Origin of the sequence: Hamadaea sp. NPDC051192 (assembly GCF_040682475.1) — a bacterium.
GTDB lineage: Bacteria > Actinomycetota > Actinomycetes > Mycobacteriales > Micromonosporaceae > Hamadaea > Hamadaea flava.
In genome coordinates, this window is sequence record NZ_JBFBAZ010000012.1 from 1 (window position 1) to 113,475 (window position 113,475).

Below are 113,475 nucleotides of genomic sequence, written 5' to 3' on the forward strand. Positions count from 1 at the left end.
GCCCGCATTATTGACTTGTCCACAACTTTCAATGATCTGGCGGTGGCTGTCTTCGCGCATCCGCGCAGCTCAACCGGTGAACCGTGACTGCCGTACTAGGCTTCGATACTTCGGAACATGTCGATGAGATGTCCTTCAATCACGAGGGAGGTAAGGTGCAGCAGAATCCCATCCGGGGCCGACGGCGCGTTGCTGGCGTCGTCGGTGCCTCGATGCTGGCCATCGGGCTGGTCATCGCCGTGCAGGGGCCGGCGTCGGCCACCAGCACCACGCTCAACGGAGTGGTGGATCATGACGGGACGTGGACCTGCCACGCGACGACCCGCTCCGCGACCAAGGCAACGATCTGGTTCACGCCAACTGACCTGATCACCGACCAGGATCTCGACCACACCCTCTCGCTCGCTCTGAGTAGCAACGACTCGTCGTGCACGTCGGTCAGCTCCACGCAGACGTGGCTGAACAGCTATGTGCAGAAGACACTGAAGAGCGACGCAAACGTCGGCTTCCAGTTCCGAATCAAGTCCGGCTTCTACGACCAGGTGGACGACACTTGGAGCGGTACGCTCAGCTACTGAGCTTCGCCTTCGAACTACCAGCGAGGCGGCTCCGGCCGCCTCGCTGCCGTGAGTTGTCCAGGTCAGACACGAATTTGACACGGTGGAAGGTACTTATGAGACGGGGATTGGCAGCTGCCGCGTTCTTGGTTGTGGCCGCTGCGTTGGCGAGCTGTGGGCAGCAGCCGAGCCCGAGCGCTTCAGCCACGAACCAGGTAAATGAGGAGTCGGCGATGGTCGACGAGTTCTGGGCGACGACGAAGACCCTCGACTTGCCCCCAGGCGTGTACTGGCCCGCGAAGGCTCCCATCGCTGAGCCGGAGGTCGGCTCGGACGGCAAGCTTCACGGCCACTCATATGAGAAGGGCTGGGGCACCGCGACCGCGCAGACGATGTGGTACTGCGCCTGGCAGCGCGAGTGGCTGTCGCAGTTCGGCCACGACAATCAGCGGGCCACCACCGCGTACCAGAAGCTGTTGACCTTCAAGAGTATGGACCAGTACGTGTTGTACTCAGACCAAGGAACCCGTGACTTTGTGGACAGCACTTTGTCCAAGGCTGCCCTTGGTGATCCGTCGCTTGTACAAAACAATGTGAACCTCAACTGTCACACGGTGCTGCCGACCGTCTCTTCGGCTGCAGGATGATGCGCAGGGCGAGTGGGGTGCTGATTGTGATCGCGCTGACGCTGGCGGGTTGTTCGGCGCCGACTACACCCGTCCCAGGGAAGGCGTCCCCCCTGTCGCCCCCCGAGCCGGTAAGCGTCCAGCGTGGTGACATCGTGTCGGTAGTTGCCTTAGAGGGCGCCGTGCAGGCGACGCCTGAATATGTGCTGTGGTCGGCGCGAAAAGCCGCCGTTGCCGCTGGCAAGGGAGTGCGGCCGGGTCGTCGGGTGAAGGCCGGCGATGTGATCGCCCGGCAGGGCTCGACGGTTCTGAAGGCGCCGGTGGCGGGCTACTTCGTACGCTGGCTGGTGCCACTAGGTGTCGAGGTCGCCGCGCGGGTACCAGTGGCGGAGCTGCGGTATCAGGGGTTCGGAGTCGCTGCATCCTTCCCGCCGGAGCTGTCTTACCGAGTCTATGGCGGTCCAACCTCGGCGCAGGTCCAGATTGCAAATGGGCCAGGGCCTTTCGGCTGTGCGTTGTTGCCCTCCGTCCAGTCGCCCGCCACCGATGGACCGCGAGTTGCGGTTTTGTGCGCGATTCCCACAGACGTCGCTGCCTTCGCTGGTTTGAAGGCCACGATCGGCGTTCGTACCGGTGAGCGGCACGGCGTCCTGGTCCTTCCTGCGTCAGCGGTCTCATCGACGGCGGACCGCGGAATTGTGTGGAAGACCACCGGCGGGGCATATGCCGAGACTCAGGTCAGAGTGGGTATCACCGATGGCATTAGCATCGAGATAGTCAGCGGCCTTGCCGAGGGTGATCAAGTCCTTCCCTATCCACCGACGCTGTCGGTCACAGTCCGGTGAGCACGTTTGTTCTGCAAGCGCGCGAGCTGCGTAAGACTGTCGCATTGCCAGGAGGACAGCCGCTGGAGGTGCTGCGAGGCATTGACCTGAGTGTGACGACAGGTGAGTCAGTGGCTGTCATGGGCCGCTCCGGATCGGGCAAGTCGACGCTGCTGGCGCTGTTGGGTCTGCTGACATCTGTACAGCGAGGTTCTCTCCGAATTTGCGACCAACCCGTCGACCGGCTTAGCGATCGGCAGCGGGCGATCTTCCGTAATCGCAACATCGGGTTTGTCTTCCAGTCGTACTCGCTCGTGAGGCACATGACAGCGGCCAACAACATCGGGCTAGCCCTCCGCTACGGCAGCAACACAACCAGGCGCGACCGAGCGCGGCGCGTCCAGGATGTATTGCAGGCGGTGGCGCTCGCCGATCGAGCGCGAAGTCGGCCACGGCAACTGTCCGGAGGCGAGCAGCAACGCGTTGCCATCGCGCGCGCGCTCGTACGACGTCCATCATTGGTTCTGGCCGACGAGCCTACCGGTGCACTGGACACTCAGACGGCCGACATCGTGCTCGATGCCCTCTTCACTACCGCCCGCGACCGGTCGACCGCGTTGGTGATAGTGACGCACGACCTACAGGTCGCGCAACGGGCCGATCGCATCGTGACCTTGACCGACGGGCAGTTGGTCAGCGCATGATCGGTGCCAGAACGCTCGGCCACGCGGCGTCCGAGCTGCGTGCTCATCCGGGCCGCGCACTGCTCAGCGCAGTGAGCCTTCTCCTCGGCGTCGCGTCCATTGTTGCGATTTTTACGATCTCGCAGGTCGTGGAGGATAGCTTCGTCGCGGCAGCCGAGCAGGCACACGGCCGCGATATGACCGCTCAGGCCACGCTGGAGCTGCCAGGAGCAACACCGCAGGCAATTCGTGCTGCCGGTCAAGCCGCAGCGCCGCTGACACATTCGGGTGGAGGCTACGCCATCATTGTCGAGCCAACTGGAGGAACCGCTTTGGCTCCGTCGTCGCCGGGCCAACCCCAGGGTCCAATGACGTTCCAGACGCTCACCATGGTGGCAGGCGACCTAGCCGCTGTCCGACGGCTGCAGTTGCTTGACGGTCGCTGGTATCTGACGAATTCCGACACGCCCATCGAGCTCGTCATGAACCTTGCTGGAGCCCGCCGCTGGGGAGGCGTCGGCACCAGCCTGTCGACGCTGACCACCAAACAGCAGCCGCCGATACCCGCACACGTCGTCGGCGTCATTGCGGACGGAGACAGCAACCCCCGCGTATATCTGCCCCTCATCGCAGTCCTTAACGCCAGACCGACCACGCTGCAAGGCCGACAAACCACCGTCCTGCTGCATAGCCCCACGGCGGACCTGCCCACTCTGCAACTTATCGCCGACCAGATGGCAGCTGCGTCCGGCGGGAAGCTGCCAGACCGCATCGCGCGTGCCGACGGCATCGAGGGGTTACGCTCCCGCCTGCGAACTCAGCAACAGGCATTCCTCATCATCGCCGCACTCACGCTGATCATCGCCGCACTCGGCATTCTCAACATCGGCCTCGCGAGCGTCGCGGAACGAACCCGCGAACTTGTCGTGCGCCGCGCACTCGGCGCAACAAGATCCGCGATCCTCGCACAGATGCTCCTAGCGGCTCTAGTGCCAGGCATACTCGCAGCCGCGATCGCAGTTGCCTCAGGAATCGCCGTCATCAACTGGTGGCTACCCACGCAGATCGATCCTGCGACGGCTCTTGCTGCACCCGCGTTCCCTCAGAGCGCGGCCGTCTGGGGTGTAGCTGCCGCGATTATCACGGCGCTGGCCGGTGCGGCTGCGCCGGCCCTCATGGCCGCGCGGCTTGACGTGGCAACCGCGCTGAGAGACTAGACACGGGTGTAGCTCGGTTGCCTGCTTGCCATGTGCCGTGGCGCTCCTGCTGCTCGGCTGGCTGCTGATCATTATGACGCGGCAGCGTCGCCTCGCCTGACCGGCTGTCGCCGCAGGGCAGTCCTCATAGTCGCGGCTGCTCGCCCGACTCCCCCGGAGGCAGACGTGAAGGATGATGATCAGCACACCCAGGCTGACCCTTCATAATGTCCAACTCTTGGCGCGTTCGGTCCGCGCCTCGGCCAGCCCGTGGTCGCCGCGGCTGTTGGCGTCCATCGCCATCGCCGAGAAGACGATGCCGACGATGCCCAGCGGGGTGCAGCAGAACAGGGTGGCCGCGATGGACAGGCCGAGCCACAACCCCGGCGAGCTGTCGCCGCGATAGGAGGGACTGCCGTCGGTTCAACTGTCGGTGATCGCACCGGGGATGAGGACGAAGACCTCCTGCCCTACGGTTGCCGACGGTGTCACCTTGAACGAGCGGGCTTCGCCTGTGCCGGTCTGATGGCTGATTCGGCCGACGGTGATCGCGCCGACAGCGGGGGCTTGCTGAGAGGGGTCGTCGACTTCGATCCGGTTGCCGGCCAGCACGGGTGCGTCGGCGTCCACCTCGCTAAACACGATGCCTGCGTTGGTTCCGTGCAGGCTACCGGTGTAGTTGCTCAGGCTCGTGCGTGCCGTCATCGCGAAGCCGGCGGCGGTGGCGCGCAGCACCGAAGCGATACGGTCGTGAATGGACTCGATGCGGCCGACCAGACCGTCCGGTGTGGCGATCAGCTGACCGGGCTGCGCCGCCGGGATCCCGGTCACGTCGATGCTGATGAGATCGTCGGAAACCTGCAGCACAGCGGCAGGGACAGCGACCGCGTCACCTGGTGCACCGCCCTGGATTCGCTCGTGTGTGACCTTGTCCCGGCCGTGGTAGGCGGTGACGGTTGTGGTCAGCGGGGTCGCCGAGACCGGCAGCAGCGTGATCACATACCGGCGAGCCTCGCCTCCGCCGTCGTCGTAGACGTCGTCCACTGTCGTGGACGTTACCGCTATCCGGGTCACTCCGGGTGCGGCGACCGCGATGGCCCACGCCACTGAGCCCAGCCCGCCGCGGGTGCCCATGCGGGCGCTGACGAAGCTGACGACCCGGCTCGTGGGATCGGGTGCCGGACGGTCCGCGCGAAGGACCAAAGTGTTGGGGTCGTCTGTCGAGGAGGTGACGATCGCCAGGCGTGGCTCATCGTTGATCCGAGCCTCCATGACGAAGACTGCCCCGAGCGCGGTGTCGTCGTCGGCCAGCAGCACGTGCACGTCGGTCGCTGCCACCGGTGCCGTGCGCTGCGGGCTTGTGGCCGAGATCCAGACCCGAACGGCGCGCTCGACCAGGTCGGGTTGCGTGGTGTGGCCCGCTACGGCCCAGCCCAGAAACGGGCCGTCCGGTGCTGTTACCGGCATGGGACCCCCACCGATCAGCAACTGGCGTAGACCGAGTACCGCCACCAGTACCCCCAGCGCAGACAGGACGGCGGCGGCTCGCCGGCGTTGCAGACGGGCCGCCCGCCTGCGTACCTGTCGTACGGGCTCGCCGTCGCTGGGGGACTGTGACTCGGCCAGTTGTGCCAGCCGAAGCCGTACGTCCTCCACGTCGTCGATCTTCACGTAGCTGTCTCCTTCCGTCCCGCCAGTACCACCGGTGCGGTCATCTGTGATCGCAGCCGCTCCAGACCCCGCGAGGTCAAGCTCTTGACGGTCCCGACCGAACATCCCAGCAACTGGGCGACGTGGGCTTCGGAGAGGTCCTCGTAGTGGCGCAGCACCACCGCCGCACGCTGCCGGGCCGGCAGGAGTATCAGCGCGCGGCGCAGCGCGTCGCGATCATCGGCCCCGTCGTAGGGATCGCCACCGGGTAGAAGGTCGAACCCTTCGTGCGGGGTCTCTGACCACCATCTGCGCCGGCGGCTGCTGATCAGCCAGTTGATCAGGATTTTGCGCACGTAGTTGTCGAACTCGCCCGACCGTGAAAGTCGTGGCCAGATCAGGAAGGTCTTGGCCAACGTCGTTTGCACCGCGTCCTCGGCATGCCCACGGTCGCCGCACAGCAGGAACGCGATCCGGAACAACCGGTGGTAACGGGCGCGGACGAAGGCTTCGAACTGTTCCTCGAGCTGACGATCCACCCCTTACCCGCTTTCCTATGGCACCGCGTCAGACCATCCTCACGCTTTAGGCCCCGTGGAAAGTTGCCGGACGCCACCGGCTGACCAGAACCCGTTCACCGGCGTCCCCAGGGCGGGCAAGAATTCGCCATAGGCCGGTGACGGTCCAGACGGAGTTCCTGTGCCCCCGGGGTGCGGTAACGTCTGCGAGCTCCAACCTGCCAAGGTGGTCGTCCACGGCAGCACAAGCGCAGGCTATTCCAGTGGCTCGATGATGAGCGCGCCGTCGGTAGTGCACCGGGCAAGCATGATGTGGTCGCCGTCGTTGTACACCGCGCACGTGCCGTCCGGCAGCGGCTCTGGTACGACACGTCGGGCTTCGACGTCCCAGCGCCCCAGTCCTTCGCCGACGCTGCTCTCGGTGATGACATAGACGAGAACGGTGTGGCCTGCCCGGTCCTGATAGGTGTGCAGCAGGTGCGACATCGGGGTCATTCCGTCGCCGGACCAGATCAACGTGCCGGTGCTGGCATCCCAGTAGTGCACGACACCGTCGAGGTCGAACCCGACGAGGATGTGCTGCCCGGCATTGGTGCGGACGACGGTCAAACCGCTCATATGGTCAAGGCCGCTGGCAAGTGGTTCGCCCAACGGTTGGCCGGTGGCGGCGTCCCAGCGGCGTACCTGTCCGGCTTCGCAGCCGGAGAACAGCGTCGCGACACCGTCCACCACTGCGGCGGCCACCACCTTCACGCTGACGGGATGGCCAGCCGACGGTTCTCCCAGCGATCGGCCGGTCGCAGCATCCCACCGATACACAAGCCAGTCATGCCCAGCACCAGCGACCACGATTCGCCCAGCGGGCAAGGTCACCGCTGCCACATCCCAGATCGTCATCGGCGTCTCATCCGGCGTCGGGTCGCAGACGGTCAACTCCGGTACGGCGACACGGACGATGCCGTCCTCATCGGCTCCCACGACCACTGTGCTGCCGTCGGCAAGCCCGGCGACGGCAACTCCGAACCAGCCCATACGTCTAAGGACGCCTAACAGCTGTCCCGAACGTGCATCGAAGCTGACGATCCGGCTTCGGGTTTCGACTACCAGCGTGATCTGTTCGCGGCCGACGCGTACGACGTCCACCCGATTCGGGTTCCCGGCATGCGGATGCACCGCGGCCGCGGCTTGCTGGCCGGTGACCAGGTCGAACTGCTGCACGCGTGTGTCCTCCGTGGCCACCAGCAGCATCGGCCCACCGCCGCCACGGTAGACGGTAGTGAGCGCGCTGACGCGGTCGCCGACGGCGATCGGGTCACCCGTTGGTTCGCCGGTCAACGGATTCCACCGGTGCACGGTGTCGACGACCGCAGTAGCGAGGATTCCACAGGCATACGCGACATCGCCCGGAAACCACGGCTGTCCCGGCGCCGGCTGCCAGCCGGTGCCGAAGCTCTTCGTTACTCGCAGTCCGGTCGACAGATCGCCGACGTGGACGTTCCCTCTGGCGCTGGCGACGCCGACCAGACCGGGCCCGGCGGAGAACACAGCAACCGGGATACCGCATCTTCCCAGCGGTATACCCACCGGCTGGCCGGTGACCGGGTTCCAGGCTTTCACGAGGCCGTCAGCGGCGCCGCTGACCAAGAGCGGACCGGCGTCGCCGCCGTCGACCAGAGCGAGGGACCAGATCGGCTGGTCGTGTGCCGGCCGGGGTTCGCCGGCCGGCAAACCATCCATGGCGTTCCAACTCCGCAAGTAGCCGTCGTCACAGCCGACCACGATCACCGGGCCCGACGACCCGGCGACCACGGCCATCGGCAGGCGCGGCGGCATGCCACGCAATGCCCAGTCCGTGATCGGCTTTCCGATCGGTTCGCCGGTCGTCTGATTCCACCGCCACAAGCCGTAGCCGGCCGACCCGCCGACCACAATGCGTCCGTCCGGCGATTCGGCGATCGCAACAGTGGTGGGACCTCCGAACGACGTCTGCGGCGCGAACGTCGTCCCCGACGAGGGGCCTTTTGACGGATTCCATAGCCGGACGGTGCCCTCAGCGGCCGACAGGCACTGCGACCGGTGTCCGAGCATCGCCGTCACGACGATCGGTGTCGCGTCGGGGATCCGCATGAGCGAGCAGCTTACGGCCCAGTCGCCGTACAGGTGTTCCCCTGACCGCGGGTAACGGCGTACGGAGGTCAGCGGTCGACCACCCAGACCGTGCCGTCCGGCGGTGACCCTGTCAGGACGATGGCGGCGACGATCCTGAGAGCCTCTGTAAGGGGGACGGTGTCCTCGTCGGGGTACTCGTCGTGCTGCCCGTTGGCCAGCACGTATCCGCCGCTGTAACCCTGGGTGCCAGGTGTGGCGGCGTTGCTCGCCCTCGTCAAGTTCGTACCCTCGCAGGATCACCATCGCGCGCTGGGTGTTGGTCACCAACCTCAGCGACCGCCCCGACGTGCTGGCCAGCGACATCTCAAGTTGGCCGCCTGCGATCCGGGCCCGGATCTTCTCATGCAGCTGCGTCGGCGGCCCGACCGGCTCGCCCTCGATTGTCCAAGACTCGATCACGCCGGCAACCATCTCACGCGCGTCGGCTGACTCTGCTCCCGGACGCCGTCCGTGATCAACCTGCGGCTGGCGTCGTGGAGAACACCGCACTTGGGTCGCCCAGGCGATCGCGATACCGATCGAGGACGGCGTCGAGCGCAGCCTCATCCTCGGTGGTGAGTTGACGGCGGGGCAAGGCGATGGGCGTCTGGCCTGGACCGGCGAACACATACGCGACGGACAGCTTGCGCGCGTACTGCAGGCTGGCCCAGCTTGCCGCCCGCCGCGCCGCCGGGCTTTCCATCTGGACGCCCTCCGCGGAAACGGTGAAGGTGGTCGGCGCGAACGCCCAGTCCGGCAAAGCACGCAACGCGCGTGCGGCGCCCGTCAGGAAGAGCACGAGCGCGCCGAGGCCAACCACGCCCAACGTAATGGCGCCGACGATCTGCTCGGCCAGCAAGCTCGTCAACATCGCGAACACCAGGAAGGAGAAAGCCAACGACTGCCAGCGGCCCCACACGCCGAAACTCAGCATGGTGCCGACCTTGCGGTAGTCGTCGCGGTCGCGCATCACGGTCAGCACCACGCGATCCTCAGTGTGGATCTGCACGCCGAGATTCTGGGTGGACGCAGTCCTCAGGTCAAGGCCGCAATCGAGCCGCGCGGGTGAGTGCGCGAGGTTTCGCGACCAGCATGACCATCGCTCGTCGGCAGGCTAGGGGCAGCACGTACCACGCGAGCTGGCGCTCTGCGAGCGATGATCTCGAGAGCGTCTTCTAGGAGGACGGCGTCTTCGTCGGGGCTATTCGTCGTGCTGCCCGTTGGCCGGCGCATATCCGCCGCTGTAGCCCTCGACGGCCGGCGTGGCGGCGTGCTCGCCTGGGTCATCCTCCGGGCGGAGGATGACCATGGCACGCTGCGTGTTGGTCTCCAACGTCAGCGACCGCCCGGATGTGCTGGTCAGCGAGATCTCGCGTCCGCGATGAAGCGATGCCTGCGAAGTCCTGGAGTGCACCGTGCCCGGGTTGCTCACGCGATCGCGGAACCCCTCACGTACGGCCTCCTCCGCCGCCTCGTCCTCAACAGGAAGTTGCCGGCGGGGCAAAGCAACAGGTGCCGGACAGCAGAGCTGAAGGACAGTGGCAGATACGATCCCGACGAGGTCGCCGCCCGGACGGCCAGACACACGTCCAGCAGATCATCGATCTCGACCGCCTATGGAGGCCGCGTGGCTGTCCCGTCTAATGTTGCGCTGTCCCTCCAAGACAGCAGTTTGAAAGCGATCATGTGCGCGGCTGTCGGTGTTGGGCTTGGTGCAGTCGCCGTCATTCCGGACGTGAGCGGTGAACACCTGGCCGCCTACCTCAATCCGTTCTTCAGTTCGGGTTTCGCCTGGGGCTTCGCCGGTCTGCTGATCGGGTCGGTAGCCAGCCGGGCAGGGGCCTCGGCGAAACTCGCCGGGCTCACCCTCACGATCGCGGTGATCACGTATTACGGGCTCATTGTTGTGATCGGCCGCCGTGGGTGGGTCGATCCGGTATATGCCGAGCTCGATATAGGCCCGTCTGCGGGCTTGTCGTCGGTGGTGCGGTCACTGCTGTTCTGGGCCGCGAGCGCGGTGGTCGGCGGCGGGTTCATCGGATGGCTGGGATGGCTCGCCCGCAATTCATCCGTGCGGCTCGGATCGGCTGCAATCGGGGTGAGCTTCGCGCTGCTCTGCGGCGAAGCCGTCTTCACGCTCGTCCACGTCAGGTCGATCTACCAGGGCCCACTGGACGCGTTCGATCTCGGCAAACTGGTGCCCTCACTCGTCCAGATCGTTCTGGCTTTTGTCGGCATCGGCGTCGTGCTCCGGCTTCGTCGGCAGCCAGTTTCGCGGCGGCTGGTCGCCGGGGTGGGCGCGGGAGCCGTGGCCGTGAGTGTCCTGCTCTGGTCTGCGGTGTCGACCATTCGGACAGGCCTGTGACGCCAACGGCGCTGCCCAGCGGAGAGCCCAGGTGGCTGTTACAACACCTCCGTGAGGATGACAGCGAGGGGGCCACTGCGCCTAGACAGCCTCGTCGCGGTTGATCCACCCGCCCAGGGTCGCCAGGTCGTGTTCGAGCCGGTCCTGCAGCGCACAGCCGCCGTCCGGCCGGTGGGGTTGTTCGCAGGTGCAGTCCCACCAGCTTTTCCGCAGGGCTTCGAGGGTCATGCCGATCACCTTGCGGGCCACGACGACGGTGAGCCCGCCGATCTCGACTGGCTGACCGTTGGCCTCGTGCATCGGAACAGCGACTTGCACCGTCGAGTCGGCGGCGTCTTTGGCCACAATCTGCGGGTCGGTGTGCTCGCGCCGGTCGGCGTTGTGGACCGCGAGCATGCCGCACACCCCGAACGCGGCCAGCACCAGCAGCCCGTCACGCTGCTCGACGGTCACCGGCGCGGTGTCGTGCGCGGTCAGCTCCGCATCGCGCATCTGCGCGGCCAGACTCGTGCCCCATTCGCGAACCAAGGCCGGTGTCATGTAGTTGGTCATCACCGTCCGCGGTGTGAGGCCCATCTGCTGGCTGACCATCGTGGCCCGCTCGGCCACGAGACGCTCCACATAGTCCCCGCCCGGTAGGTCACCACCCTGCTCGCTGACCGCCTCACGCAGCACAGCGGCCAGCTCCCGGACCCGTTTGGTGGTGTGCAGTTCGGCCACACCGGACACGCTAACCGCCTCCGCACACCACCATGTCGGCCGTCACCCGGATCCATCCCATCGGACTACCGGCGAACTGAATCTTCTACGCCTGGGAGGCGCCACCGGAGCTCATGCGCAGCTTCGCATGCCGCAAGATCAGCGCCGCCGTTTTCGCGACTTCGGCGTGCCCGGTCTCGGGATACACGTGCTGGTAGATGTCGGCGGTCGTGATCACCGATGAATGCCCGAGGTCGTGCGACGTCTGCTTCAACGCGACCCCGGCCGCCCCGGCGGCACTGGCCGAGCCGTGCCGGATGTCGTGCAACCGCACCGGCGGCAGCCCGAGATCAGCACGCCGGCGCTGGAACTCGCGGGTGATCCAATCCGGGCGCACCGGCCGACCATCCACATGCGTGAACACCGGGTCCAGGACGTCCACCGCGCCGCCGCGAAGCCGGGCCTGTTCCCGCCGATACTGGCGCAAGATCGCTACCGACGTCTCGTCCAACGCGACCGTGCGACGACCGGCCTGCGATTTCGTCAGCCCGACCCGAACGACGCCGCCGATGACCAGGACCTGCTCGCGCACCGTCAACTCCCGGCCGACCAGGTCCACATCCTGCCACCGCAACCCGGCCAGCTCCCCCCGCCGCAAACCATGCAGGCTGACCAGCCACCACAACGCGAACAGCCGACCATCCTGCACCGCCTCCAGGAAGCGGCCCAGATGCGGCAGATCCCAGCACGCCACCCGCGGCCGCACCCCATGCAGCCGCCACTCACGCTCCCGCGCCGGCGTCCACACCACCGGATACGCCCGGACACCGGTCGGGGTCTTGATCCGCCACGCCGCATTGAACCCGACCAGACCGTTGCGGCGCGCGTGACTCAACGCGCTACGCAACACCGCCCGGATCCCATGCACCGTGCTCGCCGCGATCAACCTCCCCGTGCGGGTGCGCCGCGATCCGATCCGGTCCAATGCCCGCTGCACCTGCTTCGTGCGCAGCTTCGACACCCGAATATGGCCCAGTTCCGGGATCAGGTAGCCGTTGACCACCCGCCGGTAGCCGGCCAGGGTCGACGCCCGCACCGCCTCGTGGCGTTCCAACTCGGCCAGCCAGAACCGCAGCCACCGGCCGACCGTCCACGTCCGGGCGACCGCCTCGGCGCTGGGTAGCGACTGCAGCTGTGCCATGGCCTTTCTGGCGTCGGGTTCGGTGGCGAACCCGCCCTTGCGGATCCGGGTACGCCGGCCGTCGACGCCGTCGACCTGGACCGCGAAGTACCAGCGGCCATGCGATACGTCCTGGTCGAGCTTCGGGCAGCTGAAACCCAGCTGCTTGCCGTCCTCGCCACGGCAGCCGCAGCGCCGGTAGACGACACCCGGCTGATCTTGTTGCTGTACGAACTTCGTTCCCTCGGGGGATCGAGTCACCGTCTTCTCCTCAACTAACAGGAGCGGACACTCAATCCGAAGGTTCGGGGTTCGAGTCCCGTGGGGCGCACCCAAGCCTGATCGGCTGATCTCATGCGTTTGGCCCGGTGCGACCGCTTGACGTGGCGAAACCGGAAAATCGGTGAGTCAGAAGGTCTGACTCACATGTGACTCACACGAGCCAACGCATTTAAGCTGGCCATTCGACTTTCGACGAAAGGCCAGCTAGGCTGTGGTGCGCCGCCAGGGACTCGAACCCCGAACCCGCGGATTAAGAGTCCGCTGCTCTGCCAGTTGAGCTAGCGGCGCTCGTTGGCAACGGGTGAAACCTTAGCATGCGGTTGAGTGGGATCTCCAATCGGTATCGCGGCGGTGCGGGAATGTGAGCCAGGCTATTGTCTAGCCGGACAAAAGCTCCCAAACTTCCAGGTCAGCGCTGCCCGAACTGCCCCTCGTGGACGACGTCGGCGACGGTGCGGCGGCGTACGGCGAGTTGAGGGTTTTGGGGTGGGAGGTCGGGGGCTCGGTAGCCGATCGCCACCGCTCCGATCGGGTCATACTCGGCGGGTACGCCGAACTCCGCGCGGAACGCGTCGAGGTGAGCTGGGACGGCGCCCGGGTCGTTGGAGATCTCGGAGGGCGGCATGATCCAGAACAGGAAGCCGCCCAAGCCCTCGTCGACTGCGCTGAGCAGCATGAGCATGGTCGCCATTCCGGCGTCGATGTACCAGTACGGCGCCGGCCACTTCTGCTCCGCGTTCTCCAGGGTCCAGCCCTTGTCGGGTTGGGCGTACCGCTCGAGGTAGCGCGCCTTGTGGGCGAGGGGGATGACGACGAGCGGTGCGTTCATCGTGGCGGGTGTGTACCGGACCTGGTTCTGGACGAACGGCCAGAACCGAGCGCGATCCTCCGCCGAGGTCAGCACGAGGAACTCCCAGCCCTGGGCGAAGCCGGCGGATGGGGCGCGCAGCGCGTTGGCGAGGATGCGCTCCACGATCTCGGGGGCGAGCGGGCGATCCTCGAACTGGCGGACCATTCGCCGGCGGCGGATGACGTCTGCGAATTCCATGATCGTGGATTCTTGCAGACCCGCCGACCGTTCGCGGCCCCCCTTCGCCCCGCCCCTCCGCCTCCCGCCCCGGACGCGGCCATCACGCCGATGCGCGCGTTGATCATGGGGTTTCCGGTGCCGCCACACCGTCGACACCACAGTTAACTCCATGATCAACGGGGAGAGGACGGGGAGGGGGCGGGGGGAGGGGGAGGGCGAAGAAGCGCTGGCCGTGCAAGTCGTCACCATACGGAGGGATCTCGGCGTACCCGAGGGCTTGGTAGAGCGCGATGGCTTCGGGTAGTGCTTCGTGCGTGTTCAGGCGCAGTTCGCTATAGCCGAGAGTGGCGGCGTGGGATTCCAGGGCGGCCAGCAGTCGCCGTCCTACTCCGAGGCGCCGGGCGGACGGGCTCACCCACATGTGCTTGATTTCCGCGGTGGTCGCGGAGAGCGGGCGAAGTCCTACGCAGCCCACGGGTGAGACTCCGTCCGACGCCACGAGGAAGAGGGCGAACGCGGTTGCGGGTAGGAGGTCGTCCGGGCCGTACCCCTCCGGGAAACGACGGGACAGCTCTTCGGCGTACGCGTGGAGGCAAGAGCGAGCGACGGCGGATCCGGCGGCGACGGGCTGGACCTGGACGGCCGCGAGCCGCAGGAGGCGCTGGACCTCTTCCATCGCGTCAGCGAGGCGTTTGCGCTGGTCAGGCGTGAGCGGGTCGATGAGCGCGGTGACCGATTCGTCGGAGCGGGTGTCTAGATCTGACACGGCCGCGTGGCCGGCGTTGGTCAGGACGGCGATCCGGGCGCGGCCGTCGTCCGGGTGGCGGTCGAGTTTGAGCAGGTCTTGGCGTTCCAGCGCGCGCAGCAGGCGGCTGAGGTAGCCGGAGTCGAGGCCGAGTCGAGTCCGGACGGAACGGACATCGGCGTCGCGCGAGAGTTCGTAGAGCAGGCGGGCCTCGCCGAGTGAGCGTGGGCCCAGGTAATGGTCGGTGAGCACGCCGATTCGTTGCGTGTAGTAGCGATTGAACTCCCGGATGCGACCGGTGACCTGCTCCATGCGGAAAAGTATCTGACTAAAGTCAGCCATTCTCAAGGGCAACGTGGAGAGCGAAAAATGCGTCCATCGATTGTGCTGAAGCGAATCTTCACGGCCCTGGCCGTGCTCGCGGTGACCGCCGCGTGCTCCAACAGTGGCGAGCAGACCGACACGCCGAGTCTGACGCAGCGCGGGACGATCGTGACGACCGCGAAACCCACCCGCCAAGACCTGGCCAACCGGGTGAGCCTCACCGGCAAGGTCACGGTCAACCCGGTGTTCGGGCTGGTCGCGCCGGTGACCGGGCAGGTCCGGTACGTGACGGTGACGACGCCGACGAGCACCCCGAAGAAGGCGACCAAGGTGGCCACGGTCGTGGCGAAGGGCAAGTCGCACGTCGTGAACGTGCCGGCCGGGGCGATCTTCACGGGACGGCTGGCCGACGATCGGTCCACAGTGCAGGCCGGGATGCCGATCGTCTCCGCCAAGCACGTCGGCTACGGGATCGTCGCCGACATCGACGGGGCGCAGGCCTACAAGATCTCCGGGGCGCTGTCGACGGTCCGCGCGCAGATCACCAACGGTCCCGGCCCGTTCGACTGCCAGGTGCTCGGCACGATCGCCGCGCTGCCGGCCGGGGTCATTCCCGACCCGCCGGCTCAGCAGCCTGATCCGACCGCGTCGCCGTCCACGCCGCCGGTGGTCAAGGAACCGCAGCAGAACACCCCGCCGTCGGAACCGACCGGCATGCGCGTCGTCTGCACCGCGCCGGCCTCGGTCAAACTCATCAACGGCGCCGCGGTCACCATCGAGGTGGTCACCGAGCGCGCGACCAACGCGCTGGTCCTGCCGGTCGAGGCGGTCGCGGGCGGTCAGGGCAAAGGCCAGGTCGAAGTGGTACGCGCGGATGGGACCCACGAGACCCGGGAAGTGGTGCTGGGGCTCACCGACGGGAAGGTCATCCAGATCAAGTCCGGGCTGACCGAGGCCGACACCGTGATGGTTCCCGGGCCGGACCTCCCGCCCGCGCAGAACACCGGTGAACAGGGCGGACCCGGTGCCGTGGTGACCAAGTGACCGCGCTGATCGAGCTGACCGGCGTCACCAAGACGCTCAAGGGGCAGCAGGAGCCGCGCACCATCCTGTCGGGAGTGGACCTCAGCGTCCACGCCGGCGAGAGCGTGGCGATCCTGGGTCGCTCGGGCTCCGGCAAGAGCACCCTGCTCAGCCTGATCGGCCTGTTCGACCGGCCGGACGGCGGGCAGTACCTGCTCAACGGCAAGGACATCACCAAGCTGCGGGAGCGCAAGGCGGCCGCGCTGCGCAGCGCCGAGTTCGGCTTCGTGTTCCAGCGGTTCTTCCTGCTCAAACATCTGACCGCGGCGCAGAACGTGGCGATGGCGCTGGTGAACGGGCAGGGCTGGCTGCCCCGGCGGCACCGCAAGGCGAAGGTGATGGCGGCGTTGGAACAGGTCGGCATCGCGCACCTGGCCAAGCATCGGCCGGCCCGGCTGTCCGGCGGCGAACAGCAGCGGGTCGCGGTGGCGCGGGCGTTGGTCCGGCAGCCGAAGGTCCTGCTCGCCGACGAGCCGACGGGCGCGCTCGACACCGAGACCGGCAACCTCGTGATCGACGTCCTGCACGCGACCACGGAGTTGGGCTGCGGGCTGGTCCTCGTGACGCACGACTGGGATCACGCCCGCCGCATGGGACGCGTCGTACGCCTCTCGGAAGGCGTACTGCACACCGAGGATGCGGGGGTTCTGGCGTGAGGCGGTTCTCCGGGCGGCTGCGATCCGCCCTCATCATCGGCGTCCAGGGAATCCGCGCCCGCAAGACGCGGACGCTGCTGTCGATCGTGAGCCTGTTCCTCGGCGTGCTCGCCGTCGTCGTGGTGCAAGCCGGAGCGGAGACGGCCAACCGAGCCGCGCTGGCCAACATCGAACTGATGATGGGCAAGGACGGCACCATCCAGATGTGGCTGCCGGACGAGAAGCACGCCATCTCGCTCACCCTCGACACGCTCAAGGGGCGTACGGACGCCGTCGGCGCCCTCGCCGTCAGCGCGATCATCGGCGAACCGGGCGTCAATCCGATCAATCCCGGTGGCGCTCCGCTCGACCAGCCGTACGACTTCGGGCCGCAGGGGCGTGGCCAGTTCTTCTGCGACGCGCAGGGCTACTGCAAGGAGGTTCCGCCGCAGCAGCAGGCCGAACAGATGCCCACCGGCGCGGCGATCGAACTCAGCCTCACCGGGCTCACCGGCGACGTGCGGCCGTTCCGCCCGTACCAACTGGTCGCCGGGCAATGGCTCGACTTCACCGGCCCGCCGTCGCTGGCCCCGCGTGTCGTCGTCAACAAGGCCGCCGCCATCGGATTCGGCCGGTACCAGATTCCGGCCGAGATGCGCATCCGTGGCGCCAAGGCCAACCCGACCCCGCGGATCATCGGCGTCGTCGACGACGGGCGGGATCAGCCGGCGGCGTACGTGCGGGCGGATGAGCTGACGAACTGGGTTCCGACGACCACCCAGGGCCTGTTCGGCGGGATGGAAGTCCTGCGTACGCCGGACGCGTACGACGTCGAGCAGATCCTGAAGCGGCGCCTGCTGGCCGACGGACTGACCAGCGACCAGATCAGCTCGAACATGATCCAGTCCAAGAAGGAGATCGAAGGCCAGCTGGCCATGTTCCGGCTGATCTTCCTCGGCATCGCCGGACTGGTCCTGCTCATCGGCATCGCCGGCATCCTCAACGTCGGCCTCGCCACCGTCGGCGAACGCGTCGAGGAATTCGCACTCCGCCGAGCGGTCGGCACCCCCAGATCCCTCCTGGCCGGCATCGTCCTCGCCGAAACACTGCTGACCGGGCTGTTCACCGCGGCGGCAGCGATCGGCGTCGCCTCCGTATGCCTCAAGATCGTCGGCCGCATCCTCGGCGGCCGGGAACCGGTCCTCGCCCACATGGACTTCCCGTGGCAGGCCGGAATGGCCGGCATCCTCGCCGGGCTGGTGGCCGGGCTGCTGGGCGGCCTGATCCCCGCCATCCGGGCCGCACGGATTCCCATCGCGACCGTCATGCGCGCCTAGCCTTTGCGACCAGATCAGGGTTGTGCATGCTTCCGAAGCCCTCGGAAGCATGCACAACCCTGATCCGCATGGATGAGGCGTCGGGTACGGGGAAGTCCCGTGCTGCTCGTCGGCACCCTCGTTCTCGCCCTGCTGCTCGGCATCGGCGGCTGGGCCGGGTTGACGCTGATGGCGGCGGCCGGCCCGCAAGCCGCCGAGATCACGCCCGGCGACGTCGTCGCGTTCACCGCGGACGGCGACGTGCGGGTGGACGACAAGGACCTCACCAACGACGTCACCCCGTGGCTCGGCGGCCGGTTCGGTGCGGCGCTTTGGGTGCACGACACGGAGGCGTACACGCTGCTCGTGGCGGCCAGCCGCGACGATCGCAAAGCTCGCGAGGGCCTGGAACGTCTGCGGGGCCGCGAAGGCTCGGGCAAGTTCGGCTTCGTCGTCGGCGACGGCTACGTCGTCACAGCAAGGGGTACGCGTGACGCCCAGGCCGCGGCCGAGGCGGCGAACGCAGCGGCCCAGGCCACCCCGTTGGCCGGGGTCCAGGCGTACGCCGACGCCGTGAAATGGCTGCCGGAAGAGCACTTCGCCCACGCGTACGCCGACCTCGCCGAGGCAGGTGAGGCGATGACCGCCATGATGATGTCGCAGCTGACGGACCTCGGTATGGACGAAGAGGAAATCCCCGAAGACGTCCTCGCCGAGGAGTTCATCTCGTCGGACATGTTCTTCGGCGTACCCGGCCTGACTGGAAAGCAGCAGGGGACCCTCGTTGTCGGCGCCAGCGCGACCGACGACGGCGTGGAGGTTCGCTACCGCACCTTCGGAGCGGCCGCGACGATGGTGGCCCCACCAGCCGCCGACCTGATCGCCGCGGTCGGCGGCCTCTCCGCCGACGCCATCGTCGCGGGGTCGGCCGCGATTGGAAAGGTGCCGGAGGGCCTCGACGGCTTCTTCGGCCCGACCACCCTGGACCCTGAGGATCTGGAAGGGCTGGACCCTAAGCAGATCGCGGAGATCCAGGCCGAGTTCGCGAAGGCCCCGGACTTCTCGAAGGCGATCAAGGCCCTCGACTCCTCGTTCCTGGCGTTCGCTGTGACGGGGGTGCGGGGCGAAGTGCCCATGCTGTCCGCGACCCTGCGAACCAAGGACGCGGCCGCCTCGGCGGACGTGGCGGCGGCGCTGAAGTCGCTGGAGATGCAGCTGACGGTCACCGTGACGGGCAACACCGTCCAGGCCGTCTCCGACGGCTACACCGCGACGGCGAAACTCTCCAGTTCGCCGCTGTTCCAGAAGGCGATCGAAGGGCTGCCGAGCCACCCGGATCTGCTCGTCTACGTCGACCTGCCGAAGTATCTCGCCCCGGCCGACGACGCGCGGATGCGCGATCTCGCCGCCCCGATCAAGGCTCTCGCCTTCGCGTCGGCACCGCTCGGCAGCGACAGCGAAGGCATGGTGCACCTGATCATCGAGTGAGGCTCGTGGCAGGCGGGTCCAGCGACCCGCCTGCCACAGCTTTGTCAGACCGGCCGCCTACCATCTGCTGGATCGCCCAGACGTCAGTGGGCGTGAGGGACGGCGAGACCGTCGCCAGCTGGTTATCCTGCGCACCGTGATCTCCGAAGACGCCGACGCCGACCTTCGCAAGCTCGCCGACGACGCTACGTTCGCTCATGCCGACGCCGCCCGGTTGGCGCTGCGATTCCGGGCCACGGGCGATGTGGCGAGCCTGGTGGCGGTGGCCGATGATCCGCATCCGTGCGCGATGATCGAGGTGCTGGTCTTCCTCGCCGGTTGGAAGCGGCCCTGGCTGAACTGGGTGCCCATGCCGAGCGAGGCCGTGTGCGAGATGGCCGACCACATCGGAAGGCAGCGGGCGGAAGGCGACACCATCACGATGACGCGGACTGCCTTGACCGCACCGGAACCGGCCAGCGCGATGATGGCGTTCCAGCGGGTGGTCGGCGGTACGCCGATCGACTATGTCGGCTTCCCGCAGCCGGACATCAGGGTTCCGCTTCACCGAGGGAAGTACGCGATCTGGCGCTACGACGGCCGGCGGCCTGTCGCGTCGGCTCCGGCTCCCTCCGCCCAAGCCGTTGAGCTGTTGCACGAGACGGCCGAGGAGGCGTGGCCCTCACCGCTAGCGGGGTACGCCGCCGCGCGCCGACTAGGCGAGCTGCCGTTGCCGGACCTCCTCGGCCTGTTGGCGCACCTGCCGTCGCCTCCGGATACCCCACGCTGGCGGCATCTGGCCACGGTCTCGCCGACCTATTGGTACCGGATGATGCAGCCCTGGGTCTGCCTGGCGATCCTGCGGCATCAGGAGGACGAGCCATGGACGGACTCGATCCGGCGGCAGGTGCTGGTCGATCTGGCGCTGGGGGTGGAGGACTGGGCTGCGGACTCGGCATTGTTCGCCCTCGTGACGGCGGCCTTCCGCGATCCCGCCGTACGCGAAGAGGTCCACGGCCTGGTTCGTGCTCGGCTCGATGCCACAGTCGAAGCGTCGAAGAGTCGCGTCGTGACGATCGCGGCATCGGTAGCCCATCTGATGCTCGTCACCCCAGGCTGCCGGGCCGGCGATCGGCGGCTCGCGCAGCGGGTACTCGCGCGTTCAGGTGGCGGTGCGAAGCCGGGGTGGCGTCGGTGGCTGCCATGGCCGTGATCCCGGACCTGCCACGCCGTCTGTCGGACGACGAACTTGACCGGGTCCGCCAGCGCGGCCGCGAGGTCGCTGCTGTCCTGGCCGAAGCGGGCCTGCCCGTCGATTTCCAACCGGATCCCGTCGGTCCGCCCACCCAAGAACCAGGTGTTCACCTTCAGCTGTCCGTGGACACTCCGCTCCTCTCACGATTCCGACCACCGCGGGCTTCGAGAACGGTCCCGGCTACGACATGTCGCCCGCCTCGATCTGGGTGAAGCCGAAGCCGCTGGGCTGATCAACGGGTGAGCGTCCCGAGGTTGCGGAAGATCTGGTCGAGCGTACGGACGTGCGGATTCTCCTCGCGCCACACCAACCCCCATCGCAGGCTCGGCGCGTCGCGTATCGCCAGGTAGGTGATGTCCGGCCGGGCGTAGAAGCGGGCGGCGTGCGCACCGAGCGGGTGGATCATCTGACCGGCGCTGACCAGCCGCAGTATCTCCTCGAATCCGGTCACGTACTGGCGGTTGTCGACCGGGCGGCCGCTCGGGGTGGCGTACGGGGTGTAGGCGTCCTCCCAGTAGTCCGGGATGTGCGGTTGCCCGGTCGCGACGAGGTGGCCGTCGCCGAGGATCTCCTGAGTGACCTCGCTCCGGCCGGCGAGCGTGCCGGCGGCGGAGACGGCGAGGACGCGCGGTTCGCTGAAGACGACGGCGCCGACGGTCAGGTCGGGCTCTTCGACGGGCAGCCAGGCGATCAGCGCATCGATCTGTCCACTGCGGAGGGCCGCGAACGGGTCGACGAAGCTGTTGAACCGGATCTCCAGCCGACAGTCCGGATGGCGGGCACGGAACGCTTCCCAGGCGGGCATCAGGTCGTGGGCGACGTCCGGAATCAGGCCCACGCGCAGCACGCCCGTCAGGCCGCGCGCGGCCATCTTGGCGCGCTGCATCGTCGCGCGCAGCTCGTGGTGGACCAGGGCCAGATCAGCTCGCAGTTGTACGCCGAGCGGCGTGAGCGTGACGGTCCGGCTGGTGCGGACGAACAGCGGCCCGCCGATCAGCCGTTCCTGCTTCTTGATGGCCTGGCTGACCCGGGACACCGTGACGTGCAACCGCGCGGCGGTCCGGCCGAAATGCAGTTCCTCGGCCAGCGTCAGGAAGATCTCGATGTCACGCAGTTCCATGAGCAGCTCCGTTGATCGCTGGGTTAACGCACGTTGCGAAACAACGCGTTGATCCCGCTTCGAGGAGAATCCCAGACTGGGACCGCAATTTCAGGCCGGTCCGTCGCCCAGCGCGACGGCTACCCGAGAGGAACTGCGATGTCCGAGTACGCGCGGCGACCGACGGCGATCGGCATCGCCGTCGTCGCGAACCTACTGATCGCCCTGGCCTTCCTGACCATTCCGCTGCTGGGGCTCGTCTACGGGGACGACGTGCAGACGGCGGCCGAACAGGAAGTCGTCGCCCAGGGCCTGCCCGTCTCCGTACTGGCCGACAACGATCTCAGCTTCCGCGAATCCGGCGTGGCGATCGTCTTTCCCGTCGTCATCGCGCTCGGCATCGCTCTGCTGGGCTGGTGGCTGCGTACGGGACGGCCGGCGGCGCGGATCGTGTCGCTGATCGTGATGCCGGTGGTGATCCTCGGCAACGTGGCGATTCTGATGAGCAACGCGTCGGCGGTCTCGGCGCTCCAGACGATGTTCGACCGGTCCAACGATGCCGACCTGCGTCGGCTCGATGCTCAGGCGCTGTTCGACGCCGCGCTGGGGGCGTACCCGGATTGGCTGCCGGTGTTGACCGCGATCCGTAACACGCTGGTCTTCGGTTGCGCCGTGCTGGTCATCGTGCTGCTGCTCGCGCCGTCGGCCCGCGCCTACTTCCGGTCGGCCAAGCAACCGGCCACCACACCCGCCTGACGCGACCGCCACGCGCCACTGCGGTTGTACGCGCATGACCCGGCCGTCGCGGGGCGGACGGCCGGGTCAGGCGAACGGGTTTCAGTCAGGCGGCTTCGGCGACCGTTCGCCGCTGGCCGACGCTGTGGGCGATGCCGAGCACCGCCGCGACGGCCACCCCGAACGTGATCGTCAGCAGCGCCGAGATCAGCAATGTCTGGCGGCCGCCGACCGCGGTGACCAGCGGCCCGCCCAGCATCACGCCGAGTGCGGTGGACGGGAGGGTCAGCGCACTGCGCGCCGCCAGTACGCGACTCAGCGCGCTCGGCGGGCTCAGCCGCTGGAACAGCGCGGTGCAGATCGCGGTGAACGGGCCGTAGATCAGGCCGCCGATCGCCATGCCGACCAAGCCCGGCGCGACGCGGTCCGTGAGCCCGAGCGGCAGCAGGGCAGCGCCCCAGCCGAGGATGATGCTGATCACGATGAGCCACAACGGTTGGTGGCGCAGGAATCCGGCGGCCAGCCCGCCGACGGTGCAGCCGACGCCGAACACCGTCCAGTACAGGCCGAGCAGACTCGCTGAGGCGTGCGCCTCGGTCGCGACGTGGATCGGCAGCGCCACCTCGACCGGGCCGTAGAGGAAGAAGAACACGCAGGTCACCGCGAGCAGGCCGAGCAGCTTCGGCTGGCTGCGCAGCGTACGCCAGCCACCGGCCGCGTCGGCGGAATCGTCGGGTGCGGCGGTGACCGTGGACGCGTACCCGGGCGCGGTGGCCCAGCAGATCGCGGCCAGCACCGCGAAGCTGACCGCGTCGGCGGCGATCACCCAACCGGGGCTGACCGTGGCCAGCAACAGTCCGCCGAGCGCCGGGCCGACGAGGATCGCGGCCTGGGTGAAGGTCGACACGAGGGCGTTGCCGGTGACCCGGTCCTGTTCGGGCAGCACCTCGGCCACCATCGTGTACGCGCCCGCGTTGCCCCAGGCGTGCAGCAGCGACGACACCGCGAGCAGTGCCACGTAGAGGGTCGGCCCGAGCACTCCGGCGACGGCCAGCGCCGCGATCGTGCCCAGGACCAGCGCTCGCAACGAGGCGTCGACCGCCACCAGGCGTACGCCGCTGAACCGGCGCACGAACCGGGCGAGCAGGGCGGCGCCGAGGGTCGCCGGCAGGGCGTACGCCGCGACGGCGAGCCCGGTCCAGATCCCCGCCTGGCCGGCCGGAGCGATCTGCACCGCGAGCCACGCCACGGCGACCATGCTCATCCCGTCGCCGAGCGCGGAGACGAGCATGCCCGGAAGAATCCGGCGCAACGCCGGCTGCCGGAGCACCCGGCCGTACGACCCGGCCATGTCAGCGATCCTGCAGCAGACCGAGGACGTTGCCGTCGGGGTCGGTGACGGTCGCGACGACCCGGCCGCCGCCGACCTCGCGTACGGGGTCGTTGACGGTGCCGCCGGCGGCCACCACCTCGGCGAGCTTCGCCTCGATGTCGTCCACCTCCCAGTACGTCACCGGCGCGGTCATCGCCTGCGGGCCGCCGCCCAGCACCAGCCCGACCTGCTGGCCGCCGATGTCAAACCCGACATAGTAGGACGAATCAGTCTGCGGCTGGATGCCGAGCAGCGCGGCGTACACCTCCTTGGCCTTGGCGAGGTCGGAGACCGGGTGAAGGACGGTCTTGATGCCCTTGGTGGTCATGATCACTCCTGACGCGGTTGTCGTTGCCCTGGTTGAAGCCTCGGCCACCGAGAGCCCGCGCACATCCGTGGTCACCACGGGGAGCACCACGGATCCGGCGGGGGATGGGGCACAATTGCCGCGTGACGGCGGTCCAGGCGGGTATTTCCACGCGCGAGGCCGAGGTGCTGGCCCTGCTCGGGGAGCATCTCAGCAACGCGGAGATTGCCGCGCGATTGTTCATCTCGGTCCGGACCGTGGAGACCCACGTCTCCTCGATGCTGCGCAAGCTCGACGCCCCGGACCGGCGGGCCCTCGCCCAGCTCGCGGTGGAGTGGGGGCGCGCGGCGCGCGGCGGCGACGTGACGCTCGGGCTGCCCGCCCCGGTCACCTCCTTCGTCGGGCGCGCGCAGGAACGCGCGGCCCTGGCCGCGGCGGTCACGACTCATCGCCAGGTCAGTGCGGTCGGCCCCGGCGGCGTGGGCAAGACCCGCCTCGCGCTGGCGGTCGCGGGGGACGTCGCCCCGGAATTCCCCGACGGCGTGTGGTTCGTCGATCTCGTCCCGATCACGGACGCCGCGATGGTCGGCGCCACGGTCGCCGCGGCGGTCGGCGTGGGCGAGCAACAGGGCCGCGGCATCGACGACACAGTCATCTCCGCGCTCGCCGACCGACGCGCGCTGCTCGTTCTCGACAATTGCGAGCAGGTACGCGACGGAGTGGCGCCCTTCCTCGAACGGCTGCTCGCCGCCGCCCCGAAACTGACCGTGCTGGCGACCAGCCGCGCTCGGCTGATGGTGCCGTTCGAACGGGTGCACCCGATTCCGCCGATGTCCTTGACGGGCGACGACGACTCCGACGCGGTGGCCCTGTTCCTCGACCGGGCTGCGGCGGTCGGCTGGCCGGTCGCTGCCGAGCAGCGGGAACAGGTCGCCGAGATCTGCCGAGGCCTTGACGGGGTGGCCCTGGCCATCGAGTTGGCCGCCGCGCGGCTGCCGATGCTCGGCCTCGACGGGCTGAGCGGCGTACTCGCGGATCAGTTGCGCGTGCTGACTGGTGGCGCACGCGCGGACGACCGGCACCGCTCCGTACGCGCGATGCTCGACTGGAGCGTCGCGCTGCTCGACCCGGCCGACCGTACGCTGCTGCACCGGATCGCCGTGTTCGTCGCACCGTTCACTGTGGACGCGGCTGCCCAGGTCGCCGGAGCGACGATGGACGGACTTGCCCGGCTGACCGAGCAGAGCCTGCTGTCGGCGACCCCGGCCCCGGGCGGCATGCGGTACCGGACGCTGGCGACCATCCGCCAATGCGGCCTGGAACAGCTCGCCGCGAGCGGTGAGCTGGACGGCGTACGCGCTGAGCAGTTGCGCTGGTGTCTGGCCATCGCGACCGGGTTGGCCCAGGATCCCAAACCGGGCGCGGGACCGTGGCGGGCGCGGTTCGACGACGTCGCCGACGACATGCGTGCCGTGCTCGGCTGGGCGGTGACCGCCGCGGATCATCGTGGCGACGCGTACGCCCTCGCCGTCGCGTTGGCGAACCTGGCGTTCACCCGGAACCTGATCGGTGAGGCGCAGCTGCGCTACGAACAGGCCGCCGCCCTGACCGGCGACCCGTACGCCGCCGGTGCGGCCCTGCGGCAAGCGGCCGCCGTCGCGGGCTGCCGCATGCGCGGCGACGACATGTATCGGCTCTACTACGCGGCAGCCGAGACCGCGCGCAGCGCCGGGGACGACGCCGGAACCGCGCGGGATCTGGCCACCGCCGCCGCCACCGTCTACCGGTTCTCCGGCACCTTCGCCGAACTGCCGCCGGCCGGTGAAGCGGCCGCGCTGCTCGCCGAGGCGCAGGAGCTGGCCGGGGACGATCCAGCGGCGTCGGCAGCGGTCGCCCTGGCCGAATGCGGCGTGCTCAGCGACACCGCCGAGGCGGACCTGTCGGAGGCGGTCAAGCGTGCGGAACGAGCCGTCGACCTCGCGCGTACCAGTGGCGATCCGCTGGCGCACAGCGCCGCGCTCGACGCACTCGCTGCCGTCCAGTGCTGGGCGGGCGACACGTTCGCCACCGCCGCCTCCTCGCGCCAGCGCGTCGACCTGCTCGCCAAGGTTCCGGCGGCGCCGGCCGCCGCCCTCGAACGCACGAACGCCCTGTCCGAGGCGGCCGAGTCGTCCGTCGGTGTCGGCGACCTGGCCGCCGCCCGCCGCTGGGGCGAGCAACTCCGGGATCTGCCGCTGCTGGCCGAACGCGGCGACTTCGCGACCTCGCGCCTGCTGCTCGCCGACGCGCTCGCCGGGAACGCCGAGGGCGTACTGGCTGCTTGCGGTCGGTTCCGCGACGCGTGGGGACTGTCGGGCGGGCTGCATACGCCCACCCTCGCCACCGCAGCGGCGGCCGTTGCGATGATCCACGGCCTCCGGGGCGACGAAACCGCCCGCGCCGAATGGCTGGGGATCGTCGACGAACTCGACGTCGCCCCGGAGCTGAAAGCCGGTTACAGCCGCGTGTTCGACGCTCTCGTGCTCCTCCACGAGGGCCGGGCCGGCGAGGCGTTCGCCCTCTTGGCGACCGAACCCGACGAGATGAGCGAATGGGCCATCTGGGTGTGGCGGCACTGGTATCTCGCCGTACGCGCCGAAGCCGCGGCCCTGTCCGGACAGCCGGACGCCCGCGACCAGATCGCCGCCGCCCGCCCGATCGTGGCCGGCAACCCGATCGCGTCCGCCCACCTCGACCGCGCGGAAGCGTTGCTGGACAACGACTCCAGTCGCGTACTCGCCGCAGCGGCGGCGTTCGAGGCCGCGGGCAGCCGCTACCAGCGGGCGCGGACGCTCGTCCTTGCCGGCGGTGACCACGCGAAACAGGGCGGCGCCGCGCTGACCGACCTCGGCCTCACCCCCGGTACGCCATGATCAGCGGAAGTTTCGTGGCGCTATGACACCGCGAAACTTCCGCTGATCGTGAACGGTGCGGGTCAGGCGACCAGCGAGTCGATCTGGTTGATCGACAGCGTGGCACCCTCCACGATGCCCATGTCGAGCACCTGCTGCAGCCCTTCGGCGGTCTCGTACGTGCTCACGTACGTGGCCCGGGTGCCGCCGTCGTGGGCGGCGAACCGGTAGGTGTTGCGCGAGACGGGCATGTCTGACAGCGGCTTGAAGTCCTCGTCGGCGAACCCGTCGTCGAAGCCGAAGCCGGTCGGCTGGTCCACCGTCGTGATCAGCCAGTATCCGGAGTGCTTGTCGCCCTCCGGGCCGGTCATGAAGTACGTGACGCGACCGCCGGGCGTCAGGTCGTGCTCGACCACAGTCGCCGGGTAGGTCGGCGGGCCCCACACCTGCTCCAGCTGGCGCGGGTCGGCGTACACCTGCCAGATCCGCTCCACCGGCGCGGCGAAGTCCGCGATGATGGTCAGGGTCAGGTTGTCGATGTCCTGCTGGACGTCGGTCACCGGCATGAGTCAGTCCTCCTGGTCGAAATCCGACGCGATGAGCGCGTCGATGCGTGAGATGCGGCCATGCCAGATCTGCTCCAGCTCGGTGAGCATGGACCTCACCGACCGCACGGCCTCCACGTCGCCACTGGCCAGCTGTTCGCGGCCGTTGCGCCGCTTGGTGATCAGCCCGGCCTTCTCCAGCACGACGACGTGCTTCTGGACTGCGGCGAAGCTCATCTCGTACTTCTCCGCGAGTGCCGAGACGGAGTGCTCTCCGGCCAGCACCCGGCGCAGGATGTCGCGTCGTGTGCGGTCGGCGAGCGCGTGGAACAGGGCGTCTGCCCGATCTTCGCTCTCGGTCACGCTTCTAATGTACAACCAAATGGTTGTACGTTGTCAAGCGGTCCGGAAAACCTGCTCCAGGTCGGCCGCGACCGCCTTGGCCGGCGCAGTCGAGCGGTCGCCCTCGCAAGCCGCTCAGGGGCACTGACCTCGGTTGATCAGAGTCGGACGCGACCCGCATCGACACAGGCCACTAGCCGTAACCGTCGATGTGTGGTAGGAATCCTTCAATCTTCCGGCCGAGTCTGAGAATTTCCTTCATAGGGAGACGTGTATGAGAAAGGTGATGGCCGCCGCGGCCGTCCTCGCAGCTTTGATCGCACCCTCGGCGGCTGCGCCCGCGACTGCGGCCGTGGCGGTGGCGGCCGTCGCGCCACAGCCGGGAACTTACGTGGGCAAGGGTTTCGACACCTGCACCGCGCCTTCGCAGTCGGCGATGAACGCGTGGAAGGCCAGTTCGCCGTACGGGGCGGTGGGCATCTACATCAGCGGCTCCAGCCGGTCCTGCTCCCAGCCCAACCTCACCGCGACGTGGGTGTCCAACCAGGTCGCCAAGGGCTGGCGGCTCATCCCCATCGAACTCGACTACCAGGCTCCCTGCGGCACGCGTACGCCGAAGATGTCCAGCGACCCGACGACCGCCCGCTCGCAGGGCGCCAGCCGGGCGACCAGCGCGGTCAACGCCGCCAAGGCCCTGGGCATCCCGGCCGGCAGCGCCATCTACAACGACATCGAGCAGTACCCGACCAGCGCCTCCTGTCGGGCGGCGGTGTTGTCGTACCTGTCGGGCTGGACGGTCCAGCTGCACGCCCTGGGTTACCTGTCCGGCATGTACTCCAGCGGCTCGTCCGGAGTCCTCGACGTCTGCAACGCCTACGACGACCCGCAGTACACCCGGCTCGACCACCTCTGGATCGCCTGGTGGAACGGCGTCGCCAACACCGCCGGCGGCCAGTACTGCGCCGACACGGCGTACCCGAACCACCAGCGCCTGCACCAGTACTCCGGCGACGTCACCGAGACCTGGGGCGGCGTCACCATCAAGATCGACCGCAACTATCTCGACGTCTCGACCGTCGTGACCGAGCCGCCGACGGAGTGGAGCACCATCGTCGACAACTCCGACACGAGCCGGTTCACCGCCAGCGCGAGCTGGGGCACGTCGAGCTACTCGACCCAGCGCTACGGCGCGGACTACCGGTTCGCCGACCCGGTCGCGGCCAGCGATCCGGCCTGGTACAAGGTGAGCATCCCGGAGACGGCCACCTATGACGTCTCGGTCTGGTACCCCGCCAACACCGGCTACAACAGTGCGACGCCGTACGTCGTGGTCACCAGCACGGGCAGCCAGTCCGTCGTGGTCAGCCAGCAGGCCAGCGGCGGCCAATGGGTGTCGCTGGGCGTCTTCACCCTCGCGGCCGGCGACTCCGACAAGGTCGGAGTGAGCCGGTGGACCACCGGGACCGGCTACGTCATCGCCGACGCGATCCGAGTGACCCGCGTCTAACCGAAATGATCATTGCGCCAGCCAAGCTTTGCCAACGGGCACATCGCCGCGGGAAACGGCATGGCTGGCGCAATGATCGCCGCTCCGGGGATCGGCAAACGTTCACCTGCGCGTTCGGTGCTGATCATCAAGCCAAGCGCCGGAGTTCGCGAACCGTCGGCAGAGTGCAGCGCGATCACACCCCTGCCACTTCGGAGCGCAACCCTTGCACCATCCTGGGCGAGCGATCGCCGCACTGCTCGCGGCCCTCGCTGTAACCGTTTTCGCGGCACCGGTCCGGGCCGCGGCGCATCCGTTCGGCGATCCGCAGACCGTCGCGATCAGCCTTGACGCCGCCCGGCCGGAAGCCGTCCACATTCGCTGGAAGGTCGGCGGCCTCGACGACCTCACGCTGCTCGGCGTATCGCTCGGGCTGCTGCCACGCGATCGGGTCATGCTCGACGGCGCGGTCTTCTACCAGGCTTCCGACGCGGCGGCGATCGGCTCGTCGCCGCGATTCACCGAGTACCTGCTGCGCCAGGTCACCGTCGCCAGTGACGGCGAGACCTGTGCTGGGACCGTGCAACCGCCCGCCGATCTGGCCAAGTCCGGGGTGACGCTCGACTTCGCCTGTCCGGCTGCGGTCGGCAAGGTCACCATCGCGGTGCGTACCCTGACCGACCTCAACTCCGCGTACCAGACGCTCGCGACCGGCCCGAACGGCGAGCGCGCGGTCTATGCCGCCGGCAAGGACACCCACGACTGGGTCCTCGGCTCGGCGCCCGGTGACGACACCAAACGCTCCGCCGCCGTGCAGCTCGGCCTGGTCGTCGGCGTCTCGCTGCTCGTCGTGGTCCTGCTTGTCCAACTGGTACGCCGAAAGCAGCGCACGAAGCGGGTGACCCGGTGACCGCCGCCGACCAGTTGCAGGAGATCCTGCGGTCGCCGGGAGTGCCGCCGCTGGCCTTCGCGCTCGCGTTCGCCGCCGGGGCCGGGCACGCGGTGACCCCCGGGCACGGCAAGAGCCTGGCGGCGGCGTACCTCGTGGGGGCGCGGGCGCGTTTGCGTGACGCCGCCTGGCTCGGCGGCTCGGTCGCCGTGATGCATACGGTGTCGGTGCTGGTCATCGGCCTGGCGTGGACGTTCCTGTCGCTGTCGGACGTCCTGCCGATGGAACTGCTGACGACCTGGCTGCAACTGGTCGCCGGCATGCTGGTCATCGGGACCGGGATCTGGCTGATCCGGCGGCGGCTGCACGGTCATCAGCACGGGCACAGCCACGACCATCCGCACGACCACAGCCATCCGCACGAGCACCCGCATCCATCGGGAAAGCGTCCGGGGCTGATCCTGCTGGGCGTGTCCGGCGGACTCACCCCGTCGCCGGCCGCCTTCCTGGTGCTGGTGACCGGGCTGTTCCTCGGCCGGGCCGGGTTCGCCCTGCTGCTCGTCATGACCTTCGGCCTCGGCATGGCCGTCGTGCTGTTCGGCGTAGGCGCGCTCGCCGTCGCGGGCAGCTCGGTCGTGGTCCGCGGCGCGCGGTCGCGATCGCTGCTCCGCCTGGCCACCCGGGTGGCCCCAGTTGTGGCCGCCGCCGGCATCACGGTGCTCGGCGTCGGCATCACCGTCCTGGCAACGATCAATCTCACCACCGTCACCTAAGGAGACGCTTCACCATGTCGCACCGACTGCGTACGGCCCGGAGGGGGACTTCCGTCCTCCGGGTCGTGCTGGCGTCCGTGCTCGTCGCCGGATTCGGGGCCACCGTCCCCGTCTCCGCCGGCGCGCAGGACGTCGCGGCCGGCACCCCGCCGACCGTCAACCTGCGTGACGGGCAGACCCTGGAAGGCACCGTCAAACTGAACGCCGGGCCGACGACCGAGAACGACTCGGTCGCCGCGCTGAAGGTCGACGGTGTCACCGTGGACACCGCGAAGACGGCCGGCACCGCGCACCTCGCCTTCGCCATGGGCGGCAACGGAACCGAGGCGCGGTACCACAACTACCTCACCGTCAACGGCCGTACCGCCGAGGCCGACCGGGTCTACTTCCCGGACATCCCCGGCGGGCAGAGCGCCGCCCTCGACTTCCCCGGCGACTGGCTGCGTACCGGGGCCAACACGATCACCGTCCACGCCGGAGCGAACTGGGTCGACTCCACCAACACAGCGGCGGTCGGTTACGAAGTCCTCCCGTACGGCGAAGGCGGCCGCTGCCCGAACTACGACGACTTCCCGTTGACCAGCATCGGGCTGAGCCTGATCGGGGTCGTCGCCGACGGCGAGCAGAACGCCTTCAGCTACACCTTCGGCGACGGCACCTGCGGCAGCTCGCCCCACCTGCTCACGCAGGACCTGACCTTCGTCGTCTCCGGCGAGATCGGCGGCACCGCCGGGCTCGGCGCCGACCTCGACACCACCACCCTGGCCAACGGCGAGCACACCGTCACCGCCGTGACGGCGTCGGGCGCGAGCACCTCGGTCAAGGTCACCGTCAACAACGCCCCGGCCGGCGCGGCCAAGGTGACCCCGGCCGACGGTTCCCGCGTACGCGGGACGCAGCCGGTCATCGCCGCGTTGCCGACCGGGACCGACGGCTCGGTGACATCGCTGAACATCGACGGCGCCGCCGCCGAGAACCCGGTGTCGCTGGCGACCGGGACGGCCGTCCTCGGCCTGACCGTCGAGGCGGGCAACTCGGTCGAGGCGAAGTACCACAACTATCTGCTGGTCAACGGCAACCGGGTGGATCTCGGCGGCGACTACGGCGTAGCCGGCGCGGAGTTTGTCACGGTGAAGTTCCCGCACCGGTTCCTGCACCTGGGCGACAACGTCATCGAGGTGAAGACCGGCGACTACAACGGCACCGTGAACGGCGCGACGTGCGCCAACCACGACGACTTCAAGCTCACCCGCAGCTCGGCGAACCTCGCGCTGACCGGTGCGGGCACGGTCACGCCGGGGACGGCGTACATCGTCACCACCGCGACGAACGGCACGGTGACCAAGGCCGAGGCGACGACGGACTCGCTCGCGCTCGGCGACGGAACCTGCGGTGCGAACAAGGAGGCGGAGTTCCACTTCGCCGTCGCCGACGCCCCGACCACCACCACGGTCGAGACGCTCGGCGCCGGCAACGCCCACCTGCGCATGTTCATCGGCGGCAACGGCGCGGACAGCGGCTTCGACAACCAGGTCCTGATCAACGGCATCCCGCTGGCGATGGGCATCTGGGAGAAGGAGACCGCCGACCTGTCCTTCCCGAACGAGTGGCTGACCCCGGGCGTCAACGTCGTCGAGTTCATCGCGGGCAGCGACCACGGCAGCGCCAACGGGGGCTGTGACAACTTCGACGACTACACCCTGCGCGACTTCGAGCTGGCCCCGGCCGGCGCGAAGGCGTCCCTGCTGACCAAGCAGATCGCGGGCACCACCGTCACGATCGGCTCGTCGACCTATCCGACCGGCAGCCCGGTGACCGTCTGGGTCGGCGACGGCTCCTGCCGCAGCAACAACAACTACGTCCTCGACAAGACGATCCTGTTCGAGGTCACCACCGACGACGGCGGTACGCCCACCGCGCTCGGCCGCCGCGCCGACGTGAACACCGCCTCGCTGGCCGACGGCGCGCACCAGATCAAGGCGGTGGCCGGCGGCAAGACCGCGACGCGGCAGTTCACTGTGGACAACACCGCGCCGGAGATCGAGAACAGCACGCCCGCCGAGGGGCAGAAGCTCACCGCGACGGTGGCCCTGACCGTCAAGGTCAAGGACGCCTCCGGCGTCGTCGGCACACCGGTCGTCAAGCTCGACGGCACGGTGGTCGCCGAGGGTTCCCAGATCGGCCACGGCCTGCCGGCCGGGGCGCACACGATCGCCGTCACCGCGACCGACGCCCTCGGCAACAAGGCGACCCGGGAGATCCACTTCACCAGCGCCAGCATCCCGGACGTGCCCACCGACCTGACCGCGACCGTCACCGGGGGCACCTCGCCGTCGGCGACGCTCACGGCCAAGACGCCCGGCGCCGACGGCACCGCCCTGACGGCGACCTTCACCAAGGCCGACGTGGTCCTGCCGACCTCGGGTTACCAGGGCACGGCCTCAGCCGTCCCGACCACGCTCGACGTAGCGCACGACGCCACCGTCAAGGTCGAGTCGCTCAAGCCGCTCGACGGCCAGAGCGTCGACACGCCGTCCGGCCGCGATGTCGTCTTCCAGCGCTACGACCTCGCTGTCGGCACCGCCGCGACGCCGGTCCTGCGTTGGGAGGGCACCATCGATCCGGCCCGGGTCGTGGCGCTGCGCGTCTGGCAGCCTGCGGCGCAGAAGTGGGTGGTGCTCACCAGCGCCCGGGGCCAGGCCGGCAAGCCGACCGTGCTGGCCGCCCAACTGGGCGCGGAATACCGTGACGGCTCGACCGCGCACGTCCTGGTCACCGGCGAGGACCCGTTCGCCGACGACCTGTCGCCGCGCGACTCGACCGCGCAGAACGACAAGGACAAGTTCGAGGACCCGAGCACGTACGACTTCGCGATCGCGCACTACACCGACACGCAGTACCTCACCGAGGGCGCGGCGGTCGGCACCTACGACGACTTCGACGGCACGGCCGAGCCGACCGATCTGGAGACGGCGGAGGAGCAGGCGATCTGGCAGGCGGCGTACCGCTCGGAGACGCAGTGGATCGCCGACAACGCGGCCGGCCGCAAGATCGCGTACACCGCGCACACCGGTGACGTGATCGAGAACGACTACTACGACCCGCTGGCCCGCAAGGCGGACGGCTCGCTCCTGCGGCCGGGCCTCGACGAGCAGGTCAACCGGGAACTCCAGGTCGCCTCGGGCTTCCAGGGCATCCTCGACAGCAACGGCCTGGTGAACCAGGTCATCGCCGGAAACCACGACAACCAGCTGGGCGCCGAGACCGGACCGGACTCGCGGTTCAGCAAGACGTTCGGTGCGAGCCGCTACTACCAGGTGGCGCAGGGCTGGCCGGCCGGGTCCGAGTACCACGCCTGGGACGAGGTGACCAACCCCGACGGGACGGTCACCCCGGGCAAGGACAACCAGAACAACTACATCCTGTTCTCGGCGGGCGGCCTCGACTTCGTCGCGGTCGGGCTCTCCTACGGCGTGACGCCACAGGAGGCCAAGTGGGCGGACTCGATCTTCAAGCGGTACAAGGACCGCAACGGGATCCTGCTGTCCCACGACTACCTGCGGCCGTCGACCAACCCCGACGGGCGAGGCGCGGACTTCTCCGCGCCGGACGGCTCGCCGCTGTACAAGACGGTCGTCGAGGCCAACCCCAACGTCTTCCTGGTCCTCGCCGGGCACGAGCACGGCGTCGGCACCAACCTGAAGACGAAGGTCGGCGTCACCGTCACCCACGACGTGGTGGAGCTGCTGGCGGACTACCAGTTCTACACCGTTTCGGCCGGTGAGCTGTGGCCCGGCAAGATCGACGCCAACGGCGACATCGACGTCAACGGCGACGGCACGATCGACCACAAGGCGACCGACCGGCTGCAGTTCGGCGCGAGCTTCCTGCGCCTGCTCCAGTTCGACGTCGCGCGGGCCGAGATGCACATCGACACATACTCGCCGTTCCTGAACAACTTCGGGGCGACGGAGTACGACATCCGGCAGGACGGCAGCCAGACCAAGCCGCGCTACAACGGCTCGGAGGACAACCTGACGCTGCCGGTCGACCTGACGACCCGCAAGACGTCGTTCTCGACCGACTCGCTGGCGGCGTACGTGCCGTCCGGGACGATCGGGACGGACCAGGTCACGGCGAACGGCACCGCCACGGCGACGTGGACCGGGCTAGCCCCGGCGACCTCGTACGGCTGGATCGTCACGGCGGAGAGCAACGACGGCGGTGTCGCGGTCGCTCAGCCGTCCGTGTTCCGCACGACGAAGGGCCGCCCGGAGGTGACCGCCACCTCCACCCCGGTGGAGTGGGGGACCGCGGCGACCGTGACCGCCAAGCTCACCGCCGCTGGTGTGCCGGTGACCGGCACGGTCGAGCTGCGGGAAGGCGACAAGGTACGCGGTTCGGCGACGCTGACCGGCGACACGCTGACGTTCCCGCTGCCGGTCGGCCTGGCCGCCGGTACGCACGAGCTGACCGTGTCCTACTCGGGCAACGACCAGCTCGAGTCGGTGCAGACCCCGGTCACGGTGACGGTGAACCTGCCGCCGGCCTGGAACGCGGGTACGCAGTACAAGGCCAACGCCAAGGTCGGCTACGACGGCAAGGCGTACCTGGCCGCGTGGGCGTCCAAGAACGCCAAGCCGGGCGACCCGAACGGCGCCTGGCAGGAACTGGCGATGACCGAGGACGGCGTGGCCGTCTGGACGCCGTCGCGGATCTTCACCGCCGGTGACGTCGTGTCCTACGAGGGCAAGACGTACAAGGCGCTGTGGTGGACGCGCAACCAGAAGCCGGGCAACCCGACCGGGGCGTGGGCCGAGGTGGCTCCGACTCCGCCGGACAACAGCCCGGCGGCCTGGACGGCGACCACCGTCTACACCGCCGGTGATCGGGTGACCTACGACGGCCACGTCTACGAGGCCAAGTGGTGGACCCGCAACCAGGCTCCGGGCGCCGCGAACGGCCCCTGGAAGCTGATCAAGTAAGCGAAGTAGCGACAACCGGATAGTTCAGCGCAGGAACCGGTCCTCGGCCTCGTCGGCGGGGACCGGTTCGGCGAACAGGTGGCCCTGCCCGTACGCGCAGCCCAAGCGGACCAGGTGAGCGCGTTGCTCGGCGGTCTCCACCCCTTCGGCGATGAGCCGCAGGCCGAGCTTGTGTCCCATCAGGATGATCGAGTCGACGAGGTCGCCGCTCTTGGCGTCCTGACCCAGCCGCGACACGAACGACTTGTCGATCTTCAAGGCGTCGATGGGCAGCCGGTGCAACGCCTCCAGCGACGAATAGCCGGTGCCGAAGTCGTCGATGTACAGCTCGCAGCCCAGCGCGTGGATCTCCTCGAGGAAGGTCCGGGCCTGCGCGGGGTCCCGCATGACCACGCTCTCGGTCAGTTCCAGCGCGAGCCAGCGCCCCTCGCACCCGGTCTCGCGCAGGCACTCGGTCAGCGTCCCGATCAGCGTCCGGGTCCACAACTGGCGGTGCGACACGTTCACGCTGACCCGCAGGTCCCGGCCCGTCGCCGCCCGCCACGCGGCGAGCCGGCGGCACGAGTCGACGAGGATCTGCTGGCCGATGCCGATGACCAGCCCGGTCTCCTCGGCGATCGGCAGGAAGTCGGCCGGGTCGAGCAGGCCTCGCGTCGGATGCTCCCAGCGGGCGAGCGCCTCGAACCCGTCGATCCGCCCGGTCGGCAGGTGCACGATCGGCTGCACGAAGGTCCGGATCTCCTGCCGTTCCAGTGCCCGGCGCAGCTCCGACTCGACCTGCAAACGGCGGACCGCCTTGGTACGCATCGAGTCGTCGAAGACCGCCTGCGAACCCTTCATCCGGGACTTCGCCGTGTACATCGCGATGTCGGCGTCGCGTACCAGATCCTCGGCGGTCGCGGCGGACGAGTCGCCGAAGGTCACGCCGATGCTCGCGGTCACGACCACGTCGTGGCCCTGCACGTGGAACGGCTCGGCCAGGCTCGTCTGGAGTCGCCGGGCGACGTCGTCGGCGTCGGAGTTCTGCGCGATGTCGTCGAGCAGGATCAAGAACTCGTCCCCGCCGAACCGTGCCGCGGTGTCGGAGTCTCGCAGGTTCTCGTTGATGCGGGCGGCGACCTCGACCAGCAGCCCGTCCCCGGCCGCGTGCCCCAGGCTGTCGTTGACCACCTTGAATCCGTCGACGTCGAGGAACAGCACGGCGAAATGGCGGCCGGGCGTACGCCGGCGTTGGCGGATCGCCTGCCGGAGCCGGTCCAGGAAGAGCGTCCGATTCGGCAGTCCGGTCAGGCCGTCGTAGAGCGCGGCGGCCCGCAACTGCTCCTTGCCCAGCCGCAGATCGCGGACCATCCGGTCGTAGTCCAGCGTGTGCGACAGCAGTGCCGCCCAGTGGTTGACCGGTTCGCGTCCGGTCTCGACCGCGCGTACCGGGGTGTCGGCCACCGCCAGCAGTCCCCAGTCGCTGTCGTCGACCTTCACCGGCACGACGAAGACGATGCCCTCGGCCAGCCCGCCGGCGACGTCGAGCAGGTACGCCGGGGGAAACGCCGTGACGTCCAGCCGCGACGGCAGCTCCGGTGGCGTCCCGCCACGCCGGTACGCCCCGGCGACCTCCAGCGTCGTCCGGTCCCCGGTCCACAGCCCGAGACAGCCGGCCTCGGCGGGCGTACGCGCGAGCCAGCCGAGCCCGCGGGGATCGTCCCGGTGGCCCAGCAGCAGTTCGGTACTCACCTCGTACTGCTGGCTCAGCGTCTTCTGCAGGTAGACGTTGTCGTGGAACAGCGCCCGGCCGTGTGCCTGCATCATCGCCCGCATCAGCGGCCCGGCCGGATCGTCCTGTTCGGACACGGTAGTGACCATGTCCATCAGGATCTCGGGCCGCCCGCTGGCCTGGGCCAGCCGCTGCACCGCGGCGGACAGGCCCGGCACGGTCTCGTGCCCGATCGCGTCGGCGACGGCGGCCACGTCCCGGTCGACGGCCGGCGCGGGAACCTCCGGGGCGACCGGCGCCACCGCCGCCCGCAACTGCTCGGCGACGGTCGCTCCGGCCGGACCCGGTACGCAGCCACACGACTCGCGTACGACCAGCGCCGTCGGCACGTAATGATGGGTGATCGGCTCGCCCGAGCCGTGCAGCAGCCGGGCCAGTTCGGCGATCGCCGTCCGGCCGAGCAGGTGCACCGGCTGCCGCACGGTCGTCAGCGTGGGATCGCCGTACGCCGCGATCCGCTGGTCGTCGAAGCCGATGATGGCCTGGTCCCGAGGCAGGACGAGGCCCTGATCGGTCAGCACGCTCATGATCCCGGCGGCGTTGGCGTCCGTGCCCGCGATGAGCGCCGTCGACGGGATGCCAGCCTCGACCAGCCGCCGCCCGGCCGCCTCGCCGCCCCATTCGTGATTGTCGTCGGCGGCGAAGACGAGCCCGGGATCGACGCCGATGCCGTGCTCATCCAGCGCCTCCCGGTACGCCTCCAGCCGTTCCCGCACGTCGGTCGCGCCGAGGTAACCGGCGAAGGCGATCCGGCGATGCCCGTGCCCGATCAGGTGCGCCACCGCCGCGCGTACGCCCGCCCGGTTGTCCGGCACGATGACCGGGCAGTCCACGTCGGTCACCTCGTCGCCGACGACCACGACCGGCCGCCCGGACTGCTGGACGCTCTTCAGGTACGCCGACCCCACCGCACGCAGGATCACGACCACTCCGGCGACGTGCTCCGCGCCGACGAGGTGGTGGAATTCCGGCGCCCGTTCGATCTCGGTCTGCTCGGTGCCCGCGTCGGTCGTCTGGATCGCGAGGACGTTCGCGCCGAGTTCCCGCCCGGCCCGGGCGATCCCCGTCATGATGCCGCCGAAGTACCACCCGCCGAGAAAGGGCGAGAGCACGCCGAGCGTGAACTCCGTGGACATCAGCGACATGGTATGCCCAAATTGCGGACGACTTAACCCAGGCGCGACCCGGATCGGCGGAAACAGGTGCCCGACATGTCACGCACTGTCACGAAAGGCGTGCGCTGCGCTGTGCGTACCATTTGGTGCGGCCGAGGGTCACGCGGACCCTCGGCCGCACGCGCCTAGGGGTTCTGGGTGAGCAGGTGGGCCTTGAAGCCCTCGCCGAACGTCGCGGTCGCGGTGCCGCTGTAGTCGGTGATGAGCACGTTGCCCGAGCCGCAGCCCCACGGGTTCCAGGTCCAGGCGAGGTAGCCGACGCCGTGCGCGTCCGCCCACGCCATCACCTGGTCGATGTAGTCGTGGGCGCAGGTGTTCTGGCCGATCTCACCCGCGACCACCGGCACCTGCGCGGCGACCGTGCCGATCTGACTGTCCCAGCAGGACGTCGTGACGCAGGCGTTGAAGTTGTACGAGTGCCAGGAGGCCACGATGTTGCCCGCCGGATCGGTCGGCTTGTACGCCAGCCACTGGGTCAGGTCGTTGGTCCAGGTCAACCCGGCGACCATGATGACGTTGACGGCCCCGGTGGCCCGGACCGCGTTGACCAGGCTCTGCATGCCGGCGACCTGGTAGGAGATGCCGGTGCAGGTGCCGCCGTCACGCAGGCACTTCCAGGCGGCGGTGGCGTCGCTCCAGTTGTTGGCGGCGTCCGGGTACGGCTCGTTGAACAGGTCGAACACCACCGCGTTGTTGCCCTTGAACATGGTGGCGAGCTGCGTCCAGAAGGTCGGCGCGTACTGGGCGTCCGGCATCGGCTTCTGGCAGGTCGCGTTCACGTCGGAGCAGGCCGACGAGGTGCCCGTGTAGGTGCCGTGGTTCCAGTGCATCTCGACGATCGGGGTGATGCCGTTGGCCACCAGCAGATCGGCGTACGCCTTCACCGCGGACTGGTAGGTCGAGCCGCTCGGCGTGCCGAAGGTGCCCAGCCAGCAGTCCTCGTTGAGCGGAATGCGCACCGCGTGGATGTTCCAGGCCTTCATCGCGTCGACGCTGGCCTGGTCCGGGGTGGCGCTGTCCCACATGCCCTTGCCCTGCACGCAGGCGAACTCGGCGCTGGCCCGGTTGACCCCCAGCAGCCGATAGGTCGCGCCGCTCGCGGTCAGGATCTTGTTGCCGGACACGTGCAGCGCCGGGGCGGCCGTCCCGCTGGTGCCGGTGACCGTGATGGAGATCGGCGTGGTGGTCGTGGTGGCCCCGAGGTTGTCCACCGCTCGCGCGCTCACCGAATAGCTGCCGGCCGCCACGTTCGTCCACGAGTACGCGTACGGGGACGTGGTGTCCGAGCCGATCACCGTGGAGCCGTTGAGGAAGTCGACCCGGGCGACAGAGCCGTCCGGGTCGCTCGCCGTCGCGGCGAAGTTGACGGTCGCCGGGGCGGTGAACGTCTGACCCGCTGTCGGGCTGGTCAAGCTCGCGCTCGGCGACTGGTTTGTCCCCGGGCTCGTGCTCGGGCTGGTGCTCGGGCTCGGTGACGTGGTGCTCCCGGTGCAGGCGACGCCGTTGAGGGCGAAGTCGGTCGGCTGCGGGAACGGGCTCGGCGGGGTGGCACCGGACGTGGTCCGGGTCCAGTTCCCCTGCAAGCCGACGCTGGCGTTGGTCTGGTTGGTGCCGATCGCCCCGTTCCACCCCGCGTCGGTCGCGGTGATCGCGGTCGTCCCGGTGAAGGTCGCGTTCCAGCCACTGGTACGCGTGTGGCCGCTCGGCAGCGTGAAGGTCAGCGTCCAATGCGAGATCGGGTCGCCGAGATTGGTGATGGACAGGGTGGTGGTGAAACCGCCCGAGGTCGGCGTCGACTGCCAGGCGTTCGTGTTGGCGTACGCGACCGTGCAACCCGCCGCGGCCTGCGCCACGCTGGGCAGCAGTACGCCGGCCGCCAGGCTGGTCACCGCGGCCGCGGTCGCGGCGACGATGGTGGACCACCGTTTCATGGAGTCACCCCATATCGAAATACGTATGTGGGAGCGCTCCCATTATTGCGGCGCTGTTTCGTCTGTCAAGAGGCGATCTCTTCGTCCCTGCTCGGCGGCGCTTCTATGCGCTGGATCAGCCCGCTCGCCCGCGTTTTTGGCGCTGGGTCAGCCCGCTCGCCGGGCGTTCTTGGCGCTGGATCAGCCCGCTCGCTGGCGGTTTTGGCGCTGGATCAGGGTTCCAAGTCGAATCTTGACCCAAGATTCGACCCGGAACCCTGATCCAGCGGTTGCGGCAAAGGCCGGGGCGGGCGGGGCGAGCGGCTAAGGGCGGGTGAGGTCGAGGCGCGGGGCGACGAGTTCGGCGAACTGCTCGGTGAACTCGACCGGGTGCCGGTCGGGCATCACCTGGATCTCGGTCGCGCCCAGGTCGGCGTACGCCGCCGCCTCGGCCACGAAGGCGTCCACGTCGGCCAGCGGCGCTCGGGTCATCAGGACGGTCTTGGCGATCGCGTCGTAGTCCCGGCCTTCGGCGTCGCAGTGCCGCCGCAGCACGTCGAACTTGTGCGCGACCGCGTCCGGGCCGACCCCGAAGATGTTGCAGGCGTCGGCGTACCGGGCGGCCAGGCGCAGCGTCTTCTGTTCGCCGCCGCCACCGATCAGGATCGGCGGATGCGGCCGCCGCAGCGGCGCCGGTACGCACAGCGTCTCGGCGAGCTGGTAGTGCTTGCCCTCGAATGGGCCGTCGTCGTCGCTCCAGAACTGGAGGCAGATCCGCAGGGTCTCCTCCAGCCGCTCGAACCGCTCGGCGACCGGCACCACCGGTACGCCCAGCGCCGCCTGCTCGCGCTCGTACCAGGACGCGCCCAGCCCGAGCCGGGCCCGCCCGCCGGAGAGCACGTCCAGCGTCGTCACGATCTTCGCGAGGACCCCGGGATTGCGGTACATGACGCCGGTGACCAGCAGGCCGAGGGTCATGCGCTCGGTGATCGCGGCGAGGTAGCCGAGCGTCGTGTAGCCCTCGAGCATCGGCTCCCCGGCCGTGCTGGTCGCCGTCTGCATCTGGAAGAAGTGATCCATCACCGTGAACGACGAGAACCCGGCCTCCTCGGCCAGCCGGGCGGTCCGCGCCAGCGTGGGCGCGATCGCCTCCGGTTCGGCCGGGACGGAGTAGTTCCAGTAGTGAAGGCCGAGCCTCATCGTGTCACCTGCCACTTCGCTAGTACTGCATCACGCAGTACACGACGGTCGGATGGGTGAACCGGTACCACCGGTTCCACTTGTAGTTTTTCGTACACCGGTCGCCGTTGGAGGCACCCGGCACGATGTCGATGACGTGAACAGTGCCTTTCGCTTTGCACTTCGACGCCGCGACCACCCAGCCGGACCCCTTGGGGAACTTGTAGCAGTAGGTCTCGACGAGGTAGAGCGCCAGGCAGAGCCGGTAGCCCTCGACCGTGATGTACGGCGACTGCGGGTCGGTGCAGGTGCCCTGCGAGTAGTCGGTGGACAGCACCTTGTAGGTGCCCCGGCTGCCGTTGCAGTTGCCGATCCCGAGGAAGCTGCCCGACTCGTCGACGGAGATGCAGTCGCCGACGTCGACCGGCGACGGCGGGGGAGCGGCCTCGGTCGTCTCCACCACGGTGGGCGGCGAGTACGAGTCGGACGGATACGGGTAGCTCGACTCATACGACGGCGAGGTCGAGGAGTGGGAGACCGGTTCGCTCTTGTCCCGCAGAAGGAACCAGCCGCCGACGCCGACGCAGCCGCCGACCAGGCAGAGCGCGAGGATGCCGCCGACGATGCCGAAGACCAGGCCCGTCTTGCCCTTCTTGGGCGGCGGGGCCGGCGGGCCGATCGGGGCGCCGGGCGGCACCGGCGGACCCAGCGGCGGAACGGGCGCACCCGTGCTGAGCGTGGGATATACGGCAGTCGGATCCGTGCCCGGCGGGTTCATCGGAGAACCCGGATACGCCGACGACGGCGGCTGCTGATAGCCGGGCTGGTTCCACTCCGGAGGCTGGTTCCACTCCGGATAGCCAGGCTGATTCGGCGGAGGGGGTGTGGTCACCCGCCGAGTGTCACACAGGTGATCCACAGCTCGCCAACCGCCGGAGGGCGGGGCGACCGTCTGGCCGCCCCGCCCTCGTTCATCTATCGGTTAGGCGACTGATCACGCGACACAGGGGTTGCCGCCGGGGTGCAGCGCCGTGCCGTGGACGTCGGCCGTCGACTCGGCGAGCACCACGTCGGTCAGCAGCGTGTCGAGCACGACCGCCTGCTGCGTGATGCTGGTGCCGGTGGTCGTCGTGCCGTTGAGCTTCAGCGATCCGACGACGAGTGGGATCGTCAGCGGAGCGCTGCCGACCGTCACCGTGACACCGTTGATCTTCAGCGAGGAGATCGACGACGAGCCCGAGTAGGTCGGCACGAGGCCGCTCGGCCCGGCGGTGCAGGTCACCGAGGCCGACGACTGGATGACGCCCAGCTCGATGGTGACCAGACCACCCACGGTGATCTTCGTGGACTCGATCTTCGCGGTGGACGCGGCCTTGTCACCGAGCACCGGGACGATGTTCTGGTTGTCCGGCGACAGGTCGGTGGTCGCGGTGATCACCTTGGCGTCGACGTTCACCAGACCGGTGGTCAGGTTGACGCTGGCCACGGTGTCGCTGTCGTCCACACACGGCAGGTCGGCCGGGTTGGCCTTGCCCGCCTTGAGACCGGCCAGGTTCAGTGCGGTCCCCGAGCAGGAGAACACGCCGTTGCGGTCCTGGTCGACGATCGTGCCGACGCCGGTCGGGTCGATCAGCGCCGCCCCGGTCGGAGCGGACAGCGTCACCGTGAAGGTCTCGTTGTTCTCGTCGATCGTGTCGTTGACGATCGGGACCGTGACCTGCTTACTGGTCTGCCCGGCGGCGAAGGAGACGACACCGCTGGTGGCGGCGTAGTCGGCCGGGGCCGTCGCGGTCCCGTTGCTGGTGGCGAAGCTCGCGCTCACGGGGAACGGAGCCGGCGCCGACAGCGACACGGTGAAGGTGGCGTTCCCAGCGTTCTCGTTGACGGAGACGTCGTTGATGCTCAGGCCCGGCACCACGACCGTCAGGTTCTGCACGAAGCCGCGGCTCGTGCCGTCGATGAGGAAGTCCACCGCGCAGTGGTGCGTACCGGCGGCGGCGTTGGCCGCCACGTTCACCGTCTCGGTGAAGTGCGCGTCGTCACCGCTGGTCACGACCTCGCTGCCCGGGTTGAAGGACAGCGACAGCGGCGGGCCGCAGCCGAACGGCGTCGGGGTCACGGTCACCTTGATCGCCTGGATGCCGGCGAGGATGGCTTCCGAGACCTGGTCCGATGGCACGTTGTTGAGCAGTACGCCGCCGGTCGCGTTCACGATGTCGGTGAACTGGCCGCTGGCGTCGAGGTTGCCCACGTTCACCGCGACGACCCGGACGTTCGCCGCCTGCAGCGCCGAGATCGTCTGGGCGAGCGAGTGGCCGTTGCTCGGGTCCTGCGACGGCGCGTCACCGAAGATGACGATGATGCGCGTGCCGTCCGGCCGGAACGTGACCGCCCCGGTGGACAGCTCGTACAGGGCGTTCAGGTCCGCCTCGGGGAAGTCGCAGCCACCGCCGGCGCTCCAGAGGTTGATCCCGGCCTGCACCGCCGCCGCGTCCGAGGTGATCGCCTGATCCACCTTGAACGGCACCGCGTCGCAGTTGAAGTCCTTGTACTCCGCGACTCCGAACTGTGCGGTCGGCTGGGCCGAGCTGATCGTCGAGAGCACGCCGGCGGCGTTGGTGCGGACGTCGCCGATGGCGGCGCCCATGCTGCCGGTGGTGTCGGCCAAGAAGACGATGTCCGGCTTGGGCGGCACCGTCGGCGTGTGAACGGTCTTGGCGATGTCCGCCGTGCCGCCGGGCGGCAGGGTCAGCGTGACGTTGGCAGGTTCGACTCCGGGTTCGGTCGCCGCGGCCGGGGTGGCCGCGAAGCTGAGGCCGGAGGCGAATGTCGCCAGCGCAGCGAGTGCGATACCCGTACGCAGACGTCCGGACCGCCGTCGGTCGGTCAGGAACATGGTCGCTCCTTTCGCGGGCAGCCGTCATCGGCATCGTCATTCGAATCGCCGTGACGATCCCGATGCGACGGCCAGTGGGGTTGGATGACCACAGTCAAGTAAATGAATTAGGTGCCATCAACTCTTGACTATCCCCAATGGCTGTGCCGAATGATCTCCGTACGCTCAAGGACCGTCCCCAGTGGAGCGGATTGGACGGTGAATGGGTGACCGATCGGCCGATCCGACGGGAGTGGCCGGCCCGGGCTCATGCCCTGTCACGTGAGAATCCCACGCGATTCATGTCCCTCTGTCGGTACTCCGACAATGCCGTGTCTATTGTGGTCCTAGCCCGGTAGTCGGGACTCAGCGGTCCGGACTACCGGGGTCGGACTCAGCAGCCCGGACTCAGCGGCCCGGACTCAGCGGTCGGTGACGATTCCCTCGGCGCGTACGCCGGGATCGGCGGCGAGCCGCAGCCGATAGGTCGTGCCGGCGCGCAGCCCGGTCCAGCACCAGACGTGCCACCCGCCGTCGCCCGGCCAGGCCGCCTCGATCGGGTCGTACCCCGTGCCCTCGACGGCGACGGTCGCCGGTCCCGAGGTGCTGAGCAGGGCGCAGGCCTGGCCGGTAGCGGTCACGAAGGCGGCCGCGTCGGCCGCGTACGCGACGGGCAGCGCTCGCACGTCGGCCGGGGTTCCGGCGTCGACGGACCGGTTCAGCGGCTCGACGGCGGTCAGGGCGACGGCGGTGGCCCGGCCCGCCGCGCGCGCCTCGCGATCCGCGTCGGCGGCCGCCGACGCCCGATTTCCGGCCTGCTCGGCCGTTGCCCGCGCGGTCACCGCGATCGTCACCACGACCGCCGCCAGCAGCGCGAGACCGATCTTCCTCGCAAACGTGTGCGTCACCGTTCCTCCCCAGGATCGCGCGCTCACGTCTCTCGAACGCGCGTACTAATATCCTTTCACGACAGTTACCCTTCGTCAACGTTTTTGACGCCGGCGCGGACCTGAGTGATTCGGCGTTCACGCTGCTCAGGGTCTATGACGCGATAGGAGATATGCCACAGTGCGATCACGACGAGGATCGCCGCGACCGCCCAGCCCGGCAGCGGGCTGCCGAACGCGCCGAGCAGCAAGGTGAAGGCGACGGCGGGGACGCCCCAGCCGAACACCCAGCGCACCGGCACGCCGCCGCGCGCCCCGGTGATCGTGGCGACGAGGAAGTAGAACGCCGCACCGCCGCAGAGCACCCAGCGGTCGGCCGCCGGCAGATGCTCGCCGGGATGAGCCGCGATCAGGCCGAGCCCGGCAGACATGGCGACGATCGCGCCGGTCATGACGTAGTGCGCGGGGAGGGTGAGCCGGAGCGCGAAAGTCCGGGCGCCGTAGTTGGGCAGTGAGCTGGAGCCGTATTGCAAGGTGAGGTACCAGATCGCGACGAGCAGCCCGAATCCGGCGATCACCGACAGCCATAGCGCGCGGTCCCACTCCGGTACGCCGGCCGCCGCGGAGACCAGCTGGGCGACGGCCTCGCCGAGCACGATGATGACGAACAGGCCGAGCCGCTCGCCGAGGTGGGGCGCGTTCGGCCGGGCCGCCTGGATGTCGGGCAGCTCCGGCACCCGCACCGGCCGCCGCCGGACGTTGCGCGCCATCCGGCGCAGCCAGACCTCCCGCTGCTTCTGCTGTTCGCGCTGCTCGGCGGCGATCTGCTTGTCCGGGTCGAGGGACAGGACGAAGGAGGTGACGATGTCGAGCACGACCCCGGCGAGCCACAGGTAGTACCGCGAATCGGCCAGCCACAGCGACACGATCCACGGGATCACGCCGTTGCCCTGGCGGGCCGCCGGCCAGTCGGTCGGGACCAGGTTCGATCGCTTCCAGGTGAACGCGGCCAGGATCCGGCACCCCACGTACGCCAGCACGAACACCCGGTAGTCGTCGCCGGGCCCGTGAACGGCGTGCGGGATCGCCGCGGCCATGACGGCGATGCCGAACATCGCGACCAGGATCGGCCGCTGGCTGACCCGGTCCGCGCGCACGTTGGCGTACAGGCTGAACGAGGTCCAGACGCTCCACATGGCGTAGTAGAGGATCGCGAAGACGCCGACCTGCTTGAGGCTCAGATCCTCGTGCAGCAGATGGGCCAGCTGGGCGACGGCCGCCACGATGACGAGATCGAAGAAGAGCTCAAGCCAGGTGGCGTGCCGTTCCTCGACGGCGGCGGGGTTGGACATGATCGGAACTATCTCACCAGCCCGTTCTGGCGACCGGGGCGGATCATGTGAAAAGTCTTAACGGTCAATGTCGCCTAGTTCGTTAATCAATTACGGTGACAGCTTCCGATAGAAGGGAAACCGTTATGGCACACCGGATTCGGCTCGCCCTCGCCGGCGCCACGCTCGCCCTCGGCGCCGCGACGCTCACCGCCGCGCCCGCCCACGCGGCGAGCCTGGTGACCTGCGAGAGCGAAGGCGGCTACTACGACTGCTACCTGCCCAGTGGGTACTACGGCCAGGTCTGGTACTACGACGGCGTACACGTCGCCGGGACCGACGGCTACAGCTCCATCGGCGGCTCCTGCGTCGTCGGCACCAAGCACAGCGTCCGCGTGACCTTCGACGGCGGCGGCCGGTCGAGCACCTCGTTCACCTGCGCGGCCTGACGCCCGCTGTCTTTCCCTGCAGATCAGGGATATGCGGCCTTCCGGAGGCTCGGGAAGCATGCATATCCCTGATCTGCAACCAAAGGAAGCAACCAAAGAGAGCGGCGTTGACATCGAAGGAGCGGCATACCACGCTGTGGGAGCGCTTCCACTCCACGGGAGCGAACGCCCGCTACGGGCGAACTCGTGAAGAGCCCACAACCCGAAGGACGCCCGACGATGAGAAAGAGCCGCATCGCCCTGCTGGCCCTGACGCTGGCAGCGGCAAACCTCGCCGTCCCCACCGGACCCGCGACCGCCGAGGCCGCCCCGGTGACGGTGACCGTCAACGCCCGAGCCGGCCTCGACAACGTCAGCGACGCCGCGTACGGCGTCAACCACGCGGTCTGGGACACCGCCCTCGGCACGAACGCCGTCGCCGACCTCCTCAAGGACGCCGGTACGCAGATCATGCGCTACCCCGGGGGATCCTATTCGGACATCTACCACTGGAAGACCAACACCGCGCCGGGCGGCTACGTCGCCCCCGACACCGACTTCGACCACTTCATGGCCGGTGTCCAGCGGGCGAACGCGCAGGCGATGGTGATCGCCAACTACGGCACCGGTACGCCGGAGGAAGCCGCGGAATGGGTGCACTACGCCAACGTCGAGAAGAACTACGGCGTGAAGTACTGGGAGATCGGCAACGAGCTGTACGGCAACGGCCACTACGGCTCGAACTGGGAGGCCGACGACCACGCCGACAAGAGCCCGGCCGGCTACGCGACCGTCGTCAAGCAGTACGCCCAGGCGATGAAGGCGGTCGACCCGACCGTCAAGATCGGCGTCGTGCTGACCACGCCGGGCAACTGGCCGGACGGGATCGTCGCCGGTGGTGACGCCGGAACCTGGAACCAGGTCGTCCTCCAGATCGCCGGGCCGAGCGTCGACTTCGCCATCCTGCACTGGTACCCAGGCGGTTCGAACGGTCCGGAAGCGCTGTCGAAGACCGCGCAGGTGACCGACGCGGTGTGGCTGGCTCGCCAGCAGATCACCAAGTACGCCGGGAAGAACCTGGGCATCGCGCTCACCGAGATCAACACCGGTTACGGTCAGAACACCCAGCCGGGCGCGTTGTTCGCCGCGGACGCGTACGCGAGTCTCACGGCCGCCGGGGTGTTCAGCGTCGACTGGTGGAACGTCCACAACGGAATCGGCACGGTGTCGACGGTGGCGGGCCACACCGACTACGGCGACTTCGGCATGCTCTCCAGCGCCAACTGCACCGCCGACGGCACCGTCTGCCAGCCCGCCTTCAACACCCCGTTCGGCCCGTACTTCGGGCTCTCGCTCGCCTCGAAGTTCGCCCCGGCCGGCGCCCAGCTCGTCCGGGCCGCCGCGAGCGACCCGCTGGTCAAGACGCACGCCGCCCGTAAGCCCAACGGCGACCTGTCGGTCCTGCTCATCAACGAGGACGAGGCGAACGCCAAGTCGGTAACGCTGAGCTACGCCGGTTACTCGCCGGCCACCACCGCACAGGTGGCCAGCTACGGCAACGGCGACACCGCGATCACCACCGCCAGCGGCACGGCAACCTCGGTCACCCTCGCGCCGTACTCGCTGACCGTGCTCACCCTGCACCCGACCGCCGCGGTCACCGGCCCCGCGCAGCCCGGTCGCCCGGTCGCGTCCGGCGTGACGGCCACCGACGCCACGCTGAGCTGGCCCGCCGGGACCGCGGGGCTCAAGTACGAGGTCCACCGGCAGAACGGCACCATCACCGAACAGTGGGGCGAGACCACCGGCACCAGCTTCACCGTCCACAACCTCACGCCCGGCACGCGCTACACGGCCAACGTGATCGCGCGTGACGGTGCCGGCAAGGTCTCGTGGGCCTCCCCGCCCGTGACATTCCAGACTGGTACGCCCAGCGCAGCGCCCTGTGCGGTGACGTTCGCGGACGTCAACGACTGGGGCAACGGTTATGTCGGCAGCGTGGACATCACGAACACCGGCACGAACCCGATCGACACCTGGAACCTCGCCTTCACCTGGCCGACCGCGTGGCAGCAGGTCAGCGGCGGCTGGAACGGCACCTGGACGTCGACCGGAGCCGCCGTACGCGTGTCGAACGCCGACTTCAACCGCACGATCGCGCCCGGCGCGACGGTCAACGTCGGCTTCGTCGGGGCGTACCAGGGGCCGAACGTCCTCCCGGCGTTGTTCACGCTGAACGGCGCCCTCTGCACCACCCGGTAACCGAACCGTTGGGCCGGGGCGACAGCCCCGGCCCACCCTCGCCACGCCTGTCTAAGGTGGATGTATCTCCGGACACATCGGATCGCCAAGGAGGGCGGCCCATGGGCGTCGACGACGAACTTCGGCTCCGTCATCTCGCCGACGTTCAAGCCACGATCTCGCGACTCTCCCAGAACTCCTTCGCGGTTCGCGGCTGGGCGGTGACGCTGGTGTCGTTCGTCCTCGCGATCCTCGGGACCCGTGCACAGGGCCCGTCGGCGGTCATCCTCGGCGTGATACCCATCGCGGTCATCTTCTGGTTTCTCGACGCCTACTACCTGCGGCAGGAACGCCTCTTCCGCCGCCTGTACACGGCGGTCGGGTCGAGCATCGCGGCGGACGAACGTGGTGAGCCGGAACAGCCTGCCGTGCCGTTGTTCGACATGTCCGTGGATGCGTACTCGGCCGACGCGCCCAGTCTGATCGCCACTCTCCTCACTTGGCACGTCGTGGCGATCCCGGGCATTCTCAGCACGGTGGCCTGCATATACGCCGCGCTTGTCGCTTGACGTGAGTGCACTGTTCCGGCCTGGCGGACGGCATAGGATCGCGTCATGGGAACGGAGATCGAACGCAAGTTCCTGCTCGCCTCGGACGCCTGGCGGTCCTCGGTCGAGCGGTCCATCTCCATGGTGCAGGTCTATCTGGCGTACACCCCGCAATCCCAGGTACGCCTGCGTCGCACCGGCGACAAGGCGTACCTGACGGTGAAAGGCGCGAAGACCGGGATCTCCCGTGCGGAGATCGAGACCGAGGTGCCGCCGTCGTTCGCCGACGAGATCCTCGAAGCCGGGCTCTACGCCCTGAGCCCGGTCGTGAAGACCCGCCACCTCGTCCCGGTGGCCGGCCACGTCTTCGAGATCGACGAGTACGCGGAGGCCAACGCCGGGCTGGTGGTCGCCGAGCTGGAACTGCCGGCCGAGGACACCCCGCATCCGCGCCCGGACTGGCTGGGGGAGCAGATCAGCGACGATCCCCGGTACGCCAACCTCGCTCTCGCCGAATCCCCGTTCACCACTTGGCGCTGAGCCGACGGGAGTCAGCGCGACGGCGGCGGGCCGGTGCTTCCGCGGACGACCAGACGCGTTGGAACGAGCGTCGTGCCGGTCTCGTGTTCGGCGCGCTCGATCTGCCGCAGCACGCCTTGGACGCAGCGCCGGCCGACTTCGGCGAAGTCCTGGTGGACCGTGGTCAGCGGCGGGATGAAGGAGTTCGCCTCGGGGATGTCGTCGAAGCCGACGACGCTGACGTCCTCGGGGATCGACTTGCCCCGTTCGTGGAGCGCGCGCAGGATGCCGAGCGCCATCTGGTCGTTGGCGGCGAAGACCGCCGTGCAGCCGGGTTCCTCGGCCAGGCGGAGCCCGGCCTGGTAGCCGGATTCGGCCGACCAGTCGCCGGACAGCGGCGGAGGCACGGGGCGGCCGGCGGCTTCCAGCGTCTGCCGCCAGGCGAGCGCCCGGCGGTTGCTGGCGAAGGACTCCTCCGGGCCGGTGACGTGCCACACAGTGTGGTGCCCGAGGTCGAGCAGGTGCGAGACGGCTTGCCGGGTGCCGTCGGCCTGGTCGGTGTCGACCACGCTGTAGAGGTTGCCCGCGTCCGAGTCGGCCACGACGACCTGCACGTTGGGCGGCAACGTCACGGTGGCCGTGTCGAGCAGGTGGACTTCCATGATCACGATGATCCCGTCCACGGCCAGCTCGCCGAGCCGGGTGAACGCCCCGAGGACACTGTCCTGCGTGGGCACCGCGACCGGGATCAGCGTGATCGCGTACCCCTCGTGGGCGGCGTGGGTGGCGATGGCCTCGAGCGTGCGGCTGTTGCCGGTGCTGGCCAGTGAGAAGAGAATCACGCCGATGGTCCGGAAGGCCCCGCGCTTGAGCGCGCGGGCCGCGCTGTTGGGCCGGTAGCCCAACTCGCGCATGACCGTGAGGACCTGCTCGCGGGTGGTGTCGACGACGCCGGGGCTGCCGTTGGAAACGCGGGAGACGGTCTGGGACGACACCCCGGCGACGCGCGCGACATCAGCCATCGACACCCGCCGTGGGTTTGCCATCGCCCTCCGCCCTCCCGTAACGAATCCGAAACCCGCGCTTGACGTGCCGGGTGGCCCGGTGACAGTATCACCGCGCCGATGTTTACGTAAACATCCAGCAAGGTCACAGGATGAAACTCCAGGCGGCGCGCTATGTTTACGTAAACATCATCGATCTAGCGGCGAAGTCTGAGAAGGAGGAGGACATGGCGGTCCTCGCGCCTCCCGCGATCCAACGCTCCGGTCCACCCAGCCGGTCCGGGTCGGCTAGGCGACGCCGAAGCTGGACGGGATGGGCGTTCGTCGGCCCATTCATGGCGGTCTTCGCCTTCGTCTTCCTCGCGCCGATCGCGTACGCGATCTATCTGAGCTTCTTCCGCACGAAGCTCATCGGCGGGACGAGCTTCGTCGGGCTGGAGAACTTCCAGAACATCTTCACCGACGCGCAGTTCTGGTCCTCGTTCGGCCGGGTCGCCCTGTTCCTCTGTGTCCAGGTGCCGATCATGCTGTTCCTGTCGCTGCTCGTGGCGCTGGCGATCGACAGCGGCCGGCTCTACGGCAAGTCGTTCTTCCGCGTGACGATCTTCATGCCGTACGCCGTCCCCGCCGTCGTCGCGACGCTGATGTGGGGCTTCATGTACGGCCCGCAGTTCGGCCTCGTCGGCAGCATCAACGACGCGTTCGGCTGGTCGCTGCCCAACCCGCTCGGTCCCGACTGGCTGCTGGCCTCCATCGGCAACATCGTGACCTGGGAATTCGTCGGCTACAACATGCTGATCTTCTACAGCGCGCTGCAGGTCATCCCGCGCACGCTGTACGAGGCGGCCGAGCTGGACGGCGCCGGCCAGTTCCGGGTCATCCGCTCGATCAAGCTGCCCGGCATCCGTGGCGCGCTGCTGATCGCGACGATCTTCTCGATCATCGGGACCTTCCAGCTCTTCAACGAGCCCGCGATCCTCAAGACCCTCGCGCCGAACGTGATCACCACGTACTACACGCCCAACATGTACGCGTACTCGCTGTCCTTCGCCGGCCAGCAGTTCAACTACTCAGCCGCCGTCGCGATCGTCATGGCGCTGCTGACCGCCATCGTCGCGTACGCCGTCCAACTTCGCGGCCTGCGGAAGGAGCGCCAGTCGTGACGACGGCCCGCGCGCGCAAGCGCAGCCCCCTGCTGACCGTCCTGACCGCCATCATGTTGCTCTACAGCCTCGTCCCGCTGGTCTGGCTGTTCATCAACTCCACCAAGTCCCAGGCGAGCCTGTTCGACTCGTTCGGGCTGTGGTTCTCCGGCGACTTCTCGCTGTTCACCAACATCCGCGACACGCTCACCTACGACGACGGCGTCTTCGTACGCTGGCTGCTCAACACCTTGCTCTACGTGGTGCTGGGCGCGGGCGGGGCGACCGCGCTCGCCACCCTCGGCGGGTACGCCCTGGCGAAGTTCGACTTCTTCGGCAAGCGGGCGGTGTTCGCCGTGGTCATCGGGGCGGTCGCCGTGCCGACGACCGCGCTGGCGGTGCCGACCTTCCTGATGTTCTCCAAGCTCGGCCTGACCAACACGCCGTGGGCGGTGATCATCCCGTCCCTGATCTCGCCGTTCGGGCTCTACCTCATGTGGACCTTCGCGGCCGAGGCCATCCCGGGCGAACTGATCGAGGCGGCCCGCGTCGACGGCGCCGGCGAGCTGCGGACCTTCCTGAAGGTGTGCGTACCGCTACTCGCGCCGGGGATCGTCACCGTGTCGCTGTTCACCATGGTCGCGACCTGGAACAACTACTTCCTGCCGCTGATCATGCTCAAGGATCCGGACTGGTATCCCCTCACGCTCGGCCTGAACTCCTGGAACGACCAGGCCGCGACCTCCGGCGGGCAGGCCGTCTTCAACCTCGTCATCACCGGGTCGCTGCTCACGATCCTGCCCTTGCTCGCCGCGTTCCTGTTCCTCCAGCGCTACTGGCAGTCCGGCCTGGCCGCCGGCGGCGTCAAGGACTGACTGCTCCGTTCCCCGTTCCCTGATTTATCGCACCATCCCTTGAGAGGACCATCATGACGATCAACCGACGCGCATTCCTCCGGGGCACCGCGGCCCTCGGGACCGCGGCTGCCGCGACGGCCGCGCTCGCGGCCTGCGGCTCCGACGACGACGGCGGCGACAACCCGACGGTCTCCGCCAACGACGTCGACGCCGCGCTCGCCGCCGGCGGCACGCTGACGGTCTGGGCCTGGGAGACCACCCTGAAGCAGGTCGTCACCGCGTTCCAGAAGAAGTACCCCAAGGTCACGGTCAACCTGGTGAACGCCGGTACCGGTGACAAGCAGTACACCGCGCTGCAGAACGCGATCTCCGCCGGTTCCGGCGTACCGGACCTGGCCCAGATCGAGTACTACGCCCTGCCGCAGTTCGCGCTGGGCAAGTCGCTGGTCGACCTCTCCGGGTTCGGCGCGAACTCGCTCGACGGCACCTTCACCCCCGGCCCGTGGGCGTCGGTCAAGTCCGGCGGCGTCACCTACGGCCTGCCGATGGACTCGGGCCCGATGGCGCTGTTCTACAACAAGGACGTCTTCGACAAGCACGGCATCGCCGTCCCGGCGACCTGGGACGAGTACGTCGCCGCCGCCAAGAAGCTGCACGCGGCCGACCCCAAGGCGTACATCACCAACGACACCGGCGACGCCGGCTTCACCACCAGCATGATCTGGCAGGCGGGCGGCAAGCCGTTCCAGGTAGACGGCTCGAACGTGAAGATCAACCTGGCCGACGAGGGCTCCAGCAAGTTCGCCGCCCTCTGGCAGCAGCTGGTCTCCGACAAGCTGGTCGCGCCGATCAACGGCTGGAGCGACGCCTGGTACAAGGGCCTGGGCGACGGCACCATCGCGACCCTGATCATCGGCGCGTGGATGCCGGCCAACCTGGAGTCGGGCGTCGCGGCGGCCAAGGGCAAGTGGCGCGTCGCGCCGATGCCGCAGTGGACCGCGGGCGGCACCGCGACCGCCGAGAACGGCGGCAGCGGCCTGGCCGTCCCGAAGCTCGGCAAGAACAACGCACTTGCCTACGGCTTCATGAAGTACGCCACCACCGGCGAGGGCGCGCAGATCCGCGTCGACAACGGCGCCTTCCCGGCGACCGTCGAGCAGGTGAACGCGGACGCGTTCAAGAACAAGGAGTTCCCGTACTTCGGTGGCCAGAAGGTCAACGAGGTCCTGGCGGCGGCCGCCTCCGGCGTCGTCACCGGCTGGTCCTACCTGCCCTTCCAGGTGTACGCCAACAGCATCTTCAACGACACCGTGGGCAAGGCGTACGTCTCCAGCACCACGCTGAGCGACGGCCTCAAGGCGTGGCAGGACGCCGCCGCGAAGTACGGCAAGGACCAGGGCTTCACCGTCAACTGAACCGGCTGCTGATCCACCCCTGGCCGCGGGCGGGCTGCCACCCGCCCGCGGCACTTTTGACCAATCTGCAAGGAGAGCACCACCGTGACCGCCCCACAGTGGCTGCGCCGCCCCTCCGGCGCCGCGCCGCGCATCTCGTACGGCGCCGACTACAACCCGGAGCAGTGGCCCCGCGAGGTGTGGCAGGAGGATGTACGCCTCATGCGAGAGGCCGGCGTGGACGTCGTCTCGCTCGGCATCTTCTCCTGGGCCAAGATCCAGCCCGCCGCGGACCGGTGGGACTTCGGGTGGCTGGACGAGGTCATGGATCTGTTGCACGCCAACGGAGTCGGCGTCGACCTGGCCACCGCGACCGCGTCGCCGCCGCCGTGGCTGACCGCCCAGCATCCCGAGATCCTGCCGGTCAACGCCCAGGGCGAGACGGTCTGGCCGGGCGGGCGCCAGCACTGGCGGCCCACCTCGCCCGTGTTCCGGCAGTACGCCCTGGCCCTCGTCGAGAAACTGGCCGAGCGGTACCGGGATCACCCGGCACTGGTCGCCTGGCACGTGTCGAACGAGCTGGGCTGCCACAACGTCTACGACTACTCCGACGACGCCGCCCGTGCCTTCCGCGACTGGCTGCGCGACCGCTACACCACGATCGAGGCGCTGAACCACGCCTGGGGCACCGCCTTCTGGTCCCAGCAGTACGCCGACTTCGCGGAGATCCTGCCGCCCCGGCTGGCCGCGACCCACCCGAACCCGACGCAGCAGCTGGACTTCAAGCGCTTCTCCGACCACGCGCTGCGGGCGTACCTGTGGGCGGAGCGGGACCTGCTGCGCGAGCACACCCCGGACGTCCCGGTCACCACGAACTTCATGGTCATGGGCGAGATGAAGACGATGAACTACGCGGCCTGGGCCGATGACGTCGACTTCATCTCCAACGACCATTACGTCGTACCAGGCCCGCAGGCCGCCGACGAGCTGTCGTTCTCGGCCAACCTCACGAGCAACATCGCCGGCGGGCGGCCCTGGTTCCTCATGGAGCACTCGACCAGCGCGGTGAACTGGCAGCCGATCAACGTGCCGAAGAAGTCCGGCGAGCTGGTCCGCGACTCGCTGACGCACGTCGCGCACGGAGCCGACGCGGTCTGCTTCTTCCAGTGGCGGCAGTCCGCGGCCGGCGCCGAGAAATACCACTCGGCCATGGTTCCGCACGCCGGGCCGGACAGCGCCGTCTTCCGTTCGGTGACGCGGCTGGGCGCGACGCTGCGCGCTCTCGCGCCGGTCGCCGAGGCGGTCCGCGAGCAGGCCCCGGCCGCCATCGTCTTCGACTGGGAGTCGTGGTGGGCGGTCGAGGCCGACTCGCACCCCACCAACCGGCTGAAGTACCGGCAGGAGGCGCTCGACTGGTACACCGCGTTCCTCAACCTCGGCATCCGGGCCGACGTCGTGCCGCACGGCACGCCGCTGGGGGCGTACCGGCTGGTCGTCGCGCCGATGCTGCACCTGCTCAGCGAGTCGGCGGCCAAGGAGCTGAAGGACTACGCCGAGTCCGGCGGCCACCTGGTCACCACCTACTTCTCGGGCGTCGTCGACGAGCACGACCACATCTGGCTCGGCGGCTACCCGGGCGCGCTGCGCGACCTGCTCGGCATCCGGGTCGAGGAGTTCGCCCCGCTGCTCGACGCCGAGACCGTCCGGCTCGACAGTGGACTGACCGGCACGACCTGGTCCGAACGCGTCGACACCGCCAAGGACGTCTCGGCGCTGGCCCGCTACACCGACGGCGAGCTGGCCGGATATCCCGCGATCACGCGTCGCGTCACCGGTTCCGGCTCCGCGGCGTACGTCTCGACTCGGCTCGGGCCCGCAGGTCTCACCCGGGTCCTGGGCGACCTGGCCGCCGCGGCGGGTCTCGCCAGCGACCTGCCCGCTTCCGTCCGAGGCCAGGTCGAGCTGGTGGTACGCCGAAAGCAGAACACCAGGTACGCCTTCCTGATCAACCGCACCGCCCGGCCGGTGACCGTCGCCGGACTGGCCGGGGAACCGTTGGTAGGCAAGGTCGCCGGCGGAGCAGTCGAACTGGAACCCCGCGGCGTCGCCGTCCTCCGCCTCGCCCGCTAACCCCCACCCCCACCCCACCCGCGCCCGCCCCGCCCACCCCGCTCGCCCCGCTCGCCGCCCTCGTCTCTCACCGCGTTGATCATGGAGTTAACTGTGGTCTCGACGGTGTGGCGTGACTGGAAAGTCCATGATCAACGGGGCGCGGCGGGGCGCGGCGCGGCGCGGCGCGGTGGGGAGGGGAGGGAGGGGAGGGAGGGGAGGGGAGTCAGGCGATGAGCGTCGCGACTGTTGAAGAGGAAGTCGCGGTACGCCCGGTGGTGCGTTCGTAGCGGCGTACGAGGTCGCGGGTGCGCGCCGCCCGTCCCCAGCGGCGGTCGACGCGGAGGATCAGGTTCCGGCGCGGTGGCGGGAACGCTGCCGTGAGAGCACCGAGCAGGGCCGCCCGAGCGACGCCGAGGTCGTCGAGCAGCCAGGCGACCCCGGGATCGACGGCGACCAGGGCCAGGGCGAGGTGTTCCGGCCGGTGGTCGCGTTCGCGCCGGGCCAACGCCAGCCGCAGCGACGCCTCGTACGCCGCCTGCGCGTCCAACCCGAGCGGCGGATTCAGCGCGGCGCACCGCCGACGGGCCTGACGAGCGCCCAACGGCAACAACGGCTCGCGGCGGGGCGGCTGGTCGAGCAGAGCAGGACCGGATCGGTCGAGCAGGCGATCCAGGTCGACACCCAGGACGGCAAGCGCCGCGCGATCGGCGGCCGCGCCGGCGCCGGGCGTACCGCAGTGGGTGATGCCGTCGCGGACTGCATGCGGCGTGACTCCGACGGCTGAGAGCACAGTGGACACTCGGCCGGCGTCTGACGTCAGGCTCAGCAGGAGGTGTTCGCTGCCGACCCGGCTCGAGCCGGACTCGCGGGCGAGGCGGAAGGCCCGGCCGACGGCGCGGGCGAGGTCGGGATGGTCGCCGCGGAACATTTCAGTCCTCCCCGTGGTACTTGCGATGCACGGTCTGCTTCGTGACGCCCAGCCGCAGCGCGATGTCCCGCCAGGACCAACCGGCCCGGCGAGCGGCGACCACCTGCTCTGCTTCGAGTTGCTCGACCAGCCGCCGGAGCCGGGCGACGGCCCGGAGCCCGGCGTCGGAGTCGGTTCCGCGTACGGCATTCTCCAGATCGGCCAGCTCAGGCATGTCGTCAGCATATGCTGACGCTGGCCCTTCGTCAACAAATGCTGACGACGCGAAGTCCTGTCAACCTTCTACTGGATCCCGTGCGTGTGTGGGTCATGACGGATTACGCGACCTTCGTAGAGGAGGCGCTCACTCGCCATATCGGGTTGGCGGTGCTGCTCTGCGGCGACCGGCACAGGGCGGAGGACCTGCTGCAGGACTGTCTGGTGAAGCTCTATCTGCGCTGGCGGCAGGTCACGAAGAAGGGCGATCCGCACGCGTACCTGCGCCGGATGCTCGTCAACGGCAACATCAGCCGGTGGCGGTCGGGGCGTCGAGAGGCGCTGACCGGGGAGACGCCGGACCGCGTCGATCCCCTGGCCGAGGTACGCGAGCCCCATGATCAGTTGCGGGCGGCGTTGATGGCGCTGCCACAGCAGCAGCGCGCGGTAGTGGTCCTGCGCTATTACGTGGACCTCAGCGAGCAGCAGGTCGCCGCCGAGCTCGGGTGCTCGGTCGGCACAGTCAAGACTCAGCATTCGCGCGCGATGGCCAAACTGCGCGACCGAGTGCCGGGTCTCCATTCATCCATTGTGGAGGTAGGTAGATGACGATCGACGAGGATCAGTTCGCGGCATCGCTCCGGGAGCTGGCGGATCGCGAAGGTTCGGCAAGTTCGGCCGCGACGCAGGTCGTACGCCGGGCGAACCGGGCCCGACGAGTTCGTACCGCGCTCGTCTCGACGACGACGCTGGCGGTCGTGGGCCTTGTGGGAGTGGCGGCCTCCGTCGTGACGGGCGTCGGCGGCGGCGCGTCCGGAGGCTCAGGCGCCGGTGGCCTTCCGGCGGCGACCGGCGTTCAGCCGGCCTCGGCAGGATTCCGGCTGGCAGCCGCGGGGAGGGCGACCTCGCAGACGAGCTTCGCGTTCGCCGCGCACGTCCGCCAAGACAACGACGACCGAGGCAAGAAGTCGTCGTACGAGCGGGGCTATGTCGGCGCGTTCGACCCGCGCGGCCCCGAGGGGTACGTCCGCGACACGAAGTCGGCAGAAGGCGAGGTACGCGTCGTCGACGGCTACGTGTATCAGAACAAGGCCGATTCCTGGCTCAAGCGAAAGCCGTCCGGCCTGGACATCCTGACCTACCTGGTCGACGCCGGGACGGTCGAGATCCTCAATCCCATGGCGACCACCGACTTCGCGGAGCAGATGGCCACCATCGAGCAGGCGGGCACGGTCACCTCGCTCGGCCGGTCCGGCAGCGGCGACTCGGCCGTCGAGCGGTACGCCTTCAGCGCCACGATCCACCCGACGGATCCGGACGAGCCGAAGAGCATCCCGGTGACGGGAACGGCCGAGGTGAACCTCAAGAGCGGGCTCATCAGCAAGATCGCCTACGAGTCGACGTACGAGTGGCGGCCGGACAACGACCCGAAGTCGGCGTACTTCCGGGTGCGCTACACGGCGGAGTGGGTCTACTCCGACTTCGGCCTGGTGGTCGACGTCGAGATCCCGGCGAACGTCCGGCACTAGTAGGCCAGCGAACGCCGTCCAGCGAACGCCGTCCAGCGAACGCCGTCCAGCGAACGCCGTCCAGCGAACGCCGTGCATACGAACGCCGCCCTGCCGTCATGACGACGACAGGGCGGCGTTTCACAACGACGTCACCACTGTGCAGGCGGTGGCGGCGTCACGACCGGCGGCCGGTCGTCACAGGTGATGGTGTTGGGCAGTTCCCACGACGCCAGCCAGGGTCCGGTGGTGCCGCCGCCGTCGTTGCCGCCGAGGTCGGTCACCGAGAACTCCGACCCTGCCGGGGTGAAGTGGAACGTGCCGCAGTTGTTGATGCCGACCGCCCCGACGTTGCGGGCGTCGACGTTCTCGAACGTGGCCGCTCCGGCCACCCGGGCACTGAGCACCGAGGTGCCGGTGCCGTCCACGCGTACGTCGGTGAAGTGGACGTTCGAGATGCCGTAGAGGTCCTTCACCGGCCAGTCGCTGACCAGCATGATCGCGTTGTACGTGCTGTCCAGGTAGTGGTCGCCGGTGACGCGGATGTCGGCGTCGATGCTCTTGTCGAGCGCGTAGATCCAGATCGCGCCCAACCCGATGTTCCAGTTCAGTTCGTACGTCCCCGCGCGTACCACTGTGTTGTCGGTGATCGACAGGCGGCCGGCGAACGCGGTGGCGTTGAACCGCGAGCCCACGTGGAGACCGCTGCCCTCGCGCAGCGGGTCGGCCACGAGATTGCCCACGACGGAGTTGTCCGTGCCGCCGTAGATCGCGATGCCGTTGGCGAGCGTCGGCGTCTGGACGGTGTTGCGGCTGAACGTGTTGCGCGCGTTGGCCGTGGTCTCGGACCACATCGCCAGGCCGTCGTCACCGGTGTTGCGGACGAAGTTGTTCGTCGCGACGGAGTCGGTGACGCCGACGTGGAAGTTGAGTCCGTCGGCGATCTGGTCGGCGATGACGTTGTCGCGGACCGTCAGGTTCCTCATCGGCCCGTCGAACCACAGGCCGACCTTGGTGTGGTGGATGTAGAGGCCGCTGATCGTCGAGTCGCTCATCGCGCCGCCCACGCCGTTGACCTGGTCGGTGTCGATGCGCTCGCGGACGTCGCCCTCGATGGCGAAGCCCGACAGGTGCACGTTGCGGCTGCCACCCGCGGACGCGTCTTTGCCGTAAAAGCCGACTCCAGTGTGGACGGAGCCGTCCGGCGCCGGCTCGGACAGCGCGACCTCGTGCCCCTTGACGACGGTGTACCAGCTGCCGGCGCCTTCGATCGTCACGTCGTCCACGATGATGTGCCGGTTGACCTGGTACGCACCCGGCGGGAGGTACACCTTCAGGCCCTTGCGCTGGGCGTACGCGATGGCGCGGTCGAACGCGTCCGCCGAGTCGCGGCGGCCGGTCGGGTCGGCCCCGAACAGCAGGACGTTGGCCGCCTTGAGGACCACGTGCGGCAGTCCGACCAGCTGCGAGTCGAGCAGGTCGATGACGGTCCAGGCGGCGTTCGTGCCGGCCGGCGCGGTGAGCCGGATCTTGCTCCCGGCCGGGTACGCCTTGCCGAGCAGCAGGCGCTGCTCGTCGTAGAAGTGCATGGGCCGGAACGGCTTGCTGACGACCGGCTTCGGATCGGTGTACGCCGGAACGCAGCCGCACTCGGTGATCCACCAGTCCTCGTGCAGCAGCCCGGCGGTCGGGTCGTTGCTGAACGGGTACTGGTTGTAGAGCCACGAGTACTGCGAGGTCAGCGTCATGGTGCGCGTGTTCTTGCCGTTCACCGTGACGTCCAGCGGCGCGGTGATGCCGCCGCCGGTCGGGGCGTCCGGAATGCTGTAGCGCACGGTGACGGCGTTGGCCGCGGCGGGCAGCGTGAACTCGACGTACTGCCCGGGGGCCAGCTGGACCGCCGTACGCCCGGAGGCCTCCGCCGGCAGCGTGTACGCCTGCCGGCTCGGGCCGATGACGGAGCCGTTCGTGGCGGCGTTCTCCGCCTCCTGCTCGGCGAACGGGACGGCCGCACCGCGTCCGGTGACCAGCGCCGGGTCGAGCGCGGCGCGCGTGACCACGGGGCTGTTCGCCGCTGCGGCCGGGGACGCGCCGACGACCCCGCTGGCGACCAGAGCACCGGTCGCTAAGAGGGCGAGTGCTTTCTTCCTGTGCATAGACCGCTCTCTTCCGGGACGGGGGATAGAGACTGGCCTACGGTAAGACTCGCGTACGCGGCGAGACAATAGCCGATCAGATGATGAAACTTCCCGCGCAAGCCAGTGCAAGAAATTGACTCATTGCGGCGGTCAGTCCCAGCGCTGGGCGTTCGAGTCGTCCAGCTCGTCGTCCGGCACGACGCAGAAGAGCAGACCGGCGGGGTCCTGCATGATCCACCAGGGACCCGCTGCGCGTACGCGTCGCGCGCCGAGCGCTTCGAGTCGCGCCACCTCCGCGTCCACATCGGTCGTGTGGAAGTCGAGGTGTACGCGAGCCGCCCCGTCGCCGAGCCGCTGCACGATGAAGCCGAGTCCGTCAGGGGTGAGCTTGGTGCCCCGGAAGTCCGGGAACCGGTGGAACACCGGCAGTTCGCGGCCGATGGCGCCGGCCCAGAAGGCGACCTCGGCGTCGTGGGTCTCCGGCGGAGCGTCCACGACGATCTGCGAGACGCGGCTGTAGTGCGGCACTTCCTCTCCCTCCGATACGGCTTGCGCCCGACGGTCTGTGTCTCCGATGTGCCTTGTCGGCACGCTACGGCAGATCGTGCGTCCCCCGCGTCTTGACGGCGGCGTCACGGTGATGGATAGTGAGGCTATCCGATAATGGAAAGTGCCGCTATCCGAACGACCGACAGATTCGGGAGTCGCCATGTCCCGCCTGATCCGCCTCCACCCCCCATTGATGATCACCGCCCTGCTCATGGCCGCGCTGTCCGTCTGGTGCCTCATCGGGCTCGCCGTCGACGACCGTCTGCTGCTGGGCGTACCGATCTGGTTGAAGCCGCTGAAGTTCTCCGTCAGCGTCATGATCTACTCGGTCACCCTCGCCTGGCTGATCTCGTTGCTGACCAAGCGCCGGCTCGCCAGCGCGATGGGCACCGTCATCGCCGTCACCGCGCTCATCGAGATGGCCGCGATCGTCGGCCAGGCCGCGCGCGGCCACCGCAGCCACTTCAACTTCGCGACCACCCTGGACGGTGCGCTGTTCATGCTGATGGCGGTCAGCATCGTGGTGCTCTGGGTCGCCACGGCCATCGTCGCGATCCAGCTCATCCGGCAGAAGATCGGCGACCGGCCGGCGGCGTACGCGATCCGCGCGGGCATCCTCGTCGCGATCGCCGGGCTGGCTGAAGGCTTCTTCATGACCCGCCCGAAGCCGGGCCAGATCGACGCGGCGGCCAGCGGCGGCGAGCGCATCTTCGGAGCGCACTCCATCGGCGTCGCCGACGGCGGCAGTGGGCTGCCCTTCGTCAACTGGAGCACCGAAGGCGGCGACCTGCGCGTCGGTCACTTCATCGGCATGCACGCCCTGCAGGCGCTGCCGCTGTTCGCGCTGGCCCTGACGCTGCTCGGGCGGCGCATCGGGCGGCTGGCCGACGACCAGACCCGGGCCCGGCTCGTGCTGACCGCCTCGACGGCGTACGCCGGACTGACCGCACTGGTCACCTGGCAGGCGCTGCGGGGCCAGTCGGTCGTCCACCCGGACGCGCTGACCTGGACGGCGGCGGGCGTACTCGGCGTCATCGTGGTCGTCGGCATCGGCTGGGCGCTACGGCCGCCGGTTCGACCGGCCGGGCGTCCGGCGTCGGCGCTCCCCGAGGTGGCGGTCCGATGAACTGGTTCGCGATCGCCTTCCCGCTCACGGTGCCGTTCTGGGCGCTGATGATCCTGCTGCCGAAGTGGGGTCGGACCAGCCGGATCGTCGCCTCGCCACTGATCGTGCTGCCGGTCCTGGTCGCCTACTTCGCGGCGGTCGCCCCGATCCTGCCCGACTTCGCCGCCGAGATGCTCAACCCCGACCTCGACGGCGTACGCACCCTGCTCAGCAGCGACGCGGGCACGTCCGCGGTCTGGGCGCAGGTGCTGGCCTGGGATCTGTTCATCGGGCGCTGGATGTACCTCGACAGCCGGGCGCGGAACATCCCGTCCCTGATCATGTCGCCGCTGCTCGTCCTGACGATCCTGCTGTCGCCGTTCGCCGTGGTGATCTACCTCGGCCTCCGGGCGTTCTACCAGCCCGCCGAAGAGTCCGCCGGTCAGTCCGCCGGTAAGACCCAGGAGCCCGCTGAACAGGCGGCTACTTGAGCTCGCCTTCCAGCAGTCCCATCGAGATCTTGTCGTACCACCGGCCGTCCCGGCGGAACGCGTCCCGGAGTCGTCCTTCCTCGACGAAGCCGACCTTCGCGTACACCCGCCGGGCGGCTTCGTTCGCCGCGACGACGGTCAGCCCGATCCGGTGCAGCCGCATCGAGTCGAACCCGTAGCGGCAGATCGTCCGCATCGCGTCGGTGGCGTACCCGCGCCCCCAGTAGTCCTTCTCGCCCAGGTAGATGTCCAGCTCGGCGGCCCCGATCTCCGGCTCGGCGTCGCGCAGCCGGACGAGCCCGATCAGTTCGCCGTCGGCGATCACCTCGACGGCGTACAGGACGTCTCCGTAGGAGTTGCGTTCCCGGTCGGCCAGCCCACGCCGTGCTTGGTCGAGCGAGTTCACGTAGTACTGATCCATCCACCGCATGACGTCCGGGTCGTGGTTCCAGCGCCACAACGCGTCGGCGTCCGCGGGCTCGAAGGCGCGTAACCGGATCAAATCCCCAGTGATCACTTAATCTTCCTACCATGAGCTACGACGTGATCTTCGCCCGGCTTGCGGACGGCCAGAGCTGGGAAGACTTCCTGGCGGCCGAGCCCGCCGACGACGACGAGGCCCCGCTCGACCCGGCGACGTGGCGGCAGATCGTGAACCGCGTACGCGAGATCCTGCCGGGCGCGACCGAGTCCGGCGACGAACTCCTGCACGAGGAGACCGCGATCCAGCTCTACTGCCAGGCCGACGCCGCACAGCTCCACGCGCAGTACTGGTACACGGGCGAGGCCGCCCGCCGGGTGGTCAGCCTGCTCTACCGGGTCGCCGCCGTGGTTGCCGAGGAGACCGGGCTGACCGCTTTCGACCCGCAGGTGGAGGCGCTCGTCGCGGACCAGCGGATCGACGACGCGGTGGCGATCTTCGACAGCGTCGCCGCCTCCTTCGCCCACCGCTGATCAGATGATCAGGCCGACAGCCGGTAGGTGAGGTGGGTGACGGCGGCCGAGGGCGCCACGTCGGTCACGGTGAGCCTGGCCGAGAAGTCGGTGGGGAGGTTGGCGAACAGCCGCGTCCCGCCGCCGAGCAGGAGCGGGACGAGCTGGAGGGTCAACTCGTCGATCAGGCCGGCCGCGAGGAACGCCTGGATCGTGGTCGCGCCGCCGAGCACCAGCACGTCCCGGTCGCCCGCGGCCAGCCGCGCCTGTTCGTGCGCCGCTTCGGCCGTCGAGGCGAAGGTGAACGTGCCGCCCGGCATCGTCACCGGCTCCTCCGGCCGATTCGTCAGCACGACCGTCGGCCGCGGATAGGGCGTGTCCTTCCAGATGGGCAGGCCCACCTCGTACATGGTGCGGCCGATGACGACCGCACCCGTCCGCTCCAACTCCCGCCGCTTCAGGTCCGCGTCGACGCCCACCGCCGAGCCGGTCGGCGTGGCGAACATCCAATCATGCAGCCGCTCACCGCCGACGCCCATCGGGTCCCGGTCGCTGATCTGCGGCCCCGCGGAGAAGCCGTCCAGGGAGATCGACTGACTTGCGAACGTGATGGTCACCTTCGGGAGTGTGTCACACAGCTCCGCGTGCCAACCGCTGCTCGTGCACGCGCAGGCTTGCCGTCGCCACGTCCAGAAGCGGTGTTGATACGCCGAAAGCCCTGGCCCGAGCCGTGAGGTCGCCCAGGATCTGCTCGGCTTCGGTCGGTTGACCGGCGACGAGATCCCGGTAGAGCGAGGCCGTGTCGGCCGAGCCGGGGCGGGACACGAACGCCGCGACGTTCGCCAGCGCCTGGGCCGGCATCGGGTGCCCGGCGGCTTCGGCGATGCCGGCTGCCTCCGCCGCGATCCGCGGCCCCAGGTGCTCCGCGCCGGCGTCGACGGCCTCGCCGACGGAGCCGCGTACGAGGGTGTTGAGGGCGCCGAGGGTGCTGATGAACACCCACTTGTGCCACATGGCGGTCTGGATGTCGGGGGACACGGCGAAGTCGAAGCCCGCTTCGGAGAGCACCTCCTCGATTCGGCGTACGCGATCCGAGACGCCGCCCGCCGGTTCGCCGATCGTCATGTCGGCCAGCGGCGCGAGCTGCCGGATCTCGCCGTTCTCGCCGATGGTCGTGATGACCCGCACGACGCCGCCGAGCACCACGTCCGACCCGTACGCCTTGGTCAGCGTGTCCAGATGAGCCATGCCGTTCAGGAACGGGACGACCGCCGTACACGGCCCGACCGCCGGGGCGGTGTCCTCGATGGCCTGTGCCAGCGTCGTCGCCTTCACCGACAGCAGCACGATGTCGTAGTGGCCGGCCAGGTCCGGTGCGGTGACCAGGTTCGGCGTCACCACGGTCTCCTGGCCGAGTCCGCTGATCCGCAGTCCGCGCTCGCGCAACAGCTCGGCCCGTCGCGGCCGGACTAGGAAGGTGAGGTCCCGCCCGGCCTCGTGCAGCCGTGCGCCGAAGTATCCGCCGGTGGCCCCGGCTCCTACGACAAGAATCCGCATGGCGCGGACGTTACCAGTTGAACCAGTAACGGAGCTATGCTGTGTGACATGATCGCGGCGGACGAGGCGGCGTTCCGGTTCGTCGCTGGGCGGCCCTCGGTGGACTTCACTGGCACGCTCGGCAAACGATGGCGGAATCCGCCCGTCGAGCGGACGCCGGACCCGGCCGCGCTCGGGCGCTGGTTCGCCGAAGCCGGGCTGACCGACCGGCCCGTGGCGGTGACGACGACGGCTTTGCGTCAGGCGTACCCGTTGCGCGAAGCGTTGTATCGCCTGATGCGCGCGCCGGTGTTCGGGGAGCGACCCACCGCGGCCGATCTGAAGCTGGTGAACGACTGGGCCGCGCGGGGCCTGCCGGCGCTGGCCCTGCGGGCCGATCTGACCGCGCGCCTGGTGGAGCCGACCGCGGAGGAGTTGCTCGCCCTGCTGGCCCGCGACGGCGTCGACCTCCTCGGCGGCCCGGACGCCGACCGCCTGCGGGAATGCTCCAGCGAGACCTGCACCCTGCTGTATCTGGACACGTCCCGGGCGGGCAGTAGGCGCTGGTGCTCGATGGATGTCTGCGGCAGCCGCGACAAGATGACGAGATATCGCCGCCGTGTCGCGGCCGCCGAAGACTAGAGGGCGGCCTTGACCGCGGCGGCCATCGCCTGCTCGCCACCGAGGTTCGGGTGGAACGGGGCGGCGGCCACGGTCGGAATGAGCCCCTCAACCCACCGAGTTCCGCCGGACTTGCAGACGTCGTGCCCGATGGTCGGGGTGTAGGTGTCCACATAAGACGCGCCGTTGGCGGCGGCCGTGGTACGCAGCATCGAGTTCAGCGACTTCTCCGTGCTCCGCAGGTAGGGCACGTCGCCGAAGGCGATCGGGACGGCCGGGAAGCAGCCGTATCCGCTGTCGGGGACGATGACCGGGTAGCCGACGACCACGACGCGGGCGTTCGGCGCGGCCTGGTGCACGGCCTGCAGCACGGTCGCGATCTTGCTCGCGGTCGCGGTGATCCGGGCCAGCAGCTGATCGGTCCCGTTGGCGGTGTACTTGTCCTTGCACGGGCTGCCGAAAGGCTTGCCGTAGCTGGCGCTGACACAGTCCTCGATGATGCCGGAGAAGCCGATGTCGTTGCCGCCGATGCCGACGGTCACCAGCGCCGTGTCGGCGGTGACGGCGGCGATCTGGGCCGGGACGGTGATGCCGAGCTGGCCCTCGCCGGGGGTTCAGGATGTCGCCGGTGGTGGCCCCACCGCAGCTGACGTCGGTGAACGCGGACGAGCCGATCGCGGTCCGGACGAGGTGGGGATAGTTCCGATCCGACCGTACGCAGTTCAGGTCGACCTGCGTCGGGATGAGCGGACCCGACGTGAACGAGTCGCCGAGCGCCACGTATCTGCCGGTCGGCGCGGCTGCCGCCGCAGGGGTCGCGAGGAACGGGAGGGTGATCAGGGCGGCGACGGTGGCGAGAAGAGACTTGCGCGGGAGACTCATGGACTCCTCCGGGGGACGGTTGTTACCGGGCGGTACGCGCGATTGTCCTCACGGAAGTTATTGATGTCAATACATCCCGACAGCCTCAGGGGGTTCCGGGATGACGCGTCGTCCGGTGCGGCGGAGGGGGCGCGTCATCCCGGAAGTCTCGGTCAGACGCGCGTGACCCGGACCGCGTCGGCGATCACGTAGCCCGCGGCGCTGGTCCACCGGCTGACGCCGACCGCGTTGTAGTCACCCGCGGCCATGGCGAAGGTTCCGAGCGACCGCCACGCGCCGCCGCCCGTGGACTGGTCGATGGTGACGGTCTGGTTGCCCGACGACGTCACGATGACGTGCGGAGTCGCGGTGTTGTAGCCCGCGACGCCCGGGTGCCAGACCTCGACCTTGTAGTTGCCCGCCTCCGGGATGTTCACCTTGAACCAGGCGGCGTCGCTGGCGAGCACCGGGTCGGCGTAGCGGTAGTCGGCGCCGTAGCGCTGAGTCGAGTAGGTGGACGTCGCCCAGTTCGCGCTGGCGGTGAACCGGCCGGAGGTCGTGTTGTCCACGATGGTGCTGTAGCTGGTCGTCTTCGTCGGCAGCCCGAGGTAGGTCGCGATGCCCTTGGCGTGCCCACGTGCGTCGGCGGTCAGGAAGGCCGCGTTCTTGAGCAGGTTCGCGTCGGCGACGGTGTCGATGAACAGGTTCTCCGTGAGGATCGCCGGCATATTGGTCTCGCGTACGACGTGGAAGTTGGCGGTCTTCAGGCCGCGGTCGGTGACACTGGCGACAGTACGCATCCCGGCCAGCGCATTCGCGTGCACCGTGCTGTGCAGCGACTGGGTCGCCGCGTCGGTGGTGAGGTACCGGTAGCTCTCGAAGCCGGTGCCGCCACCGGAGTTGATGTGGATGCTGACGAAGATGTCCGCGCCCCACGCGTTCGCGTCGTCCGAGCGCTGCTGGAGGCTCACCGTCGCGTCGGTCGTCCGGGACATGCGGATGTCGACCCCGGAGTAGGTCGCGAGCAGGATGTCGCGGACCTGCAGCGCGATGTTCAGGGTCAGCGCCTTCTCCTGCAGGCCGTTGCCGACCGCCCCGGAGTCGGTGCCGCCGTGGCCCGGGTCGAGGTAGACCTTCTTGTTGGCGGCGAACGCCGGCACTCCCACCCACGGGGTGAGGGCGGCGCCGGCGGCCGCAGCGAAAAGCGCGCGACGCCGGATGGGGTGACTGCTCATGGAGGACCTTTCGGCTGGGGGATACCTCTGGGCATCGAAATACTCAGCCGCGTCGAACCGCTCTGTCAAGCCTTAACATGCCTTCACATTGCGTCGTTACTTCTTCACCTCACGCTGGGCTTCCGCTGTGGATTCCGCGCGGATCACGGTTATCCAGGCCTCCCAGGCCCTCGGAGGCCTGGATAACCGTGATCCGCAGGTGTCAGTGAGCGAGGAAACGATCGACGTCCGCTTCTTCGGCGGCGAGCTCAAGGTGTCTGTTGTGGAGGGTGTCGTCGAACGCCTCGACCTGCACTCGTCCCGCCGTACGCTTCCACCGGCCGACGACGCGCCCGTCCACGACCACCGCCGGGTGCAGGACGCCGCCGCCAGCCTGGATGCGGTGGGCGTACGCGGGGTCGAGGATCAGCGACCGGTCGCGATAGCCCAGCAGATAGGTGTCGTACGCCCCGAGCAGCCGCAGCCCGGTCCCCTCGGCGTCGCCCGGCGTCGTGGCCCGGAACGCGTCCCGGACGGTCGTGATCGGCAGGCCCGACCACGCCGCGAAATCCTCCGCCGTCGCGGGCCCGTACGCGGCGGCGTACCGCCGGGCGAGTTCGGCCAGCGGATCGCTTGGCGGGGCTGTCTTCGGCGCCCACTCGTCGAGCAAGACGTACCCGGGTTCGTCCTTGGCGAGATCAGGCCCCCGGCAGATCAGCCCCATGCCCGCGGCGTACGCCATCAAGTGGGCGGGCGCCTGACCGGTCAGGCCCAGGCCCAGCGCCGTCACGACCTCCGCCCGGCTCAACGCCCGTCCGGCGAGAATGCCGGGCAGCTTCGCCATCGCCTTCTCGCACGTCCGATCGTCGAGGCCCAACTGCGCCCGGCGACCCTTGCCCGCCGCGACGTTACGCGGCCCGAAGAGGCTCACCATCCACCGCACATCGGTGGCCGGCACCAGATGCAGCGTCCCGCGCATCAACCAGGTCCGGGCTAGCCGCCCCGGCTCGGCGCAGTCCGCGCGTACGCCCTCGGCGGTGACGTGTCTGGTCCGGGCGCGCACCGCCAGCCGCATCGCGGCGGTGTCCTGCGCCTGCAGCCCGGCGAGGCGTCCGGCCACCTCGACCGTGCCGGCGTCCGAGCGCTCGGCCAGCCCCTGGGCGGCGTACCGGCGTCGCCGGACCTCGTCGTCGCGCATCCGCCCAGCCTAAGCGGCGAAGCGGTCGGCGAAGGCGGCGTACACGGGCGTGTGCGGGAGCGGATCGAGCACGGCGAACACCACGTGATCGAAATAGGGGACCGCGGCGAGAGCCTCGGCGAACGCGTCGGCCACTACGGCCGGCTCGTTGCGGAACACCCCACAGCCCCACGCGCCGAGCACCAGCACGCGCTGCCCGTGCGCGGCGGCCACCGCGAGCACCCGGCTCGCGCGGCGGCGCAAGACCGTGGGCACGTCTCCGGCGTCCTCGGGCTGATTGCGGCGGATCGCGCCGAGGTTCGGTGCGGCCGCGGTCAGAAACGAGGTCTGGTACGCCGAATCGAGCAACCGGCCCTTGTCGTCGCGAAAGACCGGAACGCCAGGGCTGAAGATCACTCGGTCGCTGTAGCGGAGGTCGCGCTGAGCCCGGTGGAACTCGTAGAACTCATTGGCCGTCCGGAGGCAGGGGTAGATCGCGGACGCCCGCGCGATGCTCTCCTCCTGCGCCTTCGCCCCGCCGAGGAAGCCACCGCCGGGGTTCTTCGCGGAGGCGAAGTTCAGGGCCGCCGCGTACGGGCCGACGCGGCGCGCGGCGACCAGCGTCGACTCGTGGGTCACCTCGATCGCCGGGGTCGCCTGCGGTCCCAGCGGCGTGAGCGGCTCGTCCGGCCCATGCAGCCGGGTGCCGGCGATCGCGGAGCGCACCGCGTCGGCGATGTCGATCTCGGCCCCGGCGTCGGTGCGGTAGGAACCGGCTTCCGCGATCGCCACCGTCTGGCGGGCGATCTCCTGCAGTCTCGCGCTCATGACTGGCCAGCGTACGACTTGAGGCGTACGCGGAGTGCAGTCTTCAAGGGGACGCGACCGGGCCTGACCTCGCATTACCTTCGGCGACCATGACGTTGTCTGTTACCGAACTGACGAAGGTCTACGGAGAAGGGGACACCGCCGTCCGCGCGCTCGACGGCGTCACGGTCACCTTCGCCGAGGGCCGGTTCACCGCCATCATGGGGCCGTCCGGGTCCGGCAAGTCGACGCTGATGCACTGCGCTGCCGGGCTGGACACGGTGACCACCGGTTCAGTGCGGCTGCACGACCAGGAGCTGACCCGGCTCGGCGACGCCGCGCTCACCCGGCTGCGGCGTACGCGCGTCGGCTTCGTCTTCCAGTCCTTCAATCTGCTGCCCACGTTGACCGCGAAGCAGAACATCCTGCTGCCGCTGGAGTTGGCCGGGACCAAGCCCGATCCGGAGTGGATGACGACCGTGATCGACACGCTCGGGCTGGGCGACCGCCTCGGGCACCTGCCGAGCCAGCTCTCGGGCGGCCAGCAGCAGCGGGTGGCGTGCGCGCGGGCGTTGCTGCCTCGCCCGGCCGTCATCTTCGCCGACGAGCCGACCGGCAACCTCGACTCCAAGACCGGGCACGAAGTGCTGGACTTCCTCCGGCGCAGCGTACGCGAACTGGGGCAGACGATCGTGATGGTGACGCACGACCCCAACGCGGCCTCGTACGCCGACCGCGTCGTGCTGCTGGCCGACGGCCGGATCGTCGACGACATCGAGGACCCGACCGCGGACGCGGTGCTCGGCCGGCTGCGGACGTTGGGGGTCTGACGATGTGGCGGGTCACCTTCGCCTCCCTCACCAAGCACGCCCGGCGGCTGGCGGCCACCACGCTGGCCGTGGTCCTCGGCGTCGGCTTCACCGCCGGGACGCTGATCTTCGGCGACACCGCGCAGGCCGGGTTCGACGAGACGTTCGCGCGTACCGCGAGGAACGTGGACGCCGTCGTGCTGGCGGGGGACAAGCCGCTCACCGCTGACCAGTTGACCGCGGTGTCCGGCGTCGCCGGCGTCGAGCACGCCGAGGGCCGGATGGTCACCTCGCTGCCGATGCTCGGCTCGACCGGCCGCCCGCTGGTCAACAACGGCCGCTCCGGGTACGCCGTCTCCGTCGCCGACGACGAGCGCCTGCGCGGCTTCGACCTCGACGGCCGAGTGCCCGGCGCCGGGGAAGCCTTGGTGGACACCGAGACCGCCGCGCACGAGAAGTTGTCGATCGGCCAGACGATTCAGGTGCTCGACAAGGCCGGCACGAAGCAGGCGTACGCGATCTCGGGGCTGGTCGACTTCGGCGTCTCGAAGACGTATTCGGGGCTCAGCGTCGTCGGACTGCCGCAGTCGGAGATCACGCGGCTCACCGGCGAAACCGGCTTCGAGGAGATCGTGATCCGCTCCCGTCCCGGCATCGCCCAGACCGACCTGGCCACGGCGGTACGTGCGGCGGTGACCGGCGCGACCGCGAACGGCGCGACGGTGAAGACCGGCGACGAACGCCGGACCGATCTGGCGAACCAGGCGACGTCGGTCGCGACGCAGTTCACCTTCATCCTGCTCGTCTTCGGGGTGATCTCCCTCGTCGTCGCGGTGTTCGTCATCTACAACACGTTCGCCATCCTGCTGGCCCAACGCGCACGCGAGACGGCGCTGCTGCGGTGCGTCGGCGCGACGCGACGGCAGATCTTCACGGCGACGCTGCTCGAATCGGCCGCGATCGGGCTGGTCGGCGGGGCGTTCGGCGTACTGGCCGGGATCGGGGTGAGCTACGGTCTGCCGCTGCTGCTCAACGGGGCGCTCGACGCCGGCGTGCCGGAGCATTCGGTGGTGCTGCGGCCGACGCCGGTCCTCATCGGACTGACGCTCGGCGTGGTGGCGACGGTCGCGGCCGCCGTGCTCCCGGCGCTGCGGGCCACCCGGACCAAGCCGCTGGCCGCCCTGCGCGACCTGCCGAGCGCCGTCACGGTCAGCCGCCGCGCGAAGATCATCCGGGGGGTCATCGCCTTCCTGATCGTGGGGATCGGCGCACTCGTCACCCGTCAAGGCCAGCAGACGGAGGACTCGGAGACCGCGACGTTCATCGTGGTGGCCGGCGGTGTCGTGGTCTTCCTCGGCGTACTGGTGGCCTCGCCGCTGTTCATCGGCCGGCTCACCGCCCTCGTCGGACTGCCCGCCAGCCGGCTCGCCGGGCCGCCCGGCCGGGTCGCGGTCGCCAACGCCCGCCGCAATCCGGGGCGTACGGCGGTCACCACCGCCTCGCTCATGATCGGCGTCGGGCTGATGGCCATGTTCAGCATGCTGCTGGGCAGCATCAAGGAGACCGCGCGGGACCAGCTCGCGAGTCACTATCCGGTCGACTACGTGATCACGGCGGTACGCGACGGGAAGACCGGCGAACTCGGCCGGATTCCGGCGGCGTACAGCGACCAGCTCCGGCAGCACGGCGAACTGGCCAAGGTGGCAGTCGTCCGAGGCGCACAGGTACGCGTCGACGGCAAAACCCTGCACCTGGGCGCCATCGACCGTCCCGAACTGCTGCCGCAGCTGCCGGCCGGGCTCGTCGACGGGGCGATCATCGTCGATGACAAGCAGCCCGATCCGCAGCTGACGACCTTGCGTACGGCCGCCTCCGGCGACACCACCATTCCCGGCGCGGGCCGCTTCGACGGCCTCGTGACCTGGAGCCAGCTGGCGAAGCTGGCCGGTTCCAGTGACGGCAGCCTCGTCCTGGTCAAGGCGGCCGACGGAGTCAGCCCCGTCGACTCCCGGGCGATCATCGACCGCGTCGGTTCGGCGTACCCGTTGGTCGAGGTGAGCAGTGTCGCGGACCTGTCGAGCGGCCTGGAGAAGGCGGTGAACGGCCTGATCGGGCTGTTCGCGGGCCTGTTGGGGACCGCGGTCCTGATCGCGCTGTTCGGCATCGCGAACACGCTGTCGCTGTCGGTGATCGAGCGGACCCGCGAATCCGCCACGTTGCGCGCGCTGGGGCTGACCCGGGGTCAGCTGCGTGGGATGTTGCTCGCCGAGGCGCTGCTGATGGGCGTGGTCGGCGCGGTCGTCGGAATCGCCTTCGGCCTCGTGTACGCGCCCCTGGTGCTGCTGGCGGCGTTCCGGGACATCCATCCGGTCATCGTGGTGCCGTGGGACTGGCTGACCGGGCTGCTGCTGCTGGCGGCGGTGGCGAGCTGCCTGGCCGCCGTCCTGCCGGCGCGCCGGGCCGGGCGCGGAGCGATCGTGGCGGCGATGGCCGACTAGCCCCTTCGGCGCAGATCAGGGATACGCATGCCTCGCGCGCTCGTCGTGGCATGCGCATCCCTGATCGGGCGCTCGCTAGAGCGGAGCCCGGACCAGCCCGGTCTCGTACGCGAACACGACGATCTGCACCCGGTCGCGCAACCCCAGCTTGGTCAGTACGCGTCCCACGTGTGTCTTCACGGTGGCCTCGGCGACCACCAGCTTCCCGGCGATCTCGGCGTTCGACAGGCCCTGCGCGACCAGCAGCACGACCTCGCGTTCGCGGTCGGTCAGCGTGTCCAGCCGGGGTTCGGCGGTGGACACGACGAACCGGCCGGCGAAGTGGTCGAGCAGCTTGCGGGTCACCCGCGGGGCCACCACGGCGTCACCGGCTGCGACGGCGCGGATCGCGCCGAGCAGATCCTCCGGCGGGGCGTTCTTGAGCAGGAAACCACTCGCACCCGCTTGCAGTGCGGCGAACGCGTCCTCGTCGGTGTCGAACGTCGTCAGGACCAGCACCTTCGGCCCGTCCGGCTGCTCGGTGAGCTGCTGGGTGGCGCTCACGCCGTCGAGGACCGGCATCCGGATGTCCATCACGACGACGTCCACGGGCTCGCCCCGGCGGGCGAATTCGCGTACTTGGGAGACGGCCGCCGAACCGTCCCCGGCCGATCCGACCACGTCGATGTCGGGCTGCGACGACAGGATCATCTCCAAGCCGGTACGCACCAACGGCTGGTCGTCGACGATGAGCACCCTCATCCGGCCACCGCCTGCGGCAACGGGGTTCCCACGGGCAGCGATGCGCGTACCTGCCAGCCGCCGGCGGCGCGGGGACCGGCCTGCAAGGTGCCGCCGTGCACGGAGACGCGTTCACGCATCCCGGTCAGGCCGTGTCCCTCGGCACTGGTCGTGCCGCCGCAGCCGCTGTCACAAAGCTCCACCACGATCTCGTCGCCGTCCCGCCGCAGATCCAGGTCCACCTGCGCGTCCGGCCCGGCATGCCGCAGCACGTTCGTCAGCCCCTCCTGCACGATCCGGTAGACCGCCAGCTCCAGCGCGGGCGCGTCCACGGCGCCGACCGTGTTGGCCACCCGGACTGTCAGCCCCGCCGAGCGCGCCCCGGCGACCAGCGGCTCCAGCTCGGCCAAGGTGATCCGGCGGCGGCTCTGCGGCGAGTCGGCGCTGCCCCGCAGCACGCCCACCAGTCGCCGCATGTCCTCCAGCGCGGCGCGCCCAGTCTCGGCCACCGTCGCCATGGCCTGCCGCGACTTCTCCGGATCGGCGTCCAGCGCGTACCGGCCGCCGTCGGCTTGCACGACCATCACCGCGAGGCTGTGCGCGACGACGTCGTGCAGCTCACGAGCGATGACCGCGCGCTCGTCGGCCACCGCGATCCGGGCCAGGTGCGCGCGTTCCCGCTCCAAGCTCGCCGCGCGTTCCTCCAGGCCCGCGACATAGATTCGCCGTTGGCGCACCGTGTACGCCATGAGCCACACGCCGCCGCAGATCCCGGCGTAGAAGAGCGCCAGCTGCCATGGGTGATCGGCGTCGAAGTGGCGGGCGACCTCGATGACGATCCCGATGATCACGACGAACCCGGAGATCAGGCCGCCGCGCAGGGTCTTGCTGTACTTGACCGCGCTGTACATGCCGATGAGCACGGCCAGGTCATAGGGGAGCGGATCGTTGGCCGGCCCCCAGAACAGGACCTGGGTCAGGGCAGCGGCCGAGATGACGCCCATGCTCCAGAGCGGCCGGCTGCGCCGCACCAGCAGCGCCGCCGCCATGGTCAGGCCGAGCCACATCAGCGGCCGGGGCGTCTGCCGCAGGAAGATCGGGAGGCAGGCCAGGCTGGCGACACCCGCCGCGACCAGCAGGTCGAACGCGAGGGACCTCGGGTTGCGCATACCCGTGAGCCTATCCGGCGGCCGGTGCCTGACCGATATGTCGGTTTCACCGGTGTGTATCCCCGGCATGCTCCTCCGACAGCGGGAAGCTGAGGTCTTCGGGTGTCGCGGCCGGGCGCCCTGGACGTATGCTTCGCCTGTTACCGCACTTCCGCATCTCCGATGCCGTCCACAGTGTCGTCCATAGTGGCGTGACGGGACGGCCGGCCGTCGAAGGGCAAGGGGGAATGGCGTTCCGATCCAGGTCGGGCGGGACTGGGCCACCAGCAGCCCGAATCCGCCGATGAACGCGTACGTGCCGGCGCCGACCGAGCCGGTGGAGCCCGACGGCCTCGGACGATTCGCCCGGCGCTGGGCGGAGGCGATCGGCGGGACCAGCGACGAGCCCGTGCCGCATCTGACGGAGTTCCTCGAACGGCTGACCCGTGAGCTCGCGGCCGCACTGCGGGACGACAGCGCCCAGGCCCGTGCGGAAGAGGTGGCGGCGGCCCTGGTCGGCGCCGATTTTCACAGCCCAGCGGCGGTACGCCGGACGATCGAGGTGTTCGCCGACGGCTTCCTCGACGAGATCCGGGGCGAACCCGGGGCCGAGGACGAGATCAAGCTGCGCGCCCGGCTGGGCCAGCTACTCGGCGGCCTGTCGGCCGGATACGCCCAGGCGTTGCGCGTACGCACCCGGACCGAGCAGGAGGCCGTCCAACGCGCCGCCCTCCGAGCCGTCCGCATCGCCGACGACGACCGGCGCGTCGTGGAGGCCCGGTTTCGAGCCGTCTTCGCCGACGCCGCCGTCGGCATCGCCATGGTCGACCTGGGCGGCCGCCTGATCGAGGTCAACACCGCGTTCGCCCGGATGCTCGGCTTCGTGCCGGAGGAGATCCGGGGCCGGACGGTCGGGGAGATCATCGGCGACAGCGGGCACGGCCCGACCTCCAGCCGCTATCTCGACCTGCTCTCGGGCGGCCGGGATCACTTCCGCACCGAGACGACCCGCGTACGCCCCGACGGCAGCCGGCTGGTGCTGGACCTGTCGATGTCGATGGTGCGCGACGACGACGGCGCGCCCGGCTTCCTCATCGGGGTCACCGTCGACATCACCGAGCGGCGACGCCTGCAGGACCAGCTCTGGCACGAGTCGCGGCACGACGCGCTGACCGGGCTGCCCAACCGGACGCTGTTCGCCGAGCGGCTGGCCGAGCGTCTCGCCGAACCGGCCTGCGGCCGGCTCGGACTATCCTTTCTGGACCTGGACGGCTTCAAGGACGTCAACGACAGCCTCGGGCACGCCGTCGGCGACCAGCTGCTCATCGCGGTCGCCCGGCGGCTGGAGACGGCCGTCGCCTACGGCGATCGCCTGGTAGCCCGGCTGGGCGGCGACGAGTTCGTGGTGCTCGACGACGACTGTGTGGGCGAGGCGGCCGTGGTCGGCCCGGCTGAGGCGATCCTGGCCGCGTTGCGCGAGCCGTTCCAGGTCGGTGGCCGGGAACTGACCATTTCGGCGAGCATCGGCGTCGTCGACTCCCGGGCGGTCGGCGCCGATCCGCAGGCGCTCATGCGGGCCGCCGACATCACGCTCTACCGGGCGAAGGCCGAGGGGAAGAGCCGGCTGGCCCGCTACGACCCGCGCGACAGTGCCCGGCAGATCACCCAGCACACGCTCGCGACCGCGCTGCCCGCCGCGTTGACGCGGCAGGAGTTCTTCTGCGACTACCAGCCCATCGTCGGGCTCGAAGACGGGCGGCTCCGCGGAGTGGAGGCGCTGATCCGCTGGCGGCATCCGCAGTTGGGCATCGTCGCGCCGAACCAGTTCATCCCGGTCGCCGAGGAGACCGGCCACATCGCCGCCGTCGGCCGCTGGGTGCTCGCCGCCGCCTGCCGCCAAGCCGGCGAATGGGCCGCCGCGAATCCCACGCTGACCTGCTACATCAGCGTCAACGTGGCGGTCGGCCAACTCCGCCGGCCCGGCCTGGTCGATGACGTGATGCAGGTGCTCACCGACGGCGGCATGCCACCGGAACGACTGCAACTCGAACTCACCGAATCCGCCGTGCTCGGCGACGACCGCGGACCGGTCGGCGAACTACAGCGGCTCGCCGACGCCGGCGTCCGGCTCGCCATCGACGACTTCGGCACGGGGTACGCCAACCTGGCGTACCTGACGAGGTTGCCGGTTCGCCAGGTGAAGCTGGCGGGGGAGTTCCTCAAACCACTGCGTACCGGGTCGAGCGTCGACCCGAAGCACGACCGGCTGCTCTCCGCGATCATCGGGTTGGCGCACGACCTCGGCCTGAGCGTGACCGCCGAAGGCGTCGAACACCAGGCCCAGGCGGACCGGCTGCGCGCGCTCGGCTGCGACGCCGCCCAGGGCTGGCTGTTCGGACAGCCCGGCCCGGCCGAGCAAGTCGGGCGGCTCATCGCCCGCCAGAACCAAGAACCCTGATTTCTTGAGCGCTGGATCAGGGTTCTCGGTCGAATCACGGTCCAAGATTCGACCCGGAACCCTGATCCAGCGCCCAACGGCGAAACGATCATGCGGGCGGCAGGGTCACCGTCACCACCAGCCCGCCCCCGGTACGCGACTCGGCCCGGACGTCGCCGCCGTGCGCTCGGGCGATGGCCTGGACGATGGACAGCCCGAGTCCCGCGCCAGGAGCCTGATGGGCGGTCCGGCTGCCTCGGTGGAACGGTTCGAACAGGGCCGGGACGTCGTACTTGGGGATGACCGGCCCGCTGTTCTCCACGACCACGACGGCGTCGCCTCGCGAGACGCCGTCCCGAGGGGAGCCGTCGCGTGGGGAGCCGTCCCGGGTGCGGCAGGAGACGGCGACGAAACCGTCCGGCACGTTGTAGCGGATCGCGTTGTCGACGAGGTTCTGCACCAGCCGCTCCAGCAGGGGCGGGTTCCCCGTGACGGCGGCTTCCTCGGCGGCCAGCCGCAGGTCGAGCGAGCCGAACGGGGTCACCGAGACGACGTGGTCCACGATGTCAGCCAGATCTACATAGGAACGTTCGGTCACCTCGCGTTCCGAGCGGGCCAGCACCAGCAGTCCGTCCAGCAGCTGCTCGTGGCGGGTGTTCACCTCCAGCAGCGTCCGGCCCAGCTGAGTCAGCTCCGGAGTCGGCTCGCCGCGATAGAGCGCCACCTCCAGCAGCGACCGGTTCACGGTCAACGGCGTACGCAGCTCGTGGGAGGCGTTGGCGACGAAGCGCCGCTGCCCGTCGAAGGCGTGGTCGAGCCGTTCCAGCATCGTGTCGAAGGCGTCGGCGAGCCGTTTCACCTCGTCCTGCGGGCCGGTGAGACCGATGCGTTCGTGCAGGCCCCGATCCGCGGCGGGCGCGTCGGCGATGCGTACGGCGGTGTCGGTGATCTTGTCGAGGGGGCGCAGCAGTCGACCGGCCAGCAACCAGCCGATCGCGGTCGCCACCACGACCACCACCGCCAGGGCGATGCCGCCCCGGGTCAGCAGCGCGTTCAGCGCCACGTCCCAGGCGGACTCGGAGACCTGGTTGACCAGCGTGCCCGCGTCGCCCGGGTTCGCCGAGGTGTAGCCGACGTTGAAACTCGGCATCTGCCGATCGGCCACGAGCACGTAGGTGATGGCCAGCATGACCAGGCCGGCGACCAGGAAGAGGCAGCCGTAGACGAGGGTCAGCCGCGCGCGGAAGGTCAACCGTTTCACGGCACTCGGTACCCCACACCCGGATCGGTGAGCACGATCGGCGGCTCCCCGAGCTTGCGGCGCAACTTCAGGATGATCATGCGGATCGAGTGGGTGAACGGGTCGGCGTTCTCGTCCCAGGCCTTTTCGAGGAGTTGCTCGGCCGAGACCGGCGCGCCGTCGGCGCGCAGCAACTCGGCCAGCACGGCGAACTCCTTGCGGGACAACGGGACGTAGCGGCCGTCGCGGTAGACCTCCCGGCGATGCGGGTCGAGCCGGATGCCGCCGCGTTGCAGGATCGGCGGCGCGGCCGGGCGGGCGCGGCGGCCCAGCGCGGTGACGCGGGCGGACAGCTCGGCGAACGCGAACGGTTTCGGCAGGTAGTCGTCGGCGCCCAGGGACAGTCCGGAGACCCGGTCGGCGACGTCGGCGGACGCGGTCAGCATGAGGACCCGCGTCTCGCCGCCGCGCTCGGCCAGCGCCCGGCATACGTCGTCGCCGTGCACCACCGGTAGATCACGGTCCAGGACTACCACGTCGTAGTCGTTCACGTCGATGCGTTCGAGGGCCGCCCCGCCGTCGTGGACGACGTCGACGGCGTGCGCGTCGCCTCGCAGCCAGTGCGCGACCGCGTCGGCGACCAGGGGTTCGTCTTCGACGACCAAGATCCGCATGAATCCCATGGTGACACACGGTGATGTCACCTCGCTGTCAACGAATTCGGTGACGGCCGCGAAAACCCGCGGCCGATCTACTGACCGCCGACAGGATCCCTCTCGAAGGAGACGAACCATGCGGATAAGGGCAGCGATCGCGATCGGCCTGCTCGCCACGGCGGCACTGGCCGGGTGCTCGAAGAGCGACGGCGACGGTGTCGCCAGCGCCAACGGCACGTCCAGCCCCAGCGCTACCGCGGGTGCCACCGGCGCGGTCGACGAGAAGGCGCGGGCGCTCCAGTTCGCCAAGTGCATGCGCGAGAACGGCCTGCCGGACTGGCCCGACCCGAAGTTCAGCGACGGCGGCGGGGTGGACCTGAGCGCGCCGGACGGCGCCGACCCGGCCAAGGTCGACGTGGCGATGCAGAAGTGCAAGCCCTACCTGCCCAACGGCGGCGAGCCGCAGAAGCTCGACCCCGCCCGGCTCGACCAGCTGCGCAAATACGCCCAGTGCATGCGCGAGCATGGCCTGAAGAACTTCCCCGACCCGACCGACTACGGCTTCCAGCTCGACGGCAACACCTCCGGCATCGACCCGGCCAGTCCGGCGTACCAGGCGGCCGACAAGGAGTGCCAGAAGTTCGCGCCGCCGCCGGCCGGGGAATCGCCGGGCACGAACTCGGGCAACGGCCGATGAGGCGCCGGATTCTCACCGGCCTCGGGACGGCGGCGGTCGTCCTGGCGATCGGTGTCGCCGTGGTCGCGGCCAAGGGCATCGGCTCCGGCCCGTCGGCGCCCTCGGCCGCCAAGCTGCCCCCGGCCACCGCGACGGTCACTCGCCAGACCCTCGTCGACAGCCAGACCGAGAGCGGCGAGCTGGGCTACGGCGACTCGGTCCAGGTCAACGGCAAGCTGCCGGGCACGATCACCGCGCTCCCCGCACAGAACGCGGCGGTACGCCGAGGGCAGCCGATCTATCGCGTGGACAACAATCCGGTCGTCCTCCTGTACGGCGTGCTGCCGGCGTACCGGGCTCTGGCGGCCGGACTGAAGGGCCCGGACGTCAAACAGTTCGAGCAGAACCTGTACGCCTTGGGCTATCGGGGGTTCACCGTCGACGGGACGTTCTCGGCGTCCACGACGACGGCGGTGAAGAAGTGGCAGAAGGCGCTCGGGCTGGCCCAGACGGGCGTGGTGGACCTCGGCCGGGTCTACTACGCCCCCGGACCCGTACGCGTGAACGCCCAGCAGGCCGCGATCGGCGACGCGACCGGCCCCGGCATGGCGGTCCTCGACACCACCGGTTCGCAGAAGCTGGTCGGCGTCGAGCTGAGCGTGGCCGAACAGCGCCTGGCTCAGGTCGGCAGCGCCGTCACCCTGAAACTGCCCGACGGCAAGACCGTGCCCGGCAAGATCGTGCGGGCGCGTACGGTGATCAAGCCGGCTGAGGGCAACAATCCCGCCAAGACCGTGATCCGGGTGTCCGTCGCGCCCGATGATCAGAAGACGCTCGCCGCGTTCGATCAGGCCACCATCGACGTCGGATTCACCGCTGGGAAACGGGAGAACGTCCTGACCGTCCCGGTGGCGGCGTTGCTGGCCCTGTCGGAGGGCGGCTACGGCGTACAGGTCGTGGACGGCTCGGCCACCCGTATCGTCGCCGTGAAGGTCGGCCTGTTCGCCACCGGCCGGGTCGAGGTCACCGGGGACGGGCTCAGCGAGGGAACCACCGTGGGGATGCCGTCATGACCGAGTCCCAGGTGGATTCCGTCGTGGAGCTGGACGGCGTGACCAAGGCGTACCCAGGTGTGCTGGCGGTGCGCGACGTGAGCCTGACGGTCGGGCGCGGCGAGCTGGTGGCGATCGCCGGCCCGTCGGGCTCCGGCAAGTCCACGATGCTGCACCTGATCGGCACGCTGGACCGGCCGTCCCGCGGCACGGTACGCATCGACGGCCTGGACGTGGCCCGGCTGTCCGACCGCCAGCTGTCGGCGGTACGCGCGAGCCGGATCGGGTTCGTCTTCCAGCAGTTCCATCTGGCCCCGGGACAGTCCGCCCTGGACAACGTGGCGGACGGGCTGCTCTACAGCGGCGTCCCGGCCCGGCACCGGCGCGGGCGGGCGGAGCGGGCCCTCGTCAGCGTCGGGCTGGGGGAGCGGCTGGAGCATCGGCCGCACCAGCTGTCGGGCGGCGAACGGCAGCGCGTCGCCATCGCGCGGGCCATCGTCGGCGACCCGGCGCTGCTGCTCGCCGACGAACCGACCGGCAACCTCGACTCGTCGTCCGGCGCGGGCGTCATGGGGCTGCTGCGGGCGCTGCACGAGGGCGGTACGACGGTCGTGATCATCACGCACGATCGAGAGATCGCCGACAGCCTGCCGCGCCAGATCCACATGCGAGATGGGCAGGTCGTGTCATGAGCACGTTCCCCGAAGGCAAGCGCCGTCGCCGGACGGTGATCGCATGAGCAGCACGAGCCTGCGTCCTTCGCGGTTGCGGCCCGCCGACGTGCTGCGGGTCGGCTCGGCCGGACTGCGTACGCGGCCGCTGCGGGTCTTCCTCTCGGCGCTCGGGATCGCCATCGGCATCGCCGCGATGATCGCCGTCGTCGGGATCTCCTCGTCCAGCCGGGCGCAACTGGACAAGCAGCTCGCGGCGCTCGGCACCAACCTCCTCACGGTCTCGCCCGGGGAGACCATGATGGGCGGCCGGGCGGTGCTGCCGGCCGCGTCGGTCGCGATGATCGGGCGCATCGGCCCGGTCACCGGCGTCGCCGCGATCGGGCGCGTACCGGATCTCTCCGTGTTCCGCAGCGATCGGATTCCGGCGATCCAAACCGGTGGGATGTCCGTTCTGGCGGCGCACCTCGATCTGCCGGCGACGGTCGCCGCGCAGCTCGCAGACGGCGTCTGGCTCAACGACGCGACCAGCCGTTACCCGGCGGTGGTGCTCGGCGCGTCGGCCGCCCAGCGGCTCGGCGTCTACTCCGTCCGCGACGGCGTCCAAGTGCTGGTCGGCGGCCGGTACTTCACCGTGGTGGGCATCCTGCAACCGGTCGCGCTTGCGCCCGAGCTGGACGTCGCCGCGTTGATCGGATTCCCGGCCGCGGAGTCCTACCTGGCCTTCGACGGCCTGCCCACCACCGTCTACACGCGTACGCGGGACGACGCGGTCACGTCGGTGCGGGCGGTGCTGGCCGCGACGGCCAACCCGGCCGCGCCCAACGAGGTACGCGTGTCCCGGCCGTCCGACGCGCTGGCCGCCCGGCAGGCCACCGATCAGGCGTTCACCGGGCTCCTGCTCGGGCTCGGCGCGGTGGCTCTGCTGGTCGGCGGGGTCGGGGTGGCCAACACGATGGTCATCTCCGTCCTCGAACGCCGGGCCGAGATCGGCCTCCGGCGCTCGCTCGGCGCCACCCGAGGGCAGATCCTGCTGCAGTTCCTCGCGGAGTCACTGCTCCTCGCGGCGCTGGGCGGGCTCGGCGGAGTCCTCGTCGGCATCCTCGTCACCAGCCTCTACGCGCGTACGCAGACCTGGCCGGCGGTGGTTCCGGCGTGGGCGACGCTGGGCGGCATGGGCGCCACCGTGGTGATCGGGGCGATCGCCGGGCTCTACCCGGCCATCCGGGCCGCCCGGCTCTCCCCGACGGAGGCGCTCGCGGCCCCCTGACCAGCGCGCGTCGCGCTCCGCGCGGGCTCCCGCGCTGGCGCTCAGATGATCTAGGCGAGAAATGGCGGCCCAGGCGACCATTTCTCGCCTAGATCCACTTCGCCCGACGTGATCTTGAACGGGAAACGTCGCCAGGGCAGCGTTTTCTGTTCAAGATCACCGCCAGTGCCGCGCCAGCGAAGCGCGAAGCGCGAAGCGAAACGAGTCAGTCCGGGAGCATGGGCATCTCCAGCCCGGGACTCTTGCCGACAAGCACCCCGCGCGTGACGGAGCTGCTGCCGAACCGATCCCGGACCGCGTCCAGCGCCCCGTCGAGGGCCACCCGGTCGGGGGTGCCGAAGGGCAGTTCGAGCTGCATGAAGTCTTGGTTCTCCAGGTTGCCCACGCTGATCCCGAGCAGGGTCAGGCCGCGTACGGCGATCATGGGTCGCACGGCGGTCAGCAGGGTCCGAGCGGCGGCGAGGATCTCCTCGGTCTGCACGGTCGGGCGGCTGAGCGTACGCGATCGGGTGGCCCGGGTGAAGTCGCGGAACCGCATCCGCAGCACCACCGTCCGGCCTGGCCGGTCCGCTTTGCGCATCCGCCGGGTGACCCGGTCCACCAGCCCGGCCAGCGTCGCGTCGAGTTCCTCGTAGGACTGATGGCCCCGGCCGAGGGCCCGTTGCGCGCCCATCGAGCCGCGCCGGCGGCCGGTCACCACGCGGCGGGCGTCCTTGTTGTGGGCCAGCGCCCACAGGTGCCGGCCGGCATGCCCACCGAGGATCGAGACCAACGCCGCCTCACCGATCCGGGCGACGTGCGCGACCGTGCGAATGCCGCGTTCGGCCAGCTTGGCCGCGGTCACCGGGCCGACGCCCCAGAGCATCTGGACCGGCAGAGGATGCAGGAACTCCAGTTCGCGATCGGGCTCGACGGCCAGGATCCCGTCCGGCTTGGCGACGCGGCTGGCCACCTTGGCGAGGAACTTCGTCCGGGCGATCCCGACCGTGATCGGCAGTCCCACGCGATCCAGCACGTCGGCGCGCAGGCGGACGGCGATCTGGGTCGGCGTGCCGCTGATCTTCCGGAGCCCGCCGACCTCGAGGAACGCCTCGTCGATCGAGATCGGCTCGACCAGCGGCGTGGTGTCCCGGAACACTTCGAAGACAGCCTTGCTGGCCTGCGAGTAGGCCGACATCCGGGGTTCGAGCACGATGGCGTCCGGGCAGAGCAGGCGGGCCTGACGACCGTTCATCGCTGTGCGTACCCCTCGGGCTTTGGCCTCGTAGCTGCACGCGAGCACGACACCGTGCCCCACGATGACCGGCCTGCCGCGGAGCGCGGGTCGGTCGCGCTGCTCGACCGACGCGTAGAACGCGTCGAGGTCGGCGTGCAGAATCGAGGCGCCCTCCATTCCGGGATCATAGAACAAATGTTCGACACACGGGTAGCGATAGGCTGACGACCATGTCTGTCTCCGACGACTTCGCGCAGGCCCAGGCCGACGTCAAGCAGCTGCCGACGCGCCCGGGCAACGATGCTCTGCTCCAGCTCTACGCGCTCTACAAGCAGGGCAGCCAGGGCGACGCGACCGGCAAGCGGCCGGGCATGTTCGACCTGGTCGGCCGGGCCAAGTTCGACACCTGGAGCGAGCTGGCCGGCACCGATCAGGAAGCCGCGCAGACCCGCTACATCGAGCTGGTGAAAAAGCTTCAGGCTGAGGCCTGACCGATCGCGACGGTCGCGCCGAGGTCGTCGTCGACCGCGATCTCGGTGCGGAAACCGCCGTCGACCAGCGCCGCTTCCGTCACCCGGGCCTGCTCGTCGCTCGTCTCGATGAGGACCCGGCCATCCGGTTTCAGCCACGCGTGGGCGCCGGCGGCCACGCGGCGGTGGATCGCCACGCCGTCCGGGCCGCCGTCGAGCGCGACGCGCGGCTCGTGGTCACGCGCCTCCGGCGGCATCAGCGCGATCTGGTCGCTCGGGACATAAGGCGCGTTCACCGCGAGCACGTCGACGCGCCCCAGCAGCTCGCGAGGCAGGGCTTCGAACAGATCTCCTTGATACGCGTGAAGCAGCGCACCGGTCAGGTTGGTCCGAGCGCAGCGCACCGCGACGGGATCGACGTCCGCGGCGTACACCTCGACGCCGGGGACGAATTCGGCGACGGCCCGCCCGACCGCGCCGGTGCCGCAGCAGAGGTCTACGACGATCGAGCCGGGCCGGGCGTACGCGGCGGCCTGCCGGGCGAGGAACTCGGTCCGCCGGCGTGGCACGAAGACCCCGGGTTCGACGAGAATCCGCAGTCCACAGAACTCCGCCCAGCCGAGGATCTGCTCCAGCGGCTCGCCGTCCTCCCGGCGGCGCAGCAGACCGTCGACAGCGGCGGGATCGGCCTCGGCGAGGATCAGCTCGGCCTCGTCCTCGGCGAAGACGCAACCAGCGGACCGCAGCCGGGCCACGGCTTGGGTGAACGTGACAGGCATCGCATACGGACGATACCCGCGAGTACTAGAGTGCCCGGCATGGTCTCCGAGCGGGTGCAGAGCCAGGTCTTCGGCGAGGTGGCGACCGACTACGACGACGTCCGGCCGGGCTACCCGGTCGAGATCGCCGACCGGATCCTGGCGTACGCGGGCCGTCGCCCGGCCGCGATCGCCGAGGTGGGCGCCGGCACCGGCAAGGGCACCGAGGTGCTGCGTACGCTCGACGCCCCGATCACCTGCGTCGAGCCGGACGCCGCGATGGCGGGTGTGCTGCGGCGGCGGTTTCACGACGACGAGTTCGTGGCGATCGAGGTGAGCCGGTTCGAGGACTGGCCACCGCCGGCGGACGGCGTCGATCTGCTGGCCAGTGCTCAGGCGTGGCACTGGGTGAGCCACCAGACGCGTACGCGACTGGCCGCCGAGGCGCTGGCTCCGGGCGGTGTCATCGCCTTGTTCGCCCACGACTTCGGGTTCGCCGACGAGGACACCGCCACAGCGATGCAGAACGTCTACCTCAAGCACGCCCCGGAGATCGCCCACGGCGTGCCGGCCAATCTCCACCCCGACGTGTTCCACCCGGACGAGGTGCGGACGTCGCCGCTGTTCACCGACTTCGAGCAGCAGGAGGTGATCCGGGTCGTGCCCTTCCCGACCCCGCGTTACCTGCGGCTGCTGTCGACCTTCTCCAACCACCGCATGCTGCCCGAGCAGCGGCGGTCCCAACTGCACCAGGCGATCGCCAAGCTCATCGACGGCCGCGGCGGGGTGCTGCATCAGCAGCTGACGACCGGCCTGATCCTCGCGCGCCGGGCAGCCTGACCGGTACGCCCGCCGCCCGCCGCTTCCGCAGCAGGTGGGTCAGGTAGAGCAGGGCGGCGGTGAGCACGCCCATGTCGTCGAGGTAGATCGGATCGGGCAGCAGATCCACCGGCAGGATCGTGTAGACCAGCGCGCCCCAGAAGGCGACCTTCCCGCCGGTGCCGAGGTCGCCCAGCATGCGCTTGGTCACGAAGAGCTTGCGCGCCAAGCGGATCGCACCGTACAACGTGGCCAGTGCGATGACGCCGGCGACGACTCCGACGACGATCCAGGCTTCCCGGGACATGGCGCTGAGCGTACCCAGAACCGGCTTGCGTCATGCCAACGCGGACATGACGACCTCCCGCGCGGCCTGTAGCTGGGCTTCGGTGGCGGCGGGCAGGGCGTCCTCCCAGACCGGGAGCGCGTAGCGAGTCGCCTCGAGCATGCCCAGCGGCCGGGGCATGAACCAGACGTGGAAATGCGCGGCGCCGTCGCCCCAGCGGTAGAGGTGCACCCGGCCTACGTCAGGAAGCGCAAGGATCGCGCGCTCGACGCGGGCCGTCACCCGGCCGAAGTCGGCGGCCAGTTCCTCCGGCAGATCGGCGAACGAGTCCACATGCACCCGGGAGGCCAACCAGAGCGTGCCAGGCAGGCTGCCGCCCACGGGCTCGTGCAGCACCCAGTTCGCGTCGGACCAGATGCCGTCGTCCTGGTCGCAGATGCGGCACGGGTCGCCGCCGGGCTCGCCGCGACGGGGCGGCTCGGGAATGGTTCGAGGTCCGGGCTCTACTGGGGTGAGGGGCCCGGCGAAGGGAAGTCTCATCATCCCGTCAGCATGCGCCGGGGACGCCGGTCGATGCAATGCTTGCGTTCAGAAAATGCAACGGCTATGTTGCATTCGTGAAGGATGATCTCCACGAGGCGACCGTCGCGGTGCTGGCCGACGTCGGGTGGGACGGATTGACCCTGGAACGGGTCGCCGACAAGGCCGGCCGATCGCGGGTGACCCTGTGGCGCAACGGCGTGACTCGGGAGAGCCTGCTGGACGGGTTGCTCAAACGGCTGGCGGCGGACTACCGCGACGCGATGCTGCCGGTGCTCACCGCCGGCGGCGACCCGGCCGAGCGGCTGCGCAAGACGATGAACGCGCTCTGCGACGTCGTCGACGCGCACGCGGACGTGCTGACCCTGTCCGACGAGATGTTCCACCGGGCGGCCGCGACGGCGGACCTCCCGATGCGGTTCCTCGACCCGTTCGTCGCGGTGCTGCGCGACGCCCGGGCGGCGGGCCGGCTGCTCGGCAAGGGCACCGACCTGGATCGGGCGGACATCCTGTTCAACGCGGTCGCCTGGACCTACCTGCACCTGCGCGCCCGGCACGCCTGGACCCCGGCGAAAGCGCGTACCCACCTGCTGCCGATGCTGATCGAAGGGACCGTCCGATGAACTCGCTGCATGACGCGTACTGCTCCAGCCCCGAGTGGGCCGAGATCCTGGTCGGCGAGGTGCTGCCGTGGGGCTTGGCCGGGCTGCCGGAACCGGAGTACGCCGTCGAACTCGGCGGCGGCTTCGGAGCGAGTACGGCGTACCTGCTGGACTGGGCCCGGCGGCTGACCGTGATCGAGGCCGACGCGACCCTCGCCGCCGGGCTGACCGCCAGGTTCCCCACCGTCGACGTACGCCACGCCGACGCGCGCCGGGTCCCGTTGGCCGACGGCGTCGCCGACGCGGTCGTGTGCTTCACGATGCTGCACCACGTCACGCCGCCGCCCGCTCAGGACGAGTTGTTCTTCGAGGCGGCTCGGCTGCTGCGGCCGGGCGGCTGGTTCGCGGGGACCGACAGCGTGGCGTCGGACCGGTTGCGAGAGTTCCACGACGGCGACGCCTACGAGCCGCTCGACCCCGAAACCCTCCCCGTACGCCTGATGGCGGCCGGGTTCGGCGAGGTGGACGTCGAGGTCGGCGACCGGTTGCGGTTCCGCGCCCGGCGCTGAGGCCTTGCCGCGTCCGGCTGGACGTGCATACTCAGCGAATATGGAGCCAGAACGTCCGGAGATCGGCCGGGACCTCGCGCACGCGTTGCGGACCGGCCCCTTCTCGGCGGCCCTCCATCTGGCCATCGAGGATCGCGGCCTGCGCCTGGAGGAGATCCAGGAGAAGCTGGCCGCGGCGGGGGTGACCGTCAGCCTCACCACGTTGAGCTATTGGCGGCGGGGACGCAGCCGGCCCGAGCGGCCGGATTCCATGAAGGCGGTCCGGCTGCTGGAGGAGATCCTGGCGCTGCCGCCGGAGTCGCTGATCGCCCAGCTCGGCCCGCGCCGCCCGCGCGGCCGGTGGCTCACCCAGCCGCCGGGCACGTTGGACATCGACCGGCTTTTCGAGGACGCCACCAGCGTCTCGCGGATGATCGGCGAGCTGGACCGATGGCTCAACCATGAGCTGACCCGGCTGAGCCTGCACGACCTTTATCTGGTCGGCGGCGACCGGCAGGAGATCAGCCTGACCTGCCGCCAGGTGCTCCGATCCAATGTGGATCGGCTGAGCCGCACGGTCGGCATCTTCCGCACCGACGACCTGAAGGCGTTCACCGACATCCGGGCGCTGCGCAACTGCCGGCTCGGCCGGGTGCGTACCGACGCGGCGTCGGGCCTGCTGGCCGCCGAGATCATCTTCGACCGCATGCTCGCCCGGGGCGACACCGTGGTCATCGAGTACGCCTTCCTCAGCGACTCGGCGACGCCGACCGAGACGTACTACCGCGGCTTCAACGTGCCCGTCAGCGAATACGTCCTGGAGGTGCAGTTCGATCAGCGGGCGGTCCCGGCGCGGTGCTACCGCTATGAGCGCCGGGCGATCCACGCGCCGGACCAAGGCGTACGCGAGATCTGGATCGGGTCGACGCACGGGGCTCACCTGGTCGCCTCTGACGTTCCGCCGGGCATCGTCGGGATGCGCTGGGAGTGGGAATAGAACGCGATGGGTGGGCGGCCGCCCTCGTGAGGAGGCCGCCCACCGCACCGGTCAGGCGACGTTCAGCGTGACGTCGTCGACGACGAAGCTGGTCTGCAACGACCAGTCCTCGATCCCGGTGAACGTGAGGGTGACCGTCTGCCCGGCGAACTGCGCCAGGTTCACGGTCCGCTCGGCGTACGCGGAATTCGCGTTGAGGTTGGAGTAGCTGGCCACCGTCGTGCTGCCCACGGTCACGGCGAAGGTGTCGTAGACGACGCTCTCCGTCTCGGCCGTGGTGATCCGCAGCCAGAACTTCAGGGTGGCGGTGCAGCCGGCCGGGATGGTCACCGACTGCGACAGCGTGTCGGTGTGGGCCGAGCCGCGTCCGCCGAACCACGCGTTACGGGTGCCGGTCCGGGCCGGGTACTCCGGCCAAGCGCCGACGACGTACTGCGAAGCCGTCCACGGGCTCGTCCCGCTCTCGAACCCGCCGTTGCCGACGAGCTGCGCCGGGGTGCAGCCACCGCCGGTGCCGACCGTCCAGGTGAACTGGGCGGTCCCGGTCTTGCTCGCCGAGTCGGTGACGGTGACGGTCACATTCGACGTCCCCGCTGTGGTCGGCGTACCGGTGATCCGGCCGGTCGACGAGCCGATGGACAGCCCGGCGGGCAGCCCACTCGCGCTCCAGGTGTAGGGACTCGTCCCGCCAGTGGCCGACAGTTGCAGGTCGACGGCCTGCCCGACCGCGGTGCTCTGGTTGCCCGGGTTGGTCACCGACGGGCTGCCGGGGTCGCCGCCACCGATGAATCCCGTGTACAGCAACACATTCGGCGAACCGCTGCCAGGACTGGTGATCTTCCCGGTCGTGCCGTTGGTCACCAGCGCGTTGCGTACCTGCGCGGGCGTGGCCGACGGGTTCGCCCCGAGGTAGAGGGCGGCCGACCCGGTCACGTGCGGCGAGGCCATGGAGGTGCCGGTCATGGTCGCGCTGCCGGTGTTGCTGGAGTAGGACGCCGACACGATGCTCGTGCCCGGCGCGAACAAGTCCAGGCAAGAGCCGTAGTTGCTGGTGCTGTTGCGCGCGTCGGCGTTGGTGCTGTTGCCGACCGTGATCGCGGCGGAGACGCCCTGCGGGCTGTAGTAGCAGGCGTCGTCGCCGGAGTTCCCGGCCGCCTCGACGAACTGCACGCCCGACGAGATGAGGTTGTTCACCGCGCTGTCCATGGCGGCGCTGCTGCACCGGCTCTGGCAGCCGATGCTGTAGTTGGCCACGGCCGGCTTCTGGGCGTTGGCGCGTACCCAGTCGATGCCCGCGATCAAGTCGTCGTTGGTGCCGCTGCCCTGGCAGTTCAGGACACGGACCGACACGAGCGACGCCTTCTTGGCGATGCCGTAGGTGGTGCCGACCGCGGTGCCGGCCACGTGCGTACCGTGGCCGTGGCAGTCCTGCGGCGTGCTGTCGTTGTCCACCATGTCCACGCCCTGCTTCACCCGGCCGGTGAAATCGGTGTGGCTGGCGTTGAGCCCGGTGTCCAAGATGTACACGGTGACGCCCTGGCCCGGGTTGGCCGGATAGGTGAACGTCTGGTTCAGCGGCAGGTTCCGCTGGTCGATGCGGTCGTCCCCCCAGTTCGGCGGGTTGTTCTGCGTGTCCAGTACGCCGATCCGCTGCACCTGCTCGACGTAGGCCACGGCGGGATCGGCCGCCAGCTTCCGGGCTTGCGGCTCGGCCAGGTTCGCCGAGAATCCGTGCAACCCGGCGGAGTAGACGTGCCGGGACTGCCCGCCGAAGCGGGCACTCAGGTCACGGGCGCGCACTGCGATGGCCGCGGGGGTAACGGCGGCCAGCGCGGTGTCCTTCAGCGCCACGATGTAGCGGCCTGGAACGGCGTACGGGCTGTCGGCCGCCCGGATGACGCCGGTCGGCTCGACGGACGGGGACGCCACCGCCGTCGCGGCGGGGGTGAGTGTGGTGGCGAGCGCCAGCAACAGCGTCGCGGCCACGGTGGGGGTGCGATGTGCCAAGGGTTCCTCCTCCCAAGACGCCCCCTCAGTTTCTGGGGCTGGTCCGCCGTCCTCACTGGCTGTTTCGAGCGGGGGACCAGCCTCGCGGCCGGGTCTTCCTGGCGCCGACCGCGAGGGGCTGGCGGAAAACGTAGGACTCGGTGAATCCACGGCGACAGGTCGTTTAACAGCGGTCGCGGGATCGGCGTCGCAAAACTGTTTATGAGATCGACATCCATTGACACTTCGATAATGGTTAGGCAAACTGTCTAACCATTCGAGCTCTGGAGGTCAGATGAAGCGATACGCAAGGGGCCTCGCCCTCACGGCAGGTCTGGCGCTCGTGGCGGCGCTGTCGCCGGCGACGCCCGGCGCGGCGGCCGCCACCCGCTACGAAGCCGAGGGTGCGACCGTGTCGCAGGGCGTGGTCGAGGCCAACCACCTCAACTACTCCGGTAGCGGGTTCGTCAACGGGGACAACGTCGCGGGGAGCTATACCGAGTGGACGGTGACCGCCGCGAGCGCGGGCACGGCCGCACTGACGATCCGCTACTCCAACGGCACCACGACCGGCCGCCCGGCCGACATCGCCGTCAACGGCACGGTGATCGCGGCGGCGTCGGCGTTCGGCAGCACGACGAACTGGGACACCTGGGCGAACAAAACGGTGACCGCCGCCCTCACCGCCGGGCCGAACACCGTACGCGTCACCGCGACGACCGCTAACGGGACGGCCAACCTCGACTACCTCGACGTCGACATCACCGCCACGGCGACCGACTACCAGGCCGAGAACGCCGTGCTCGCGCAAGCCGCGGCGGCCACCAATCACACCGGCTACACCGGCACCGGCTTCGTGGACTACACCAACGTCGCCGGGTCCTACGTGGAGTGGAGCGTGACCGCCGCCGCCGCGGGCAGCCAGACGCTCACCTTCCGGTACGCCAACGGCACCACCGTCGACCGGCCGATGGACATCGCCGTCAACGGCGCGGTCGTCGCGGCCGGCGTGTCCTTCCCGGCCACGGCGAACTGGGACACGTGGACCACCAAGGCGATCACCGCGTCGCTCGTGGCGGGCGCCAACACCGTCCGGGCCACGGCCACCACCGCCAACGGCGGTCCCAACGTCGACGTGCTCAGCGTGACCGGAGGCGGTGGCGGTGGGGACACCCAGGCGCCGACCGCGCCGGGCAACCTGCGCTCGACCGGGGTCACCTCGTCCAGCGTGAGCCTGGCCTGGGACTCGTCCACCGACAACGTGGGCGTCACCGGCTACGACGTGTACCGGGGCGGCGTACTCGCCACGACCGTCACGGGCACCACGGCGACCGTCGGCGGGCTGGCGGCGTCGACGGCGTACACGTTCACTGTCAAGGCCCACGACGCGGCGGGCAACAGCTCGGCCGCCTCGAACTCCGTGAGCGCCACCACGAGCGGCGGCTCCGGCGGGCCGGCGGTGCCGTTCGGCAGCCACCTGTTCGCGTACGCCGCGGGCATGCTCAAGCCGAGCGGGTCGCAGGCCACCCTCGACCAGGCCGTGGTCAGCGTGTACACCAAGTGGAAGGCGAACTTCGTCAAGCAGAACTGCGGCAACGGCTGGTACGAGACGATCTCGCCGGACGCCGACCACCCGTACGTCGCCGAGGGCCAGGGCTACGGCATGGTGATCACCGCGACGATGGCCGGAGCCGACGCCAACGCCAAGACGATCTTCGACGGCATGGTGAAGTACGTGCTGGCCCACCCGTCGGTGAACAACGCCGATCTCCTGGCGGCCGAGCAGGACACCAGCTGCAAGAGCGTCAACGGCTCCGACTCGGCGACCGACGGCGACATGGACGTGGCGTACGCGCTCCTGCTGGCCGACAAGCAGTGGGGGAGCGCCGGGACCTACAACTACAAGCAGCTGGCGATCAAGCGGATCAACGCCATCAAGGCCAGCGAGATCAACCCGACGACGAACCTGCTGAAGCTGGGCGACTGGAGCAGCTGCTGCGACGCGCTGTACTACACGACGCGCCCGTCCGACCACATGATCGACCACATGCGGGCGTTCCGGACGGCGACCGGTGACACTGCATGGGACACCATCCGCAGCGCCCACCAGACGCTCATCACCAACCTCCAGAACCAGTACGCCCCCAGCACCGGCCTGCTGCCGGACTTCGTGATCACCACGAACACGACGCCCAAGCCGCCGACCGGTGAGGTTCTGGAAGGCCCGAACGACGGCAAGTACTACTGGAACTCCTGCCGTACGCCGTGGCGCCTCGGCGCGGACGCCGTCACCAGCGGCAACTCCGCCTCGCTGGCCTCGGCCCGGAAGCTGAACACCTGGATCAAGTCGAAGACGGGCGGCAACCCGGCGAGCATCGTGGACGGCTATTCGCTGAGCGGGGGCAACCTCGACTCGGGCAACGACGCCTGTTTCTACGCGCCGTTCGCGGTCGCCGCGATGACCGACTCCGGCAGCCAGGCCTGGCTGGACGCGCTGTGGAACCACATGGTGTCGCGGTCGTTCGGCAGCACCGAGTACTACAACATGTCGGTCCAGTTGCAGGTGATGATCGTGGTCTCCGGCAACTACTGGGTGCCGTGACCCGCCGATCCGTGATCCGCTGATCGAGGACGGGTGGAGGGGCCGGTGCGCGTACGACCGGCCCCTCCGCCTCGTGTATCTGGTCAGCTCACTTCGTCGGAGCGATGCTGTGATGCGGTGCGATCTTCGAGATCTCGGTGATCACGGCCGCCTGCTGAGCATCGGTACCCTCATAGTTGCGCGCCGCCGTCAGCATCGCGTCGCCGGCCCGGTTGAGCCCGTCCCGGATGCCGTGCATGATCCTGACGAGGTTGTCGACCGAGGAGTTGAACGGGGAGATCGTGCGCGGGAAGAACACGCTCATGCTGCCCGGGATCTGGCAGGCGTCGACCTGGTTCGCCGCGGCGTCGTACTCGTAGGCCGCGCCCGGCAGGTTGTACGCCCCGCACCGACCGAGCTGGACCAGCGAGACGACGACCTGGTCGTCACCGCCCGGCGCGTCCCGGATGCCCAGCTCCTTGTAAGTCCCGGAGGTGACGCCGGGCGCGGGGAGCTTCAGAAACGGGCTCGCGAAGGCGTCCGGGCTCTCCAGGTCCTTGTTCAGCGCGCCGCCGAGCTTCTCGTCCTCGTCGAGGAGCCACTCCTCGAGGGCTTTGATGGCGTACTCGGTCTGCTTGACCACCGATTGGGGATCGTCGCGATACTCCACCTGGAGATGGGGTTCCGTGCTGCCCTGTTTGCCCGCGCCGTAGAGGCCGCTGACCAGTCCGACGGCGCCGATGACCAGTCCGACGGGGCCGCCGAGGAACAGCCCGGCGACGCCGGTGATGATGCCGAGCCCGTCGGCGACGTCCTTGCCCGGCAGATCCTTGGAGGTGTCGGCGAAGCCCAGGTCGCCCTGATACTTCTGATCGCCGGTCAGCGCGCCCAGGCAGCTCTCGGCGACGAACTTGATGGCCCGCTTGGTCCGGCTCGAGGCCACCTGCAGGGCGGCCGCGGCGGTGGCGAGTTCCTTGATGTACGCCTGCTGCCACTTCGACGCCGTGCCGAACGGTTCGAGGAAGTCTTTCTGGAAGGCCTTGGCGCTCGGGCCGTTCCACTGCTCGGCGTGGATCATGGTGCTGACGCCGGCCATGTAGTTGTCCGACGCGGAGAAGACGCTGCCGACCGCCGTGCCCCCCATCGGCCGGTCCACCAGGGCGCCGGACTTCGGTGAGGCCAGCTGGTTCACGTTGACGGAGAAGTCATGGGAATCGAAGGCGTAGTAGCGGCGGAACCGGGTCAGGAGATCGTCGACCGTGCCGAAGAACTCGGTCCCGATCTTCTGCCACTCCGCGGCATGGTCTTCCTTGTCCGGAATGCCGGTGAGGTATTTCTGCCAACTGTTGTTGGCCTCGGTCCTGATCTTGGCCAGAATAGGTTCGAGTTCGTCCTGAAGTCCCACGTTTGGGACGCTACGGAGATTCGTCCGGTAAGGCGTCCGGCAGCCGATTGACATTTGTCTGCAACTCTTGCGGTACATGCCACAAGTGCCTCATCTGCTCGCAGTCAGCGGAACGAGGACAGCGCCTTACGGGCTGCGGCATAGTCCGCGAGGACGTCCCGTACGGGGGAGAGGACGTGCGAACCGGCGACCGTCGCCACCGAAGCGCGGAGTCGTGCGTACGCCTGCCTTCCCTTGCGGCGCGCGGCGATCCGGACGATCGGGCGTACCACCAGCGCTAGCACGAGACCGACGAGCAGGCCCGCGCCGAGCAGGAAGGTCGGCAGCGGAACCCGGCCGACGGCCGGCATCGGGATCTCCGGCAGCGCCAGCGCGAACATGACGTACCGGACGAGCAGCCAGAGCAGCCCGGCGACGACGGCCAGCGCGCCGATCCACTGCAGTACGCCGAACAGCCGCCACCACGCCGGATTCCGGCCCACCTTCAGATCGGTACGCGCGACGGCCACGTCCAGCGCGTCCGGCAGATCGTCCATGCGCCCCCGCGCCGCCGTACGCAACGCGTCCTGCCATGGTGCGGCGAGCCCGCGTCCGGCGTCGTCGGCGATCTGGCGTACGGCCAGGGCCGCTTCGGCCTGCGCCGCCGGGGCGGCCGGTCCGATGGACGTCGCCCCGATCGTGGAGCCGGCGCCGGAAGGAGACGAGCCGACTCGCAGCCGCTGCAACGGGTCGGCCCGGAATCGCCGGATCCACCGTGCGAAGGGCCACCCCGTCGCCTTCCGCGCCCGATGCACGTACGCCTGCTCGGTCGCCGACGCGACCAGCGGCACACCCGCGGCGTGGGCGAGCGCGTCCACCAACGCCTTCTCGGAACCCCGATCCAGGTCGGGCGTGGGCGCGTCGACGAGTGGGGTCAACTGCGCCGACACCGTGGTGACGTCAGCGTCCAACCTGCGCAGCGCGGCTTCCCGCCGACGGACCGCGGCGCTCAACCGGGACACCAGAGGGTCGAGCCCCGGTGGCCCGACCGCCGACGTGGCGACCACCGGTACGCCGGCCAGGCCGTCGGCGGCCAGCAGATCGTCTAGATCGGACAGACACTCGCGGAGATCCTCCGGCGACAGCAGATCCGCCTGGTGCAGCGCGACGACGGTCACGTCCTGGTGCGCCGCGAACTGCTCCAGGTACTGCCGGTGGACCACCCTGTCGGCGTACTTCTGCGGGTGCAGCACCCAGACGATCAGGTCCACCACGGCGAGGAGGCGATCGACCTCCACCCGGTGGGACGCCTCGACGGAGTCGTAGTCCGGCAGGTCGAGCAGGACCAGCCCGGCCAGCTCCCCGGCCGGGACGGCGTACCGCTTGCCGACGTCGAGCCAGTCCAGCAGCTCCTCCGCGCCGGAACCCCAGACGCAGGCGTACGTCTCGCCGGTGGTGGGGCGGCGTCGCCCGGCGGGGGAGAGGTCCACCCCGGCGAGCCGGTTGAACAGGGTGGACTTGCCGCTGCCGGTCGCGCCGGCCAACGCCACGACGGTATGCGCCCGCGACAACGCCAGCCGTTCACCGGCCCGGTCCACCACGGCCTGGGCCGGCGCGAGATCGTCCGCCGGAAGATATGGCGACGTCGTCTCGACGAACTGGCGGAGCGCGCCGACCCGGTCGGCCACGGAGTCCAGGTTCACCGGGCCTCCCGTACTGCCGCCGCACAGGCCCGCAGGGTCGGCCCCGCCGTTCGGTCGATCCCGGAATCGTCGAGCACCGCCCGGAATCGGCCGGCCTCCTCGTCGAGCAGGGCGTCGACCCGGTCCAGCAAATCCTTGCGCGCCTTGGCCGCCAGCTGCCGAACGGCCTGGTCGCCGAAGATCGCCTCGAGCACCTTCTGCGCCGCGATCGTCGTACCGGCGCCGACGGCGATCTCCGCGCCGGTCGGGATGAACGCCGTCGCGGCGAAGACGCTGATCATCACCACGAGGCCCAACCCGTTCACGGCGTACGCCCCGGCCCGGGCGAAGGCGATGCGATTCCCGGATTCCGCCCGCACGAGTTCCAGTACCGAGCGCTGCCAATCGCGTACCAGTCGATCCAGCCGAAGGCTGAGATCCGCCGACGGAGCCGCCAGCTCGGCGTGGGACTTGAGCAGCGCGGAGCCGGCCGGATGGGCCCGCCAGGCGGCTGCCGCCTGCTCGGCCGCGTCGGCCGCCGCTCCGCGCACGAACGTGACCACCCCGGACTCCAACGCGCTTTGCAGCTGGTCAGCCGGGCGTGGGCGGCCGGTGACGGTGTCGACGAGCCGATCGCGCCAGCGGGCGACGCGGGCCTGGAGCCCTCGCATGAACTCGCCCGCGCCGACCAGCTCCTGCCAGCGTGCGAGCACTTCGCCGCGCAGCAGGGCGCCGTCGCGGATGCCGCGCTCGACCGCTTTCCCGGCTTCCTCGTACGCCGACCGGGCCGCGGTCTCCAGCGTCTCCGCCGCCTCGACCTGGGCCTCGGCGGCGGTCGCGAGCGTGCCGACGGTGGGATCGAGCGCCGCGACCGCACCGTCCACGGTCTGCCGGACCACCGCCGCCCGGCCGGCCGCCGACTGGGCCAGCGAATCGAGCCAGCCGCGTAGCTCCGCGATCACCGGCTCGGGCAGCAGCCGACGTTCGTCCACAGTGGTCTCCGGCACGACGAACAGCCGGGCGTCGCCGAAGCCGTTCTCGCCGAGCATCTCGGTCAGATGCGGGGTCACCTCGGTGTCGGCGTCAGCGGGCAACCGGTCCAAGACCATCGCGATCGCGGTGCCACGTGCTCGGGCCGCGCGCAACAGCTCCCACGGGACGGCGTCCGCGTAGCGCGTCGCGGTGGTCACGAACAGCCAGAGGTCCGCGGCGGCCAGCAGGCGCTCGGCCAGCGCGCGATTGCTCTCCACCACCGAGTCGATGTCCGGAGCGTCCAGCAGCGCCAGGCCCGCGGTCAGCCGCTCGCTCGGGACGATCCGCAGGCCGCCGTCGCCCGAAGTGGTACGCCCAAGGCCGGGCAGCAGATGCGCCTCGGTGAACCAGGCGGCGTCGTCGGGATGGCAGACGAGGACGGGATCGCGAGTCGTCGGCCGGCGGGCCCCGGCGGCGCTGACCGGCTCTCGGACGATGCTGTTGACCAACGTGGACTTGCCCGCGCCGGTCGAACCGCCGACGACGACCAGCAACGGCGCGTCGAGCCGGGCCAGCCGCGGCAGCAGATAGTCGTCGAGCTGCGCCCGGGTGGTGTCGGCCAGCCGGGCCGAGTCCGCCGCGTCGGGCAGGCCTAGCGGGTACCGCACCGCCGCGAGCGCGTCGCGCAGTGCCCCCAACGCCTCCGCCAGCCTCATGCCCACATCACTACTCTCCTATACCCCGTTGATCATGGAGTTAACTGTGGGGTCGCCGGTGTGTCGCAACCGGAAACATCATGATCAACGTCACTTGCGCGCCGGAGCGCGCGGGAATTAGAGTGTCGAGCGTATCTAGACAGTGACAAGATGGAGGCGCAATGGACCACCTCGTGCTCAGTGACGCCAGCCGGATCGTGGCCGGCATCCTCCTCCTCTCGATCGTGACCATCGAGTTCGGCGGCTGGTTCATGACCAAGATCGTGCGGGGTCAGGTGCCGATGACCGACTTCCAGAAGGCGTTCGCCCGGGCCGGGCACGCGCACGCGGGCGTACTGGTGACGCTGGGGCTGATCGCCCAGGTGCTCGCCGACGCGACGACCTTCGACGGCGCCGTCGGCTGGCTCGTCCGGCTGCTCATCCCGGCCGCCGCCATCCTCATGTCCGGCGGCTTCTTCGCCGCCTCGGCCGGGCGTAACGTCACGCAGCCGACCAAGGCCGTCGTCATCCTGTGGCTCGGCGCGGCCAGCCTCGCCGCCGGTGCGCTGACCCTCGGGATCGGACTCCTCACCGCCTGACCCGCGTCGCGCGGCCGGCCGAGGTTTACGGCAGATCACGGATATGCCGTAAACCTCGGCCGGTTTTGGCATGCACATCCGTGATCTGCCGCCGACGGGGTTGGTTAGAGTGTCGGCTGACCCCTCGCGGAAGGATCGGCCGTGCCCCCGACGGTCAAGCGGACTCTGGCGGCGGTGCTGTCTCCCGTCGCCGCGATCGTCCTGGCTCTCGCGCCCGCCACGCCGGCCGCGGCCGAGCCGGACGAGGCGCACAACCAGCAGCTCATCCAGAACCTGGAGGCTGCCGCTCGCGGCTACCTGGAAGCCCAGGACGCGCTGGAGAAGTCGCAGGCCCGCCAGGTCGTCCTGCGCCGGGAACTGCAACAGGCCACCGCCCAGCTCGCGCCGCTGCGCAAGCAGGTAGGCGCGATCGCGGCAGCGGCGTACACCACCGGGCGGCTCAGCGGCTTCGCGGCGATGCTCGGCGCGGGCACCTCCGAGGACTTCTTCACTCGCGCGACGATGCTGGAGGAGATCACCCTCCGGCAGGATCAGGCGCTCGGCCGGTTGCTGCGGCTGGAGGAGAAGGCGCGTACCGGCAAGGCGGCGATCGACGCCGAGGCGGCACTGCAGACCGCCCAGGTCGCCGAGATGAAGAAGCGGATGAAGGCGGCCGAGCAGGTCTTGCTCAAGGTCGGCGGGAAGTCGATCCACGGCTGGCTCGACCCGAACTCGCCCGCGGCCATCCCCGCGCCCCGCAATGCGGACGGCAGTTGGCCGAAGGAGAACTGCTCGGTCAAGGACCCGACCAAGACCGGCGGTTGTCTGACGCCTCGGCTGCTGCACGCGTACGAGCAGGCGCGGGCCAACGACTACACGCGGTACACCAAGTGCTGGCGTACGCAGTCGTCGGGCGAGCATCCCAAGGGACGCGCCTGCGACTTCTCCTCGGCCCGGGCGACCTTCTCCACCTCGGACGCGTCCGGCGACGACAGACGATACGGTGATCGACTCGCCTCGTTCTTCATCAAGAACTCCCGGGCGCTCGGGGTACTGTACGTAATCTGGTACCGCAAGATCTGGTTCCCCGGACTGGGCTGGCGCAGCTACAGCGGATGCTGCGGAGCGGCGGCCGAGCACACGAATCACGTGCACCTGTCCGTGTACTGATACCTCCTGGGGGTATGCTGGCCCGCATGAGCGGCAGCGTCAGCCAGATGCGAGCACGGCGGTCGGGACCGCTGCTGCTTCTGCTGCTGCTCCTCGCGGCCGGCATCGCCGGCATGCACACCCTCGGCCACGCCGCCCACGGGCCCACCCACGCACCCATGAGTGCCATGCCCACCCACGCACCCATGAGTGCCATGCCCGCCGATCACGCTGCGCCGGGCATGGCGGCCGGCTGGGAAAGCGGGTCCGGGCGACACGGTCCGATGACCGACCCGACCGTGATGTGCCTGGCCATCCTCGGCGGTGTGGCGCTCCTCGCCGTCGCGCTGCTGCTGCGCCTCCAGCGCTCGACCGCATCCGGCGTACGCCCGCCGCAACCGGCTGCCCGGGAAAGCGGCCGGGATCCACCGCGTACGCCTGTCGGTCTTCTCCTCGCCGACCTCTCGGTTTTGCGGAACTAGGACGCCCGGTTCGCCCAGCGTCCGGAATGTCCGTCCATAGAGGAGAAAACTTCATGAACCGCATCGTCAGCCGAGCCCTCCTGCTCGGTCTCGTACCCGTGGCCGCCGTCGCGCTGAGCGCGTGCAACGACTCCGGCGACACCGGCATGCCCGGGATGAACCACGGCGGCACGTCGTCCACGTCCGCTCCGGCCTCGGGTACGGCGAACGCCGCCGACGTCGAGTTCGCGCAGATGATGATCGTCCACCACCAGCAGGCCGTCGAGATGGCGAAGCTCGCGGAGACGCGGGCGACCGACGCCGAGGTGAAGACGCTCGCCGCCCAGATCAAGGGAGCGCAGCAGCCGGAGATCGACAAGATGACCGGCTGGCTGGCCGCCTGGGGCCGCTCGACCGCCGCCCCGATGGGTCACGACATGCAGAGCATGCCCGGCCTCCTGAGCGACGACGAGATGAAGCAGCTCGCCGCCGCGCAGGGCAAAGCCTTCGACAAGAAGTTCGCCCAGCTGATGATCGCCCACCACAACGGGGCCATCGAGATGGCGAACAGCGTCCTGGCCAACGGGGCCGATCCGCAGGTGAAGGCGCTCGCCCAGGCGATCGTCTCGGCCCAGACCGCCGAGGTCGCGCTGCTGCAGAAGATCGTCGGCCGGCTCTGACACACCCCGCCCCGGGCGGGCGTACGCGTACGCCCGCCCGGGGCGGCATCGCACGAGGGAACCTGACATGACCACCCAGCACCACCACGAACACCACGCGCACGGCCAGTCCGCGCCCGCCGTCGCCGAGATCGCACTGACGGCCTGCTTCTGCGGTACCGAGCTGGCCCACCTCGAACACGACCTGCGGAGCCGGCCCGGCGTCACGTCCGTCCACATCGATCGGACCAGGTCGGTGGCGCATGTCGGCATGGATCCGGCACAGACCGACCGGGCGCAGGTGGAGGCGTTCCTTCGCCAGGCGGGCTACGACTGCACCTGCCGGGACTGCGCGGACTCCACCTGCCAGCACGGCCACCCAGCCGCCGGCCACGACGACGAGCACGCAGCCCACGCGGCCCCTGAAGAGCACGCCCACGCGGCCCCTGAAGAGCACGCCCACGCGGCCCCTGAAGAGCACGCCCACGCGCCCGCTAAAGAGCACGAGCACGCGGCCCAGCGCGAGCACGCGGGTCACGACATGTCTCAGATGGGCCCCGAGCATGCGGGCCATGACGGCCATGAGGGGCACGGCGCCGACATGGTCGCGGACATGTTCCGCCGCTTCCTGATCAGCGCGGTCCTGACCATCCCGATCATTCTGTATTCGCCCATCGGCGAGACGTTCGGCTTCACGGCTCACCCGCCGTTCGGGCTGTCGATGGCCTGGTTCGGGCTGATCCTGGCGACCCCGGTGGTGTGGTGGGGCGGCTGGCCGTTCATCTCGGCGGCGGCCCGGTCGCTGCGCCGTGGCGAGGTCACCATGATGACCCTCATCGCGACCGGCATCCTGGTGGCGTACCTGTATTCGATCGGGGCGACGCTGCTCGGCGAGGAGGAGGACGTCTTCTTCGAGGCCGCCGCGATGCTGACCACGCTCAGCCTGATCGGGCACTGGCTGGAGATGCGCTCGCGCTATGCGACCGGTCGCGCGGTCGAGGCGCTGCTGAGTCTCGCGCCGCCGACGGCTCGCGTCCGCCGGCATGGTGAGGAGCAGGAGGTACCGCTCGATCAGGTGGTGACGGGGGACGAGATCGTCGTCCGCCCCGGTGAGAAAGTCCCGGTCGACGGCGAGGTCCTCGACGGCTCCAGCTACGTTGACGAGTCGATGATCACCGGCGAGCCGGTGCCGGTCGCCAAGCAGGCCGGGACGAAGGTCGTCGGTGGCACGATCAACACGACCGGCGCGTTCACCTTCCGTGCGACGGCCGTCGGAGCGGACACCGCGCTGGCGCGGATCGTCCAGATGGTCCGCAACGCGCAGGCTTCCAAGGCCCCGGCCCAGCGGCTCGCCGACACCGCCGGCAAATACCTGGTCTACGTCGCGCTCGGTGCGGGCGCGCTCACCTTCCTCGGCTGGGCGCTCTTCGGCTCGCACGGCATCGGCTTCGCGGTCACCGCCGCCGTCTCGGCCGTCGTCATCGCCTGTCCTGATGCCCTCGCGCTGGCCACGCCCACCGCGATCACCGTCGGGGTCGGCCAAGGGGCGCGCGGTGGCGTCCTCTTCAAGAACGCCACGGCGCTCGAGGCCACGGCCGGTGTCACGACTGCGGTCTTCGACAAGACGGGTACGCTCACCGCCGGAACGCCGTCCGTGACGGACATCGTGGCGCTGGACGGCGTCGGCGAAGGCGACCTGCTGCGGCTGGCGGCGTCGGCGGATCAGCCGTCGCAACACCCGCTCGCCGAGGCGATCGTGGCCGCCGCCCGGGATCGCGGCTCGGCAGTGAATCCGCCCCAGGACTTCGACTCCGTACCGGGGCACGGAGTAGTAGCCACTGTGGAGGGTCGGCGGGTGCTGATCGGCAACGCCCGCCTGCTGGAACAGGAGCAGGTCCCCCTGGCCGCGCTGCCGGATCGGGCCGCCGCCCTGGCCGCCGACGGCAAGACCGCCATGTACGTCGCGGTCGACGGATTGCCGTGGGGCCTGATCGCGGTCGCCGACAAGGTACGCGACTCCGCGAAGGCGGCGATCGGGGTGCTCCACGACGACGGGGTCAGGACCGTCATGCTCACCGGCGACCAGACGCGTACGGCCGAGGCGGTCGCCCGCCAGGTCGGGGTGGACCGCGTCCTTGCCGAGGTGTTGCCGGAGGACAAGGCGGCCAACATCACCCGGCTGCAGGGCGACGGCGCGAAGGTGGCTATGGTCGGCGACGGCGTCAACGACGCGCCGGCCCTGGCGCAGGCCGACGTCGGCATCGCGATCGGGGCCGGCACCGACGTCGCCGTGGAGACCGCCGACGTCGTGCTCGTCCGCGACGATCCCGCCGACGTCGCGTACGCCCTCCAGGTGGCGCGCGCTGTGCGTACGAAGATCAAGCAGAACCTGTTCTGGGCGGCGATCTACAACCTGCTCGCCATCCCCGTCGCGGCCGGGGTCCTCTATCCGAGTCTGGGCGTCCTGCTGCGTCCGGAGTGGGCGGCGTTGCTGATGAGCGCGTCGACCATCATCGTGACGGTCAACGCGCTCCTGCTCCGGCGGCTGCGCCCCCGGCGTACCGCTGCCGTTTAGTCGGCCGAGGACCGCCGGGGCGCGAGCCGCAGCCGTGCCTTGGTGATGGCCCGGCCGGTGACCTCGACGACCTCGGCGGAGAACCCGGGCGCCTTCACCACGTCGCCGGGCTTGTCCGGAATCCGGCCCAGCCGGTCGAGGATCAGCCCGGCGACGGTGGTGTAGTCGATGTCGCCGAGCCGCTCGATGTCGATGCCGAGGTCGGGCAGATCGTGGATGGGGAACGCGCCCGGCAGCAGCAGTACGCCGTCCGCCTCGGTCACGACCTCCTCGATGTCGCGGTCGGTCTCGTCGTAGATCTCGCCGACGACCTCCTCGACGAGGTCCTCCATCGTGATGATGCCGTCGATGGCTCCCCGCTCGTCGACGATGAGCGCGAACTGCTCGCGCTGCTGACGGAACTGCCGCATGGCGTCGGACACCGACAGGGTCTCCGGCATCAACACCGCCGGCCGTACGCGGTCCGCCGCGGTCTGCGTACGGTCGCCGCCCAGGAGATCCCGCAGGTGGACGACGCCGAGGACGTCGTCGAGCCCGTCCGGGCCGACGACTGGCGCACGGGTGTGCCCGGACTCGGCCAGCCGGACGAGGGCCTCATCGACGCTCAGCGCGACGGGCAACGTCGTCACGTCCCGGCGGGGCACGAGGATCTCGCGGACCATCCGCTCGGTGATCTCGAACGCGCCGGAGATGATCTCCCGCTGCTGCGGAGTGAAGCCCCGCTGCGCCACCACCAGCTCGCGGATCTCCTCGGCGCTGATCTCCTCCCGCGCCGCCCGGGGATCGCCGCCGGTCAGCGCCACGATGAGGTCGGTCGACTTGCCGAGCAGCCACACCACCGGACGGGAGGCGACGGCCATCCAGTCCAGCGGACGAGCGGCGACCAGCGCCCAGCTTTCGGCCCGCTGCATCGCGATCCGCTTGGGGGCGAGTTCGCCGAGGACCAGCGTGACGAAGGTCAGCACGATCGTCACGAGCACGATGGAGACCGGTTCGGCCGCGGTGCCCAGGAACGACAGCGGCTCCACCAACGGCTTGGCCAGCGACACGGCCGCTGCGGCGGAGGCGAGGAACCCGGCCAGCGTGATGCCGATCTGGATGGTGGCCAGGAAGCGGTTCGGGTCGCGCGACAGCCGGGCGAGCACCCGCCCGCCCCGCGAGGAGCGCTCCAACCGCTGAATCTGGCTCTCTCGCAGCGAGATGAGTGCCATCTCACTGCCCGAGAGGGCCCCGTTGACCAGTACGAGAATCAGGACAAGCACCACTTGGGTGCCGTATCCGCCCACGGTCTGAGCTCACTCCTTCACGCGTAGTGGCCACCACCGTACCTTGGTCGCTCACGTTCCGGCTGCGACGGTGAACGAGAAATCGCGTGAGAACATTCGGCCGCCCGGGCAACCACCCGGGCGGCCGAACCGTGGAAGGACCGTGACGGATCGAAACGCAACCAGCCGAGCCGACCAGGCGTACGCCGACTTCGTCGAAGTCGCCTGGCCCCGGCACCTGCGGCTGGCTCTGCTGCTGACCGGCGATCGATGGCAGGCGGAGGAACTGCTCCAGGACAGCCTGGTGCGGATCTACGAGCGGTGGCGGCGGCTGTCGCGAACCGACGACCTCCACGCGTACCTCCGCAAGGTGCTGGTGAACAACCACACCTTGATCTGGCGCCGTCGCCGCCGGGAGAACCTCGTGCACGAAGTCCCCGACCGGCCCGGGCCGTCGGACGACTTCTCCGCGGAAGCTCTGGCGGTACGCGACGCGCTGCGGTCGCTGCCACCGAAGCAGCGCGCGGTGGTGGTGCTGCGGCACTACGAGGATCTGCCCGAACGGGAGATCGCCCGGGTGCTCGGCTGTTCGCCGGGCACCGTCAAGAGCCAGCACTCCAAGGCGCTGGCCAAGCTCCGTCACGTGATGTCCGAACCGGTGAGAAGTAGGTGACTCATATGCACGAAGAGCAGCTCGCGGACCGGCTGCACGAACTGGCCGAGGTCCCGCCGTCGGCCGCGCCGACCGGGCGGCTGCTGGAGCGGGGCCGTCGCGCCCGGCACCGGCGAGCCGCGGTGACCAGCGCGTCGCTGGCGGCGGTCGTCGCCCTCGGCGTCGTCGGAGTGGTCGCCGCCACCAGCGGTACGCCTGACCGGCCCGCCGCGACGGCGAGCGCCGCCGATCCGCGGCTGGAGCTGGTGGCCGCCGTGACGAAGAGCGAGAACATCAGCTATCGGCTGCGGCTGACCACCGCCACCCCGTCGGGTCAGTCCCTCATGACCTACGAGGGCGCATTCGACCCGCGGACGGCCACCGGATACGTCCGGGCCCCGCAGGACGACTCGATCATGGTCGAGCTGCTGATTGACGGCACTCGATACATGGGCGCGGAGCGGCCGCAGAGCCCGCTGCCGGCCGACAAGGGGCCGGGGGAGAAGTACGGCCGGTACGGCCAGTACCCGGGCAAGTTCGACCACCTGTCCATCTACGGTGACGCGGACACCGTCGTGGGTGCGGCCGCACCCGACCCGGCCGCGCTGTTCAAGGCGCTGAAGGCCCTCGACGCGACGGTGACCCGGAAGCCGGACGGCTCGGTCCACTTCGAGTACGCCGCGCAGTCCGACAAGGGGTTGACCACCACCAGCACCTCCGGCGACGTCACCTTCGACGCCGACGGCCGGGTGGCGAAGATCGCCATGACCTTCCAATGGCAGACCACCGCCAAGGGCCGGCTCCAGAGCGGCACGGTCGTGTCGACCCTGCAGCTGTCCGACTACGGCCTCTCGGTGCAGGTCAAGCGGCCGGCCGACGTGGTGCCCGCCAACTAGTCCCCAGCCGGCCCCTCTGAAGAGCTGCCCACGGCCCGACCGGCCGTGGGCAGCTCCAGGTGGTGTCGTCGCGAGCCGGTGGTCGTCGGTGGCGGGGTCCGTGGTGCGTTCCGTAGTCGTCACGGATGTGGGTGGTACGCCCCAGGCGGGAAGCTGATCTCACCAAACGAGATGCGAACTGAGGAGCGACACGATGGCCACCACGAAGAACGCCGCGAAGACCGCGAAGAGCACGACGTCCGCTTCGTACGACGGGTTCACCGAGGCTGAGCGCAGCGCGATGAAGGATCGGGCCAAGGAACTGAAGGCGCGGGGCGCGAAGGGTCCGAAGGTGGACCCCGAGATCGAGGTGCTGGAGAAGCTCGCCGAGATGGACCCGTCGGACCGGGCGATCGGCGAGAAGATCCACGCCATCATCAAGGCCAACGCGCCCATGCTGACCCCGAAGACCTGGTACGGCATGCCGGCGTACGCACGGGACGGCAAGATCGTGTGCCACTTCCAGCCGGCGGCGAAGTTCAAGACGCGTTACGCCATGCTCGGCTTCAGCGACCAGGCCAACCTCGACGACGGCGACTTCTGGCCGGCGTACTACGCGATCACGCAGCTCACCCCGGCGGACGAGAAGAAGATCGCCGCCATCGTCGAGCGAGCCGCCGCCTGACGCCTCACGCGGAGACGACGGGCCGCCGCCTGACCCCTTCCGTAGAGACCGACCGCTGACGCCGGGACCCCACCAGGTCCCGGCTAGGTCAGTCGCCGACCGGCCAGGTGAGCGACATGAGCAGGTCCATGAAGGCTGCCAGCGAGCACGGCCGGGCGGTCAGCCGGTGGCGGGCACCGTCGGCCTGCCAGGCGGCGGTGAACCCGGAATCGTCCGGATGCACCCCGATCCGGTGGCCGCTCAAGCTGATCGAGGCCAGCCGCCGGGCCAGGTCGCCTTCGTCGAGCCCGACCGTGGAGTGCAGGCTGACGAGCTTCCCGTCGTCGGTCGCGTAGGCGGCGTACCGCTGGGAAGGCGTGAGGACGCGACTGCCGGCGACCGGCCGCCAACCGGGCGGGAGTGCGGGCAGGTGCCACGACGGGGCGGAACTGACCCGCGGACCGCGCAGCAGCGGGAGGTCGAGGGGCACGTCGAGCAGCAGTTGCCGGAGGGCGCGGGCGGACGCGAGCAAGGGCGGGCTCCATCTTCGTGGGACGGTCGGCCATCGGAGCCCAGCGCTGCGCTCGTCGATACCTTGCCTGATCAGACCGCTTCTTGGGAAGGGAAGCTCAGGAAGTGGGACGCTTCCGGTCGATGCGATAGTGTAGGACCAGGAACGGAAGGCCGAACACCCAGAACGCGTGCTCGGCTCGTAACTGACCGTTGTCGGTGTAGACATCGAGCTGTTCGGCGAATCCGGCGACCTCGCCCGCGGTCAGCTCGCCGGACTCGGGATCGATGAACGTCAGATAGTGACCGGGCTGGTCGAGCTCGCTGCGGCTGCTGAGGATCAGGCCGCCGCCGGGCCGGGCGCGCGGCGCCAGCGTCGCCGTGAAGCTGGCCTGCGGCAAGGGGAAGCCGACGCTGACATAGCCCCGGCCGTCGCGCCGGTAGGTCGTGTAGATCCCGACATAGATGGGCTCGTCGGTGTCGGCGTAGGAGCGGATCCAGCCGCGGACGATGGGCTGGTCCGGGCGGGTGATCGTGTCGATCCGGCTGACCACGCCCCGTTGCGTCTCGCGCTGGTTCATCGGCACGTTCGCCTGGCCCAGCGGGCGCGCCAGCAGGTAGCGGTACAACAGGTAGCCGGGCCGCACCCACAGCCGCCACTCCGGCACGATGTCCAGCGTGAACCGGGTGGTGTGCTCGTAGAACTCGCGCACCAGCGGGTCCACTCCCGCCGGGTCGAACTCCGGCCCGGCCAGGTCGTCCAGCGTCGCCACGATGCCCACATCGGCCGCCGCCGGGGTGTAGGCCCCGCCGATCACCTCGGCCAGGTCGCGAACATAGCCCGTGCCCACATATTTGGTACGCGCGGCGAGCGGGACGACGAACGGCAGGTCCGCTGGGCGTACGCGTTCAGCGAGCAGGCTGACCTGGGGATCCCGGAAGATGAGGGCGGACAGGCAGCGGAAGGCCACCACGACGACGGCGGCGACGACGGCCGGGGTCACCGCCGGCCACAGCGCGCCCAGCGCCCAGCCGAAGACGACGCCGACGACCGGTCCGAGCAGCACCTTCTGCGGACGCAGACCCATCGCGCCGGCCAGGAGACCGGCGAGCAACCCGATGACGATCGGCCCCCAGCCGGTGATCACGCCGAGGAGCCAGCCCAACGGGGCGGCCAGGGCGCCGCTCATCACGATGCGCGACCACAGCGCGGGGATCTGCCCGGGTTGCTGACGCCGCCGCGCGACGATTTCGCTGACGCCCACCGCGACGGCTGCGACGACCGCCCCGATCGCGACGGCGACGCCGCCCGCGCCCGCCGTGAGCGACGCGCCCGCGACCGCCCCGATGATCGCCGCCAGCACCGGCGACCCCTGCTGTTTCGCTTCCGCCACGCGGCGAATCTACCGCCCGAGCAGCGCCGCGCCGTGGTGCAGATCAGGGTTATGCAAGCTTCCCGCGCTCGGGGAGGCTTGCATAACCCTGATCTGACGGTGAAACGGGGGCGGGTAAGGCGTTAGGCGTGGCTAGAGCGGCGGCTCCGCCGCGGGTGCGTCTCCCGGTACGCGTAGAACGGCCGGGCCACCGCCGCGACGATGGCGACGCCGATGACGGCGACGGCGACCTGGATCGCCAGTTCCGCCCAGCTCCACGAGAAGTGCCAGTTCACCGAGTTCCAATCGAGCGCGGCGCGGGCGTCGTCGGAGATGCCCAGGTGCTTGGCCGCCCACGAGCCGGCGAGCGCGCCGCCGAAGCCGATCAGCCAGGTGGCGAGGATGCCGATGCTCTGCTTGCCCGGCAGCACCAGGCGAGCCAGCGTACCGACCACCAGGCCGATCAGGATGGCGCTGAGAACGTCGTCAATCCGCATGTCGGTCGCTCCATTCCCTTCAGTCTGCGTACTGCCATTGCCGGATTCGCGGATCGTCAAACCTCGACCCATCCTGACCAGTGGTTACGGTCTCCCGCTCGACGGTGTGGTGATGCACAATGCGCGGATGATCGAACCCGCGGCCGGTCCCCGGCTGGTCGAGCTGAACCACGTCATCGAGGCCGGCATGACCACGTATCCGGGGTTGCCGGGGCCGGAGATCGCGCCGTATCTGTCCCGCGAGGACTCGCGCGGCCATTACGCACCCGGCACCGAGTTCACCATCGACTGGCTGCACATCCTCAGCAATTCGGGCACCTATGTGGACAGCCCGTTCCACCGGTACGCGGGCGGCGCGGACCTGGCGGACCTGCCCCTGTCCTCGTTCGCCAATCTGCCGATCGTCGTCGTGACGTCGCGTACGGGGCGGGGCGTCGGAGTGGACGCGCTCCGGCAGGTCGACGTCCGAGGCAAGGCGGTGCTGCTGCACACCGGGTGGGACCGGCACTTCGGGACTCCGGCGTACGGGGTGGACGCTCCCTTCCTCACCGAGGCGGGCGCCGAGTACCTCGTGGAGTCCGGCGTCAAGCTGGTCGGCATCGACTCGCTCAACATCGACGAGGTCACGCCGTCCGGCGCGCGCCCATGCCATTCGCGGCTGCTCGCCGCCCACATCCCGATCATCGAGCACCTGACCGGGCTGGACCAGCTGCCGGCGACGGGTGCGCGGCTGCACGCCGCGCCGCTGCGTATCCGCAACTTCGGCACCATCGCCGTCCGGGCGTACGCGCTGGTCCCCTGAACAGCCGGAAGGCCGCGCGAATCCGCGCGGCCTTCCGAGTCTTCGAGTGCGACCGTCACGCCGGGTCGGGCGTACGCCACAGCGCGAACGCGAGCCAGGCGCACCCGGCGAGCATCAGTACGCCGTGGCCGATGCGGACCGCTTCGCCGGTGAAGAACTGGGGGATGAACAGGGCGAACCCCGCACCGAACAGCAACCCCGACAGCTTCGGGAGTGCGCCTCCCCGCCACACCGCGACGGTGGCCCAGACCGCGCCGACGCCGAGCAGCAGCAGGCCCACGAGGAACGTCGCGATCGCGGCCGGGTGGTAGCGGATGCTGTCGGAGAGGTCGAGCAGGTCCAGCGACTGACCGTCCTTGACCTTGCCCGCCAGCGTGTTGAGCGCGAAGTCCTCCGCGCCGTAGTAGGGCAGCGTCAGGCCCGCGCCGATCCACATGATGACGGCGGCGACCTTGTCGACCCGGAGGAGCGCCAGCGGCACCAGGATGAAGCCGATCATCGCGAACAGGTGAGTCGCGACCCACCACGGCGATCCCATCGCGTGGAGGGCTCCGGCGGCGGTGGACTCGTCGGCCCACGGGCGCAGGGCGGGGTAGAGGAAGAAGAGGACACCGGCCACGGCGAGCGCGACGGCGGCGAGGCGATTGCGGGACATCAGGACTCCTGAGGGGTGTGCGCGGAGGAAAGCGAGTTCAGAAACATCTGGATGAGGCGTTCGTAGGTCTCGTCGAGGCCCTGGGGCAGGCCGAAGCCGCCGGCCGACTCCAGGGAGGCGAAGCCGTGGGTGATCACCCGGGCGGCCCGCATGGCGTGCACGAGATCGGCGTCGGAGAGCTGCCACGGCCGCAACGCCGCTCCCATCACTTCGAGGAGCCGCCGACCGGCCTCGGCGAACTCCGCCTGGTGGAGCGGGTCGGCCGGCATCGCGGCATAGCGGGCGGGGTGGGCGACCACATAGCCCCGGTACGCCCGCATGAGCGTCGCGACCGCGTCGGCCCCGCTGCGCCCCATGACGGCGGTCGCGAACTGGTCCGCCATCTCCCGCAGCACGCGTACGCCGACGAGCGTGCGCAGGTCCGCGAGGTTGCTGACGTGCTTGTAGAGCGACGGAGCGGCGACGCCGCAGCGCTCCGCGACGGCGGCCAGTGTCAGCGCGTCCAGTCCACGCTCGTCGACCAGAGCGATCGCGGTGTCGACCACCCGGTCCGGGGTGAGCCCGGCCCTAGGCATCGCGACCACCGTCCCGAGCGGCGTTGAGC

106 protein-coding genes and 1 tRNA gene are annotated in these 113,475 nt (G+C 69.6%); 53 read left to right on the forward strand and 54 right to left on the reverse strand.

Annotated features, from left to right (window positions below):
- The first annotated feature begins 155 nt into the window (after positions 1-155).
- From AB0M47_RS07600 to AB0M47_RS07620, 5 genes are all read left to right on the forward strand, one after another.
- Positions 156-578, forward strand: a complete 423-nt coding sequence (locus AB0M47_RS07600; RefSeq protein ID WP_363410008.1) for a hypothetical protein — start codon at positions 156-158, stop codon at positions 576-578.
- Positions 579-790: 212 nt separating this feature from the next.
- A complete protein-coding gene (locus AB0M47_RS07605; RefSeq protein ID WP_363410011.1) occupies positions 791-1,204 on the forward strand; it encodes a hypothetical protein in 414 nt (137 codons plus the stop codon).
- A 17-nt stretch (positions 1,205-1,221) separates the two neighbouring features.
- Positions 1,222-2,028, forward strand: coding sequence for a hypothetical protein (locus AB0M47_RS07610; protein ID WP_363410014.1), 807 nt, complete (start codon positions 1,222-1,224; stop codon positions 2,026-2,028).
- Positions 2,025-2,711, forward strand: a complete 687-nt coding sequence (locus AB0M47_RS07615) for an ABC transporter ATP-binding protein (protein WP_363410017.1) — start codon at positions 2,025-2,027, stop codon at positions 2,709-2,711. Before AB0M47_RS07610 ends, AB0M47_RS07615 begins: the two co-directional genes overlap by 4 nt.
- Positions 2,708-3,907 (forward strand): ABC transporter permease, encoded by a 1,200-nt coding sequence (locus tag AB0M47_RS07620; RefSeq protein ID WP_363410020.1) that lies wholly within the window; start codon positions 2,708-2,710, stop codon positions 3,905-3,907. The genes AB0M47_RS07615 and AB0M47_RS07620 overlap by 4 nt, the downstream gene beginning before the upstream one ends.
- Positions 3,908-4,108: 201 nt before the next feature.
- Here AB0M47_RS07620 and AB0M47_RS07625 read toward each other — a convergent pair whose 3' ends face one another.
- The 6 genes from AB0M47_RS07625 to AB0M47_RS07650 form a co-directional block, all read right to left on the reverse strand.
- The gene (locus tag AB0M47_RS07625) at positions 4,109-4,267 is read right to left on the reverse strand and encodes a CD225/dispanin family protein (RefSeq protein ID WP_363410023.1); all 159 of its coding nucleotides are present in this window, start codon (positions 4,265-4,267) and stop codon (positions 4,109-4,111) included.
- A gap of 42 nt (positions 4,268-4,309) precedes the next feature.
- Positions 4,310-5,557: a rod shape-determining protein MreC gene (locus tag AB0M47_RS07630; RefSeq protein WP_363410026.1), complete on the reverse strand. Its 1,248-nt coding sequence runs from the start codon at positions 5,555-5,557 to the stop codon at positions 4,310-4,312.
- Positions 5,554-6,075 (reverse strand): SigE family RNA polymerase sigma factor, encoded by a 522-nt coding sequence (locus AB0M47_RS07635; protein WP_363410029.1) that lies wholly within the window; start codon positions 6,073-6,075, stop codon positions 5,554-5,556. Before AB0M47_RS07635 ends, AB0M47_RS07630 begins: the two co-directional genes overlap by 4 nt.
- Positions 6,076-6,309: 234 nt before the next feature.
- The gene (locus AB0M47_RS07640; RefSeq protein WP_363410032.1) at positions 6,310-8,622 is read right to left on the reverse strand and encodes a WD40 repeat domain-containing protein; all 2,313 of its coding nucleotides are present in this window, start codon (positions 8,620-8,622) and stop codon (positions 6,310-6,312) included.
- A gap of 55 nt (positions 8,623-8,677) precedes the next feature.
- Positions 8,678-9,211, reverse strand: coding sequence for a hypothetical protein (locus AB0M47_RS07645; protein ID WP_363410035.1), 534 nt, complete (start codon positions 9,209-9,211; stop codon positions 8,678-8,680).
- Between the two features lie 192 nt (positions 9,212-9,403).
- Complete coding sequence (locus tag AB0M47_RS07650) at positions 9,404-9,634, reverse strand: hypothetical protein (protein WP_363410038.1); 231 nt, start codon at positions 9,632-9,634, stop codon at positions 9,404-9,406.
- A gap of 195 nt (positions 9,635-9,829) precedes the next feature.
- On the opposite strand from AB0M47_RS07650, the gene AB0M47_RS07655 reads away from it, so the two are divergent.
- A complete protein-coding gene (locus AB0M47_RS07655; protein ID WP_363410041.1) occupies positions 9,830-10,567 on the forward strand; it encodes a DUF6518 family protein in 738 nt (245 codons plus the stop codon).
- A gap of 81 nt (positions 10,568-10,648) precedes the next feature.
- Here AB0M47_RS07655 and AB0M47_RS07660 read toward each other — a convergent pair whose 3' ends face one another.
- The 5 genes from AB0M47_RS07660 to AB0M47_RS07680 form a co-directional block, all read right to left on the reverse strand.
- Positions 10,649-11,287 carry a hypothetical protein gene (locus AB0M47_RS07660; RefSeq protein ID WP_363410044.1) on the reverse strand — a complete coding sequence of 213 codons (639 nt, stop codon included), beginning with the start codon at positions 11,285-11,287 and terminating at the stop codon, positions 10,649-10,651.
- Between the two features lie 85 nt (positions 11,288-11,372).
- A complete protein-coding gene (locus AB0M47_RS07665) occupies positions 11,373-12,707 on the reverse strand; it encodes a tyrosine-type recombinase/integrase (RefSeq protein WP_363410047.1) in 1,335 nt (444 codons plus the stop codon).
- A gap of 233 nt (positions 12,708-12,940) precedes the next feature.
- A tRNA-Lys gene (locus AB0M47_RS07670) sits at positions 12,941-13,016 on the reverse strand.
- A 121-nt stretch (positions 13,017-13,137) separates the two neighbouring features.
- Positions 13,138-13,776: a nitroreductase family protein gene (locus tag AB0M47_RS07675; protein ID WP_363410050.1), complete on the reverse strand. Its 639-nt coding sequence runs from the start codon at positions 13,774-13,776 to the stop codon at positions 13,138-13,140.
- Between the two features lie 103 nt (positions 13,777-13,879).
- Positions 13,880-14,815 (reverse strand): helix-turn-helix domain-containing GNAT family N-acetyltransferase, encoded by a 936-nt coding sequence (locus tag AB0M47_RS07680; RefSeq protein WP_363410053.1) that lies wholly within the window; start codon positions 14,813-14,815, stop codon positions 13,880-13,882.
- A 57-nt stretch (positions 14,816-14,872) separates the two neighbouring features.
- On the opposite strand from AB0M47_RS07680, the gene AB0M47_RS07685 reads away from it, so the two are divergent.
- The 5 genes from AB0M47_RS07685 (at position 14,873) to AB0M47_RS07705 (ending at position 20,541) form a co-directional block, all read left to right on the forward strand.
- Entirely contained in the window at positions 14,873-15,871 is a 999-nt protein-coding gene (locus tag AB0M47_RS07685) for an efflux RND transporter periplasmic adaptor subunit (protein WP_363410056.1), read from the forward strand.
- Positions 15,868-16,566 (forward strand): ABC transporter ATP-binding protein, encoded by a 699-nt coding sequence (locus AB0M47_RS07690; RefSeq protein WP_363410059.1) that lies wholly within the window; start codon positions 15,868-15,870, stop codon positions 16,564-16,566. The genes AB0M47_RS07685 and AB0M47_RS07690 overlap by 4 nt, the downstream gene beginning before the upstream one ends.
- The gene (locus tag AB0M47_RS07695; RefSeq protein ID WP_363410062.1) at positions 16,563-17,882 is read left to right on the forward strand and encodes an ABC transporter permease; all 1,320 of its coding nucleotides are present in this window, start codon (positions 16,563-16,565) and stop codon (positions 17,880-17,882) included. The genes AB0M47_RS07690 and AB0M47_RS07695 overlap by 4 nt, the downstream gene beginning before the upstream one ends.
- Positions 17,883-17,981: 99 nt before the next feature.
- Positions 17,982-19,349 (forward strand): hypothetical protein, encoded by a 1,368-nt coding sequence (locus AB0M47_RS07700; RefSeq protein WP_363410065.1) that lies wholly within the window; start codon positions 17,982-17,984, stop codon positions 19,347-19,349.
- Between the two features lie 136 nt (positions 19,350-19,485).
- Positions 19,486-20,541 carry a hypothetical protein gene (locus AB0M47_RS07705; protein WP_363410067.1) on the forward strand — a complete coding sequence of 352 codons (1,056 nt, stop codon included), beginning with the start codon at positions 19,486-19,488 and terminating at the stop codon, positions 20,539-20,541.
- 274 nt (positions 20,542-20,815) lie between these two features.
- On the opposite strand, the gene AB0M47_RS07710 is transcribed toward AB0M47_RS07705, so the two are convergent.
- Complete coding sequence (locus AB0M47_RS07710; protein WP_363410070.1) at positions 20,816-21,703, reverse strand: LysR family transcriptional regulator; 888 nt, start codon at positions 21,701-21,703, stop codon at positions 20,816-20,818.
- 138 nt (positions 21,704-21,841) lie between these two features.
- Here AB0M47_RS07710 and AB0M47_RS07715 point away from each other — a divergent pair, with 138 nt between their 5' ends.
- Positions 21,842-22,438, forward strand: coding sequence for a hypothetical protein (locus AB0M47_RS07715; RefSeq protein ID WP_363410073.1), 597 nt, complete (start codon positions 21,842-21,844; stop codon positions 22,436-22,438).
- An 85-nt stretch (positions 22,439-22,523) separates the two neighbouring features.
- Here the strand turns inward: AB0M47_RS07715 and AB0M47_RS07720 are convergent, their stop codons facing one another.
- Positions 22,524-23,768, reverse strand: coding sequence for an MFS transporter (locus tag AB0M47_RS07720; RefSeq protein WP_363410076.1), 1,245 nt, complete (start codon positions 23,766-23,768; stop codon positions 22,524-22,526).
- Position 23,769: 1 nt separating this feature from the next.
- Complete coding sequence (locus AB0M47_RS07725) at positions 23,770-24,117, reverse strand: VOC family protein (protein ID WP_363410079.1); 348 nt, start codon at positions 24,115-24,117, stop codon at positions 23,770-23,772.
- 122 nt (positions 24,118-24,239) lie between these two features.
- On the opposite strand from AB0M47_RS07725, the gene AB0M47_RS07730 reads away from it, so the two are divergent.
- A complete protein-coding gene (locus tag AB0M47_RS07730; RefSeq protein ID WP_363410082.1) occupies positions 24,240-27,008 on the forward strand; it encodes a LuxR C-terminal-related transcriptional regulator in 2,769 nt (922 codons plus the stop codon).
- Positions 27,009-27,070: 62 nt separating this feature from the next.
- Here AB0M47_RS07730 and AB0M47_RS07735 read toward each other — a convergent pair whose 3' ends face one another.
- Positions 27,071-27,553: an SRPBCC domain-containing protein gene (locus AB0M47_RS07735; RefSeq protein WP_363410085.1), complete on the reverse strand. Its 483-nt coding sequence runs from the start codon at positions 27,551-27,553 to the stop codon at positions 27,071-27,073.
- A 3-nt stretch (positions 27,554-27,556) separates the two neighbouring features.
- Positions 27,557-27,895, reverse strand: a complete 339-nt coding sequence (locus tag AB0M47_RS07740; protein WP_363410088.1) for a metalloregulator ArsR/SmtB family transcription factor — start codon at positions 27,893-27,895, stop codon at positions 27,557-27,559.
- Between the two features lie 253 nt (positions 27,896-28,148).
- On the opposite strand from AB0M47_RS07740, the gene AB0M47_RS07745 reads away from it, so the two are divergent.
- Positions 28,149-29,381: a glycoside hydrolase domain-containing protein gene (locus AB0M47_RS07745; protein ID WP_363410091.1), complete on the forward strand. Its 1,233-nt coding sequence runs from the start codon at positions 28,149-28,151 to the stop codon at positions 29,379-29,381.
- Here AB0M47_RS07745 and AB0M47_RS07750 read toward each other — a convergent pair.
- On the reverse strand, positions 29,378-29,560 hold the full coding sequence (locus AB0M47_RS07750; protein ID WP_363410094.1) for a hypothetical protein: 183 nt from the start codon (positions 29,558-29,560) through the stop codon (positions 29,378-29,380). The genes AB0M47_RS07745 and AB0M47_RS07750 overlap by 4 nt on opposite strands.
- Positions 29,561-29,586: 26 nt before the next feature.
- Between AB0M47_RS07750 and AB0M47_RS07755 the strand changes: the two genes are divergently transcribed.
- Genes AB0M47_RS07755 through AB0M47_RS07765 form a run of 3 tightly spaced genes read left to right on the forward strand, consistent with a single transcriptional unit; the run spans position 29,587 to position 36,007 of the window.
- Positions 29,587-30,270: a hypothetical protein gene (locus AB0M47_RS07755; RefSeq protein WP_363410097.1), complete on the forward strand. Its 684-nt coding sequence runs from the start codon at positions 29,587-29,589 to the stop codon at positions 30,268-30,270.
- Entirely contained in the window at positions 30,267-31,022 is a 756-nt protein-coding gene (locus tag AB0M47_RS07760) for a cobalt transporter (RefSeq protein WP_363410100.1), read from the forward strand. The genes AB0M47_RS07755 and AB0M47_RS07760 overlap by 4 nt, the downstream gene beginning before the upstream one ends.
- A 14-nt stretch (positions 31,023-31,036) precedes the next feature.
- Positions 31,037-36,007 carry a carbohydrate-binding protein gene (locus AB0M47_RS07765; protein WP_363410103.1) on the forward strand — a complete coding sequence of 1,657 codons (4,971 nt, stop codon included), beginning with the start codon at positions 31,037-31,039 and terminating at the stop codon, positions 36,005-36,007.
- Between the two features lie 24 nt (positions 36,008-36,031).
- Here AB0M47_RS07765 and AB0M47_RS07770 read toward each other — a convergent pair whose 3' ends face one another.
- The 7 genes from AB0M47_RS07770 to AB0M47_RS07800 form a co-directional block, all read right to left on the reverse strand.
- Positions 36,032-38,914, reverse strand: a complete 2,883-nt coding sequence (locus AB0M47_RS07770; RefSeq protein ID WP_363410105.1) for an EAL domain-containing protein — start codon at positions 38,912-38,914, stop codon at positions 36,032-36,034.
- Between the two features lie 164 nt (positions 38,915-39,078).
- A complete protein-coding gene (locus tag AB0M47_RS07775) occupies positions 39,079-40,884 on the reverse strand; it encodes a cellulase family glycosylhydrolase (RefSeq protein ID WP_363410108.1) in 1,806 nt (601 codons plus the stop codon).
- Between the two features lie 303 nt (positions 40,885-41,187).
- Entirely contained in the window at positions 41,188-42,063 is an 876-nt protein-coding gene (locus tag AB0M47_RS07780; RefSeq protein WP_363410111.1) for an LLM class F420-dependent oxidoreductase, read from the reverse strand.
- A 19-nt stretch (positions 42,064-42,082) separates the two neighbouring features.
- Positions 42,083-42,934, reverse strand: a complete 852-nt coding sequence (locus tag AB0M47_RS07785) for a hypothetical protein (protein ID WP_363410114.1) — start codon at positions 42,932-42,934, stop codon at positions 42,083-42,085.
- A gap of 102 nt (positions 42,935-43,036) precedes the next feature.
- Complete coding sequence (locus AB0M47_RS07790) at positions 43,037-44,938, reverse strand: Calx-beta domain-containing protein (protein ID WP_363410117.1); 1,902 nt, start codon at positions 44,936-44,938, stop codon at positions 43,037-43,039.
- A gap of 401 nt (positions 44,939-45,339) precedes the next feature.
- Complete coding sequence (locus AB0M47_RS07795; RefSeq protein WP_363410120.1) at positions 45,340-45,825, reverse strand: hypothetical protein; 486 nt, start codon at positions 45,823-45,825, stop codon at positions 45,340-45,342.
- A 65-nt stretch (positions 45,826-45,890) separates the two neighbouring features.
- Positions 45,891-47,156, reverse strand: coding sequence for a low temperature requirement protein A (locus AB0M47_RS07800; RefSeq protein ID WP_363410123.1), 1,266 nt, complete (start codon positions 47,154-47,156; stop codon positions 45,891-45,893).
- 125 nt (positions 47,157-47,281) lie between these two features.
- Here AB0M47_RS07800 and AB0M47_RS07805 point away from each other — a divergent pair, with 125 nt between their 5' ends.
- From AB0M47_RS07805 to AB0M47_RS07820, 4 genes are all read left to right on the forward strand, one after another.
- Entirely contained in the window at positions 47,282-47,584 is a 303-nt protein-coding gene (locus AB0M47_RS07805; RefSeq protein ID WP_363410126.1) for a hypothetical protein, read from the forward strand.
- A 219-nt stretch (positions 47,585-47,803) separates the two neighbouring features.
- Positions 47,804-49,825: a cellulose binding domain-containing protein gene (locus AB0M47_RS07810; RefSeq protein WP_363410129.1), complete on the forward strand. Its 2,022-nt coding sequence runs from the start codon at positions 47,804-47,806 to the stop codon at positions 49,823-49,825.
- Positions 49,826-49,926: 101 nt separating this feature from the next.
- Positions 49,927-50,373 carry a hypothetical protein gene (locus AB0M47_RS07815; protein ID WP_363410132.1) on the forward strand — a complete coding sequence of 149 codons (447 nt, stop codon included), beginning with the start codon at positions 49,927-49,929 and terminating at the stop codon, positions 50,371-50,373.
- Between the two features lie 45 nt (positions 50,374-50,418).
- A complete protein-coding gene (locus tag AB0M47_RS07820; protein ID WP_363410135.1) occupies positions 50,419-50,892 on the forward strand; it encodes a CYTH domain-containing protein in 474 nt (157 codons plus the stop codon).
- Positions 50,893-50,903: 11 nt separating this feature from the next.
- Here the strand turns inward: AB0M47_RS07820 and AB0M47_RS07825 are convergent, their stop codons facing one another.
- On the reverse strand, positions 50,904-51,893 hold the full coding sequence (locus tag AB0M47_RS07825; RefSeq protein WP_363410138.1) for a LacI family DNA-binding transcriptional regulator: 990 nt from the start codon (positions 51,891-51,893) through the stop codon (positions 50,904-50,906).
- Between the two features lie 209 nt (positions 51,894-52,102).
- Between AB0M47_RS07825 and AB0M47_RS07830 the strand changes: the two genes are divergently transcribed.
- The 4 genes from AB0M47_RS07830 to AB0M47_RS07845 all read left to right on the forward strand — a co-directional run bounded on the left by AB0M47_RS07830 (position 52,103) and on the right by AB0M47_RS07845 (position 57,398).
- Complete coding sequence (locus AB0M47_RS07830; protein ID WP_363410141.1) at positions 52,103-53,038, forward strand: sugar ABC transporter permease; 936 nt, start codon at positions 52,103-52,105, stop codon at positions 53,036-53,038.
- 53 nt (positions 53,039-53,091) lie between these two features.
- Complete coding sequence (locus AB0M47_RS07835) at positions 53,092-53,892, forward strand: carbohydrate ABC transporter permease (RefSeq protein ID WP_363410317.1); 801 nt, start codon at positions 53,092-53,094, stop codon at positions 53,890-53,892.
- A 53-nt stretch (positions 53,893-53,945) separates the two neighbouring features.
- Positions 53,946-55,289 (forward strand): sugar ABC transporter substrate-binding protein, encoded by a 1,344-nt coding sequence (locus tag AB0M47_RS07840; RefSeq protein WP_363410144.1) that lies wholly within the window; start codon positions 53,946-53,948, stop codon positions 55,287-55,289.
- Between the two features lie 84 nt (positions 55,290-55,373).
- The gene (locus tag AB0M47_RS07845) at positions 55,374-57,398 is read left to right on the forward strand and encodes a beta-galactosidase (protein ID WP_363410147.1); all 2,025 of its coding nucleotides are present in this window, start codon (positions 55,374-55,376) and stop codon (positions 57,396-57,398) included.
- 205 nt (positions 57,399-57,603) lie between these two features.
- Here AB0M47_RS07845 and AB0M47_RS07850 read toward each other — a convergent pair whose 3' ends face one another.
- The gene (locus AB0M47_RS07850; protein WP_363410150.1) at positions 57,604-58,308 is read right to left on the reverse strand and encodes a Clp protease N-terminal domain-containing protein; all 705 of its coding nucleotides are present in this window, start codon (positions 58,306-58,308) and stop codon (positions 57,604-57,606) included.
- Position 58,309: 1 nt separating this feature from the next.
- Positions 58,310-58,522: a helix-turn-helix domain-containing protein gene (locus AB0M47_RS07855; RefSeq protein ID WP_363410153.1), complete on the reverse strand. Its 213-nt coding sequence runs from the start codon at positions 58,520-58,522 to the stop codon at positions 58,310-58,312.
- Between the two features lie 95 nt (positions 58,523-58,617).
- On the opposite strand from AB0M47_RS07855, the gene AB0M47_RS07860 reads away from it, so the two are divergent.
- Both AB0M47_RS07860 and AB0M47_RS07865 read left to right on the forward strand, forming a co-directional pair.
- Positions 58,618-59,112 (forward strand): SigE family RNA polymerase sigma factor, encoded by a 495-nt coding sequence (locus AB0M47_RS07860; protein WP_363410156.1) that lies wholly within the window; start codon positions 58,618-58,620, stop codon positions 59,110-59,112.
- Positions 59,109-60,032, forward strand: coding sequence for a hypothetical protein (locus AB0M47_RS07865; RefSeq protein WP_363410159.1), 924 nt, complete (start codon positions 59,109-59,111; stop codon positions 60,030-60,032). The genes AB0M47_RS07860 and AB0M47_RS07865 overlap by 4 nt, the downstream gene beginning before the upstream one ends.
- Positions 60,033-60,163: 131 nt before the next feature.
- Here the strand turns inward: AB0M47_RS07865 and AB0M47_RS07870 are convergent, their stop codons facing one another.
- Positions 60,164-62,167 (reverse strand): glycosyl hydrolase family 28-related protein, encoded by a 2,004-nt coding sequence (locus tag AB0M47_RS07870; RefSeq protein ID WP_363410162.1) that lies wholly within the window; start codon positions 62,165-62,167, stop codon positions 60,164-60,166.
- Between the two features lie 132 nt (positions 62,168-62,299).
- Positions 62,300-62,677, reverse strand: a complete 378-nt coding sequence (locus AB0M47_RS07875; RefSeq protein ID WP_363410165.1) for a VOC family protein — start codon at positions 62,675-62,677, stop codon at positions 62,300-62,302.
- A 181-nt stretch (positions 62,678-62,858) separates the two neighbouring features.
- Between AB0M47_RS07875 and AB0M47_RS07880 the strand changes: the two genes are divergently transcribed.
- A complete protein-coding gene (locus tag AB0M47_RS07880) occupies positions 62,859-63,824 on the forward strand; it encodes a hypothetical protein (RefSeq protein ID WP_363410168.1) in 966 nt (321 codons plus the stop codon).
- Positions 63,821-64,294, forward strand: a complete 474-nt coding sequence (locus AB0M47_RS07885) for an ABA4-like family protein (protein ID WP_363410171.1) — start codon at positions 63,821-63,823, stop codon at positions 64,292-64,294. Before AB0M47_RS07880 ends, AB0M47_RS07885 begins: the two co-directional genes overlap by 4 nt.
- On the opposite strand, the gene AB0M47_RS07890 is transcribed toward AB0M47_RS07885, so the two are convergent.
- Complete coding sequence (locus AB0M47_RS07890) at positions 64,287-64,811, reverse strand: GNAT family protein (protein ID WP_363410174.1); 525 nt, start codon at positions 64,809-64,811, stop codon at positions 64,287-64,289. The genes AB0M47_RS07885 and AB0M47_RS07890 overlap by 8 nt on opposite strands.
- Before the next feature lie 14 nt (positions 64,812-64,825).
- Between AB0M47_RS07890 and AB0M47_RS07895 the strand changes: the two genes are divergently transcribed.
- Positions 64,826-65,248, forward strand: coding sequence for a hypothetical protein (locus tag AB0M47_RS07895; RefSeq protein WP_363410177.1), 423 nt, complete (start codon positions 64,826-64,828; stop codon positions 65,246-65,248).
- 8 nt (positions 65,249-65,256) lie between these two features.
- Here AB0M47_RS07895 and AB0M47_RS07900 read toward each other — a convergent pair whose 3' ends face one another.
- Positions 65,257-65,844, reverse strand: coding sequence for a dihydrofolate reductase family protein (locus AB0M47_RS07900; RefSeq protein WP_363410180.1), 588 nt, complete (start codon positions 65,842-65,844; stop codon positions 65,257-65,259).
- Between the two features lie 13 nt (positions 65,845-65,857).
- Positions 65,858-66,784 (reverse strand): ketopantoate reductase family protein, encoded by a 927-nt coding sequence (locus tag AB0M47_RS07905; protein ID WP_363410183.1) that lies wholly within the window; start codon positions 66,782-66,784, stop codon positions 65,858-65,860.
- 48 nt (positions 66,785-66,832) lie between these two features.
- Here AB0M47_RS07905 and AB0M47_RS07910 point away from each other — a divergent pair, with 48 nt between their 5' ends.
- A complete protein-coding gene (locus tag AB0M47_RS07910; protein ID WP_363410186.1) occupies positions 66,833-67,405 on the forward strand; it encodes an ABATE domain-containing protein in 573 nt (190 codons plus the stop codon).
- On the opposite strand, the gene AB0M47_RS07915 is transcribed toward AB0M47_RS07910, so the two are convergent.
- The 4 genes from AB0M47_RS07915 to AB0M47_RS07930 form a co-directional block, all read right to left on the reverse strand.
- Positions 67,402-67,926 carry a GDSL-type esterase/lipase family protein gene (locus tag AB0M47_RS07915; protein WP_363410189.1) on the reverse strand — a complete coding sequence of 175 codons (525 nt, stop codon included), beginning with the start codon at positions 67,924-67,926 and terminating at the stop codon, positions 67,402-67,404. The genes AB0M47_RS07910 and AB0M47_RS07915 overlap by 4 nt on opposite strands.
- A gap of 492 nt (positions 67,927-68,418) precedes the next feature.
- Complete coding sequence (locus tag AB0M47_RS07920; protein ID WP_253760793.1) at positions 68,419-69,480, reverse strand: N-acetylmuramoyl-L-alanine amidase; 1,062 nt, start codon at positions 69,478-69,480, stop codon at positions 68,419-68,421.
- Between the two features lie 202 nt (positions 69,481-69,682).
- Positions 69,683-70,657: a winged helix DNA-binding domain-containing protein gene (locus AB0M47_RS07925; RefSeq protein ID WP_363410194.1), complete on the reverse strand. Its 975-nt coding sequence runs from the start codon at positions 70,655-70,657 to the stop codon at positions 69,683-69,685.
- 9 nt (positions 70,658-70,666) lie between these two features.
- Positions 70,667-71,464, reverse strand: coding sequence for a TIGR02452 family protein (locus tag AB0M47_RS07930; RefSeq protein WP_363410197.1), 798 nt, complete (start codon positions 71,462-71,464; stop codon positions 70,667-70,669).
- Positions 71,465-71,553: 89 nt separating this feature from the next.
- Here AB0M47_RS07930 and AB0M47_RS07935 point away from each other — a divergent pair, with 89 nt between their 5' ends.
- Both AB0M47_RS07935 and AB0M47_RS07940 read left to right on the forward strand, forming a co-directional pair.
- Positions 71,554-72,273 carry an ABC transporter ATP-binding protein gene (locus tag AB0M47_RS07935; RefSeq protein ID WP_363410200.1) on the forward strand — a complete coding sequence of 240 codons (720 nt, stop codon included), beginning with the start codon at positions 71,554-71,556 and terminating at the stop codon, positions 72,271-72,273.
- A gap of 2 nt (positions 72,274-72,275) precedes the next feature.
- Positions 72,276-74,750 carry an FtsX-like permease family protein gene (locus AB0M47_RS07940; RefSeq protein ID WP_363410203.1) on the forward strand — a complete coding sequence of 825 codons (2,475 nt, stop codon included), beginning with the start codon at positions 72,276-72,278 and terminating at the stop codon, positions 74,748-74,750.
- 75 nt (positions 74,751-74,825) lie between these two features.
- On the opposite strand, the gene AB0M47_RS07945 is transcribed toward AB0M47_RS07940, so the two are convergent.
- Together AB0M47_RS07945 and AB0M47_RS07950 are read right to left on the reverse strand one after the other, a co-directional pair.
- Positions 74,826-75,491: a response regulator transcription factor gene (locus AB0M47_RS07945; RefSeq protein WP_363410206.1), complete on the reverse strand. Its 666-nt coding sequence runs from the start codon at positions 75,489-75,491 to the stop codon at positions 74,826-74,828.
- On the reverse strand, positions 75,488-76,639 hold the full coding sequence (locus AB0M47_RS07950) for a histidine kinase (protein ID WP_363410209.1): 1,152 nt from the start codon (positions 76,637-76,639) through the stop codon (positions 75,488-75,490). Before AB0M47_RS07950 ends, AB0M47_RS07945 begins: the two co-directional genes overlap by 4 nt.
- Before the next feature lie 283 nt (positions 76,640-76,922).
- Here AB0M47_RS07950 and AB0M47_RS07955 point away from each other — a divergent pair, with 283 nt between their 5' ends.
- On the forward strand, positions 76,923-79,076 hold the full coding sequence (locus AB0M47_RS07955; RefSeq protein ID WP_363410212.1) for an EAL domain-containing protein: 2,154 nt from the start codon (positions 76,923-76,925) through the stop codon (positions 79,074-79,076).
- A gap of 88 nt (positions 79,077-79,164) precedes the next feature.
- Here the strand turns inward: AB0M47_RS07955 and AB0M47_RS07960 are convergent, their stop codons facing one another.
- Both AB0M47_RS07960 and AB0M47_RS07965 read right to left on the reverse strand, forming a co-directional pair.
- Positions 79,165-80,316 (reverse strand): HAMP domain-containing sensor histidine kinase, encoded by a 1,152-nt coding sequence (locus tag AB0M47_RS07960; RefSeq protein ID WP_363410215.1) that lies wholly within the window; start codon positions 80,314-80,316, stop codon positions 79,165-79,167.
- The gene (locus AB0M47_RS07965) at positions 80,313-80,969 is read right to left on the reverse strand and encodes a response regulator transcription factor (RefSeq protein WP_363410218.1); all 657 of its coding nucleotides are present in this window, start codon (positions 80,967-80,969) and stop codon (positions 80,313-80,315) included. The genes AB0M47_RS07960 and AB0M47_RS07965 overlap by 4 nt, the downstream gene beginning before the upstream one ends.
- A 118-nt stretch (positions 80,970-81,087) precedes the next feature.
- Here AB0M47_RS07965 and AB0M47_RS07970 point away from each other — a divergent pair, with 118 nt between their 5' ends.
- The 4 genes from AB0M47_RS07970 to AB0M47_RS07985 are packed head-to-tail and all read left to right on the forward strand — an operon-like array spanning position 81,088 to position 84,620.
- A complete protein-coding gene (locus tag AB0M47_RS07970) occupies positions 81,088-81,648 on the forward strand; it encodes a hypothetical protein (protein WP_363410221.1) in 561 nt (186 codons plus the stop codon).
- Positions 81,645-82,700 carry a peptidoglycan-binding domain-containing protein gene (locus AB0M47_RS07975; protein ID WP_363410224.1) on the forward strand — a complete coding sequence of 352 codons (1,056 nt, stop codon included), beginning with the start codon at positions 81,645-81,647 and terminating at the stop codon, positions 82,698-82,700. Before AB0M47_RS07970 ends, AB0M47_RS07975 begins: the two co-directional genes overlap by 4 nt.
- A complete protein-coding gene (locus AB0M47_RS07980; RefSeq protein ID WP_363410227.1) occupies positions 82,697-83,371 on the forward strand; it encodes an ABC transporter ATP-binding protein in 675 nt (224 codons plus the stop codon). The genes AB0M47_RS07975 and AB0M47_RS07980 overlap by 4 nt, the downstream gene beginning before the upstream one ends.
- 43 nt (positions 83,372-83,414) lie before the next feature.
- Positions 83,415-84,620, forward strand: a complete 1,206-nt coding sequence (locus AB0M47_RS07985; RefSeq protein ID WP_363410230.1) for an ABC transporter permease — start codon at positions 83,415-83,417, stop codon at positions 84,618-84,620.
- 205 nt (positions 84,621-84,825) lie between these two features.
- Here AB0M47_RS07985 and dinB read toward each other — a convergent pair whose 3' ends face one another.
- Entirely contained in the window at positions 84,826-86,013 is a 1,188-nt protein-coding gene (dinB, locus tag AB0M47_RS07990; protein WP_363410233.1) for a DNA polymerase IV, read from the reverse strand.
- Between the two features lie 53 nt (positions 86,014-86,066).
- Between dinB and AB0M47_RS07995 the strand changes: the two genes are divergently transcribed.
- The gene (locus tag AB0M47_RS07995; protein ID WP_363410236.1) at positions 86,067-86,327 is read left to right on the forward strand and encodes an acyl-CoA-binding protein; all 261 of its coding nucleotides are present in this window, start codon (positions 86,067-86,069) and stop codon (positions 86,325-86,327) included.
- Here the strand turns inward: AB0M47_RS07995 and AB0M47_RS08000 are convergent.
- The gene (locus tag AB0M47_RS08000; protein WP_363410239.1) at positions 86,312-87,085 is read right to left on the reverse strand and encodes a putative protein N(5)-glutamine methyltransferase; all 774 of its coding nucleotides are present in this window, start codon (positions 87,083-87,085) and stop codon (positions 86,312-86,314) included. The genes AB0M47_RS07995 and AB0M47_RS08000 overlap by 16 nt on opposite strands.
- 39 nt (positions 87,086-87,124) lie before the next feature.
- Between AB0M47_RS08000 and AB0M47_RS08005 the strand changes: the two genes are divergently transcribed.
- Positions 87,125-87,904 carry a class I SAM-dependent methyltransferase gene (locus AB0M47_RS08005; protein WP_363410242.1) on the forward strand — a complete coding sequence of 260 codons (780 nt, stop codon included), beginning with the start codon at positions 87,125-87,127 and terminating at the stop codon, positions 87,902-87,904.
- Here the strand turns inward: AB0M47_RS08005 and AB0M47_RS08010 are convergent.
- A complete protein-coding gene (locus AB0M47_RS08010; protein WP_363410245.1) occupies positions 87,831-88,190 on the reverse strand; it encodes a YkvA family protein in 360 nt (119 codons plus the stop codon). The genes AB0M47_RS08005 and AB0M47_RS08010 overlap by 74 nt on opposite strands.
- Positions 88,191-88,220: 30 nt before the next feature.
- Positions 88,221-88,712 (reverse strand): hypothetical protein, encoded by a 492-nt coding sequence (locus AB0M47_RS08015; RefSeq protein WP_363410247.1) that lies wholly within the window; start codon positions 88,710-88,712, stop codon positions 88,221-88,223.
- 74 nt (positions 88,713-88,786) lie between these two features.
- Between AB0M47_RS08015 and AB0M47_RS08020 the strand changes: the two genes are divergently transcribed.
- Genes AB0M47_RS08020 through AB0M47_RS08030 form a run of 3 tightly spaced genes read left to right on the forward strand, consistent with a single transcriptional unit; the run spans position 88,787 to position 90,856 of the window.
- Positions 88,787-89,332: a hypothetical protein gene (locus AB0M47_RS08020; RefSeq protein WP_363410250.1), complete on the forward strand. Its 546-nt coding sequence runs from the start codon at positions 88,787-88,789 to the stop codon at positions 89,330-89,332.
- On the forward strand, positions 89,329-89,880 hold the full coding sequence (locus tag AB0M47_RS08025) for a class I SAM-dependent methyltransferase (protein ID WP_363410253.1): 552 nt from the start codon (positions 89,329-89,331) through the stop codon (positions 89,878-89,880). Before AB0M47_RS08020 ends, AB0M47_RS08025 begins: the two co-directional genes overlap by 4 nt.
- 40 nt (positions 89,881-89,920) lie before the next feature.
- Positions 89,921-90,856 (forward strand): hypothetical protein, encoded by a 936-nt coding sequence (locus AB0M47_RS08030; RefSeq protein ID WP_253760817.1) that lies wholly within the window; start codon positions 89,921-89,923, stop codon positions 90,854-90,856.
- 51 nt (positions 90,857-90,907) lie between these two features.
- Here the strand turns inward: AB0M47_RS08030 and AB0M47_RS08035 are convergent, their stop codons facing one another.
- Positions 90,908-92,863: a S8 family serine peptidase gene (locus AB0M47_RS08035; RefSeq protein WP_363410257.1), complete on the reverse strand. Its 1,956-nt coding sequence runs from the start codon at positions 92,861-92,863 to the stop codon at positions 90,908-90,910.
- A gap of 274 nt (positions 92,864-93,137) precedes the next feature.
- Between AB0M47_RS08035 and AB0M47_RS08040 the strand changes: the two genes are divergently transcribed.
- The gene (locus AB0M47_RS08040; protein WP_363410260.1) at positions 93,138-95,444 is read left to right on the forward strand and encodes a glycosyl hydrolase family 8; all 2,307 of its coding nucleotides are present in this window, start codon (positions 93,138-93,140) and stop codon (positions 95,442-95,444) included.
- Between the two features lie 88 nt (positions 95,445-95,532).
- Here the strand turns inward: AB0M47_RS08040 and AB0M47_RS08045 are convergent, their stop codons facing one another.
- The 3 genes from AB0M47_RS08045 to AB0M47_RS08055 form a co-directional block, all read right to left on the reverse strand.
- On the reverse strand, positions 95,533-96,828 hold the full coding sequence (locus tag AB0M47_RS08045; protein ID WP_363410263.1) for a hypothetical protein: 1,296 nt from the start codon (positions 96,826-96,828) through the stop codon (positions 95,533-95,535).
- A 104-nt stretch (positions 96,829-96,932) separates the two neighbouring features.
- Entirely contained in the window at positions 96,933-98,510 is a 1,578-nt protein-coding gene (locus AB0M47_RS08050) for a GTPase (protein ID WP_363410266.1), read from the reverse strand.
- Positions 98,507-100,177 (reverse strand): GTPase domain-containing protein, encoded by a 1,671-nt coding sequence (locus AB0M47_RS08055; RefSeq protein ID WP_363410269.1) that lies wholly within the window; start codon positions 100,175-100,177, stop codon positions 98,507-98,509. Before AB0M47_RS08055 ends, AB0M47_RS08050 begins: the two co-directional genes overlap by 4 nt.
- A 161-nt stretch (positions 100,178-100,338) precedes the next feature.
- On the opposite strand from AB0M47_RS08055, the gene AB0M47_RS08060 reads away from it, so the two are divergent.
- The 5 genes from AB0M47_RS08060 to AB0M47_RS08080 all read left to right on the forward strand — a co-directional run bounded on the left by AB0M47_RS08060 (position 100,339) and on the right by AB0M47_RS08080 (position 105,578).
- Entirely contained in the window at positions 100,339-100,755 is a 417-nt protein-coding gene (locus tag AB0M47_RS08060; protein ID WP_363410272.1) for a hypothetical protein, read from the forward strand.
- Positions 100,756-100,896: 141 nt separating this feature from the next.
- The gene (locus AB0M47_RS08065) at positions 100,897-101,904 is read left to right on the forward strand and encodes a hypothetical protein (RefSeq protein WP_253760823.1); all 1,008 of its coding nucleotides are present in this window, start codon (positions 100,897-100,899) and stop codon (positions 101,902-101,904) included.
- Positions 101,905-101,930: 26 nt separating this feature from the next.
- Positions 101,931-102,365, forward strand: a complete 435-nt coding sequence (locus AB0M47_RS08070) for a DUF6153 family protein (RefSeq protein WP_363410275.1) — start codon at positions 101,931-101,933, stop codon at positions 102,363-102,365.
- A gap of 53 nt (positions 102,366-102,418) precedes the next feature.
- On the forward strand, positions 102,419-103,024 hold the full coding sequence (locus AB0M47_RS08075; protein ID WP_363410278.1) for a DUF305 domain-containing protein: 606 nt from the start codon (positions 102,419-102,421) through the stop codon (positions 103,022-103,024).
- A 67-nt stretch (positions 103,025-103,091) separates the two neighbouring features.
- A complete protein-coding gene (locus tag AB0M47_RS08080) occupies positions 103,092-105,578 on the forward strand; it encodes a copper-translocating P-type ATPase (RefSeq protein ID WP_363410281.1) in 2,487 nt (828 codons plus the stop codon).
- On the opposite strand, the gene AB0M47_RS08085 is transcribed toward AB0M47_RS08080, so the two are convergent.
- Entirely contained in the window at positions 105,575-106,864 is a 1,290-nt protein-coding gene (locus tag AB0M47_RS08085; RefSeq protein ID WP_363410284.1) for a hemolysin family protein, read from the reverse strand. The two genes, AB0M47_RS08080 and AB0M47_RS08085, sit on opposite strands and share 4 nt — an antisense overlap.
- Positions 106,865-107,006: 142 nt before the next feature.
- Here AB0M47_RS08085 and AB0M47_RS08090 point away from each other — a divergent pair, with 142 nt between their 5' ends.
- From AB0M47_RS08090 to AB0M47_RS08100, 3 genes are all read left to right on the forward strand, one after another.
- Positions 107,007-107,516 carry a SigE family RNA polymerase sigma factor gene (locus AB0M47_RS08090; RefSeq protein WP_363410287.1) on the forward strand — a complete coding sequence of 170 codons (510 nt, stop codon included), beginning with the start codon at positions 107,007-107,009 and terminating at the stop codon, positions 107,514-107,516.
- Between the two features lie 5 nt (positions 107,517-107,521).
- Positions 107,522-108,391, forward strand: coding sequence for a hypothetical protein (locus AB0M47_RS08095; RefSeq protein ID WP_363410290.1), 870 nt, complete (start codon positions 107,522-107,524; stop codon positions 108,389-108,391).
- 193 nt (positions 108,392-108,584) lie between these two features.
- Positions 108,585-109,055 (forward strand): DUF1801 domain-containing protein, encoded by a 471-nt coding sequence (locus tag AB0M47_RS08100; protein ID WP_363410293.1) that lies wholly within the window; start codon positions 108,585-108,587, stop codon positions 109,053-109,055.
- 88 nt (positions 109,056-109,143) lie between these two features.
- Here the strand turns inward: AB0M47_RS08100 and AB0M47_RS08105 are convergent, their stop codons facing one another.
- The 3 genes from AB0M47_RS08105 to AB0M47_RS08115 all read right to left on the reverse strand — a co-directional run bounded on the left by AB0M47_RS08105 (position 109,144) and on the right by AB0M47_RS08115 (position 111,414).
- Positions 109,144-109,566 (reverse strand): hypothetical protein, encoded by a 423-nt coding sequence (locus AB0M47_RS08105; RefSeq protein WP_363410296.1) that lies wholly within the window; start codon positions 109,564-109,566, stop codon positions 109,144-109,146.
- Positions 109,567-109,663: 97 nt separating this feature from the next.
- Positions 109,664-110,938, reverse strand: coding sequence for a hypothetical protein (locus AB0M47_RS08110; RefSeq protein WP_363410299.1), 1,275 nt, complete (start codon positions 110,936-110,938; stop codon positions 109,664-109,666).
- 122 nt (positions 110,939-111,060) lie between these two features.
- Positions 111,061-111,414, reverse strand: coding sequence for a GlsB/YeaQ/YmgE family stress response membrane protein (locus AB0M47_RS08115; protein ID WP_363410302.1), 354 nt, complete (start codon positions 111,412-111,414; stop codon positions 111,061-111,063).
- Between the two features lie 127 nt (positions 111,415-111,541).
- Here AB0M47_RS08115 and AB0M47_RS08120 point away from each other — a divergent pair, with 127 nt between their 5' ends.
- The gene (locus AB0M47_RS08120; protein WP_363410305.1) at positions 111,542-112,216 is read left to right on the forward strand and encodes a cyclase family protein; all 675 of its coding nucleotides are present in this window, start codon (positions 111,542-111,544) and stop codon (positions 112,214-112,216) included.
- Between the two features lie 55 nt (positions 112,217-112,271).
- On the opposite strand, the gene AB0M47_RS08125 is transcribed toward AB0M47_RS08120, so the two are convergent.
- Together AB0M47_RS08125 and AB0M47_RS08130 are read right to left on the reverse strand one after the other, a co-directional pair.
- Entirely contained in the window at positions 112,272-112,871 is a 600-nt protein-coding gene (locus AB0M47_RS08125) for a hypothetical protein (RefSeq protein ID WP_363410308.1), read from the reverse strand.
- On the reverse strand, positions 112,871-113,446 hold the full coding sequence (locus AB0M47_RS08130; RefSeq protein WP_253760836.1) for a TetR/AcrR family transcriptional regulator: 576 nt from the start codon (positions 113,444-113,446) through the stop codon (positions 112,871-112,873). Before AB0M47_RS08130 ends, AB0M47_RS08125 begins: the two co-directional genes overlap by 1 nt.
- Positions 113,447-113,475: the final 29 nt, after the last annotated feature.

Excerpts from the sequence above, each read along its gene's own strand:
- AB0M47_RS07605 (WP_363410011.1), top strand. The coding sequence starts at position 791 with ATGGTCGACGAGTTCTGGGCGACGACGAAGACCCTCGACTTGCCCCCA.
- AB0M47_RS07620 (WP_363410020.1), top strand. The coding sequence starts at position 2,708 with ATGATCGGTGCCAGAACGCTCGGCCACGCGGCGTCCGAGCTGCGTGCT.
- AB0M47_RS07675 (WP_363410050.1), bottom strand. The coding sequence starts at position 13,776 with ATGGAATTCGCAGACGTCATCCGCCGCCGGCGAATGGTCCGCCAGTTC.
- AB0M47_RS07680 (WP_363410053.1), bottom strand. The coding sequence starts at position 14,815 with ATGGAGCAGGTCACCGGTCGCATCCGGGAGTTCAATCGCTACTACACG.
- AB0M47_RS07685 (WP_363410056.1), top strand. The coding sequence starts at position 14,873 with ATGCGTCCATCGATTGTGCTGAAGCGAATCTTCACGGCCCTGGCCGTG.
- AB0M47_RS07710 (WP_363410070.1), bottom strand. The coding sequence starts at position 21,703 with ATGGAACTGCGTGACATCGAGATCTTCCTGACGCTGGCCGAGGAACTG.
- AB0M47_RS07715 (WP_363410073.1), top strand. The coding sequence starts at position 21,842 with ATGTCCGAGTACGCGCGGCGACCGACGGCGATCGGCATCGCCGTCGTC.
- AB0M47_RS07720 (WP_363410076.1), bottom strand. The coding sequence starts at position 23,768 with ATGGCCGGGTCGTACGGCCGGGTGCTCCGGCAGCCGGCGTTGCGCCGG.
- AB0M47_RS07725 (WP_363410079.1), bottom strand. The coding sequence starts at position 24,117 with ATGACCACCAAGGGCATCAAGACCGTCCTTCACCCGGTCTCCGACCTC.
- AB0M47_RS07735 (WP_363410085.1), bottom strand. The coding sequence starts at position 27,553 with ATGCCGGTGACCGACGTCCAGCAGGACATCGACAACCTGACCCTGACC.
- AB0M47_RS07745 (WP_363410091.1), top strand. The coding sequence starts at position 28,149 with ATGAGAAAGGTGATGGCCGCCGCGGCCGTCCTCGCAGCTTTGATCGCA.
- AB0M47_RS07765 (WP_363410103.1), top strand. The coding sequence starts at position 31,037 with ATGTCGCACCGACTGCGTACGGCCCGGAGGGGGACTTCCGTCCTCCGG.
- AB0M47_RS07770 (WP_363410105.1), bottom strand. The coding sequence starts at position 38,914 with ATGTCCACGGAGTTCACGCTCGGCGTGCTCTCGCCCTTTCTCGGCGGG.
- AB0M47_RS07775 (WP_363410108.1), bottom strand. The coding sequence starts at position 40,884 with ATGAAACGGTGGTCCACCATCGTCGCCGCGACCGCGGCCGCGGTGACC.
- AB0M47_RS07780 (WP_363410111.1), bottom strand. The coding sequence starts at position 42,063 with ATGAGGCTCGGCCTTCACTACTGGAACTACTCCGTCCCGGCCGAACCG.
- AB0M47_RS07790 (WP_363410117.1), bottom strand. The coding sequence starts at position 44,938 with ATGTTCCTGACCGACCGACGGCGGTCCGGACGTCTGCGTACGGGTATC.
- AB0M47_RS07800 (WP_363410123.1), bottom strand. The coding sequence starts at position 47,156 with ATGTCCAACCCCGCCGCCGTCGAGGAACGGCACGCCACCTGGCTTGAG.
- AB0M47_RS07805 (WP_363410126.1), top strand. The coding sequence starts at position 47,282 with ATGGCACACCGGATTCGGCTCGCCCTCGCCGGCGCCACGCTCGCCCTC.
- AB0M47_RS07810 (WP_363410129.1), top strand. The coding sequence starts at position 47,804 with ATGAGAAAGAGCCGCATCGCCCTGCTGGCCCTGACGCTGGCAGCGGCA.
- AB0M47_RS07815 (WP_363410132.1), top strand. The coding sequence starts at position 49,927 with ATGGGCGTCGACGACGAACTTCGGCTCCGTCATCTCGCCGACGTTCAA.
- AB0M47_RS07820 (WP_363410135.1), top strand. The coding sequence starts at position 50,419 with ATGGGAACGGAGATCGAACGCAAGTTCCTGCTCGCCTCGGACGCCTGG.
- AB0M47_RS07825 (WP_363410138.1), bottom strand. The coding sequence starts at position 51,893 with ATGGCTGATGTCGCGCGCGTCGCCGGGGTGTCGTCCCAGACCGTCTCC.
- AB0M47_RS07830 (WP_363410141.1), top strand. The coding sequence starts at position 52,103 with ATGGCGGTCCTCGCGCCTCCCGCGATCCAACGCTCCGGTCCACCCAGC.
- AB0M47_RS07835 (WP_363410317.1), top strand. The coding sequence starts at position 53,092 with ATGTTGCTCTACAGCCTCGTCCCGCTGGTCTGGCTGTTCATCAACTCC.
- AB0M47_RS07840 (WP_363410144.1), top strand. The coding sequence starts at position 53,946 with ATGACGATCAACCGACGCGCATTCCTCCGGGGCACCGCGGCCCTCGGG.
- AB0M47_RS07850 (WP_363410150.1), bottom strand. The coding sequence starts at position 58,308 with ATGTTCCGCGGCGACCATCCCGACCTCGCCCGCGCCGTCGGCCGGGCC.
- AB0M47_RS07855 (WP_363410153.1), bottom strand. The coding sequence starts at position 58,522 with ATGCCTGAGCTGGCCGATCTGGAGAATGCCGTACGCGGAACCGACTCC.
- AB0M47_RS07860 (WP_363410156.1), top strand. The coding sequence starts at position 58,618 with ATGACGGATTACGCGACCTTCGTAGAGGAGGCGCTCACTCGCCATATC.
- AB0M47_RS07865 (WP_363410159.1), top strand. The coding sequence starts at position 59,109 with ATGACGATCGACGAGGATCAGTTCGCGGCATCGCTCCGGGAGCTGGCG.
- AB0M47_RS07870 (WP_363410162.1), bottom strand. The coding sequence starts at position 62,167 with ATGCACAGGAAGAAAGCACTCGCCCTCTTAGCGACCGGTGCTCTGGTC.
- AB0M47_RS07880 (WP_363410168.1), top strand. The coding sequence starts at position 62,859 with ATGTCCCGCCTGATCCGCCTCCACCCCCCATTGATGATCACCGCCCTG.
- AB0M47_RS07885 (WP_363410171.1), top strand. The coding sequence starts at position 63,821 with ATGAACTGGTTCGCGATCGCCTTCCCGCTCACGGTGCCGTTCTGGGCG.
- AB0M47_RS07895 (WP_363410177.1), top strand. The coding sequence starts at position 64,826 with ATGAGCTACGACGTGATCTTCGCCCGGCTTGCGGACGGCCAGAGCTGG.
- AB0M47_RS07905 (WP_363410183.1), bottom strand. The coding sequence starts at position 66,784 with ATGCGGATTCTTGTCGTAGGAGCCGGGGCCACCGGCGGATACTTCGGC.
- AB0M47_RS07910 (WP_363410186.1), top strand. The coding sequence starts at position 66,833 with ATGATCGCGGCGGACGAGGCGGCGTTCCGGTTCGTCGCTGGGCGGCCC.
- AB0M47_RS07920 (WP_253760793.1), bottom strand. The coding sequence starts at position 69,480 with ATGAGCAGTCACCCCATCCGGCGTCGCGCGCTTTTCGCTGCGGCCGCC.
- AB0M47_RS07925 (WP_363410194.1), bottom strand. The coding sequence starts at position 70,657 with ATGCGCGACGACGAGGTCCGGCGACGCCGGTACGCCGCCCAGGGGCTG.
- AB0M47_RS07930 (WP_363410197.1), bottom strand. The coding sequence starts at position 71,464 with ATGAGCGCGAGACTGCAGGAGATCGCCCGCCAGACGGTGGCGATCGCG.
- AB0M47_RS07935 (WP_363410200.1), top strand. The coding sequence starts at position 71,554 with ATGACGTTGTCTGTTACCGAACTGACGAAGGTCTACGGAGAAGGGGAC.
- AB0M47_RS07940 (WP_363410203.1), top strand. The coding sequence starts at position 72,276 with ATGTGGCGGGTCACCTTCGCCTCCCTCACCAAGCACGCCCGGCGGCTG.
- AB0M47_RS07945 (WP_363410206.1), bottom strand. The coding sequence starts at position 75,491 with ATGAGGGTGCTCATCGTCGACGACCAGCCGTTGGTGCGTACCGGCTTG.
- AB0M47_RS07950 (WP_363410209.1), bottom strand. The coding sequence starts at position 76,639 with ATGCGCAACCCGAGGTCCCTCGCGTTCGACCTGCTGGTCGCGGCGGGT.
- AB0M47_RS07955 (WP_363410212.1), top strand. The coding sequence starts at position 76,923 with ATGAACGCGTACGTGCCGGCGCCGACCGAGCCGGTGGAGCCCGACGGC.
- AB0M47_RS07965 (WP_363410218.1), bottom strand. The coding sequence starts at position 80,969 with ATGCGGATCTTGGTCGTCGAAGACGAACCCCTGGTCGCCGACGCGGTC.
- AB0M47_RS07970 (WP_363410221.1), top strand. The coding sequence starts at position 81,088 with ATGCGGATAAGGGCAGCGATCGCGATCGGCCTGCTCGCCACGGCGGCA.
- AB0M47_RS07975 (WP_363410224.1), top strand. The coding sequence starts at position 81,645 with ATGAGGCGCCGGATTCTCACCGGCCTCGGGACGGCGGCGGTCGTCCTG.
- AB0M47_RS07980 (WP_363410227.1), top strand. The coding sequence starts at position 82,697 with ATGACCGAGTCCCAGGTGGATTCCGTCGTGGAGCTGGACGGCGTGACC.
- AB0M47_RS07985 (WP_363410230.1), top strand. The coding sequence starts at position 83,415 with ATGAGCAGCACGAGCCTGCGTCCTTCGCGGTTGCGGCCCGCCGACGTG.
- dinB (WP_363410233.1), bottom strand. The coding sequence starts at position 86,013 with ATGGAGGGCGCCTCGATTCTGCACGCCGACCTCGACGCGTTCTACGCG.
- AB0M47_RS07995 (WP_363410236.1), top strand. The coding sequence starts at position 86,067 with ATGTCTGTCTCCGACGACTTCGCGCAGGCCCAGGCCGACGTCAAGCAG.
- AB0M47_RS08000 (WP_363410239.1), bottom strand. The coding sequence starts at position 87,085 with ATGCCTGTCACGTTCACCCAAGCCGTGGCCCGGCTGCGGTCCGCTGGT.
- AB0M47_RS08005 (WP_363410242.1), top strand. The coding sequence starts at position 87,125 with ATGGTCTCCGAGCGGGTGCAGAGCCAGGTCTTCGGCGAGGTGGCGACC.
- AB0M47_RS08010 (WP_363410245.1), bottom strand. The coding sequence starts at position 88,190 with ATGTCCCGGGAAGCCTGGATCGTCGTCGGAGTCGTCGCCGGCGTCATC.
- AB0M47_RS08015 (WP_363410247.1), bottom strand. The coding sequence starts at position 88,712 with ATGATGAGACTTCCCTTCGCCGGGCCCCTCACCCCAGTAGAGCCCGGA.
- AB0M47_RS08025 (WP_363410253.1), top strand. The coding sequence starts at position 89,329 with ATGAACTCGCTGCATGACGCGTACTGCTCCAGCCCCGAGTGGGCCGAG.
- AB0M47_RS08030 (WP_253760817.1), top strand. The coding sequence starts at position 89,921 with ATGGAGCCAGAACGTCCGGAGATCGGCCGGGACCTCGCGCACGCGTTG.
- AB0M47_RS08040 (WP_363410260.1), top strand. The coding sequence starts at position 93,138 with ATGAAGCGATACGCAAGGGGCCTCGCCCTCACGGCAGGTCTGGCGCTC.
- AB0M47_RS08055 (WP_363410269.1), bottom strand. The coding sequence starts at position 100,177 with ATGAGGCTGGCGGAGGCGTTGGGGGCACTGCGCGACGCGCTCGCGGCG.
- AB0M47_RS08060 (WP_363410272.1), top strand. The coding sequence starts at position 100,339 with ATGGACCACCTCGTGCTCAGTGACGCCAGCCGGATCGTGGCCGGCATC.
- AB0M47_RS08070 (WP_363410275.1), top strand. The coding sequence starts at position 101,931 with ATGAGCGGCAGCGTCAGCCAGATGCGAGCACGGCGGTCGGGACCGCTG.
- AB0M47_RS08075 (WP_363410278.1), top strand. The coding sequence starts at position 102,419 with ATGAACCGCATCGTCAGCCGAGCCCTCCTGCTCGGTCTCGTACCCGTG.
- AB0M47_RS08080 (WP_363410281.1), top strand. The coding sequence starts at position 103,092 with ATGACCACCCAGCACCACCACGAACACCACGCGCACGGCCAGTCCGCG.
- AB0M47_RS08095 (WP_363410290.1), top strand. The coding sequence starts at position 107,522 with ATGCACGAAGAGCAGCTCGCGGACCGGCTGCACGAACTGGCCGAGGTC.
- AB0M47_RS08100 (WP_363410293.1), top strand. The coding sequence starts at position 108,585 with ATGGCCACCACGAAGAACGCCGCGAAGACCGCGAAGAGCACGACGTCC.
- AB0M47_RS08115 (WP_363410302.1), bottom strand. The coding sequence starts at position 111,414 with ATGCGGATTGACGACGTTCTCAGCGCCATCCTGATCGGCCTGGTGGTC.
- AB0M47_RS08120 (WP_363410305.1), top strand. The coding sequence starts at position 111,542 with ATGATCGAACCCGCGGCCGGTCCCCGGCTGGTCGAGCTGAACCACGTC.
- AB0M47_RS08125 (WP_363410308.1), bottom strand. The coding sequence starts at position 112,871 with ATGTCCCGCAATCGCCTCGCCGCCGTCGCGCTCGCCGTGGCCGGTGTC.
- AB0M47_RS08130 (WP_253760836.1), bottom strand. The coding sequence starts at position 113,446 with ATGCCTAGGGCCGGGCTCACCCCGGACCGGGTGGTCGACACCGCGATC.